The 113,337-nt window shown below is 58.7% G+C and carries 111 protein-coding genes and 1 other RNA gene (1 of these 112 cut by a window edge); 50 read left to right on the plus strand and 62 right to left on the minus strand.

Annotated elements, in window-relative coordinates; all coding sequences use genetic code 11:
• The 3 genes in view from ACR0D6_RS02720 to ACR0D6_RS02730 are tightly spaced (at most 9 nt apart) and all read right to left on the minus strand, a layout consistent with a single transcriptional unit that may run on beyond the window.
• Positions 1-24, minus strand: partial view of an acyl-CoA dehydrogenase family protein gene (locus ACR0D6_RS02720; RefSeq protein ID WP_480764373.1) — the 5' portion only. It extends 1,098 nt beyond the left edge of the window; 24 of the gene's 1,122 nt are visible here — the first part of the coding sequence; its start codon is at positions 22-24; its stop codon lies off the left edge, out of view.
• Between the two features lie 6 nt (positions 25-30).
• Entirely contained in the window at positions 31-1,224 is a 1,194-nt protein-coding gene (locus ACR0D6_RS02725) for an acyl-CoA dehydrogenase family protein (protein ID WP_480764374.1), read from the minus strand.
• 9 nt (positions 1,225-1,233) lie between these two features.
• Positions 1,234-1,695 carry a MaoC family dehydratase gene (locus ACR0D6_RS02730; RefSeq protein ID WP_480764375.1) on the minus strand — a complete coding sequence of 154 codons (462 nt, stop codon included), beginning with the start codon at positions 1,693-1,695 and terminating at the stop codon, positions 1,234-1,236.
• Between the two features lie 213 nt (positions 1,696-1,908).
• Here ACR0D6_RS02730 and ACR0D6_RS02735 point away from each other — a divergent pair, with 213 nt between their 5' ends.
• Genes ACR0D6_RS02735 through ACR0D6_RS02750 form a run of 4 tightly spaced genes read left to right on the plus strand, consistent with a single transcriptional unit; the run spans position 1,909 to position 6,189 of the window.
• Positions 1,909-3,123: a CaiB/BaiF CoA transferase family protein gene (locus tag ACR0D6_RS02735; RefSeq protein ID WP_480764376.1), complete on the plus strand. Its 1,215-nt coding sequence runs from the start codon at positions 1,909-1,911 to the stop codon at positions 3,121-3,123.
• Positions 3,120-4,397, plus strand: a complete 1,278-nt coding sequence (locus ACR0D6_RS02740; protein ID WP_480764377.1) for an acetyl-CoA hydrolase/transferase family protein — start codon at positions 3,120-3,122, stop codon at positions 4,395-4,397. The genes ACR0D6_RS02735 and ACR0D6_RS02740 overlap by 4 nt, the downstream gene beginning before the upstream one ends.
• On the plus strand, positions 4,394-5,785 hold the full coding sequence (locus ACR0D6_RS02745; protein WP_480764378.1) for a hypothetical protein: 1,392 nt from the start codon (positions 4,394-4,396) through the stop codon (positions 5,783-5,785). Before ACR0D6_RS02740 ends, ACR0D6_RS02745 begins: the two co-directional genes overlap by 4 nt.
• Before the next feature lie 11 nt (positions 5,786-5,796).
• The gene (locus tag ACR0D6_RS02750; RefSeq protein WP_480764379.1) at positions 5,797-6,189 is read left to right on the plus strand and encodes a lipocalin-like domain-containing protein; all 393 of its coding nucleotides are present in this window, start codon (positions 5,797-5,799) and stop codon (positions 6,187-6,189) included.
• Here the strand turns inward: ACR0D6_RS02750 and ACR0D6_RS02755 are convergent.
• Genes ACR0D6_RS02755 through ACR0D6_RS02785 form a run of 7 tightly spaced genes read right to left on the minus strand, consistent with a single transcriptional unit; the run spans position 6,186 to position 13,076 of the window.
• Positions 6,186-7,394 carry a CaiB/BaiF CoA transferase family protein gene (locus ACR0D6_RS02755; RefSeq protein WP_480764380.1) on the minus strand — a complete coding sequence of 403 codons (1,209 nt, stop codon included), beginning with the start codon at positions 7,392-7,394 and terminating at the stop codon, positions 6,186-6,188. The two genes, ACR0D6_RS02750 and ACR0D6_RS02755, sit on opposite strands and share 4 nt — an antisense overlap.
• A gap of 3 nt (positions 7,395-7,397) precedes the next feature.
• Positions 7,398-8,297 carry an HpcH/HpaI aldolase/citrate lyase family protein gene (locus tag ACR0D6_RS02760; RefSeq protein ID WP_480764381.1) on the minus strand — a complete coding sequence of 300 codons (900 nt, stop codon included), beginning with the start codon at positions 8,295-8,297 and terminating at the stop codon, positions 7,398-7,400.
• Positions 8,298-8,308: 11 nt separating this feature from the next.
• Positions 8,309-9,514 (minus strand): CaiB/BaiF CoA transferase family protein, encoded by a 1,206-nt coding sequence (locus ACR0D6_RS02765; RefSeq protein WP_480764382.1) that lies wholly within the window; start codon positions 9,512-9,514, stop codon positions 8,309-8,311.
• A complete protein-coding gene (locus ACR0D6_RS02770; RefSeq protein WP_170650826.1) occupies positions 9,514-9,909 on the minus strand; it encodes a Zn-ribbon domain-containing OB-fold protein in 396 nt (131 codons plus the stop codon). The genes ACR0D6_RS02765 and ACR0D6_RS02770 overlap by 1 nt, the downstream gene beginning before the upstream one ends.
• Positions 9,906-11,078 (minus strand): thiolase domain-containing protein, encoded by a 1,173-nt coding sequence (locus ACR0D6_RS02775; protein WP_480764383.1) that lies wholly within the window; start codon positions 11,076-11,078, stop codon positions 9,906-9,908. The genes ACR0D6_RS02770 and ACR0D6_RS02775 overlap by 4 nt, the downstream gene beginning before the upstream one ends.
• Before the next feature lie 9 nt (positions 11,079-11,087).
• Positions 11,088-12,272, minus strand: coding sequence for an acyl-CoA dehydrogenase family protein (locus ACR0D6_RS02780; RefSeq protein WP_480764384.1), 1,185 nt, complete (start codon positions 12,270-12,272; stop codon positions 11,088-11,090).
• Positions 12,273-12,305: 33 nt separating this feature from the next.
• A complete protein-coding gene (locus tag ACR0D6_RS02785) occupies positions 12,306-13,076 on the minus strand; it encodes an SDR family NAD(P)-dependent oxidoreductase (RefSeq protein WP_480764385.1) in 771 nt (256 codons plus the stop codon).
• Positions 13,077-13,453: 377 nt separating this feature from the next.
• Here ACR0D6_RS02785 and ACR0D6_RS02790 point away from each other — a divergent pair, with 377 nt between their 5' ends.
• Positions 13,454-14,596, plus strand: a complete 1,143-nt coding sequence (locus ACR0D6_RS02790; RefSeq protein ID WP_480764386.1) for an aromatic ring-hydroxylating oxygenase subunit alpha — start codon at positions 13,454-13,456, stop codon at positions 14,594-14,596.
• A 663-nt stretch (positions 14,597-15,259) separates the two neighbouring features.
• On the opposite strand, the gene ACR0D6_RS02795 is transcribed toward ACR0D6_RS02790, so the two are convergent.
• From ACR0D6_RS02795 to ACR0D6_RS02815, 5 genes are all read right to left on the minus strand, one after another.
• Positions 15,260-15,781 (minus strand): DUF2478 domain-containing protein, encoded by a 522-nt coding sequence (locus ACR0D6_RS02795; protein WP_480448803.1) that lies wholly within the window; start codon positions 15,779-15,781, stop codon positions 15,260-15,262.
• A 71-nt stretch (positions 15,782-15,852) separates the two neighbouring features.
• On the minus strand, positions 15,853-16,518 hold the full coding sequence (locus ACR0D6_RS02800) for an NnrU family protein (protein ID WP_480764387.1): 666 nt from the start codon (positions 16,516-16,518) through the stop codon (positions 15,853-15,855).
• A 106-nt stretch (positions 16,519-16,624) separates the two neighbouring features.
• The gene (locus ACR0D6_RS02805; RefSeq protein ID WP_480764388.1) at positions 16,625-18,691 is read right to left on the minus strand and encodes an ABC transporter permease; all 2,067 of its coding nucleotides are present in this window, start codon (positions 18,689-18,691) and stop codon (positions 16,625-16,627) included.
• On the minus strand, positions 18,688-19,740 hold the full coding sequence (locus ACR0D6_RS02810; RefSeq protein WP_480764389.1) for a quaternary amine ABC transporter ATP-binding protein: 1,053 nt from the start codon (positions 19,738-19,740) through the stop codon (positions 18,688-18,690). The genes ACR0D6_RS02805 and ACR0D6_RS02810 overlap by 4 nt, the downstream gene beginning before the upstream one ends.
• A gap of 9 nt (positions 19,741-19,749) precedes the next feature.
• Positions 19,750-20,700, minus strand: coding sequence for an ABC transporter substrate-binding protein (locus tag ACR0D6_RS02815; RefSeq protein ID WP_480764390.1), 951 nt, complete (start codon positions 20,698-20,700; stop codon positions 19,750-19,752).
• Between the two features lie 380 nt (positions 20,701-21,080).
• Here ACR0D6_RS02815 and ACR0D6_RS02820 point away from each other — a divergent pair, with 380 nt between their 5' ends.
• Together ACR0D6_RS02820 and ACR0D6_RS02825 are read left to right on the plus strand one after the other, a co-directional pair.
• Positions 21,081-21,743, plus strand: a complete 663-nt coding sequence (locus ACR0D6_RS02820) for a DNA-3-methyladenine glycosylase I (protein ID WP_480764391.1) — start codon at positions 21,081-21,083, stop codon at positions 21,741-21,743.
• Between the two features lie 42 nt (positions 21,744-21,785).
• On the plus strand, positions 21,786-22,472 hold the full coding sequence (locus ACR0D6_RS02825; protein ID WP_480764392.1) for a hypothetical protein: 687 nt from the start codon (positions 21,786-21,788) through the stop codon (positions 22,470-22,472).
• Between the two features lie 44 nt (positions 22,473-22,516).
• Here ACR0D6_RS02825 and ACR0D6_RS02830 read toward each other — a convergent pair whose 3' ends face one another.
• Positions 22,517-22,930 carry a c-type cytochrome gene (locus tag ACR0D6_RS02830; protein WP_480764726.1) on the minus strand — a complete coding sequence of 138 codons (414 nt, stop codon included), beginning with the start codon at positions 22,928-22,930 and terminating at the stop codon, positions 22,517-22,519.
• 109 nt (positions 22,931-23,039) lie between these two features.
• Here ACR0D6_RS02830 and ACR0D6_RS02835 point away from each other — a divergent pair, with 109 nt between their 5' ends.
• Positions 23,040-23,477 (plus strand): DMT family transporter, encoded by a 438-nt coding sequence (locus ACR0D6_RS02835; protein ID WP_170650838.1) that lies wholly within the window; start codon positions 23,040-23,042, stop codon positions 23,475-23,477.
• Here the strand turns inward: ACR0D6_RS02835 and ACR0D6_RS02840 are convergent.
• Together ACR0D6_RS02840 and ACR0D6_RS02845 are read right to left on the minus strand one after the other, a co-directional pair.
• Positions 23,461-24,147: an ABC transporter ATP-binding protein gene (locus tag ACR0D6_RS02840; protein WP_170650839.1), complete on the minus strand. Its 687-nt coding sequence runs from the start codon at positions 24,145-24,147 to the stop codon at positions 23,461-23,463. The two genes, ACR0D6_RS02835 and ACR0D6_RS02840, sit on opposite strands and share 17 nt — an antisense overlap.
• Positions 24,140-25,435: a lipoprotein-releasing ABC transporter permease subunit gene (locus ACR0D6_RS02845; RefSeq protein ID WP_480764393.1), complete on the minus strand. Its 1,296-nt coding sequence runs from the start codon at positions 25,433-25,435 to the stop codon at positions 24,140-24,142. Before ACR0D6_RS02845 ends, ACR0D6_RS02840 begins: the two co-directional genes overlap by 8 nt.
• Positions 25,436-25,800: 365 nt before the next feature.
• On the opposite strand from ACR0D6_RS02845, the gene ACR0D6_RS02850 reads away from it, so the two are divergent.
• Positions 25,801-26,166: a hypothetical protein gene (locus ACR0D6_RS02850; protein WP_480764394.1), complete on the plus strand. Its 366-nt coding sequence runs from the start codon at positions 25,801-25,803 to the stop codon at positions 26,164-26,166.
• A gap of 39 nt (positions 26,167-26,205) precedes the next feature.
• On the opposite strand, the gene ACR0D6_RS02855 is transcribed toward ACR0D6_RS02850, so the two are convergent.
• From ACR0D6_RS02855 to proS, 3 genes are all read right to left on the minus strand, one after another.
• The gene (locus ACR0D6_RS02855) at positions 26,206-27,054 is read right to left on the minus strand and encodes an O-fucosyltransferase family protein (protein WP_480764395.1); all 849 of its coding nucleotides are present in this window, start codon (positions 27,052-27,054) and stop codon (positions 26,206-26,208) included.
• A 72-nt stretch (positions 27,055-27,126) separates the two neighbouring features.
• A complete protein-coding gene (locus ACR0D6_RS02860; RefSeq protein WP_480764396.1) occupies positions 27,127-28,053 on the minus strand; it encodes a glycosyltransferase in 927 nt (308 codons plus the stop codon).
• Positions 28,037-29,377 (minus strand): proline--tRNA ligase, encoded by a 1,341-nt coding sequence (gene proS / locus ACR0D6_RS02865; RefSeq protein ID WP_480764397.1) that lies wholly within the window; start codon positions 29,375-29,377, stop codon positions 28,037-28,039. Before proS ends, ACR0D6_RS02860 begins: the two co-directional genes overlap by 17 nt.
• A 167-nt stretch (positions 29,378-29,544) precedes the next feature.
• Here proS and ACR0D6_RS02870 point away from each other — a divergent pair, with 167 nt between their 5' ends.
• From ACR0D6_RS02870 to ACR0D6_RS02890, 5 genes are all read left to right on the plus strand, one after another.
• Positions 29,545-30,909 carry an FAD-dependent oxidoreductase gene (locus ACR0D6_RS02870; protein ID WP_480764398.1) on the plus strand — a complete coding sequence of 455 codons (1,365 nt, stop codon included), beginning with the start codon at positions 29,545-29,547 and terminating at the stop codon, positions 30,907-30,909.
• Complete coding sequence (locus ACR0D6_RS02875; protein ID WP_480764399.1) at positions 30,909-31,883, plus strand: isopenicillin N synthase family dioxygenase; 975 nt, start codon at positions 30,909-30,911, stop codon at positions 31,881-31,883. Before ACR0D6_RS02870 ends, ACR0D6_RS02875 begins: the two co-directional genes overlap by 1 nt.
• A gap of 89 nt (positions 31,884-31,972) precedes the next feature.
• Complete coding sequence (locus ACR0D6_RS02880) at positions 31,973-33,046, plus strand: AI-2E family transporter (protein ID WP_170650847.1); 1,074 nt, start codon at positions 31,973-31,975, stop codon at positions 33,044-33,046.
• Positions 33,047-33,730, plus strand: a complete 684-nt coding sequence (locus tag ACR0D6_RS02885) for an HdaA/DnaA family protein (RefSeq protein WP_480448785.1) — start codon at positions 33,047-33,049, stop codon at positions 33,728-33,730.
• A 49-nt stretch (positions 33,731-33,779) separates the two neighbouring features.
• Positions 33,780-35,336 carry a Ppx/GppA family phosphatase gene (locus tag ACR0D6_RS02890; protein ID WP_480764727.1) on the plus strand — a complete coding sequence of 519 codons (1,557 nt, stop codon included), beginning with the start codon at positions 33,780-33,782 and terminating at the stop codon, positions 35,334-35,336.
• A 26-nt stretch (positions 35,337-35,362) separates the two neighbouring features.
• Here ACR0D6_RS02890 and ACR0D6_RS02895 read toward each other — a convergent pair whose 3' ends face one another.
• From ACR0D6_RS02895 to scpA, 6 genes are all read right to left on the minus strand, one after another.
• On the minus strand, positions 35,363-35,734 hold the full coding sequence (locus ACR0D6_RS02895; RefSeq protein WP_480764400.1) for a hypothetical protein: 372 nt from the start codon (positions 35,732-35,734) through the stop codon (positions 35,363-35,365).
• A gap of 37 nt (positions 35,735-35,771) precedes the next feature.
• Positions 35,772-36,785: an endonuclease/exonuclease/phosphatase family protein gene (locus ACR0D6_RS02900; protein WP_480764401.1), complete on the minus strand. Its 1,014-nt coding sequence runs from the start codon at positions 36,783-36,785 to the stop codon at positions 35,772-35,774.
• A gap of 4 nt (positions 36,786-36,789) precedes the next feature.
• Entirely contained in the window at positions 36,790-37,470 is a 681-nt protein-coding gene (locus ACR0D6_RS02905) for a TerB family tellurite resistance protein (RefSeq protein ID WP_480764402.1), read from the minus strand.
• Positions 37,471-37,515: 45 nt separating this feature from the next.
• The gene (locus ACR0D6_RS02910) at positions 37,516-38,004 is read right to left on the minus strand and encodes an N-acetyltransferase family protein (RefSeq protein WP_480764403.1); all 489 of its coding nucleotides are present in this window, start codon (positions 38,002-38,004) and stop codon (positions 37,516-37,518) included.
• Positions 38,001-38,603, minus strand: coding sequence for a VOC family protein (locus ACR0D6_RS02915; protein ID WP_480764404.1), 603 nt, complete (start codon positions 38,601-38,603; stop codon positions 38,001-38,003). The genes ACR0D6_RS02910 and ACR0D6_RS02915 overlap by 4 nt, the downstream gene beginning before the upstream one ends.
• Before the next feature lie 140 nt (positions 38,604-38,743).
• Entirely contained in the window at positions 38,744-40,870 is a 2,127-nt protein-coding gene (scpA, locus tag ACR0D6_RS02920; RefSeq protein WP_480764405.1) for a methylmalonyl-CoA mutase, read from the minus strand.
• 168 nt (positions 40,871-41,038) lie between these two features.
• Here scpA and ACR0D6_RS02925 point away from each other — a divergent pair, with 168 nt between their 5' ends.
• The gene (locus tag ACR0D6_RS02925) at positions 41,039-41,485 is read left to right on the plus strand and encodes a DUF4174 domain-containing protein (protein ID WP_480764406.1); all 447 of its coding nucleotides are present in this window, start codon (positions 41,039-41,041) and stop codon (positions 41,483-41,485) included.
• Between the two features lie 76 nt (positions 41,486-41,561).
• Here ACR0D6_RS02925 and ACR0D6_RS02930 read toward each other — a convergent pair whose 3' ends face one another.
• Positions 41,562-43,607 carry an ATP-binding protein gene (locus tag ACR0D6_RS02930; RefSeq protein WP_480764407.1) on the minus strand — a complete coding sequence of 682 codons (2,046 nt, stop codon included), beginning with the start codon at positions 43,605-43,607 and terminating at the stop codon, positions 41,562-41,564.
• Between the two features lie 117 nt (positions 43,608-43,724).
• Positions 43,725-43,928 (minus strand): hypothetical protein, encoded by a 204-nt coding sequence (locus tag ACR0D6_RS02935; RefSeq protein WP_480764408.1) that lies wholly within the window; start codon positions 43,926-43,928, stop codon positions 43,725-43,727.
• Between the two features lie 650 nt (positions 43,929-44,578).
• Between ACR0D6_RS02935 and ACR0D6_RS02940 the strand changes: the two genes are divergently transcribed.
• Positions 44,579-45,727, plus strand: a complete 1,149-nt coding sequence (locus ACR0D6_RS02940; RefSeq protein ID WP_170650858.1) for a DcaP family trimeric outer membrane transporter — start codon at positions 44,579-44,581, stop codon at positions 45,725-45,727.
• 86 nt (positions 45,728-45,813) lie between these two features.
• Here the strand turns inward: ACR0D6_RS02940 and ACR0D6_RS02945 are convergent, their stop codons facing one another.
• The 4 genes from ACR0D6_RS02945 to ACR0D6_RS02960 form a co-directional block, all read right to left on the minus strand.
• On the minus strand, positions 45,814-46,167 hold the full coding sequence (locus tag ACR0D6_RS02945) for a hypothetical protein (protein ID WP_480764409.1): 354 nt from the start codon (positions 46,165-46,167) through the stop codon (positions 45,814-45,816).
• A 163-nt stretch (positions 46,168-46,330) separates the two neighbouring features.
• On the minus strand, positions 46,331-46,705 hold the full coding sequence (locus ACR0D6_RS02950; protein WP_480764728.1) for a DUF6497 family protein: 375 nt from the start codon (positions 46,703-46,705) through the stop codon (positions 46,331-46,333).
• A 107-nt stretch (positions 46,706-46,812) separates the two neighbouring features.
• Entirely contained in the window at positions 46,813-47,535 is a 723-nt protein-coding gene (locus ACR0D6_RS02955; RefSeq protein WP_480764410.1) for a cupin domain-containing protein, read from the minus strand.
• Positions 47,536-47,547: 12 nt separating this feature from the next.
• Entirely contained in the window at positions 47,548-49,080 is a 1,533-nt protein-coding gene (locus ACR0D6_RS02960; RefSeq protein ID WP_170650862.1) for an acyl-CoA carboxylase subunit beta, read from the minus strand.
• A 182-nt stretch (positions 49,081-49,262) separates the two neighbouring features.
• Between ACR0D6_RS02960 and ACR0D6_RS02965 the strand changes: the two genes are divergently transcribed.
• Together ACR0D6_RS02965 and ACR0D6_RS02970 are read left to right on the plus strand one after the other, a co-directional pair.
• Positions 49,263-50,468: a multidrug effflux MFS transporter gene (locus tag ACR0D6_RS02965; protein WP_170650863.1), complete on the plus strand. Its 1,206-nt coding sequence runs from the start codon at positions 49,263-49,265 to the stop codon at positions 50,466-50,468.
• An 89-nt stretch (positions 50,469-50,557) separates the two neighbouring features.
• Complete coding sequence (locus ACR0D6_RS02970) at positions 50,558-51,958, plus strand: helix-turn-helix domain-containing protein (RefSeq protein ID WP_480764411.1); 1,401 nt, start codon at positions 50,558-50,560, stop codon at positions 51,956-51,958.
• Positions 51,959-52,013: 55 nt separating this feature from the next.
• Here ACR0D6_RS02970 and ACR0D6_RS02975 read toward each other — a convergent pair whose 3' ends face one another.
• The 6 genes from ACR0D6_RS02975 to ACR0D6_RS03000 all read right to left on the minus strand — a co-directional run bounded on the left by ACR0D6_RS02975 (position 52,014) and on the right by ACR0D6_RS03000 (position 57,979).
• Positions 52,014-52,253: an HP1242/YdcH family protein gene (locus tag ACR0D6_RS02975; protein ID WP_480448774.1), complete on the minus strand. Its 240-nt coding sequence runs from the start codon at positions 52,251-52,253 to the stop codon at positions 52,014-52,016.
• 258 nt (positions 52,254-52,511) lie between these two features.
• On the minus strand, positions 52,512-54,170 hold the full coding sequence (gene betA / locus ACR0D6_RS02980) for a choline dehydrogenase (protein ID WP_480764412.1): 1,659 nt from the start codon (positions 54,168-54,170) through the stop codon (positions 52,512-52,514).
• A gap of 89 nt (positions 54,171-54,259) precedes the next feature.
• On the minus strand, positions 54,260-55,768 hold the full coding sequence (gene betC, locus ACR0D6_RS02985) for a choline-sulfatase (RefSeq protein WP_480764413.1): 1,509 nt from the start codon (positions 55,766-55,768) through the stop codon (positions 54,260-54,262).
• Complete coding sequence (gene betI, locus ACR0D6_RS02990; RefSeq protein WP_170650868.1) at positions 55,765-56,337, minus strand: choline-binding transcriptional repressor BetI; 573 nt, start codon at positions 56,335-56,337, stop codon at positions 55,765-55,767. Before betI ends, betC begins: the two co-directional genes overlap by 4 nt.
• A 93-nt stretch (positions 56,338-56,430) precedes the next feature.
• Complete coding sequence (locus ACR0D6_RS02995; RefSeq protein WP_480764414.1) at positions 56,431-57,339, minus strand: DMT family transporter; 909 nt, start codon at positions 57,337-57,339, stop codon at positions 56,431-56,433.
• 40 nt (positions 57,340-57,379) lie between these two features.
• Positions 57,380-57,979, minus strand: coding sequence for a LysE/ArgO family amino acid transporter (locus ACR0D6_RS03000; RefSeq protein ID WP_480764415.1), 600 nt, complete (start codon positions 57,977-57,979; stop codon positions 57,380-57,382).
• A gap of 87 nt (positions 57,980-58,066) precedes the next feature.
• Here ACR0D6_RS03000 and ACR0D6_RS03005 point away from each other — a divergent pair, with 87 nt between their 5' ends.
• Positions 58,067-58,951: a LysR family transcriptional regulator ArgP gene (locus ACR0D6_RS03005; RefSeq protein WP_480764416.1), complete on the plus strand. Its 885-nt coding sequence runs from the start codon at positions 58,067-58,069 to the stop codon at positions 58,949-58,951.
• A gap of 38 nt (positions 58,952-58,989) precedes the next feature.
• Positions 58,990-59,679, plus strand: a complete 690-nt coding sequence (locus ACR0D6_RS03010; RefSeq protein WP_480727375.1) for a nitroreductase family protein — start codon at positions 58,990-58,992, stop codon at positions 59,677-59,679.
• A gap of 43 nt (positions 59,680-59,722) precedes the next feature.
• Here ACR0D6_RS03010 and ACR0D6_RS03015 read toward each other — a convergent pair whose 3' ends face one another.
• Together ACR0D6_RS03015 and ACR0D6_RS03020 are read right to left on the minus strand one after the other, a co-directional pair.
• Complete coding sequence (locus tag ACR0D6_RS03015) at positions 59,723-60,964, minus strand: MFS transporter (RefSeq protein ID WP_480764417.1); 1,242 nt, start codon at positions 60,962-60,964, stop codon at positions 59,723-59,725.
• Positions 60,965-61,155: 191 nt separating this feature from the next.
• Positions 61,156-61,896 (minus strand): YebC/PmpR family DNA-binding transcriptional regulator, encoded by a 741-nt coding sequence (locus ACR0D6_RS03020; protein WP_170650874.1) that lies wholly within the window; start codon positions 61,894-61,896, stop codon positions 61,156-61,158.
• A 108-nt stretch (positions 61,897-62,004) separates the two neighbouring features.
• On the opposite strand from ACR0D6_RS03020, the gene ACR0D6_RS03025 reads away from it, so the two are divergent.
• From ACR0D6_RS03025 to ACR0D6_RS03040, 4 genes are all read left to right on the plus strand, one after another.
• On the plus strand, positions 62,005-63,777 hold the full coding sequence (locus ACR0D6_RS03025; RefSeq protein WP_480764418.1) for an SLC13 family permease: 1,773 nt from the start codon (positions 62,005-62,007) through the stop codon (positions 63,775-63,777).
• 47 nt (positions 63,778-63,824) lie between these two features.
• Complete coding sequence (locus tag ACR0D6_RS03030) at positions 63,825-64,559, plus strand: glutamine amidotransferase (protein ID WP_480764419.1); 735 nt, start codon at positions 63,825-63,827, stop codon at positions 64,557-64,559.
• Between the two features lie 73 nt (positions 64,560-64,632).
• Complete coding sequence (locus ACR0D6_RS03035; protein WP_480764420.1) at positions 64,633-65,490, plus strand: bile acid:sodium symporter family protein; 858 nt, start codon at positions 64,633-64,635, stop codon at positions 65,488-65,490.
• An 11-nt stretch (positions 65,491-65,501) separates the two neighbouring features.
• Positions 65,502-67,163 (plus strand): FAD-binding dehydrogenase, encoded by a 1,662-nt coding sequence (locus ACR0D6_RS03040; RefSeq protein WP_480764421.1) that lies wholly within the window; start codon positions 65,502-65,504, stop codon positions 67,161-67,163.
• An 11-nt stretch (positions 67,164-67,174) separates the two neighbouring features.
• Here the strand turns inward: ACR0D6_RS03040 and ACR0D6_RS03045 are convergent, their stop codons facing one another.
• The 3 genes from ACR0D6_RS03045 to ACR0D6_RS03055 form a co-directional block, all read right to left on the minus strand.
• Complete coding sequence (locus ACR0D6_RS03045) at positions 67,175-67,921, minus strand: YbaY family lipoprotein (protein ID WP_480764422.1); 747 nt, start codon at positions 67,919-67,921, stop codon at positions 67,175-67,177.
• 99 nt (positions 67,922-68,020) lie between these two features.
• Positions 68,021-69,799 carry an SLC13 family permease gene (locus ACR0D6_RS03050; RefSeq protein WP_480764423.1) on the minus strand — a complete coding sequence of 593 codons (1,779 nt, stop codon included), beginning with the start codon at positions 69,797-69,799 and terminating at the stop codon, positions 68,021-68,023.
• A gap of 114 nt (positions 69,800-69,913) precedes the next feature.
• Positions 69,914-70,726: a TIGR00282 family metallophosphoesterase gene (locus tag ACR0D6_RS03055; RefSeq protein ID WP_480448758.1), complete on the minus strand. Its 813-nt coding sequence runs from the start codon at positions 70,724-70,726 to the stop codon at positions 69,914-69,916.
• Between the two features lie 136 nt (positions 70,727-70,862).
• On the opposite strand from ACR0D6_RS03055, the gene ACR0D6_RS03060 reads away from it, so the two are divergent.
• A complete protein-coding gene (locus tag ACR0D6_RS03060; RefSeq protein ID WP_170650882.1) occupies positions 70,863-71,087 on the plus strand; it encodes a DUF333 domain-containing protein in 225 nt (74 codons plus the stop codon).
• A 3-nt stretch (positions 71,088-71,090) separates the two neighbouring features.
• Here the strand turns inward: ACR0D6_RS03060 and ACR0D6_RS03065 are convergent, their stop codons facing one another.
• Together ACR0D6_RS03065 and mgtE are read right to left on the minus strand one after the other, a co-directional pair.
• Positions 71,091-71,657 carry a 5-formyltetrahydrofolate cyclo-ligase gene (locus tag ACR0D6_RS03065; protein WP_480764424.1) on the minus strand — a complete coding sequence of 189 codons (567 nt, stop codon included), beginning with the start codon at positions 71,655-71,657 and terminating at the stop codon, positions 71,091-71,093.
• A complete protein-coding gene (gene mgtE, locus ACR0D6_RS03070) occupies positions 71,654-73,048 on the minus strand; it encodes a magnesium transporter (RefSeq protein WP_480764425.1) in 1,395 nt (464 codons plus the stop codon). The genes ACR0D6_RS03065 and mgtE overlap by 4 nt, the downstream gene beginning before the upstream one ends.
• A 139-nt stretch (positions 73,049-73,187) precedes the next feature.
• Here mgtE and guaD point away from each other — a divergent pair, with 139 nt between their 5' ends.
• On the plus strand, positions 73,188-74,471 hold the full coding sequence (gene guaD, locus ACR0D6_RS03075; RefSeq protein WP_480764426.1) for a guanine deaminase: 1,284 nt from the start codon (positions 73,188-73,190) through the stop codon (positions 74,469-74,471).
• Between the two features lie 21 nt (positions 74,472-74,492).
• Here guaD and ACR0D6_RS03080 read toward each other — a convergent pair whose 3' ends face one another.
• The 3 genes from ACR0D6_RS03080 to ACR0D6_RS03090 all read right to left on the minus strand — a co-directional run bounded on the left by ACR0D6_RS03080 (position 74,493) and on the right by ACR0D6_RS03090 (position 77,161).
• On the minus strand, positions 74,493-75,836 hold the full coding sequence (locus ACR0D6_RS03080; RefSeq protein WP_480764427.1) for an 8-oxoguanine deaminase: 1,344 nt from the start codon (positions 75,834-75,836) through the stop codon (positions 74,493-74,495).
• Between the two features lie 116 nt (positions 75,837-75,952).
• Positions 75,953-76,744 carry a histidinol-phosphatase gene (hisN, locus tag ACR0D6_RS03085; protein ID WP_480764428.1) on the minus strand — a complete coding sequence of 264 codons (792 nt, stop codon included), beginning with the start codon at positions 76,742-76,744 and terminating at the stop codon, positions 75,953-75,955.
• A 45-nt stretch (positions 76,745-76,789) separates the two neighbouring features.
• Positions 76,790-77,161, minus strand: a complete 372-nt coding sequence (locus ACR0D6_RS03090; RefSeq protein WP_170650888.1) for a helix-turn-helix domain-containing protein — start codon at positions 77,159-77,161, stop codon at positions 76,790-76,792.
• 340 nt (positions 77,162-77,501) lie between these two features.
• Between ACR0D6_RS03090 and ACR0D6_RS03095 the strand changes: the two genes are divergently transcribed.
• The gene (locus ACR0D6_RS03095) at positions 77,502-78,458 is read left to right on the plus strand and encodes an NADPH:quinone oxidoreductase family protein (protein WP_480764729.1); all 957 of its coding nucleotides are present in this window, start codon (positions 77,502-77,504) and stop codon (positions 78,456-78,458) included.
• Positions 78,459-78,461: 3 nt separating this feature from the next.
• Here the strand turns inward: ACR0D6_RS03095 and ACR0D6_RS03100 are convergent, their stop codons facing one another.
• Positions 78,462-79,343: a LysR family transcriptional regulator gene (locus tag ACR0D6_RS03100; protein WP_170650890.1), complete on the minus strand. Its 882-nt coding sequence runs from the start codon at positions 79,341-79,343 to the stop codon at positions 78,462-78,464.
• A 125-nt stretch (positions 79,344-79,468) separates the two neighbouring features.
• Between ACR0D6_RS03100 and ACR0D6_RS03105 the strand changes: the two genes are divergently transcribed.
• The gene (locus ACR0D6_RS03105; protein ID WP_170650891.1) at positions 79,469-79,678 is read left to right on the plus strand and encodes a YjiS-like domain-containing protein; all 210 of its coding nucleotides are present in this window, start codon (positions 79,469-79,471) and stop codon (positions 79,676-79,678) included.
• Positions 79,679-79,858: 180 nt separating this feature from the next.
• On the plus strand, positions 79,859-80,635 hold the full coding sequence (locus ACR0D6_RS03110) for a Bax inhibitor-1/YccA family protein (protein WP_480764429.1): 777 nt from the start codon (positions 79,859-79,861) through the stop codon (positions 80,633-80,635).
• A gap of 205 nt (positions 80,636-80,840) precedes the next feature.
• Here ACR0D6_RS03110 and ACR0D6_RS03115 read toward each other — a convergent pair whose 3' ends face one another.
• Positions 80,841-81,353, minus strand: a complete 513-nt coding sequence (locus ACR0D6_RS03115) for a hypothetical protein (protein WP_170650893.1) — start codon at positions 81,351-81,353, stop codon at positions 80,841-80,843.
• A gap of 219 nt (positions 81,354-81,572) precedes the next feature.
• A complete protein-coding gene (gene rpmG / locus ACR0D6_RS03120; protein ID WP_007799108.1) occupies positions 81,573-81,740 on the minus strand; it encodes a 50S ribosomal protein L33 in 168 nt (55 codons plus the stop codon).
• A gap of 292 nt (positions 81,741-82,032) precedes the next feature.
• On the opposite strand from rpmG, the gene ACR0D6_RS03125 reads away from it, so the two are divergent.
• Both ACR0D6_RS03125 and ACR0D6_RS03130 read left to right on the plus strand, forming a co-directional pair.
• Entirely contained in the window at positions 82,033-82,176 is a 144-nt protein-coding gene (locus tag ACR0D6_RS03125; protein WP_480764430.1) for a hypothetical protein, read from the plus strand.
• Positions 82,177-82,245: 69 nt separating this feature from the next.
• Entirely contained in the window at positions 82,246-82,578 is a 333-nt protein-coding gene (locus ACR0D6_RS03130) for a GYD domain-containing protein (RefSeq protein ID WP_170650895.1), read from the plus strand.
• Between the two features lie 5 nt (positions 82,579-82,583).
• On the opposite strand, the gene rnpB is transcribed toward ACR0D6_RS03130, so the two are convergent.
• The 6 genes from rnpB to ACR0D6_RS03160 form a co-directional block, all read right to left on the minus strand.
• An RNA gene (rnpB, locus tag ACR0D6_RS03135) (RNase P RNA component class A) lies at positions 82,584-82,987 on the minus strand.
• Between the two features lie 125 nt (positions 82,988-83,112).
• Positions 83,113-83,778, minus strand: a complete 666-nt coding sequence (locus ACR0D6_RS03140; protein ID WP_480764431.1) for an N-acetylmuramoyl-L-alanine amidase — start codon at positions 83,776-83,778, stop codon at positions 83,113-83,115.
• A gap of 4 nt (positions 83,779-83,782) precedes the next feature.
• Positions 83,783-84,517, minus strand: coding sequence for a hypothetical protein (locus ACR0D6_RS03145; RefSeq protein WP_480448743.1), 735 nt, complete (start codon positions 84,515-84,517; stop codon positions 83,783-83,785).
• A gap of 41 nt (positions 84,518-84,558) precedes the next feature.
• Positions 84,559-86,046, minus strand: coding sequence for an Asp-tRNA(Asn)/Glu-tRNA(Gln) amidotransferase subunit GatA (gene gatA / locus ACR0D6_RS03150; RefSeq protein WP_170650898.1), 1,488 nt, complete (start codon positions 86,044-86,046; stop codon positions 84,559-84,561).
• A 3-nt stretch (positions 86,047-86,049) separates the two neighbouring features.
• A complete protein-coding gene (gene gatC / locus ACR0D6_RS03155) occupies positions 86,050-86,337 on the minus strand; it encodes an Asp-tRNA(Asn)/Glu-tRNA(Gln) amidotransferase subunit GatC (protein WP_170325838.1) in 288 nt (95 codons plus the stop codon).
• Between the two features lie 29 nt (positions 86,338-86,366).
• On the minus strand, positions 86,367-87,029 hold the full coding sequence (locus tag ACR0D6_RS03160; protein WP_480764432.1) for a ceramidase domain-containing protein: 663 nt from the start codon (positions 87,027-87,029) through the stop codon (positions 86,367-86,369).
• Between the two features lie 55 nt (positions 87,030-87,084).
• Here ACR0D6_RS03160 and ACR0D6_RS03165 point away from each other — a divergent pair, with 55 nt between their 5' ends.
• Complete coding sequence (locus ACR0D6_RS03165; protein WP_170650900.1) at positions 87,085-87,777, plus strand: metal-dependent hydrolase; 693 nt, start codon at positions 87,085-87,087, stop codon at positions 87,775-87,777.
• Between the two features lie 12 nt (positions 87,778-87,789).
• Positions 87,790-88,767, plus strand: coding sequence for a nuclear transport factor 2 family protein (locus ACR0D6_RS03170; protein WP_480764433.1), 978 nt, complete (start codon positions 87,790-87,792; stop codon positions 88,765-88,767).
• Positions 88,768-88,809: 42 nt separating this feature from the next.
• Here the strand turns inward: ACR0D6_RS03170 and ACR0D6_RS03175 are convergent, their stop codons facing one another.
• Entirely contained in the window at positions 88,810-89,265 is a 456-nt protein-coding gene (locus ACR0D6_RS03175; protein ID WP_480764434.1) for a nucleoside deaminase, read from the minus strand.
• Positions 89,266-89,326: 61 nt separating this feature from the next.
• Between ACR0D6_RS03175 and ACR0D6_RS03180 the strand changes: the two genes are divergently transcribed.
• From ACR0D6_RS03180 to ACR0D6_RS03260, 17 genes are all read left to right on the plus strand, one after another.
• Positions 89,327-90,142, plus strand: a complete 816-nt coding sequence (locus ACR0D6_RS03180; RefSeq protein WP_480764435.1) for a pseudouridine synthase — start codon at positions 89,327-89,329, stop codon at positions 90,140-90,142.
• Between the two features lie 175 nt (positions 90,143-90,317).
• On the plus strand, positions 90,318-91,232 hold the full coding sequence (locus ACR0D6_RS03185; RefSeq protein ID WP_480764436.1) for a 5-bromo-4-chloroindolyl phosphate hydrolysis family protein: 915 nt from the start codon (positions 90,318-90,320) through the stop codon (positions 91,230-91,232).
• 29 nt (positions 91,233-91,261) lie between these two features.
• Positions 91,262-92,452 (plus strand): toxic anion resistance protein, encoded by a 1,191-nt coding sequence (locus ACR0D6_RS03190; RefSeq protein ID WP_480448734.1) that lies wholly within the window; start codon positions 91,262-91,264, stop codon positions 92,450-92,452.
• An 88-nt stretch (positions 92,453-92,540) separates the two neighbouring features.
• Complete coding sequence (locus ACR0D6_RS03195; protein ID WP_480764730.1) at positions 92,541-93,419, plus strand: DUF2927 domain-containing protein; 879 nt, start codon at positions 92,541-92,543, stop codon at positions 93,417-93,419.
• Positions 93,420-93,442: 23 nt separating this feature from the next.
• Positions 93,443-94,591 (plus strand): SPFH domain-containing protein, encoded by a 1,149-nt coding sequence (locus ACR0D6_RS03200; RefSeq protein WP_480764437.1) that lies wholly within the window; start codon positions 93,443-93,445, stop codon positions 94,589-94,591.
• A 41-nt stretch (positions 94,592-94,632) separates the two neighbouring features.
• Positions 94,633-95,727, plus strand: a complete 1,095-nt coding sequence (locus tag ACR0D6_RS03205) for a TFIIB-type zinc finger domain-containing protein (protein ID WP_480764438.1) — start codon at positions 94,633-94,635, stop codon at positions 95,725-95,727.
• Positions 95,728-95,839: 112 nt separating this feature from the next.
• Positions 95,840-96,505, plus strand: a complete 666-nt coding sequence (locus tag ACR0D6_RS03210; RefSeq protein ID WP_480764731.1) for a nitroreductase — start codon at positions 95,840-95,842, stop codon at positions 96,503-96,505.
• Positions 96,493-97,410 carry a carbohydrate kinase family protein gene (locus ACR0D6_RS03215; RefSeq protein ID WP_480764439.1) on the plus strand — a complete coding sequence of 306 codons (918 nt, stop codon included), beginning with the start codon at positions 96,493-96,495 and terminating at the stop codon, positions 97,408-97,410. The genes ACR0D6_RS03210 and ACR0D6_RS03215 overlap by 13 nt, the downstream gene beginning before the upstream one ends.
• Positions 97,398-97,835 carry a D-aminoacyl-tRNA deacylase gene (gene dtd / locus ACR0D6_RS03220; protein ID WP_480764440.1) on the plus strand — a complete coding sequence of 146 codons (438 nt, stop codon included), beginning with the start codon at positions 97,398-97,400 and terminating at the stop codon, positions 97,833-97,835. The genes ACR0D6_RS03215 and dtd overlap by 13 nt, the downstream gene beginning before the upstream one ends.
• Complete coding sequence (locus ACR0D6_RS03225) at positions 97,835-98,938, plus strand: glycerate kinase type-2 family protein (RefSeq protein ID WP_480764441.1); 1,104 nt, start codon at positions 97,835-97,837, stop codon at positions 98,936-98,938. The genes dtd and ACR0D6_RS03225 overlap by 1 nt, the downstream gene beginning before the upstream one ends.
• A 51-nt stretch (positions 98,939-98,989) precedes the next feature.
• Entirely contained in the window at positions 98,990-100,984 is a 1,995-nt protein-coding gene (locus ACR0D6_RS03230) for a CocE/NonD family hydrolase (RefSeq protein ID WP_480764442.1), read from the plus strand.
• Positions 100,985-101,107: 123 nt separating this feature from the next.
• Positions 101,108-102,691 carry an ABC transporter substrate-binding protein gene (locus ACR0D6_RS03235; RefSeq protein ID WP_170650912.1) on the plus strand — a complete coding sequence of 528 codons (1,584 nt, stop codon included), beginning with the start codon at positions 101,108-101,110 and terminating at the stop codon, positions 102,689-102,691.
• A 15-nt stretch (positions 102,692-102,706) separates the two neighbouring features.
• Entirely contained in the window at positions 102,707-103,663 is a 957-nt protein-coding gene (locus tag ACR0D6_RS03240; RefSeq protein WP_480764443.1) for an ABC transporter permease, read from the plus strand.
• Entirely contained in the window at positions 103,660-104,475 is an 816-nt protein-coding gene (locus tag ACR0D6_RS03245) for an ABC transporter permease (protein WP_170650914.1), read from the plus strand. Before ACR0D6_RS03240 ends, ACR0D6_RS03245 begins: the two co-directional genes overlap by 4 nt.
• A complete protein-coding gene (locus tag ACR0D6_RS03250; RefSeq protein ID WP_170650915.1) occupies positions 104,472-106,109 on the plus strand; it encodes an ABC transporter ATP-binding protein in 1,638 nt (545 codons plus the stop codon). Before ACR0D6_RS03245 ends, ACR0D6_RS03250 begins: the two co-directional genes overlap by 4 nt.
• Positions 106,110-106,237: 128 nt before the next feature.
• On the plus strand, positions 106,238-107,449 hold the full coding sequence (locus tag ACR0D6_RS03255; RefSeq protein ID WP_480764444.1) for a TsoY family (seleno)protein: 1,212 nt from the start codon (positions 106,238-106,240) through the stop codon (positions 107,447-107,449).
• A 112-nt stretch (positions 107,450-107,561) separates the two neighbouring features.
• Positions 107,562-108,398, plus strand: a complete 837-nt coding sequence (locus tag ACR0D6_RS03260; RefSeq protein WP_170650917.1) for an alkaline phosphatase family protein — start codon at positions 107,562-107,564, stop codon at positions 108,396-108,398.
• A gap of 33 nt (positions 108,399-108,431) precedes the next feature.
• Here the strand turns inward: ACR0D6_RS03260 and ACR0D6_RS03265 are convergent, their stop codons facing one another.
• From ACR0D6_RS03265 to ACR0D6_RS03275, 3 genes are all read right to left on the minus strand, one after another.
• The gene (locus tag ACR0D6_RS03265) at positions 108,432-109,355 is read right to left on the minus strand and encodes an alpha/beta hydrolase (RefSeq protein WP_480764445.1); all 924 of its coding nucleotides are present in this window, start codon (positions 109,353-109,355) and stop codon (positions 108,432-108,434) included.
• A 12-nt stretch (positions 109,356-109,367) separates the two neighbouring features.
• Positions 109,368-111,257 carry an acyl-CoA synthetase gene (locus tag ACR0D6_RS03270; RefSeq protein WP_480764446.1) on the minus strand — a complete coding sequence of 630 codons (1,890 nt, stop codon included), beginning with the start codon at positions 111,255-111,257 and terminating at the stop codon, positions 109,368-109,370.
• Between the two features lie 158 nt (positions 111,258-111,415).
• Entirely contained in the window at positions 111,416-113,239 is a 1,824-nt protein-coding gene (locus ACR0D6_RS03275) for an ABC transporter transmembrane domain-containing protein (protein ID WP_480764447.1), read from the minus strand.
• Positions 113,240-113,337 lie beyond the last annotated feature (98 nt).

Here is a 113,337-nt window from a genome sequence, read left to right on the forward strand (position 1 = left end):
CTCCTGGGAAAGTTCAAAATCCATAGCCGCTTACCCCAGGATCAGTTTTGCAATGATGTTGCGCTGAATTTCGTTTGTGCCGCCATAGATCGTGGCCGCACGCTGATAGAGATGGTCTGCCATCGCGCCATGCAGATAGTCCGGCCCAATCGGCCCGTCGTTGCGCTGCTGGAAAACGGGATCAGGTTCATAGGCCATGCCATAAGCGCCCAGCGCCTCAACCGTCAGCGTCTTGATATCCTGCGCAATTTCGGCGCCGCGTATTTTCAGAACCGACGGCTCCGCCATCAGCTTCTTGCCGGCGATGTCCTGGCTGAGATACCGCAGCTCCATGGCTTCCAGCGTCATCAGATCGGTTTCGATCTTGGCGACACGCCGACGGAAGTCTGGATCATCGCCAAGCATGCCCGCCCCTATCCGCTGGACTTTGGCAATCTCTTTCAGACGCGCCAGTTGGTACTGCGAACGCGCCACACGTGCGATCATGTTGCGTTCATGACCCAGCAGGAACTTGGCATAGGTCCAGCCTTTGTTTTCTTCCCCAATCAGGTTCTTGGCCGGCACACGTACATCGGTAAAGAACACTTCGTTCAGCGAATGCTCCTGATCCAGACCGATGATCGGGCGGCGCTCGATCCCGGGTGTGTTCATGTCGATCAGGATAAAGGAAATGCCTTCTTGCGGTTTGCACTCGGTATCAGTGCGCACCAGGCAGAACATCATGTCGGCATATTGGGACCAGCTGGTCCAGATTTTCTGGCCGTTGATGACATAGTCATCACCATCGCGCACCGCCCGTGTCTTCAGGTTAGCAAGATCCGATCCGGCACCTGGTTCCGAATACCCCTGACACCACCAGATATTGCTTTCCAGAATATCCTGAAGATGGGTGTCCTTCTGCTCCTGCGTACCAAAGGTGTAGATCACCGGGCCCACCATGTTCAGACCAAAGGCAATGGTCTGCGGTGCTCCCGACAGGAAATACTCGCGGTTGTAGATGTATTTCTGCGTCAGCGACCACCCGGTTCCGCCGTATTCCACCGGCCAGTTCGGGGCGATCCAGCCCTTTTTGTGCAAAGCCTTTTGCCAGGCCACAATGTCATTCTTAAGCGGATGCAAGCCCCTGTCGGACCGATCCAGCAGAGCGGCGGGCAAGTTGTCCTTCAGGAAACTGCGTACCTCGTCCTGAAAGGCAAGATCATCATCACTGAATTGCAGATCCATCTTGCCCCCTCAGGCCGCTTCTGCGGGACGCTTGCGCATCAGCGCGGTGCGGGTGCAGGTCGCGACAACTTCGCCACGCTGGTTCAGGCCCTCGTGATAGAACACGACGATCCCGTCATCAGGGCGGGATTTGCTTTCGCGCTTGGAGGTGATGGTTGTGCGCGTACGGATTGTATCACCGTGGAACACGGGGCGCGGAAAATTGATGTCGGTCATCGCCAGATTGCCGACCGTTGTCCCGAGTGTGGTTTCCGTCACGGTCATCCCGATCACCAGACCCAACGTGAAGATCGAGTTCACCAGCGGCTTGCCGTATTCGGTCTGCTCGGCGAAATGAAAGTCGATGTGCAGGGGCTGCGTGTTGAGCGTGGCATTGCAAAACTGCATGTTGTCATACTCGGTCACGGTTCGTGACATGGCATGTTCGAACACCTGCCCCTCTTCAAACTCCTCAAACCACAATCCAGCCATTTCACTCCCTCTTCGCGCGGCGATCTCAACCTGTTCGGAACACTCTGCTCCAAGGTCGAGCTTCGATGTTTGCGTATTTCTGAAGTTAGTTCTATTATCCGAATACTATGTATGGCAAGGAAAATTATCTGATCGGCAATAGTTTCATATTTTGGAAAAAGTCCACGTAAGATGCTGTTTTAAAACAAACATGATCAGAGCTAATCTTGTTCGATGATACGAAACAAATTTGCCAAAGGCAGAAAAATCACCAAGGAAAAGAACCTCATGGACAGCTGGAAACCGTTGCAAGGCCTCAAAGTGATCGATTTTTCAATGCTTTTGCCGGGGCCGCTCACCACCTTGATTCTCGGAGATCTGGGGGCCGAGATCATCAAGGTGGAACCGCCGGGCGGAGACTATGCACGGCACATGAAGAGCCACATGTTTGACGGTGCCAACAGGGGTAAGAAAAGCATCGTGTTAAACATGAAGGCTCCCGAAGCGAGGCCGGTCGTCGAGAAGCTGGCCGCCCATGGAGATGTCGCGATCGAGGGATTTCGTCCCGGCGTGGCGGACAAGCTGGGGTTCGGACCCAAAGCGTTGCATGCCATCAATTCCGGGTTGGTATACTGTTCTCTTTCAGGCTTCGGTCAAACCGGACCGGCGGCGACCAAGGCAGGTCATGATCTGGCCTATCTGGCAATGGGTGGATCGCTGGCCTATCGCGGGCAATTACGCCAACCGCCCAGCCGCGCGTCGCTGCCCATCGCGGATATTGCCGGAGGGGCCTTTGCTGCCGTGGCAATCCTGGCCGCCCTGCGCGAAGGCAAAGGCGCCACTCTGGACCTGAGCCTTTACGAGGCGGTTCTATATGCTTCGGCTCTGCGGTTTGGCTTTGAAACCCCTGCGGATAGCGTCGATCACCTTTATCCGGCCAACGACCTGTTCCAATGCGCCGATGGCCGCCAGATCGCACTCACGGTTGTGGAAAAAAAGTTCTGGGACAACCTCGTCAAGGTGACAGCCAATATTGCACCGGCTCTCGGTGCGGCAGAGTTCACGACCGAAGCCGGAAGGCTGCAGAATCACAAATCCCTGATGCGCATTCTGGATGACATGTTTGGCACACGCCCTGCCGAGGACTGGATTGCGCTGTTTGATCCGGCCGACGTGCCCGCCGCGATCTGCGTGACCAATCAAGAGGCACTCACCTCAGCGCAAACCATGGCTCGGGGCCTTTGCCGCCAATCCGGGTTCGGGCCGATCATGCCCTTCCCCGTGGTTGCCAACGGCACAACCGTGCCTGATCACGCCCCCGCGCCGACGCTGTCGCAAGACGCCAGAGGCATTCTGTCCTCGCTCGGATTTTCCGATGCAGAAGCTGCATCGCTCGCCGCAAGTGGTGCGGTACAGGTGCCGGTCCCATCGCAGGAGACCGACGCATGACGCTCGCGCCCGTTCCAGCCAAATCCCTGACGCTCGCAGACTATGTCCGACCGGGCGACCTTGTAACATGGGGACAGGCTATGGCGGAGCCCTTGGAACTGATTTCTGCTTACACTGCCCAGCGCCAAGATATCGGCCCCACGCGTGCGTTTTTTGGCCTATCCCTTAGCAAGGCGATCCGGGAAGAGCATACCGACAAGATCTCTCTTCTCAGCTACGGGGCGCTGGGGCCTGCAGCGGGGCTTCTGCACAAAGGGCTGGTGCGCATGATTCCGTGCCGCTACTCGACCCTGCCACACCTGTTGCGCCGAGGACCGTTGCGCCCGGATGTGGTTTTTGTCCAGCTCAGCCCTCCCGGCCCCGATGGCACACACTCTCTGGGATGGTGCAACGACGTCATGCATGATGCCATTGATGCTGCCCGCGTGGTTCTGGCCGAAATCAATCCGAACGTTCCCTGGGTGCGGATGGATCGCCCGCTGGATGAGGCCAAAGTCTCCACCACCATAGAAAGCAGGCACAGCCTGCCCCGTTTTGCTCCGCCACAACCGGGGCCGGTCGAAACAGCCATTGCCCACCACCTGTCCCAACACATCCCTGATGGGGCAACCCTGCAATACGGAATCGGTGCCATCCCTTCAGCAATCCTGAATGCCCTGAAAGGTCACAAGAATCTGGGGTTGCATTCCGGCCTCGTGACTGACGAAATTGTCGACCTTGCAGCCTGCGGGGCGCTGACCAACTTGCGCAAAGCCTGCTATCAGGGGGTGTCTGTCGGAGCAGTCGCGATAGGAGGGCAAAAACTGGCGGATTTCATGACAGACAACAAAGACTACCTTTCCTGCCGAACCAGCGTGACACACGGGGCCGCCGAACTGGCCAGCCTGCACAACCTTGTCGCAATCAATTCCGCGCTCGAGGTGGACCTTCTGGGACAGGTAAACGCCGAACAGGTGGGCGACCGTTACCTCGGCGCGATTGGTGGGCAGCCCGACTTCATGCATGCTGCAACCAGTGCGCCAGGGGGGCTTTCGGTGATCGCCCTGCCGTCCACCAGTGGCAAGGACGGCGCACACTCGCGCATTGTCAGTAAACTCACGGGACCGCAGGTCACCACCGCGCGATCCGACGTCGACCTTGTGGTGACCGAACACGGCGTGGCGGACTTGCGCGGTAAGGATATCGAACAACGTCGCAAAGTACTGCTGGGCCTTGCGGCGCCCCATCACCAAGACGCTCTGGAACGCACAGCGAAAAGCCGCACTCAGACATGACAGTGCGGCAGGTCATGAGCATTGCGCTGCTGGGCTTCGTATGCCTGTTTGCCATTGGACGCGAGTTTGGCGCCCTCGAAGCTCTGGCCCCCTTTGTCGGCTTGGCCCTGCTGATATGGGCAGCGATCGAATGGCGGCAGCTGGCCCTGATCGCCAAGATCACATTTTCCGCATCACTGGCTCTGGGACTATTTGTTTACAGCACGGGTGGCTTCAGCAGCGAGCTGCTGGCCACAGCGGTCGCGCGCAGCGCATTCTTTACCTTTTTCCTGATGTCCATGGACATCTTGCGCACCGCCGCCATGTCCTCTCCAATGGTGCTGGAAAGCGGTAAGATCATCGTCAGCCAACCTCCGGGACGGCGCTATGCAATGATAACCATCGGCGGGCATCTGTTCTCGATCCTCCTGAATCTCGGCTCCATCACACTTCTTGGTACGATGAACCGCCGCAGCATCGAAGAAAACCCCGACGGAGAAAGCGCGCGCGTTCAGGAAATCCGGTTGCAGCGCATGACGCTGGCTCTGCTCCGCGGATTTACCGCCTTTACGATGTGGGCCCCCACCTCTGTCACCACAATCGTGGTCCTGTCATCCGTACCCGAACTGGACTGGTCCAGCTTTGCTCCGGTCGGGTTCATCGCCGTCGCCGTATACCTAGCCTTTGGCTGGCTGCTGGATCGCCTGTCTCATCCACGTCGCGCAATTGCACAGGCCGAGCCCCTGACAAAGGTACTCGTCACGCTGATTCCGATGACGGCGCTGACGATTGCGATCCTGCTGTTGGCCCTGTTCGTCAGCTGGATCGTTGACGTGCGACTGATCGCGGCGCTATTCATGTCCGTTCCCGTGGTTGGGTTGCTCTGGATGTTCCGGCAGAACCTGAACGCTGGCCCCGCAGGCGCAGCCTCTGCGACCGCTGAACGTCTGGGCAAACAGGTGCTCCCCGATCTGGTAACACTACGCTCCGAGGTCGCAATCCTGGCCGCCGCAGGATTCATTGCCGCCATTCTGCCCCACCAAATCGATACCGAGCAGCTGGGGCAGTTCGTTTCTGGCCTCGGCCTGACCGAAGGCATGCTCCTCGTGGCACTTCTGGGGTTCTCGGCAATTAGCGCGCCCCTCGGCCTGAACCCGATCATCTCGGTTGCCGTCGGCATCGAAATCGTGTCCCGCCTGCCGGGTTTTGAGTTCAATCCCTATCTTCTGGCGCTTGGCGGCATCTGGGCCTGGGGCGTGGCAACCGGCTCTTCCCCCCTCGGGGCCACAACGCGCATTTCGGGGCGCACGATCAATCGCAGCCCTGCCTTGATCGGCCTTGTGTGGAACCGCCCCTTTACGCTTTTCTTCCTCGCAGCGGCGTCGGCTATCCAACTTCTCTTTCACTAAAGGAAATCGCTATGTCATCCTCCTTCACAGGAACCTGGACACTTCAGGAATGGACCTCTCTCAAGAACGGCGCGCCTGCGGGTTATCCGATGGGAGAGGACGCACAAGGCCAGATCATCTATGCCGAAGACGGCCATATGTGCGCCTTCCTGATGCGCCGCGATTTTGCTGGCCAAAGCGAACTTGGTACGCCCGACACCTGCCTTTCTTACGGCGGTAGCTGGCATTTCTCGGACGGCAAAATCAGCCACGAAGTTCATTTTTCCAACCTGCCGCACTGGGTCGGCAGGACGCTGCGGCGCTTCGTGTCACGGGATGGCGACACCATGCAACTGCGCACAGAGCCGGAATTCAGCAAATCCGGCACCCGCTACGAACATCTGCTGGTCTGGAAAAAGGTCTAGCTGTCTTTAGCCGCCCCCGTCACGCCCGCTTTCAGCATCTCAGATATCTCCGCCTCGGAGTATCCGGCCTCGGCCAGGATTTCTGTGCTGTGCTCGCCAAGACGGGGCTGCAACCTGCGAATTGAGCTGGGCGTTTTCGAAAACCGCACTGGCGGATCGCTCATACGAATGCGCCCCTCGGTCGGGTGGTCCGCGAAATGCCAGAAACCGGTCGCGGCAAGCTGCTCGTCGTTCAGGAGATCTTCCTTGGTGTTGACTTTCTGAACGGGGATTGCATGAGCATCCAGCTCTTTCACGAGAAATTCGGTCGTCATTCCCGAGACCATATCCGCAAGAATAGCGTAGATTTCTTCTGAGTTCTTCGTGCGCGTCGCCAGATCCGCAAAACGCGGATCGTCCATCAGATCCTCTCGACCGGCAATGCGGAACATGTCCTGCCAGTTCTTGTCCGTATAGGGCAGCACGCACAGGAACCCGTCTTTGGTCGGGTAAGGGCGGCGCATCTTGTTCAAGAGACGCGCATAACCCAACTCGCCAATCGGAGGGTCAAAGGCCGCTCCACCGGCATGTTCGACCATGAGGTAGTCCACGAGCGATTCAAACATCGGAACCTCGATCACTTGTCCCTCGCCTGTGCGTTCGCGATGGAACAGCGCAGCCAGAACGGCCGAGAGCACATGGAATGAACTGGTCTTGTCCGCCATGATGGTTGGTACAAAGCGCGGCTCACCCCCGCCCGAAATCACAGTTTGCAGATCGGTGATACCCGAAGCCGCCTGAATCACGTCGTCATAAGCGGGCTTGTTCGCCATCGGGCCGTCACCACGGAACCCGTAGGTTTTGACATAGACCAGACCGGGATACGCCTTGAGGAACTTCTCATCGTTCAACCCCAGCTTTTCAGCGATCGCGGGACGCATGTTGTGCACGAACACATCCGCCGTGCCGACTAGCTTGAACAGAGCCTCGCGACCCTCATCCTTGCTGAGGTCAATGATGACAGACCGCTTGTTGCGGTTGGTGAACATAAAGAATGACGCCATACCAACATTGCGACGCTCTCCGGTATAGCGGGTCGTGTCACCCTGATGGGTTTCGACCTTGATGACATCCGCGCCCATATCCCCCAGCATCTGTGTAGCCCAGGGGCCAAGGATCACGGTCGTCAGGTCGACGACACGAATTCCGTCAAGTGCTCCGGCCATGGTCTATCCTCCTACCGCTTTGATCTGTTCGGAAAGCGCCAGCAGGTTACGAGCCTGTTTGAGATGCGGCATGTCCAGCATCTGCCCTTCCAGCCCCACAGTGCCAAGACCGGGGTTCCGCTCGAAGATATCAACAACCTTCTGGGACCATGCAACCTCTTCCTCGGTGGGCGTAAAGGCTTCGTTGATGACAGCAGCTTGCGCAGGGTGAATGGCGATCTTCCCGATAAATCCGGATTGGCGGTCATACTCGCAATCCCGTCGCAGTTCTTCGAGATCGCCAAAGTTGGTCACCACAACACCGACGGGCTGTGCATCCACGGCCCGCGCCGTGGTCAGGCACATGGTGCGCGCATACTGGAACGGGTGGTCGTACTCTCCGTTGCCCGGGTGACGGTTCGTGGAAGCCCCCAGCGCAGCGGCCAGATCCTCTCCGCCCCAAGTCAGGGCAGATAGCCGGTCACTCACGCCATCAAGGTAGGTGTGAAAAGTCAAAAGCGCCGCGGCGGTTTCGGTCGCAACAGAGAGGATTTTTGTCGAACCGATGTCCAGTCCCGCCGCCGCTTCCAAAGCGGACAAGCGCTCTGCCAACCGGTTGATATCTTCGGCATTGTTGACCTTTGGCAAAACAATTCCGTCAGGCGCCCCGGGCATCACCGCAGCAAGGTCTTCCAGAGAGAACGCGTGATCCAGCGGATTAACCCGCACCCACAGCTTCTGGCGACTGCGCTCGGGATTCGCTTTGAGAAACTCCCGCGCCATGTCACGGGCGATTTCCTGACGGTCGTCCGCCACGGCATCTTCCAGATCAAGGATCAGTGCATCCGCAGGGTTTTCCCGCCCTTTGACCAGTTTGCGGTCGCTGTCGGCAGGCACAAACAGCCAGCTTCGTATCAAGGTCATCTTTTTCCCCGTCAGTTCGCAGGCGCAAGTGTCACGCCATCTTCCAACATCTTGTCGATTCTCGTCTGGTCAAATCCGATCTCCAGCAGAACCTCCCGCGAGTGCTCTCCCAGGAGCGGCGCGTAGCGGTCCGGACCGGGCTGCGTTTCCGACCAGTTGGCCGGAACCGCCATGTCCCAGATCGCGCCTTCGGTCGGATGCTCGACCTGCTTGAAAAACCCGACATCCTTCAGGTGCGGATCATCAATCAGATTGTCCGGCGTATTGACCGGCATGGCCGGAATGTCGGCCTCGTCAAACAAATCCAACCACTCTTGAGTCGTGCGGGTCAGCAGGATTTGCGACAGCTCGGCATAGATCGAATCGATGTTTTCCGTGCGTGTTGTCATCGACGCAAAACGCGGATCGGTCTGCATGACCTCGGGCGTTCCCATTGCCTCGAACCACGCCAGCCAATGGCGGTCCGTATAGATCATCACGCAAACATAATCGTCTTTGGTCCGGTACGGGCGGCGGTCGGACGACAAAAGGCGCGGATAGCCCGAAGTGCCCAGTTCCGGCTCGAACGTGCGTCCGTAAAAGTGCTCACCCAGCACAAAGCTCGTCATCATTTCGAACATCGGCATGTCGATGCGCTGCCCCTGACCGGTGCGCAGTTGATAGACAAGGGCCGCATTTATTTGGCCAACCGCCCATAGACCGACACCCCGGTCCACCACGGCGGCTGGACAATAGGCGGGCTCGTCAGACCCTGCCAGTTGCGCCAGCGAAGGGATGCCCGACGCGCCTTGAATTAGATCATCAAAGGCGGGTTTGGCGGCATACCGGCCATTCTGGCCATAGCCGAATACCCCTGCATAGATGATTTTGGGATTCGCTTCGCGCACCGCGTCGTAACTCAATCTCAGACGTTCCATGACCTGCGGGCGCCGGTTGTAGACCAACACATCCGCCCCCCGGATCAGATCCATCACCGCAGCGTGTCCATCTTCGGTCTTGAGGTTCAGAACTACCGAGCGTTTTGAGCGATTGGTATTGAGAAAGATTGGCCCCATGCCCTGCGATCGCTGCGGACCAATCTTGCGAATGGGATCACCTTCGGGGGGCTCGACCTTGATGACATCGGCGCCGAGGTCACCCAAAATCTGCGTCGTATAGGGCGCCATCAGCATATTTGTCAGATCGACAACCTTAATACCTTCTAGCGGGCGCTGCATCATCTGTCCCTCACAGGACGAAACAGGGGCAAAGCCTGCCCACCCTCGGTATCGCGGAACGTAACTTCCACGGGCATGTCCACTGAGAGCGCGTCAAACTCTGCCTCCACAATATTGCTCAGCATCGTCACGCCTTCGTCCAGCGTGACATAGGCAATGGCATACGGGGGGTCCGCCCTGCGCATGACCGAGTAGGAATAGATGCGCCCTGTGCCAGCCGCATCCTTCCATACGGTGTCATCAGAGCCGCATTCAGGACAGATGGCGCGCGGATAGAAATGAGCTTTGCCGCAGGCGTTACAGCATTTGACCAACAGCTTGCCGTCGTTTGCGGCCTGCCAATAGGCCTCGGTCTCCATATTGATCGTAGGATCGGGATAGGTGCGTTCGCTCATGCGTCGTTACTCCCCAGAATGACGGTTCCAGCGCCGGTACGCTGCGAAATCTGCCCACCCGTGCCATGGGCCAGCGCGAGCCGGCAATCAGGCACCTGCACAGCAGGATGCGCCTCGCCACGCAACTGGCGCACCGCTTCGATCACCTTGGTCATGCCGCCGCGGTTGGCCGGATGATTGTTGCACAGCCCGCCGCCATCAGTGTTGAACGGCAGCTTGCCCACGCCCGAAATCAGGTTCCCGTCGGCAACAAACGCGCCCCCTTTGCCCTTTTCGCAAAACCCCAGATCCTCGAGCGTTTCCAGCACGGTGATGGTGAAACTGTCATAGATCGAGGCATAGTCGATGTCGGCAGGTGTGACGCCCGCCTCGGCAAAGGCGATGGGTCCGGATTTTGCGGCACCCGTATAGGTCAGATCAATCCGCCCGCCGTTCAGATGCTTGATCCCCGCGCCTTGGCCCAGCACCTTGATGCAGCGGTCCCCCAGCGTTTTGGCAATCTCGGGGCTGACCACCACCAGCGCGCCGCCGCCATCCGAAATCACGCAGCAGTCCAGCCGGTGCAGCGGGTCGGCAATCATCGGCGAATTCACCACATCCTCGACCGTCACCACATCGCGCAGCATGGCATGTTCGTTGTGCTGCGCGTGATGGCTAGCGGCCACCTTGATCCAGGCCAGCTGTTCCGGCGTTGTGCCATATTCGTACATGTGCCGCATCGCGGACATGGCATATAGGTTGGTCACCATCGGGCCATAGGGCAGCTCAAACCCACGTTCAGGTGAATCCTCGCCCCGCGCCCTTGCGCCAAGTTTTTGCAAACCTTCGGCACGTGGGCGACCGGCAAGCGTTATGAGAGCAACGTTGCACTTGCCGGCCGCAATTGCCTCCATCGCGTGACCCACATGAATCACGTAAGAGGATCCACCCGTTTCTGTGGTGTCGGTGTAAGTCAGGTCCAGCCCCATGTATTCGGCCAGCGCCATACCCCCGAGGCCAGGCACCGAGCCGTCACAGAAATACCCGTCCACATCATCCTTGGTCAGCCCGGCGTCAGCCAATGCGCCCAAGGCGACTTCGGCGTGCAGCATGGGTACGGTCTTGTCCACAGCCTTGCGCGTGGGATGTTCAAAAATACCTGCAATATAGGCTTTGGCAGATCGTGCCATGTTGTTCCCTCAGTAAGATTTCGGAAGGCCGAGTGCTTTTTCGGCCAGATAACACAGGATGAGTTGCGGGCTGACCGGCGCAATGCGGTGGATAATGGCTTCGCGCATGTAACGCTCGACATGGAATTCCTTGGCATAGCCCATGCCACCATGGGTCATCACGGCGTTGGTCGTCGCCTTAAAGGCCGCTTCGGCAGCCAGATACTTGGCCGCGTTGGCTTCCTTCCCGCAATCGTGGCCCGCGTCGTACAGCGCCGCAGCGCGGAACGCCATCAAGCTCGCAGCCTCCAGTTCCGCCCAACTTTCAGCCAGCGGATGCTGGATACCCTGGTTCTTGCCAATCGGCCGCCCAAATACCTCGCGGTCACGCGCATATGTGGCCGCACGATCCAGCGCACACCGCCCGATCCCGACCAGAGAGGCCGCGATCAGGATGCGCTCGGCGTTGAGGCCATGCAGCAGATAGCGGAACCCTTTGCCCTCCTCACCGATCATGTCTTCCGGAGGAATGGTCAGCCCATCGATAAAGACCTGATTGCTGTCGACACACTTGCGACCCATCTTGTCGATCACCCGCGCTTCGATATGGTCACGGTTGAAATCCGTGTAAAACAGCGACAGCCCGTCAATCGGGCGCTCGGTCTCGCTTTCATCCCGCGTCCGCGCAATCAGCAGCATCTTCTGCGCCTTCTGCGCGGTCGAGGTCCAGGTTTTCTGACCGTTCACAACCCATTGGTTGCCCTGCCAGACCGCGCGGGTCTTGAGCCGCGTTGTGTCCAGCCCGGTGTTTGGCTCGGTCACGGCAAAACACGCGGTTTCCTTGCGACTGATAATCGGCGGCAACCACCGCTGTTTCTGCTCGTCCGTACCAAAAACGACCACGGGGTTGAGACCGAAGATATTGATCGCGATGGACGCAAATCCCGCATTGGCGGCCCCGGTTTCCGTGATCGCCTGGACCATGGTCGCAGCCTCGATGATGCCTAGGCCCGATCCGCCGTATTCCTCGGGCATCGCAATGCCCAGCATTCCGGCCTCGGCAATGGCATCACAAAACTCGTCCGGGAACCGCCCGTCCGTGTCGCGATCCAGCCAATATTGATCATCAAAGGGCTCGCACACTTTGAAAATGGTGTCCCGGATCATCCGCTGGTCTTGCGAGTATCCACTCGGGTCTGAATATCCGGCGCTCATGCCTCTACTCCCTGTTGTTCTGAAGCGAAGGCGTCAAACGCCAATCGTGTAGCCGCCGTTGACCGACACATGCTGGCCGGTCATGTAGCTTGCGGCATCCGACAGCAGGAAACAGATCGGCTGACAGCTTTCCTCGGCGGACGAGAACCGGCCCATCGGCACCTGCGCCATCACACCGTCGCGGAATTTTTCGCCACGAATTACTTCGGTCATGGGAGTTTCGACCACACCAAAAAGGACCGAGTTGATGCGGATGCCAAATTGTGACCACTCGCGCGCCGAAGACATGGTCAGACCCAGAACACCGGATTTGGCCGCGCCATAGTTGATCTGGCCTATGGTGCCACGACGACCCGCGTCCGAACTGACGTTGACAATGGAAGCGGGCGAGGTGTCGCCGGACTCAATACGCTCCAGCATGTGCTGGCCAACAGCCTGAAGGCAGTAGAACACGCCGCTTAGGTTGACGTCGATCACCTGCTGCCAGGTTTCAGGGGTCATGTTCTTGGCCATGGCCGCGCGCACGATGCCCGCGTTGTTGACCAGCCCGTGGATGGCCCCGTGTTTGGCAACCGCATCCTGGACCATTCCCTGCACGAACTCATGATCTGCAACGGATCCGGTACAGGTATCCACCCGTTCTCCCAGATCAGCGGCAAGAGCAGATAGCTTGTCCTCCTGCATGTCGTTCAGAACGACCGTTGCGCCCAGACCGTGCGCCAGACGCGCGGTTGCCTCGCCGATCCCCTGTGCTGCACCTGTAATCAGGATATTGCGCCCAGTCAGATCCATCGGATTGATCATGTATGTCTCCCTATCCCCGCCTCGGCCCTGGAGCTCCTCCGGATTAGCAGGTGTTTCGTATATTCGTTACTTGTTCCGTTATGCATATTGACCGGATTTTCTCCGAAAGCAAGCCACCTCCGGAATCATTTCCTGAAATTTTCGGTCGGGGTTTGGCCCCATCATTTGATTTTTCCAGGTTTCGACTTCGCACCGCTGCCATCGATGTATGGCCGCAAGCATGGCAAATGCAGCCCAATAGGCACCTACCACCGCGCACCGAATTGTTCGTTTATCCGGAACTACTCCGCTTATACGTTGTTTTTCTGGACAATCCGGGCAAACTCCCGATAACCTGATGCTCAGACAAGGGCGTGGAACCAAGCGGAGTGAATGAAATGGCAACACTGATGAGCGATCTGGATGTCATCGACAGGGTCTTTCACCATGTTGACAACAAAACCACGGACATGGGCGATGAAACCCTGCGCGTTCCGGTCGAAGCCTACACCAGTCAGGAAAGATTCGACGCCGAAATCGCGCTCATGAAACGAATGCCATCGGTGTTCTGTCCGGTTGCCGCCCTCCCAGAGGCTGGATCTTACGTCGCGCGTACGTCTCTTGGCACGCCCTTGCTGGCCGTACGCGATGATTCCGGCAAAATCCGCGTGTTCCGAAATGCGTGTCGCCATCGCGGCATGGCTGTTGCCGAAGACGGCTGCGGAAAGAAGCGGGGCTTCGCCTGCCCGTACCATGCCTGGCTATATGGTCTGGACGGTGCATTGAAACGCATTCCCGACGAAGACGGTTTCCCCGATGTCGACAAGGCCACTAGCGGGTTGGTCGAAGTCCACTCCGAAGTTCGCGGCGGATTGGTGTTCGTAACCCAGGAAGTCCCCGTTTCTCAGGGAGCATTGGACGACATGCCCGAGCGTATCAGCGACGCACAGCAGTTCATGGGCGTAAAGACTTTCCGTGATCAAGCCAACTGGAAACTGATCGGCGAAACGTCGATGGAAGGGTACCACATCCGCTGGCTACACACGCATTCCTTCTATCCTTATGGCATGGACAACGTGAATATCGTTGAGACGAGCGGCCCCAACTCCCGCATCATCTTCCCCTTCCGCCGAATGGAAAAGCTGCGTAACATCCCACGTGAAAATCGCCGGATCGACGGAATGGCAACGCTGGTATACCAGCTGTTTCCAAACGCCCATTTCACCGTACTTTCGAGCCACACGATCGTCATCATTCTCGAACCGATCTCACCTACCGAAACCGAATGGGTAATCTACGACCTCAGCAATGATGATGGGTCTACCGAACCCAAGAAGATCTCTGAAAAAGCAGAAAAGGACGCGAAGTTCGTCAAGGAAACCGGCCTCAAGGAAGACCGGGCCGCGGCCTGCTCAGTCCAGGCAAGCATTGCTTCAGGCGCCAACACTCACTTGACCTTTGGAAAATTCGAACAGGCCATCGTGCATTTTCACCAACAACTCGGCGCGAAGCTGGCAGAATTCAATGGTCCAACTGCCTGAGTGGTCCTCCCCCGCTGAAGTGGTCCGCCCCTATAGGTAGGAAACGGAGGATCAAAGATAGGAATCAAACGCCACAAACTGGAAGAGATTGTTACGACGTTGCGGCTAACTTCGCGAACTGTTTGAACTGGCAGTGTCCGACTCCGAATTGATCCTTTTGGATCATCTGCGCAACTTCAATCCCATCGTGCGTCGCTGAGGAAGACGCCAAACCCATTGAGCACCTTGTTGATTGCTTTGACCCCAAGCCAATTGTTCCAAAACTCGAAATGAGTTTGCCTAGTATTTCAGCCCTTGACTTAGTTCCTGTTTCTGCAGTTCTACTCCCTGCTCCAGCACCTGTTTTTTCTGTTTTGGAGTTTGGGGAAATCAAGAATTACCTATTGAAATTGCTTACCTTTCCCCATCGAAAGTTGGAGAAATCGCCTTTTTGCCTATTTTCCATTTTTCCCTGAAATACAGGGAAACAGAGACCAGTTCGACGAAGGCTGAGCCCACCACCATCTTCACAATCCTCTGAATGCAACCACAAAAGCTGGTTCTTCAGGCGAATTGTGACCTTGAGCCGGGAAAGCCTTCGTACAATCGGCGCCGATCAGACCGGCGCCGGGTTTCTGGAACCAGTTGCTTTTTTGAGGTCCCGACCGGACCGGCACAGGTTGATTATGCAGCGGCCGATTTTTCGGCGTTGACCTGCTGAACCCACTCCAGAATCGCGTCCGTGTCTGCTTCCATCTTTTGCGCAGCGCCGTCAGTGAATTCCTGAAAGCGGTCTTCGTTCAGCGAATTGACTCCAACCAGTACCGGAATATCGCGCGCCAAAGCTTCGGCGATCACCGGCCGGAAACCGCGCCCGTCCGCCTCGTGCTTGCCGAATTTGTTGATGATCAGAAGCTGTGGCGTGTCATCAAGCGACGCAGTCACATACCCAACCGCCTGTTCCAACGCCGCCGGGTCCAACCTGCAACCGCGCGACATTGAACCCAGAGATTGCGAGATACGGATGGTCGCGCCGTCAGGCAGCACGCGCAGGTCCATGTCGCATTTGCTGCTGTCGGCGCATTCGGTGTTGGTCTGCACCACTCCGGCCAGTCTGGCCCCTGTCGCCAGCAGGCGTTCCGCAACCGCGCTGAGCAGTCGGTCGGTTGCGCCTCTATCGGTGGTCGTGACATAGGCCAGATGCATTGTTGGGCTCTCCGGAATTGATGTTGGTGTTTCAGATAGCACGCCGTGGGGTGCACGGCCACTCCCCGGCATCAGGGAAGGGGCGACAGGCCGATCACGGGTGCGTGCAGGTGCAAAAGAACCGCATAGGCGGCAAAGGCGGAAATCCAGACCCATAGACGCGGCAACGGGCGTGGGACATTTAGCGACAGCCGCGAGGTGTTGCGGGTAAGCCGGGTCCACTCAGCGCCAAGCTCAGCCGATCTGCGCCGGTCGATCAGCGCCATGCCCATCCACGCGAATCCGGCAAACAGACCGAACAGAATCACATGTGCCAGGCTGCCATTGGCCAGCAAATGTGCCAGCGCCCACAACAACAGGGCCGCGAGGATCGGGTGGCGGGTCGCGCGCAGGATTCCAGGCTGATCCGGATCGAACGGGCTGCGGCCCAATCCGCCAAAGGAAAACGGGTTTTGTATCGCCAGACCGGCAATCGCCAGCCAGCATACGATGGGCATGATCAGAACGGGAACCCAGCGGAATATACCGAGGGGCGGGATAACCTCGACATATGGTGCGCGGGCAGCGGCCACGATCAGCCACGCCAGAATTGCCAGTGAGAACAGGGAATAAGCTGTGAAATATCCTGACCGGCCCAGCTTTGAGATCAGCCATGGGCGGACCGGTGGCCGCACCGGGATCGCGTGGCTGAGCAGAAAGACGATGAGTGCCGCAATGAACTCGCCCCAACCGGCCATGGAACTCTCCAACGTTTTTTGCCCGGTCTAGGCAGCTTTGCGGTGCCGGTCTTTGTCCGAAGTCAAGAACGGCAAAGGGGCGGATCGTCCGCCCCCTGCCCTTGTGTTACAGACCCAGCGCCTTGCGCCGTTCCTCGGCAAAGCCCTGCACCATGCGGTCAGCGATCAGTGCAAGGATCGCCATCGCGGCCCCTGCCGAGATGCCCAGACCCACATCCGCCTGCCCCAGCGCCAGATAGATCGACTGGCCCAGACCGGTGGTGCCGATCAGCGCCGCGATCACCAACATGGCAAAGGCGTAGAGGATGGTCTGGTTCAGCCCCAGCAGGATCGTCGGCGCGGCATAGGGCGCGCGCACGTCGCGTAGGATCTGCCATTCATTGGCACCGCTGGAAATGGCGGCCTCCATCATCTCGTCCGGCGTGTTGACCAACCCGTGCCGCGTATAGCGGATCATCGGGACGATCGCATAGGCGCAGATCGCCAGAAAGGCCGAGAACTCGCCGATCTGGAACACCATGAGGACGGGGATCAGGAAGACAAACAGCGGGATCGTCTGCAACATGTCGCAGATCGGGCGCACGATCTTCCAGACCGGGCTCCAGACCGCACTGGCCAGACCGATCAGCCCGCCAACCACGGCACAAGAAAACACCGCCGCTCCGCTGAGATAAAGCGACAGCAACGCCCTTTCCCACAGGCCCGAGACAAGGATGGTGCTGAGAAGCACCACCGACAGCAAGGCCAACCGCCAGCCGCCCGCAACCCAGCCAAGTGCGGCAGCCCCGGTCAGGACGAAAGGCCACGGCAAGTTTGCAATACCGGTTTCCAGCATGCCGATCAGGATAAGGACGGTCAGGCCGCCGGTCAGGTGCCCGCGCCACGCCATCAGCATGGCAATGACAGCACCGGCGGCGAACAGGCCATAGCTCATGCCTGCGGTCCACTGAAAGCCCCAGGTAAACGGCAGAACCGCCTGATCCAGACCAATGCGCAACGGCAGCAGAACATAGAACAGGGAATTGTTCTTGAGCGCGTCCAGCCACGGTCCGTTGTCCTGCGTGAATGCGGTCAGTCCGCTGTCCACGGCGTCGGCCACGGGATCAAGCAGCGTCAGATCGGATGGATTGGGCAGCCGGGTCCAGAAGGCGATGGTGAACACCGCCGCAAAGCCCAGCATGGCCCAGACGACGCGCATGTCATATCGCTTGCGCTCGGCCGCCAGAGTGCCGCTCATGCGGTCGATGACGACGGCGAATACCACGATCACAAGACCGGCCATCAGCGACTCGCCGAACTGCGCCTTGCGCATGGTCAGCAGAACCTCCCAGCCGATGTCGTTGAAACCGCCGATCACGGCGGCGATGATGACCATCGACAGGGCGGCCATGAGGCACTGGTTCACACCAACCATGATCTGCGTCGAGGCCGAGGGGATTTCGACCTGAAACAGCTGCTGGAGGCGCGTACCGCCGGACATGATGGCGGCCTCTTTCACCTCATGCTCGACCCGCTCCAGCCCCAGCATGACATTGCGGGCCATCGGAGGCGCGGCATAGATGGCCGACGCAATCAGGCCCACAACCGGACCAAAACCAAAGAGCAGCAGTAGCGGCGTGAGATAGGCAAAGGTCGGCACGGTCTGCATGACGTCCAGAACAGCCTGCACAAAGGATTTCACCCGCGGCACTTCGTTGGCAAGGATACCAATTGCGCCGCCCACGATCAGCGCCACCGGCACCGATACCGCCACAAGCGCGAGGGTGTTCATGCTTTCCGCCCAATACCCTGACGCCAGCACGAAACTGAGCCCGAGAAACCCCAGCGAAGCCATGGGCAGTCCACCCAGATACCAGCCCAGCGCGGTGACAATTCCGATCAACAGAGGCCAGGGCGTGTTGCCCAGCACATAGTTGGCCCAATCCATCGGATAGGCCATCACGTCAGAAAACAACCGAGCCGCCGGTTTGATACCGTTCAGAAACCAGGCCAGAAACGTTCCGACCCACTCGGTCGCAGGCAGCTCCCACGTAGTTGGCCATTTCACCAGCCACGGCACAAAGGGTTCCAGCGCCAGACATATCGCTCCAACCAGAACGGTGATCAGCGCCGCCTGTGCACCAACCGTTAACTGAACAGAGCTTGTTTTCGGCACATCGGCTAAAGCGCTCATGCCTCTTCCACCTGCAAAGCAGCGGCCAGATCGGACGGATGAACCGTGCCGACGATGGTGCCGGTCTGATCCCGCACGGGGACCGGTTCATACAGTTCCATGCAATGCGCCAGCGCGGCATCCAGCGTCATCGATGTCGTCAGTCCCGGATCATCCGGTCCGCGTACACCCTCGCCCTGGCGCATGACCGATGCGACCTTGGCGTGCTGGCCTTTGGCGACATCCTTGGAAAACTCGCGCACGTAGTCATCGACCGGGCGCAGGACGATATCCGTAGGCGTGCCGATCTGAACGATCTTGCCGTCGCGCATGATGGCGATACGGTCGGCCAGCTTCAGCGCCTCCTGAATGTCATGAGTGATGAACACGATAGATTTCTTCAGCGTCGCCTGAATGCGCAGGAACTCGTCCTGCAACTGGCGGCGGATCAGCGGGTCAAGTGCCGAGAATGGCTCGTCCAGAAACCAGATATCCGGGTTCACAGCCAGTGATCGTGCGATCCCCACACGCTGGCGCTGACCACCGGAAAGCTGGCGGGGGAAACTGTCTTCGCGGCCTTCAAGGCCGACCAGAGAAATCACCTCTTGTGCGCGCGTGCGGCGTTCCTTGCGCCCTATGCCCTGCACCTTAAGCGGATAGGCCACGTTTTCGGCTACGGTCATGTGCGGGAACAAGCCAAAGTGCTGAAACACCATGCCCAATTTCTTGCGGCGCAGTTCGGTCAGCGCTTTCTTGGAGGCACCGATAACATTTTCGCCTTCGATGCGTATCTCACCGCCGGTGCCCGGCAGCAGCTGTGAAATACAGCGGATCAGCGTCGATTTGCCGGAACCGCTGAGCCCCATGATGACGAACAACTCGCCATCCCGAACCTCGAAATTCGCGTCCTGAACCGCGGGAATGAACCCTTTTTCACGCAGGTCGGTGGCGGCCTGATCGGCGTCTCCCCCTGACCGAGACAACGCGTCGGTCAGGGCTTTGTCAGCGCCGGGGCCAAAGACCTGCCAGAGGTTCTGGCAGGCAATGGCTGGCGTAGTTGTGTCAGTCACGCAGGCGGCTCACTTGGTTGCAGCGTCGACAACCGGACGCCATTTGCCTTCGTTTTCGGCCATCCATGCGGCGACCACTTCTTCGACTTTGCCACCGTCAACGTCGATCGCACCCATCATCGGCTGCTGGTCTTCGACCGCCAGCTGATAGTTGGTCAGGATTTCATAAGCGGCAGGCCACTTTTCTTCCATGCCACTCCAACCGGCCTTGAAGATGCGCGAAGGCGAAAAATCGCAATCGTTGACTGCATTTGGGTTCGGACCCCATGCCGGATCGCTGAAGCACGCTTCTTCGCCCGGAGGCAGATCAACGAATTTCACGTCATAGGCCGACATCGCCCAATGCGGCTGCCAGAAGGTGATGAGCAGCGGTGACTTGCGCTCGGTCGATGCGCGCAGTTCCGCGATCAATGCGCCCTCGGAGCCTGCAGGAACCGCCTTGAACGGCAGGTCCAAACCGGTCATCCGATCCGCGCCGGGTGTACCCCAATCTGCGGGGTAATCAACAAGACGACCACCGGGTAGCGTTTCGGCTGTAGCAAAGACCTGCGCACAATCCTTCAGTGCTTCCCATGCGGGCAGGCCCGGGCACAGGTCTGCGACGTGCGCCGGGTAAGCAATGCCTTCCTTGGCGTCGAGCCCCAGATCACCGATTTCAACAACGGTGCCTTCGCCAATTTTCTTGGCATATTCGTCCGAAACGTTCGACGACCAGATTTCCAGCGTCGCATCTATGTCGCCATCTGCCAGCGCCTGGAACTGGTTCATCATGCCTGCGGTGACATATTCGACATTGTAACCGGCCGCTTTCAGCATCTCACCCGCGACATGCGTAGTGACGTGCTGCCCCGTCCATTCGTTGATGGCCAGCTTGATCGGCTCGTCCACTGCGCCCATATCGGCGGCATAGGCCGAACCGGCGACCGTCATGGCCAATAGGCTTACGCTCAGTTTTTTCATCGATTAACTCCCTGTTTTATTTGTTTTTACTCATCCTGGCGGGCGTTGCCCCGCCGGTTGCGTTCTGCTGGTGTCAGTACCGTATCGCAACATGCACATTTTCGGCCACGAAAAGAAAGCGCTTAGTTTTATTCGTGACGCAGTACGGCGTAGTTGTCCGACAACCCGATTCCTTTTCTGTCTCATCCTTTTTGAACGCCGCAGCGCCAAAACCGGATTCGGCTCTTATGTATCGCCGGATATTGATTGACGGGTCAATCACAAACCGAAAATACCCCGTTTGTCGAGAAATACTTTGGGTCAACGGCATAAAAATTACGCCTCGCTTGGCAGACCAACCCTGCGCAGATACGTTTTGCGAAAGGACGGAGGATGCAACCATGCACCATTTCGATGAGATTTTCGGTCTGGCCGCGAACCGTCATGGCGGGGCGGAGGCTTTGGAGGCGACACTGAGCAAACCCAAAACTCAGGATGAGCTTGCGGCGATGCCCGAGGATCGCTGGTTGTCCGTTATTACCAAATGCGTGTTTCAAGCCGGGTTCAACTGGAAGGTCATTGAAAACAAATGGGACGGATTCGATACGGCCTTTGACGGGTTCGATGTCGGCCGCTGTGCCTTTATGGATGACGAAAAATTCGATGCGCTGTTGCAGGACACCCGGATCGTTAGAAACGGCACCAAGATTGCCTCGGTCCGGGACAATGCCGCCTTTCTGCTGGAATTGCGCGAAGACGGCGGCGCGGGCCGCGTTCTGGGTGGATGGCCATCGACCGATTATATTGGCCTTTTGGCGATGCTGGGCAAACGCGGGTCACGCCTTGGTGGCGCATCCGCCCAGTATGCAATGCGTTTTGCCGGGCGAGACAGCTTCATTCTGTCCCGTGATGTCACCGCGCGGCTGATCGCCGAGGGCGTTGTGGACAAGCCACCAACATCAAAAAAGGCCATGGCCGCAGTGCAGGACGCATTCAATATCTGGATGGAGCAATCGGGACGTTCATTGACGGAAATCAGCCGCGTACTTGCGATGAGTCTTTGAAAACGACTTGCAGAGACGACCGGGCGCATTAGGCTTCTCCGCATGATCCGATGCGTTATTGTTCTGTTTGTCGTTCTTCTTACCGCTTGCGGGCGCCCATTGACCGATACCGAACGCGCCTTTGTGCAGAACGTTCACGGCGAATCGCTGGAACTTGACCGTGTTCGCCTTGTCGAAGGCGCACCCGTCGCGCCAATAACCTTTCACCGCAAACCCCGCCCACGTGTGGCGTGCCGGGAAAGGATACTGCCACCGGTCAAGGAAGAGGTCGTGACCAGCAAACCGGCGGCGGTCGCGCTGTTCAACCGCGTCTTTTTCACCCGGGACTGGTATCTGGAGGATTATATGTCCGAATACCCGGACGAAATGAACCTGATCGCGGCGATGTTGCTGGCGCACGAGTTGACCCATGTCTGGCAATGGCAGAACCGAAAGGAAACCGGATACCACCCTCTGCGTGCGGCGGCTGAACACGGCTCAAGCGATGATCCCTACCTGTTTGACCTCGACACCTCGCCGGATTTTCTGAGCTACGGGTTCGAGCAGCAAGGCGCCATTGTCGAGGAGTACGTCTGTTGCCGCGCTCTGGATCCCGATGCAGCCCGGACCAGACGTCTTCACGACATGCTGGGGAAACACCTGAACCTTGCCGCGCTTCCGACAGATGGGCGCGAGAGCGACGTAGTCATCCCGTGGCGCGGCGCCAAGGTCGAGGGGATTTGCAGCTGAGCTGATATCGACACAGTCAGGCGGAAGTGGGCGCCACCGGTGGCTTAGCTGGGCTGCAACGTCTTCAGGTAGGCAACAAGATCCGCAATGGGTCGGCTGGTCATGATCGGTTGACCGTCTGGGGCCTTGATTGCGACATCCCTGCCCTCGAAATAAGGACCATAGACCGGCATCGGGCTTCCGTGGCTGACCAGCGGCTCGCGCCCGTCGATGCGGGCGACGACGCGGGCGGTTGGAAACGCGTCGGCGTCTTTCTGAAGTGCTTTCAGATTTGTTGGCTGAATCACCAGAACCCCCGCCATCGGTCCATGGCCGGTGGCGTCCAGACCATGGCAGGTCGCGCAATGATGCAGATACAGGTCCTCTCCGCGATTTGCGTCCTGTGCGAACGCAGTCGTTGCGCAAAGCGAAAACAGTGTTAACGCAGCAGCACCCACTTTGTTTGACAGCCTGCCCATCACGCCCTCCTCGTTGATCATGTTGAATTCCCTGCAATAACAGCCTTGCCCGGGACGCGTTCAGCCGCAATGATCCAGATCAACGATAGCTGACCAGGGAATTCGGGAAATGACTCACTATGCGGCCATCATGCTGGCTGCGGGGATTGGCGTGCCTATCCTTGCGGCGCTTAACGCGGCGTTGGGAAAGTTCGTCGGCTCTCCGACTGCGGCCGCAGTCGTTCTGTTTACGGTCGCGCTTGCGTCGTCAGCGGCCGTTCTGCTGTTGACACCGGGCGGGCAGGCATTCGCTAAAATGGCAGACGCGCCCAAACACCTGTTTCTCGGCGGTGTCCTGGTCGCTTTCTATGTCCTGTCGATCACGCATGTGGCACCTCATTTCGGCGTAGGAAATGCAGTGTTCTTTGTTCTGCTGGGTCAGTTGATCAGCACGGCCGCGATTGATCACTTTGGCCTTTTTGGCGCTCAGGTCACGCCTTTGAGCCTGATGCGCGCCGGGGGCATTGCCGTCATGGCGATCGGGGTTGCGATTACGCAACTGGCCTGAGAACTCCACCCTCCAACCGAACCGCACGGTCCATCCGTGCGGCCAGATCCAGATTGTGGGTAGCAATAAGCGCCGACAGCCCCGAACCGCGCACCAGATCCATAAGCGCACCGAACACCTGATCCGAGGTTTCGGGATCCAGATTCCCGGTAGGCTCATCCGCAAGCAGGATCTTAGGCCGGTTCGCCAAGGCACGACAGAATGCGGCACGCTGCTGCTCGCCCCCGGACAGGGCCGCCGGGCGGTGCGCGGCCCGGGGCGCTATGCCGACTCGGTCGAGCAGTTCCATCGCCCTGTCCTGTGCTGCACGTTCGGAGGTGCCGTTTGCTAGTTGCGGCAGGGTGACATTTTCGAGGGCGGTAAACTCCGGCAGAAGATGGTGGAACTGATAGACAAAGCCCACATCCCGCCGCCGGATTGCCGTTCGGGTACGATCGCCCTTGCCGGTCGCGTTGTTTCCGGCAATCTCAACCGTCCCGGTGTCGGGCGTATCCAGCAGCCCTGCAATGTGCAGAAGCGTGGATTTACCTGCGCCCGATGGCGCAACAAGGGCAACGGCTTCGCCCGCGCGCAATTCAAGATCGGCACCGCGCAGAACCTGAACCTCGCCCGGTTTGCCTTTCAGATAGGTCTTGGTCAAACCGCTCAATCGCAATGTCACATCATTCATAGCGCAGCGCCTCGACCGGGTTCAGCCGCGCCGCGCGGCGAGCCGGAAAGTAAGTGACGAAAAAGGACAATCCCAGAGATAGGGCCACTGCCTTGAGCACATCTGACAGGTGCAACTCTGCCGGCAGGGCATAGATGCCGCGAATGGACGGGTCCCAGACACCGCCCCCCATCGCATAGTTCACAAAGGAAAAGATCGTATCGATATAAATCGCAAACAGGCAGCCGAGGATCACCCCGAACACAGTGCCCAGAATTCCGGTAAATGCGCCGCAGATAAAGAACACGCGCAAAACCGAACCCTCACTCAGGCCGATGGTACGAAGAATGCCGATATCGCGTCCCTTGTTTTTGACCAGCATGATCAGGCCAGACACAATATTCATCGCGGCGATCAGAACGAGGATCGACAAGATGATGAACATCACGTTGTCCTCGACCTCAAGCGCACGCAAAAACCCGCCCGAAGCGTCTTTCCACGTCCAGACCTGCGTTCCATCACCTGCGGCTTCGAGTATCGGGATCAGTGCGGGCTCGAGTTGTTCCGGCTGGGCAACCATCACCTCGATCTCATCGGCGGCACCTTCACGATTGAAAAAGGCCTGCGCCTGAGCAAATGGCAGATACACCCGCGTGCGGTCGATATCGTACCGGCCTGCAGAAAAGACATAAACAATCTCATACGCATTCACCCGTGGCGACGTGCCGAATGCGGTTTTGACCCCGTTGGGAGAGGTCAGTTTAATACGATCACCTACGGTCGCGCCGATGGCGCGCGCGACACCGGACCCGATGGCGACGACATCCTTTCCATCCTCGAACTGCGAAAGGTCACCGTAAGCCTGTTCGCTTTGTGCGATCCCCGGCAGGTCCAGCAGATCATCGGGCCGGATGCCAAATACCTGAACGCCGGAGCTGCTGTCGCGATTGGTGATCAGAACCTCACCCTTGACCAGCGGCGCCGCGCGCTCCACGCCCGGTACCTGCTGAATGCGCTCGGCCATTCCGTCGAAATCCGCGATAGTGCGATCAACCCGCCCCTGCGCATCCACCTCGCCTATCGAATAGACGGTAACATGGGCATTAGCCCCAAGGATCGTGCCCACGAATTCCGAACGAAATCCGGAACGAACCGCCAGCGTCGCAATAAGGGCAAAGACCGCCAACGTGATCCCGATGAGGGAGATCCACGTCATGACGCTGACCCCGCCTTCGGCACGGCGAGCACGCAGATAGCGCCAGGCGATCTTCCATTCAAAAGGTGCAAAAGGAGGAGGAGTTACGGCCATTGCTGCTCCGGCAAATCAGATCGGGCGACCCTTGTCCCAAAAGCTTGAGCGGTCAAGTCAGATACCCCGATTGGCAAAACCGCTTCAAGCCGAAAGCGCCAATAAAAAGGCGAACAATGGACGCGTCCCGATCCAATGATTCGTCTGGCGTGCACCTTTCAGGAACAGACATGAGAGCTAAATCCCTCACAGCGCGTGGGATTTTGTTTCAAACATGTAAACAAAGTGAGAATGTGAGCGCCAACTGAGTTCGTTTTGCAACGAAAATAGGGTAATATAGTTTCACGTTTTGCCTAATCTGCGAAATTTTGTCACTCTGCCAAGTGGGGGAACACATTAACCAGTACCAGAGCGGGGGGTCGCTCATGAATTTTCAAGAGGAATTAGTTAGCCCCGGAATGGCCGGGATTGAAAACAAATCAGCTGAGCTTGATTGCGAAACCGCCGCGTTGCTGCGGGCGTCCATCAGACCGCTTTTCACAAACGCCGCAAACTGGGGCGCATTGTCCGACATCCTGCGCGAAAAGGGATACAGCCTTGCGTTTCGGGATGGACGTTTGTGCCTGACCGATCAGGCGACGGGTGGCCGGATTTGCGGGCTGAAATTTCTGGGCTTTGAACTGCGCGAACTGGTGCGGCGAATGGGCCGCCCGATGGTTATCGCCCGCGGTGATCATGCGGATGGCGACCTGATCATCGCCCGCCCTGATCCGAAGCTGCGGGAAAGCTGAACAGACCGGGTTGACGAGTCGAGCAGCGTCGTCCAGCCGTCAGATTCGGTTTGCCCTTTGGCGTTGCCACGCATTCCTGCGAAAGAACTTTCTGATCTTGTACTTGGTGCGCGACTTTGCGCGCTCGCTCATGAACTCTTCACCCGCATCTTCGGCGATGACATCCGTCAATAATACCTCGGCGTCCCAGGGATCATACGGCACAAGCCTGCGTTCCTTGAGAGAAGGACGATAGAACGACGTAGCAACATCGTTGAACATGGTCGCGGCGAAAGACATGGACGAGTTGGATATGGCCACCTGCCGGGCAAAGCACAAAGCCATGAAATCCGTTACAAATCCCGGAGACGGAAGGGGATGCGGCGCATCCTTTGCGGACACCGTATTGAACGCACCAAAGTCATCCAACACGCTGTCAAGATCATCACTGGCCACATAGACCGTAAGTTCGCCGACCTGTTCCCGCAGGGTATCAAGCCAATCCGTGTACCATTCGGAAGGTGCACGAAAGAAAATACCTGTCCCGTAATCACCCCGCCGCATATGCACCGCGACAACGGTCCCCGGCAATTCAGAAAACCAGCCCTGTAACCTTGCTGCATAATCGGAATACGGAGATTTGAACGAAAACTCACCCTGCAACCGATCCCGTTGCGGCGCGTAGAAACTGGTTGGAAACTGAAAATACCCGGACACGTCCGCGCCATCCAACGGGCCGGTCGCATTCCGTATGGGGCAATGCCGGGGATCTTGGAAATTCTCGATCAACTTCCGATCCGGTTCCGGCAGATTGTTGCGGCCCGGCTGAATGTTGAAAATGGAATCCCCGTCCCAGGGCGGATTTGCAAACTCCAGACCATATTTGGCTGCATGGAACGACAGGTACATGTATTGGAAAATCTGATTTCCAAATCGACCGTTGCCACCGATTTCCGCGTTTGTGATCAAATCCCTGCCACCTTACCCAGAGACGTCCCGGTTTAACGGCACCTTACTTTTCCGCCAAAACTGCCATGCCCGGCGGCGCGCCTTGCCAAGGCTTTCTTTCAGAGCGGGCCTGAGGGCATCGGGGAATTCATCGATGGATTGCAAGCTGCGACAAAGACTGAGGGGCATGTTTCCCTGATAGTACCAGCTCAGGCAATCCTCGACAGTGTAGCGCCCCGACAGTGATGCAAAACCGTTCATGAAATTGTACCACGCCATGGCGTAATCCTGTGCAACGCGCGCATCGTCCGCCGATGCGCCGCGCGATGAATATTCCGAGATCGGCATATTCAGATCGACACCCGTGGCGCCGCTGGCGAACATGCGAAGCACCAGATCATAATCCGATGCGACCGCGAAACTCAGATCATGCCCGCCAAGCCGATGAAACAGGTCGCGGTGGATGAAAACGGAGTTGTGCGAAAAGGGCATCCGCTGAAGAACCGCCCGTGGATCAGGGGGGCGGTCTTTGACAATCTGTCCGTCAGCGCCGCGTTCGACTGTCGAGCCATAGGCAAAGTCCGGCCCTCGTTGCGCCAGAAGGTCTGCCGCATCGTTCAGCGTGCTGTCCTCTGCAAGCCAGTCATCTGAATTGAGGAACAGGACATACGCTCCGCTCGCCGCTTTCACGCCACGGTTCATCGCGTCGTAAAGCCCCTTGTCCGGCTCGCTGTTGAACCGTGTGCGTGGAGCGCCTGTAATCAGGTCCTCGGCAAATTCGACGGTCCCGTCCGTAGAGGCACCATCCTGAATGATATGCTCGGCCCGAATACAATTTTGCCGCGCCATGCAATCGATGACGCGGCTGAAACTGTCTCTTCTGCCAGCGGACAAAAGGTTGTGGGTCGCCGTGATGACCGAGATCAGCGGCGCATCGCTATGATCAACCGGCGCGCTCATAAATCTCCGCGACTTTGGTGACGGCTTTTTCGGGGCTCAACTCTTCGCTTTCGCCAGTCCGGCGGCTGGTGAGTTCAACGACACCGTTCTTCAGACCGCGCGGTCCGACTGTGATGCGCCAAGGCAGACCGATCAGATCCATGGTGGCGAACTTGCCCCCTGCCCGTTCGTTGCGATCGTCGTACAGCGGCTCCAGCCCCAGCGCGGTCAGCGCCTTGTAAATCTTGTCACAGGCCGCATCCGCTTCGTCATCGCCCTGCTTGAGGTTGACGATACCGCAGTGGAATGGGGTCACGCCCTCGGGCCAGATAATACCCTTGTCGTCGTGGCTGGCCTCGATGATCGCGCCGATCAGGCGGCTAACGCCGATACCGTGGCTGCCCATATGGACCGGAACCGGCTTGCCATCAGGCCCCTGCACGGTTGCGCCAAGAGGCTCGGAATATTTGGTGCCGAAGTAGAAAATCTGCCCCACCTCGATCCCGCGTGCCACACGACGGCGTTCTTCGGGGATCTGGTTGAACAGCGCCTCGTCATGCGTTTCGTCGGTGCGCGCGTATTTCGAGGTGAACTCTTCCAGAATGGCCTGACATTGTTCGCGGTTGTCATAGTCGATCTCGCGATCACCGAAGGTCAGATCGGTAACGGCACTGTCGTAGAAGACTTCGGATTCACCGGTGTCCGCCAGAACCAGAAATTCGTGCGTATCGTCGCCACCGATCGGGCCCGAATCCGCGCGCATCGGAATGGCCTGCAGGCCCATACGCTCATAAGTACGCAGGTAGCTGACAAGGTGACGGTTGTAGGCGTGCAGCGCGTCTTGTTTGGTCAGGTCGAAGTTGTAGCCGTCTTTCATATAGAACTCACGCCCCCGCATCACGCCAAAGCGCGGGCGGATTTCGTCGCGGAATTTCCACTGGATTTGGTACAGGGTCAGCGGCAGATCCTTGTAGCTGTTAACGTGGCCGCGAAAGATGTCGGTCACAAGTTCCTCGGCCGTCGGCGTATACAGCATGTCGCGCCCGTGCCGGTCCTGCATCCGCAGCATTTCCTGACCATAGTCGTCATAACGGCCAGATTCGCGCCACAGGTCTGCCGATTGCAGGATCGGCATCTGGATCGCGATGTGACCCGCACGCGCCTGCTCCTCGTGCACGATGTTTTCCAGCTTGCGCAGCACTTTGAAACCCAGCGGCAGCCAGGAATAGATACCGGCGGCGGCCTGCTTGATCATCCCGGCGCGCAGCATCAGCCGGTGGCTGACGATCTGAGCCTCGGAAGGGTTTTCCTTGAGAACGGGCAGAAAGTAACGGCTGAGGCGCATTGATGGACCTTTAAAGGTGTGAATTCGACTTCAAAGGTGCTTAGTCCAAACCCCCGGCGGGGGCAATCGGCCTTTGGCGTTTTTGCGACCTAGGGTCAGTCGGTTTTTTGATTGACCAGCCAGTCACAGAGGCCAAATGTGACAGGAACGTAAAATACGAGGCCCCGATGCAAACCATACATGAGCCCGCGCGCGAGATTCCCGTCGTTCACAAAACGGATGTGCTGGTTGTCGGTTCCGGCCCGGCAGGGTTGGCCGCAGCCTTGGCCGCTGCCCGGGCCGGGGCCGAAGTGTCGCTGATGGACAGGTTCGGCTGCATGGGCGGCAACATCACCGCTGTCGGCGTTGAAGGATTCGCGTGGTACCGGCACGAACAGACTGTCGAGGCAGGCGGGATCGGCCTGGAATTCGAAACCCGCGCCCGGGACATGGGCGCCGCCGTGCCGGAAAGCCAGTCACTCAGCTATGAGCTGGACAGCGAAGGGTTCAAGCTGGTGGCCGACAAGCTGGTCGAAGAGGCCGGTGTGCATCCGATGCTGCATCGCCAATTCGTCGCGCCGATTATGGATGGCAATCGAATTACCGGGGTCATCACCGAATCCAAGGCGGGGCGAGAGGCGATACTGGCCAGAATCGTCATTGACGCGACCGGTGACGCGGATGTGGCGCACCGTGCAGGGGCGCCAACCTTTAAAACCGCGCCGGAGCAAATGATGGCAGCCTCGGTCATGTTCCATCTTGCCGGGGTGGACAAACGCGCCTTCATGGAAGGGATCAAGGCTGATCCGCAGACCTACAAGGACTGGGGTGGCGGCGGTGAATGGAACATCGAAACCTCGGGCAAAGAGGACGACATGTTTTCGCCCTTCATCAAAAAGCCATTCGCTCAGGCCATCGAGGAAGGGCTGATCCCGGCGCATCTGAACACCATTGCAGGCACTTGGGGCGCGATGCATGACACGGGTGAGCTGACCTACATGAACCTAATCCATCTGGATGGGGTCGATGGCACTGACCCGGACAGCCTAACCCGGGGCGAGATCGAAGGGCGCCGCCAATCTATGCTGGCCATTGAGGCGTTGAGGCGTTTTATGCCGGGCTGCGAAAATGCGCGGCTGCGGAATTTCGGGATGACCGTTGGTATCCGGGACACGCGCAAGATCGACGCCGCGTACAACATGACCGAGGATGACGTCCGCCATCAGGGCCGGTTCGAGGATACCATCGGCATCTACCCCGAGTTCGTCGACGGATACGGCATCCTGATCCTGCCGACCACGGGCCGATACATGCAAGTCCCCTATCGCTCGATGCTGCCCAAAGGCGTTCAGGGGCTGCTGGTTGCCGGCCGATCACACGGATCGGACCGCATCGCCCATGCCGCAACGCGCAACATGGCCTGTTGCGCTGTCATGGGCCAAGGGGCGGGTATCGCCGCAGCCGTCGCGTTGAAAAGCAATCGAGATCTCGACACGCTGGATTTGGAACCGGTGCGCAACGAGTTGAACAGACAAGGTGTGAGAATTCACTGATGGAACACATCCCGACGATTGACATCTCGCCGCTGCGCGACCGCAACCATCCCGGCTATGACGCGACTGTTGGGCAAATCCTGAATGCCTGTACCGGGATCGGTTTCCTTTCGATCACCGGAACTGGCATTTCGCAGGAAGTGGTCGACAATGTGCGCGCCTGTGTCCGGGCTGTTTTTAGCATCGAGGAACAGAGCAAGTGGGATCAGGCCATCACCCGCGACAATTATCGCGGCTATATTCCGATGGGTTTTTTCACCCCAAATGACGGTTCGGGCAAGGCCGACAAATACGAAGGCTACAAGCTGCATTTTGAAGCCGATGAAGATGCAAGCATTCGGAAGGACTGCGCGCTTTATGGCCCGAACCTTTGGCCACGTGAGGTGCCGCAGGCACGCGATGTCTTTTTGGATTATTGGACCCGACTGGACGGGGTCGCCGATATGCTACTGGGCGCCTTGGAAGACGGGTTGAGCCTGACACACGGTGCTTTGCGCGACGCGTTCACGAACCCGATGACCAACATGACCTTGTTGCACTATCCCCCACAGGCCCCGGATGAAGGCGGGTATGGCATCCACCCGCACAAGGATACCGACGCCCTGACCATCATCGCCCCGGACCCGGTGGGCGGGCTGGAGGTGCAGACCCGGGATGGCGGCTGGATCACTCCGGATTGCCCCCCCGGCGGTTTTGTCGTGAATATCGGCGATATGTTGGAGCTGTGGTCGGGCGGGCGCCTGAAATCAACGCCGCATCGCGTGGTCAACACGTCCGGAATGGAACGGTACTCCTTCCCCTATTTCGCCGTACCGCGCCATGATGTAATCGTTGCGCCCCTGTTGCCGCCCCTGCCCGGGTTCGACCGGCCCGCCGTTCATTGTGGTCACTGGTCGGCCGAGATCTGGCGCACCAACTGGCCGGACGAAGAAGCGGATGATCACACGCCGGAACTGGGCACGTTGCACGTGTGAAAGGCAAAACCTCAATCGCATGAACCGCTTGCATCGCGCGCGCCCTTAGGCCAAGAAATAGGGCAAGAGCTGCAACAAGGGAATGCGCGATGGCTTTGCCGGTGAAAGATCAGCTCAGGTATTGGGGCATTGCGACCGTTGTTTTCGTCCTGATCCTTTGGCTGCTTGGCGACGTTCTGCTGCCGTTTGTAATTGGTGGGGCGATTGCCTATTTTCTGGATCCGGTCGCGGATCGGTTGGAGAAAATGGGCCTGTCCCGCATGGCGGCAACTGCGATCATCACCATATTCGGGATATTGCTGTTCGTGCTTTTGGCCCTGATGGTCATTCCGGCGCTGATCACGCAGCTGATCGATCTGGTTGAAGTGCTGCCCAGCCTATTTCAGGAGCTGCGCGGCTTTATCGAAAAGCAGTTTCCGGCGCTTCTGGACCGGGAATCCAACACACACCAATTCCTGGTTTCGCTGGGCGAAACCCTGAAATCCAAGACGGGTGAAGTGCTGCAAACCGTCGTTGCATCTCTCGGGTCGGCGGTGAATGTGGTTGTATTGCTGGTAATCGTACCGGTCGTCACTGTCTATCTGTTGCTCGACTGGGACCGGATGATCGCACGGATCGACGAATTGCTGCCGCGTGATCATGCCCCGGCCATCCGCCAGCTTGCCGGAGATATAGACAAGGTTCTTGCCTCATTCGTGCGCGGAATGGGGACCGTCTGTCTGATTTTGGGAACGTATTACGCCATCGCGCTGATGATCGTGGGTCTGCAATTCGGGCTGATTGTCGGGTTTATTGCGGGTCTGGTCACTTTCATCCCCTATCTCGGGGCGCTGATCGGTGGTTCGCTGGCCATTGGCCTTGCCCTGTTTCAGTTCTGGGGCGACTGGGCCTCGATCGGGCTGGTCGCCGGTATTTTCGCATTGGGTCAGGTGACCGAAGGCAATTTCCTTACGCCCAAGCTGGTGGGCAGCTCCGTGGGGTTGCACCCGGTCTGGTTGCTGCTGGCCCTGTCCGTGTTTGGCGCGCTGTTCGGATTTGTCGGCATGCTGATCGCCGTTCCGGTCGCGGCCGCACTTGGAGTGCTTGCAAGGTTCGCCACTTCGCAATATCTGACGAGCCGCCTCTATACGGGCTTGAGCGCGCGGGATCAGGATAACCACTGAATGGCAAGACAACTGAGCTTTGACCTTCCGGCGAAAACCGCGCTGGGACGAGAGGATTTTTTCGTCTCACCGGCGAATGCGCTGGCCGTGGCCATGATTTCAGCGACGTCCTGGCCCGGAAACAAGCTGGTGCTGAGCGGACCGGCAGGTGCAGGCAAAACCCATCTGGCACATGTCTGGGCCGGTGAAACCGGTGGTCGGATCGTACAGGCATCCGAAATTCGTTTCGACGATGTTCCCGCCCTGTCCCGAACGCCGATCGCGGTCGAGGATGTGCCGATGATCGCAGGCGACCCTGAGCAACAGAAGACCCTGTTTCACCTGCACAACCTCGTTCTTGCCGAAGGCAACGCGCTGCTGATGACCGGGCGTCTGGCACCCAACCTTTGGCAACTACCACTGGCTGATTTGCAAAGCCGGGTTGCGGGTGCGCATCATGTGGCGCTTGACCCGCCTGACGATGCCCTGTTGTGCGCGGTGCTGGCAAAACTTTTCGTCGACCGTCAGCTCAATCCCGGTCCTGACGTGATTTCCTACCTCGTCAAGCATATGGACCGCAGGTTCGAAACCGCAGCGGAACTTGTCGAACGGCTTGACCACGTGGCGCTGTCCGAAAAACGCGAGATTACGCGAACGCTGGCCAGCCGGGTGCTCAATAATGACGCAGGCGCATCCGACAATTGACCGGGCATTCACGATTTCGCATTCTGCCGTTGGCAAGATCGGAAGAGACATGGAAAAATCCGTCGAAACCTCAGACGAAACCAGTGTTCCCGATTGGGACCCGTTTGGCCGCCCTCTGTTTGACGATCCAAGTGTAAGAGCCTTGTCGCGCGTCGGCGTTGTCGATGTCGGCTCGAACTCGGTCAGGATGGTCATTTTCGACGGCGCGGCACGCTCACCAGCGTATTTTTACAACGAAAAAATCATGTGTGCCCTTGGGGCGGGCCTGTCGGAAACCGGCAAGCTTAACCCGACCGGCCGCACGCGGGCTTTGGCCGCTCTGAAGCGGTTTCAGCATCTGGCGCGGGATTTGGACCTGCCCCCGCTGCATGTCGTCGCAACTGCGGCCGTACGCGAGGCGAGCGACGGCCCGGATTTCTGTGCGCAGGTCGAAAAAGAAACAGGATTGAGCATCTCCGTCATCAATGGCGAGGAAGAGGCCCGGTTGTCGGCGCAGGGTGTGCTGCTGGGCTGGCCGGGGGCCTACGGGTTGATCTGCGATATCGGCGGGTCTTCCATGGAACTTGCCGAGATCGGCGATGGAGACGTCGGGCTGCGTGTCACCTCACCCCTTGGGCCGCTGAAACTGCGCGACATCAAAGGTGGGCGTCGGGGCCGCAAGGCGCATATCAAGCAGACGATGGAAGAACTGCGCGACCAGCTTGGGCCGCAGCGGGACCGTCTGTTTCTGGTTGGCGGCAGCTGGCGTGCGTTTGCAAGGCTCGACATGTTGCGGCGAGGATATCCACTGCAGGTTTTGCATGAATATCGGATGACCACCAAGCAGGTCCGGGAAACCATCAAGTTCATCGAAAAGAACGACTCCGAGAAACTGAGGTCACAGGCAGGGGTTTCGGGGTCGCGTATGGCTCTGGTACCTTATGCGATGGATGTGTTGGGACGGCTGATCCGCACCTTCAAACCCAAGGACATCGCTATCTCAAGCTACGGTATTCGCGAGGGGTTGCTATATCAGCAAATGCCGCAGCGCTTGCGGGACCGTGACCCGCTGATCGAAGCCAGCCGTTTTGCCGAGATCAAAGATGCCCGGCTGCCGGGGTTCGGAAAGCACCTGTTCGAATTTGTGATGCCCCTTTTCCGTTCGGCGCCGGAGTCCAGCATACGTCTGGTCAAAGCGGCGTGCCTGCTGCACGACGTCAACTGGCGAGCGCATCCCGACTACCGTTCCGAGGTGTGTTTTGATACCGTGACCCGCGCCAATCTGGGCGGGCTGAAGCATTCCGAAAGGGTGTTTATCGGTCTGGCGCTGCAGCACCGCTATCGCAACAAACGCGAAGGCGACCGGTTCGAGCCGCTTTATGCTTTGCTGGACGACAAAGGCCAGAAGCAGGCAGAAATACTCGGCAAGGCCATGCGGTTTGGCGCAATGTTGTGGATGCAGACCGACGCCAGAATGGGCAAACTGCGCTTCTATCCGAAAAAGCAGCAACTGGAACTTATTCTGCCTTCGGAAACCCTGCCGCTGTTCAGCGAGGTTGCAGAATCGCGTTTGAATGGTCTGGCCAGCGCCCTGAAATCCGAAGTGCGCGTTGTGGTCCGGGACTGATCTGCAAACGCCGGTAAAACGGCTCGTCAGATATCTGTCCCTTCTGAAGGGGGCTCAGGCTCCTCACCGCTTTCCTCCTGCGGGGGCGGCATTGGCTTCTTGCGGATGATGATATCCCCGTTGGGCAGTATTTCCGGCGCCTCATATGCGCTCCAGTCGTCGACCTGCGCCATAAGTTCGGCCAGTGCCGGACCCATATTGTCAACAAATGACTGCATGGCCGGTCCAAACTGCAACGCCAGTTCCCGCAACGTGTTCAGCGATGGCTCCATTTCCTGTCGAAGGCCTTCGAAAAACAACTCCGCCCCCTGCTCCATAAGGGATTTGTCGTCCTCTTCTGCCGCAACTGGCAATGGCGCCAGCGCAAACAGAACACATATCAGGGCCGATTTACGCATGTATTGAATATAGGTGTCGGCAGTCGGACATGAAAGCCTACAGATCAATGTCCAGCGTCACGGGAAAGTGGTCCGAAGCAGTCAGCAGTGCTTCCCGCAGTTCAGGAACTTTCCAGCATTCTTCATCGTCGAAGGGATGCCAGATCCTCCAGACCGGCCGCCGGGACTGCAGGTCACCGCTGATCATGATGTAATCCAGTAACGCGTCCAGAAAACGCCCTTCCTGTGGCATGGCAAACCGCGCAGTCGCAGGCACCGATTTCGGCCTCAGCCGATGGGCCTCAACTGCATGCGGGTCATAAAGCCCTGCCTCCAGAAGGACTTCGACTGTTGAACGCCCGAACAGGTGTTCAAATTCGTCCAGTCCCGGACCGTCATTCAAATCACCCATGAGAATAACGGCCTCGTCACTGGCCAGATGCGACCGGATGCGTGTGCTCAGCCAAATGGCCTGAGCCAGTTGCTTCCTTCGATTGGCGATCGAAAGGCGCACGGCCTCGTCTCGCGTTGAGGCGCCATGCGGCGCCTTGGATTTCAGATGTGCCCCGATCAGGCGGAATTCGAATCCCGAGCGCAACGTCACCGCCAATTCCATCGGTGGCTTGGAAAACCGGACAGAATCTTTGGTGGCATCAACGTCCAGATCGATCTGAAACACCCCGTCAAACCGTGGCGTTTCGGGACCATTGTCCTTGCCGGACGGCTCGCCTATCGGGTCATGACGGGTGCTCAGTTGATCGGGGTCGTACAAAAGCGCCAGTTCCTGATGCGTATCATTGGGAAACCCCATCACGGCATGAGAGGTCCGCAGGTCAAACGCTTCCGCAAATCGCTGCAGGGCGCGAACTGTGTTCTGAGTTTTTCCTGTATTTGGCGCTTCGACGATCAGTACCGCATCGGCATCTACTGCGGTCAACACCTTGGCGATCGCTTCGACCTGTTGCGCCTTGGTAACGTCGTGACGCCCGGACCAACTGTCGTCAACGATCAGATTGTCATCGCTGTCAAAAAGATTGGCGAACCATTCCACATTGTAGGTCGCCAACCGCATGACATCAGACCCGGGCGCCGTTGATCTCGTCCCATGCGCGGTTGATGTCGATCATCTTCTTTTCCGCCAGACGAACGGCTTCTTCGGGTACACCGCGCGCCATCATCGCGTCTGGATGCGTTTCCCGAACCAGTTTACGCCAGACCTTGCGAATTTCCGGCAATGACATCTCTCTGCTTACACCCAACACCGTAAAGGGATCAGCGGGCGTTTCGGGAACAAATCGCGCGCGCAGCGCCATGAACTGAGCGTCCGTCTGTCCGAATATCCTGCTGACTTCCTCAAGGAACTCATTCTCGTTGGGGTGATAGAACCCGTCCGCCATCGCGATATGAAAGAGCCCTTCCATCAGATCGCAGAGCGTGGTGTTATCTTCGGCGAACATTCCTTTGATTTTGCGCGCATATTCCTGAAAGCCCGCAACATCTGTCCGCGCCATATTGAAGACCTTGGCGGCCCCCTCTTCGTCTCCGCGCGCAATCTGGAACACTTCGCGAAAGGCCGTCACTTCGTCGCGGGTCACCTGTCCGTCGGCCTTGGCCATCTTGGCGCCCAGCGCGATAACGGCGATGGCAAAGGCCACCGACCTTTCGGGCGGCGTCCGCAGGCGTTCAAAAACCTCCGTCAGGCTTTCGCCCTGGGCAAGCGCACTCAGCGCGTCGGATATACGGGTCCAGATCGACATGCCCGCACCCTAACCCGCCCGGATGCAACTGTCAGGTGCGACCAATCATTCCTGAGCAAGAATTTTCTGCATCAGGACCAGATCCAGCCAGCGCCCCCATTTCCGCCCGACCTCCGGCATCCTGCCCACCTCGGAAAACCCGATTGCAGAATGAAATCTGATGGCTGGACGATTATCCGCAGAAATACCCGCCACCAGCACATGAACCCCGTCCACGCGGGCGACTTCCTCAAGCCGGTTCATAAGCGCATGCCCCACCCCACGGCCGCGCGCGTCGGGCTTCAGCTGGATCGTGTGCTCCCGAGAATGCGCGTATCCGGGCCCGCCCCTGAACGGCCCGTATGTCGCAAACCCAACGACGCTCCCATCGGTCTCTGCCACCAGAAACCGCTTACCCCTTGCCTTGATATCCCTGACGATGTCCGCTTCTTCGCGCTCCGCCGAATTGAAGGTCACCAGCGTATCCCGAATGATCGCATTGGTTATCGCCATGATGACAGCTGCGTCTTCCGTTTTGGCCTGCCGCACCATCATTCCAGCACGCGCACCCCATGCGGTGTGTCAAACTCGGCCCTCAGCGCGGGTGCACCTTCGACAAATTCAACACAATCCAATTGCCCCAACATCCCTGCAAGCTCGACGGCCTGCGGATGGCTGATCTCCAGCCTGCGCAGACGACAACCGCCGGGTTGCAGCATCTGCGCAGGGTGCAGATTGCCTTTCCATTCAATCAACGCCGGAAACAGATTGTCGAACGGAAGCACCCCGTCGGAAGGAACGGCCATCTTCCAACGCAGGTCGCCGCGCGCCAAATCGATTGGATCACCGGCATTTACTGAAAGACGATCCAGCATGGCGTCCAAGTCATCTACCCGGCAAATCCAGTTGGTCAGCCTCGGTGATCCCGAAAACCGATCCAGGTCGAACCACCGGGGCTGACCGGGATCCTTCGCCTGCGGGTCAATTGCGATGGCCTCCAGATACAGCCCATCCTCAAGACCCAGAAGTCTGTTGTAAGTTCCAAATCTCCCGTGCCGCCCACCTGCCTGCAACGAGACGCCCAGCGCCTCTTCGACATAGGCTGTGGCCTCATCCAGGGTTTCCCCGGCAACTGCAACATGGTCCAGATTCATTGAGCGCCCCTTTCTCTGATGAAGCTACCGAGAACCGGACCAAACACAAAGGGAATCCCCTGCTTCATCTGGCGGAAAATACTCTCGGGGGGATCGCGCCGCAGGTGCGATTGGGGGGCAGACAGCCCCCCGCCCCGGTATCAGCTTCGCGCTTCGCCGATCAGGTTCAGAATATCCTGCGCCGCTTCGGGAATGTTTGTTCCCGGCCCGAAGATTGCCTTCACGCCGTGATCATACAGGAACTGATAGTCCTGTTGAGGAATGACACCGCCACAGATCACAATAATGTCCTCCGCTCCGGCTTTCTTCAGTTCCTCAACCAACTGAGGCGCCAATGTCTTGTGCCCGGCTGCCTGTGACGAGATGCCTACAACATGCACGTCGTTGTCGATTGCATCCTGCGCCGCCTCGGCCGGGGTCTGGAACAGCGGGCCAACATCGACATCGAAACCGATATCGGCAAAGGCGGTCGCGATTACCTTGGCGCCACGATCATGCCCGTCCTGTCCCATCTTGACTACCAGCAGACGTGGGCGGCGGCCTTCGGCGTCCGCAAACTCCTCTATCGACTTTTGAATCGCGGCAAAGCCTTCATCCCCTTCGTAGGCGGCACCGTAAACACCAGCCAGCGTTTTCACCTCGGCGCGGTGACGCCCGAATTCCTTTTCCATCGCCATGCTGATTTCTCCTACTGATGCGCGCGCGCGTGCGGCCTCGACCGCCGCTGCAAGCAGATTGCCGCCGCCCTGAGCAACACGGGTCAGATCATCGAGCGCCTTTTTGCAGGCCGCTTCATCGCGGGTCGCACGGATGCGCTCAAGCCGCGCAACCTGCGCCTCGCGCACCGCCACATTGTCCACATCCAGAATGTCGATCAGGTCTTCCTGTTCCTTACGGTACTTGTTGACGCCGACGATCACCTCATCGCCCCGGTCGATCATGGCCTGACGCCGCGCGGCACTTTCCTCGATCCGCAGCTTGGGCATGCCGCTGGCCACGGCCTTGGTCATACCGCCCATTTCCTCGACCTCTTCCATCAGGGCCCAGGCCTTTTCGATCAGATCGTTGGTCAGGCTCTCGACGTAGTAGGAACCGGCCAGTGGATCGACCACATCGGTCACGCCGGTTTCTTCCTGCAGCACCAGTTGCGTATTTCGCGCGATGCGGGCCGAAAAGTCAGTCGGCAGTGCAATCGCTTCGTCCAGAGCGTTGGTGTGCAGCGACTGAGTGCCGCCCAGAACCGCGCTCATCGCCTCATAGGCAGTGCGGATCACGTTGTTATAGGGGTCCTGCTCCTGCAGTGATACGCCCGATGTCTGACAGTGGGTGCGCAACATTTTAGACCGTTCGGATTTCGCGCCGAACTCGGTCATCACACGATGCCAGAGGGTCCGCGCAGCGCGCAGTTTGGCGATCTCCATGAAGAAGTTCATGCCGATGGCAAAGAAGAAGGACAGACGCCCCGCGAACTTGTCCACATCCATCCCGGCCTGCGTTGCGGCGCGGACATATTCACGCCCATCCGCCAGCGTATAGGCCAGTTCCTGCACCAGGTTCGCCCCGGCCTCTTGCATGTGGTAGCCAGAGATTGAGATCGAGTTGAACTTTGGCATCTCGTTCGACGTGAACTCAATGATGTCCGAGATGATCCGCATCGACGGATCAGGCGGGTAGATATAGGTGTTGCGCACCATGAACTCTTTCAGAATGTCGTTCTGGATGGTGCCGGACAGGACAGATTTATCGTGCCCCTGCTCTTCGCCCGCAACGATGAAGCTGGCCAAAATCGGGATTACCGCCCCGTTCATCGTCATCGAGACCGAAACCTTGTCCAACGGAATGCCGTCAAACAGGATTTTCATATCCTCAACTGAATCGATCGCCACGCCAGCCTTTCCGACATCGCCAACCACGCGCGGATGGTCACTGTCATAGCCACGATGTGTTGCCAGATCGAAGGCGACCGAAACCCCCTGCTGACCCGCAGCCAGATTGCGGCGGTAGAACGCATTCGACTCCTCAGCGGTCGAGAACCCGGCATATTGCCGAATGGTCCAGGGCCGCCCCGCATACATTGTCGCCTTCACCCCACGGGTAAACGGGCCAAACCCCGGCATCGACCCCATATGCGGCAGATCGGCCGTGTCGTCCTGCGTATAGAGCGGTTTGACGTCGATGCCTTCCAGCGTCTCTTTGGTCAGGTCGTCCAACGGGCGACCGCGCAGCTCTTTCTCGGCCAGCGCCTGCCAATCTTTCGTATCGGTCATTGCGATTTCCTTTTCTCAATTCGGATCGCGCCGGGGCTTGGCCCGCGCGTTGTGATGTTCTGTGTTGCTCGGTCAGGCGTGGTGCAGCGCAACATTTTACAGTCTGTGTGCATTTCGCCGGTCGCATTCAGCGGCGCAGGGGCTATATTCAAACGAACAGGAGGCCCCATGACACGAACGCTTGCCCTTGTTTTCTCGGCACTATTCCCGCTGGCAGTTGTTGCCGCAGACGGGTCTGCACCTGCTGATGACGAATTCGTCCGCCCTGTCGGCGACAGCGACCTCAGCGAATATCTTTGGGTGAACCGGCCCATTGTGGTTTTTGCCGACACTCCTGCCGATCCGCGCTTCCAGCAGCAGATTGAGATGCTGCTTGAGGGCGAAGAAGCCATGCGTGACCGTGATGTCATCGTACTGACCGACACTGATCCGTCGGCCCGATCCCCGATCCGGTCGCAACTGCGCCCGCGCGGGTTCCAGTTGGTGTTCGTCGACAAAGACGGCGTGGTCAAACTGCGCAAGCCCAGCCCGTGGAGTGTGCGGGAGATTGGCCGGTCCATCGACAAGACCCCCCTGCGCGAACGCGAGATCCGCGAACGACGCGAGGGCGGCTGAGCGCATCTGCCATACCCAAGGGCCCCGGCACAAAACGCCGAAATCCCCTGGAGATATGACAAATGCGCAGACATGATCACTCGAATTCCATGATCACATCGTCAACGGCCAGACTGTCACCTGCGCCAGCGTTGATCTTGGAAACAACACCCTTTTTCTCGGCGCGCAGGATGTTTTCCATCTTCATGGCCTCGACCGTGCACAGGGCCTGACCTTCCTGCACCTCCTGCCCCACTTCGACATCAACCTTCACGATCAGGCCGGGCATCGGGCAGAGCAGCATCTTGGATGTGTCAGGCGGCAGCTTTTCGGGCATCCGTTTCGCAAGCTCGGCCTGACGGGGGGTGCGCACATGCACCTTCATATCCGCGCCCCTGTTGCGGATGCGGAACCCTCCGGAAATCTTGCTTGCCTTCAGGACCAGCGGGCTGCCGTTGATATCCAGCGTTGCCAGTTGATCACCCGGCGTCCAGTCCGAAGAAACGCGGTATTCACCGCCTCCTTCAAACGTGACCGTCGAACCTGCCGGGTCGGCGGCGATGGTAAGATTGTACTCGTATCCTTGCAGGCTTACCGTCCAATCTGTTCCCACTTTGCGCTCATGGTTATCCATACGGCCTGACAAGCGGGTCCGGCGAATCTCGGCAACACGGTGCATTGCCGCGCAAGAGGCTGCGATCCGGCGCAGATCGTCTTCGTGCAACGAAACACCATCAAATCCGTCAGGATATTCTTCGGCGATGAATGCGGTTGTCATGTCGCCCGAAACAAATTTCGGGTGATCCATGACCGCCGACAGGAACGGCAGGTTGTGGCCGATGCCTTCAACCTCGAAACTGTCAAGCGCCACGCGCATCGCCTCGATCGCCTGTTCGCGGGTCGGCGCCCACGTGCACAGCTTGGCGATCATGGGATCGTAATACATCGAAATCTCGCCGCCTTCGTACACGCCGGTATCGTTGCGCACCGCGGCCGCGCCCTCGGGCGCCTCACCCTGCCACTTGCCGTTGGCCAACAGCGGCCCCGCAGCAATTTCCTGCGGCGGGCGATAACGTGTCAGACGGCCAATCGACGGCAGGAAGTTGCGATACGGGTCTTCGGCATACAGCCTGTTCTCGATGGCCCAGCCGTTGAGCCGCACGTCATCCTGAGAAATCGACAATTCCTCACCCGCTGCCACGCGAACCATCTGTTCCACCAGATCGACACCAGTGATCAGTTCGGTGACCGGATGTTCAACCTGCAGGCGGGTGTTCATTTCCAGGAAGTAGAATTTCTTTTCGCCATCGACGATGAATTCTACCGTGCCCGCACTGGCGTACCCCACGGCCTTGGCCAGCGCCACGGCCTGCTCACCCATGGCACGGCGTGTTTCTTCGTCAAGGAAGGGTGACGGAGCTTCTTCAACCACTTTTTGGTTCCGGCGCTGGATCGAGCATTCACGCTCACCCAGATAAATGCCGTTTCCGTGGGTGTCGCACAGAACCTGAATTTCGATGTGGCGTGGCTGAGTTACGAATTTCTCGATAAAGATGCGGTCGTCGCCGAACGAATTCGCCGCTTCGTTCTTGGATGACTGAAAGCCCTCGCGGGCTTCTTCGTCATTCCAGGCAATCCGCATGCCCTTACCGCCGCCGCCGGCGCTGGCCTTGATCATCACGGGATAGCCGATTTCCTGGCTGATCTTGACCGCTTCGTCCGCGTCTTCGATCAACCCCATATAGCCGGGAACTGTGGAAACGCCCGCCTCCTGCGCGATCTTCTTCGAGGTGATCTTGTCACCCATCGCCTCGATCGCGCCTTTTGGGGGGCCGACAAAGACAACGCCTTCGGCCTCAAGCGCCTCGGCGAATTTGGCGTTTTCCGACAGGAAGCCATAGCCGGGGTGCACCGCCTGTGCGCCGGTCTGACGGATGGCCTCCATGACCTTGTCGATCACGATATAGGACTGGTTAGCCGGCGGCGGGCCGATATGCACCGCCTCATCCGCCATTTCCACGTGCAGCGCGTTCTTATCAGCATCTGAGTAGATGGCGACTGTGCCGATACCCATCTTGCGCGCGGTCTTGATGACCCGGCAGGCGATTTCGCCCCGGTTAGCGATCAGGATCTTGTTGAACATGGAACGTCCTTTGTCTTGGGTGTCTGGAAACGCAAAACGCCGCCACCGGGCATAAGCCCCGCGACGGCGTGTTGCGTGATTTCGGCCGGGGCCAAACGGCCCGCGGAAAGATAGGTATCAGTTACAGGTGTTCTGGGTCTTGCAGTACAGCAGGTTGGTCGCTGCACCTGCCGCCGCGCCGACGACCGGATTGGCATCCAGAACCAGCGCGCCGAGCAGGCCTGCGCTGCCGCCATAAAGCGCCTGTTCGCCGGGATCGTCCCCACAGGCCGCCAATCCGGCGCACAGGCCAATTGCAGCGATGAGTCGTGATGTCCGCATGAATTCTGTCCCTTTTCAGACTTTGGATTTTCTGAGGACAGATGCGGGGCCGAGGCCGACAGACGCAAGCCACATCGCCGTGACAATGGCTGTTGCGCAAAATCCTGCTTTCGGACGGTTGGATTCCGCCGAAAGAAAAAAGCGGGCAGGGTATTGTGGGGAACACAAACCTGCCCGCTGAAGGAAGGGGTACGGAATAGTAGGTGCTTGTGCGGCGCAGGCAAAGTAGAGCCGCACGGCCCAGCTACTCTGCCCGCCACAATAATTGCCGCCAAGCCAACATTGTTTCCAAACAGGTTTCCGGCCAGTTTCTGCCTATTCGGCAGAATTACGCGCAACTTTGTGCCGACCCGGACAAAGGGGAATGCGGCCCCAATATGCTCATTCGCCGTCACGTTGCCGTTACACTTGAGGTTATCGAAGGCTGCCACACCATGTAGAGATTCACAGGCGATGACGGCAGCGCCATTCACCTTGATCATTGTTCTCAAGGGCTTCCGTTCGAATGGCAATATTTTACAGTCATAATCGGTTTTTTGCTCACGCAAATGAGATAATAAGCCTACTATTTGTATCTTATTCGTGAATTTCCCAAGGCGAATTTGCGTGAAAGTGTTGCGATGCATACTCGCACACAAGGAAAAATCCCCATGAAAAACAAAGGTAAAGCAGCCTTTCTGCTGGCTGTTTCCGGGGTGGCGCTGGCTGCCTCTCCGATCTGGGCTCAAGACGCGCAAACACAGGCCGAAATCGACGCCTTGCGCGCACGCGTCGAGGCGCTGGAGACATCTAACAATTCTTCCAGTGGTGATTTTCAGCTGGGAAGCACTTCGCTGGATATCTACGGCTACGTCAAATCCGATTTCTTCTATGATTTCGAGTTTGATCAGGGAGATACGGCGTTTGTGAACGTCATCGGTGAGCCGTCCGCTGCCACGGACGGCACGTTCGGCGCCACCATACGGCAATCGCGTCTGGGCCTTCGGACCAGCACGCAGACCGACATCGGTGAGATCACCGGGCAGCTGGAATACGACTTGTTCGCATCGAACGGTACTGCAGAGCTTCGGCTGCGCCATGCGAATATTGGTATCGGAGATAACTGGTTGATCGGGCAGTACTGGACCAACTTCCAGCCGCTCGACACGTACCCGACCACCGTTGAATTCAACGGACCCGTCGGTATCGCCTTTGCCCGGGTTCCGCAGGTGCGCTACAGCAACAAGCTCGGCGGCAACACCACTCTCAGCTTCTCGGTCGAGGAAAACGTCGGTGGGTCGAACTCGGACGATCCGGTGCTGACAGGTGCGGTCGAATACAATGACGGCACTTATGTCGCGCGCGCGGCTGCCCTTTACGGCAACGCGCAATCCGGCACGGTCGAAGTTGATCAGACCGGCTTTACCCTGTCGGGATCCGTCCGCCCCTGGCAAGGTGGGCTGTTTCAGGTCAACTACGTCACCGGCGAGGCGCTTGGCCCCTATCTTATCGGTCTGGGCAATGCCATCGTCGGCGGGCAGGCCAATGATGTCGATGGCTATACCATCGAATTCCGGCAGGATCTGAGCAGCAAGTGGAATGTCGGCATCGCGTACGGCAAAGAAGAATACGACCTGCCCACCTCGACCGGGACCCTGTCGTTTACCGAGTTGGAGACGATCCATGTCAACGCCTTCTACAAGGCGACCGACAGTCTGACACTCAGCGCGGAATACATCTTTGGGGAACGGAATGACGTTATTTCCGGCCAGACCTTCGATGGCAACCGGGTTCAGATTGCTGCTCAGCTGAACTTCTGAAATTGCAAACCGGCCCTGCCCGCTCCCGGGCAGGGTTCCCACGGCATGGCCGGGCAAAGGCTTATGCACGGGGACGGCGCACATGGTCAGTAGCTATCCTCAAACACGTCAGGGAATGACACGCGCGCCACATCAACGTCGATCACCAGAAGTGCGTCATAGCTGGCGGTGTCGAACGGATCTTCGGCCGGCACGACTTCTCGCCCGAACAACCAACTGATCCGCCCTGCATCCAGATTGCCGCGCTCGAATGGCTGATCGCCAAAGTGCTCCCACAACGCCCTCAGAAATGCGGTGTCGGCACGACGATCTGCCGCCTTGCGATCGCGATACCGTTCGCGCCGGGTCAGTGGTGTGACGCCCTTGGGGTTGGCACGCCGGACTGTAAATTGAAAATCGGTTCCGGGAAGACGACCGGGGAAACCGCGGTGCTTCAACATGACCGCACCTCCTGACGCTTGACGAAATCTGGCAGGCAAACACCTGATCTTTGGTCAAAAATCGAAGGATTCCATCCGGGTAAGGATGAGCTCATAACGCGCGCTCCCAATGCGAAAAGGTTGTGTTGAGGCGCTTTGGCGAGTTCAACGGCTGGTTTCATCGTCAAAGCCCCTCCCAGATACACCGGGATTGCTCCAGCCGGTAGGCTTCGAAAAATTGAGTGGCGTCTGGTTCGGACAGGCCGAATTCCACCGGCCGATCAGACAGCGAGATCACCACACGCGCGGGCTCCAGTTCATGCTTTGCCACGTAAGGAACCGCCAATGTCTGACACAGATGCTCCATATCCACAGTCGCCACGTCATACCCGATACGTCCCGCGGTCGCGCCAATCTTGGGCGCAACAAAACGGAACCGAACCCACAGTTCGCCGGGGTTGTTGTCCAGCAGAACATCCCGCAATTCCACGGGCTGCCCCGAAGGAACAGGCAACAAGCTTTGGGAGTTGCCGGTCGTCGCGGTACACACAGCCAGCACTGCCAGAACATAGCCGCAGCCCCGGCCCCGCGCTCGGCGGGCTCCTCCATCCGGGGCTGCGTGCGCAGCAGAGTCTGGCCGCGCGATTCTATGTCTGGTTGAACAAATCATGGGATAGATTCGTCTTTGGTGTCAAACTGCGCGGGCGAGATGATCTCGATCAGCTCCATGTCGTCGGAATGGCGAACCTCGCGATGCACGACGCCGGGCGGCTGCAAAACGCACGACCCCGCACGCAAGGTATGTTCGCCCTGCCCCTCATATTCAAAGACGACCCAGCCCTTGGTGACGTAAACCATTTGAAAGTCCAGATCATGGCTGTGCCACGCACCGGGGCTTTCCATCCCCGGCACGGCACGGATGACATGCGCACCGAATTTGCCCTGAGTGGCCCCTTTGATCCCGAGATCGCGATACTCAAAGAAGGCCCGCAGCCCCTCGCCGATAAATGGGGAATCGTCGGCGTGAGAAACGGTGAAAGCCTGATTTTTCCATACTTTAGGAGAAGGTTTTTTGCGCCAATGTTCTCGCACTAAAACCATCTCCACAACTTCATCGGGAGACAGATCTCGACGATCGGAAACAAAGTCAGGCGAAACTTCGGTGTCGCGAAGCTTCCAAAAGCCTTCGTCAATGCGCTCAAACAAATCTTCTTTAAGCTCACCGCCGGCATCAGAGGAGTGTTCATAGATTCTACCTCTAATACCCTCCCGCCAAGTCAGGGGCAGATCACTTACTGATGTTGCCTCGAAGTAAGCATAGACATCCGGGAGACGCGCTGCGCCTCCCAATGCACGAAAAACCTCGATGACTTGATCAATTCGCCGCATGAGAATTCGACCTCACAACGGAATATTATCGTGCTTCTTCCACGGGTTCTTCAGGGATTTGCCCCGCAGTGAGGCAAACGCGCGAGAGACCCGGCGACGGGTGGATTGCGGCATGATCACCTCGTCGATGAACCCGCGCTCGGCGGCGACGAACGGATTGGCAAAGCGGTCTTCGTAGTCCTGAGTATGGGCCGCGATCTTGTCGGCATCTCCCAGATCGGCACGGTGGATGATCTCAGTCGCGCCCTTGGCACCCATCACGGCAATCTCGGCCGTCGGCCAGGCATAGTTGAAATCGCCGCGCAGATGCTTGGAAGCCATAACGTCATATGCGCCGCCATAGGCCTTGCGGGTGATGACCGTGACCTTTGGCACCGTCGCTTCCCCGTAGGCGAACAACAGCTTGGCCCCGTGCTTGATGACACCACCGTATTCCTGAGAGGTCCCAGGCAGGAAACCCGGCACATCCACGAAAGTCAGGATCGGGATTTCGAAACAGTCGCAGAAACGGACAAAGCGCGCGGCCTTGCGGCTGCTGTCGATGTCCAGACAACCGGCCAACACCATCGGCTGGTTGGCAACGACACCGACCGTTTGCCCCTCGAGTCGCATGAACCCGGTGATGATGTTCTTGGCGAAGTCTTCCTGAATTTCATAGAAGTCACCCTCATCCGCCACTTTGGTGATGAGTTCCTTCATGTCATAAGGCGTGTTCGGGTTTTCCGGCACCAGAGTGTCCAGCGAAGTCTCAATGCGGCCCGGTTCGTCAAAGAACGGGCGTACGGGAGGCTTTTCGCGGTTGTTCAGCGGCAGGAAATCCACCAGTCGGCGCACCTCGGCCAGTGCCTCGACATCGTTTTCGAAGGCGCCGTCGGCTACGGACGATTTCTTGGTATGGGTTGAGGCACCACCCAGCTCTTCGGCGGTGACTACTTCGTTGGTTACCGTTTTGACCACATCCGGACCGGTCACGAACATGTATGACGTGTCTTTGACCATAAAGATGAAGTCAGTCATCGCCGGGCTATAGACAGCGCCGCCCGCGCACGGCCCCATGATGACACTGATCTGAGGCACCACGCCGGATGCCATGATGTTGCGTTGAAACACCTCGGCGTACCCGGCCAGCGAGGCGACACCTTCCTGGATTCGCGCCCCACCCGAGTCGTTGATGCCGATCACAGGCGCCCCGTTCTGTACGGCCATATCCATGATCTTGCAGATCTTCTGCGCGTGGGTTTCCGACAGTGATCCGCCAAATACGGTAAAGTCCTGCGAAAAGACATAGACCATGCGCCCGTTGATCGTGCCCCAGCCGGTCACGACGCCATCACCTGCAGGCTTTTGATTTTCCATCCCGAAATCTGTGCAGCGGTGGCTGACGAACATGTCGAATTCTTCGAAGCTGTCTTCGTCCAGCAGCAGCTCGATCCGTTCGCGCGCCGTCAGTTTGCCGCGCGCATGTTGTGCGTCGATCCGTTTTTGACCGCCACCCAGCCGCGCAGCCTCGCGGCGATTTTCCAACTCGGAAAGGATGTCTTTCATCGCGTTAGTCCCCTGTAACATTTGGCGGGACAATATAGACTGAGACATTCAGGCCAAAGTGATTTTCGGCAAATTTGCAAATACTTCTCAACTACCTAACAGCTAATTGCAAATTTGTTAATTAACATTTTAACACATTCACAGGCATAGCAATGATCTTTCCCCTGCCTTAAATGCAAACCATGCAGTTCAGTTCCACACAGGCGCGTCGCAGCCCCCCGACACTTGCGACACTTATTTTGCTGTCCGGGTTGTCGGCACTCGGCATGAACGTATTCCTGCCCAGCCTGCCCAACATGGCGACTTATTTTCAGGCCGACTACAAAGTTCTGCAACTTTCCGTGGCACTGTATCTGGCGGTCAATGCCATCATGCAAATCCTGATTGGCCCCATTGCGGACAAGGCCGGGCGTCGGCCGGTTATTCTGTGGGGGCTGGGCCTTTTCCTGCTGGTCACGCTGGGGTGCATTTACGCGCCAAATGCCGAAGTGTTCCTGTTCTTTCGGATGTGTCAGGCCGTCATCGCCGTCGGTATCGTGCTAAGCCGCGCCGCAGTCCGCGACATGTACGAACAGGACAAAGCCGCTTCGATGATCGGTTATGTGACTATGGGCATGGCGGTGGTTCCCATGGTCGGCCCCGCGATCGGCGGCCTGCTGGATGAAGGCTTTGGCTGGCAGGCAAACTTTTGGCTGCTGTTCGGCCTGGGCGCGTTGACGCTGCTGCTGGTGTTTGTGGACTTTGGCGAAACATCGCACAAAAGCGGCAAGACGCTGGTACAGCAGTTCCGCGAATATCCCGAACTTCTGACCTCTCCTCGTTTTTGGGGATATGCACTGGCGTCGGCTTTTTCGTCCGGTGCCTTCTTCGCCTATCTTGGCGGCGCGCCATTTGTGGGAACCGAAGTGTTTGGCATGAACCCTGCCGAGGTCGGCATCTATTTTGGGGCCCCGGCAGTCGGGTACTTTTTCGGCAACTTCATCAGCGGCCGGTATTCGGTGCGCTATGGCGTGAACCGAATGGTGCTTTGGGGATGCTGGATGAACGCCATCGGCGTTGCGATTTCGGTTCTGATCGTGCTGGCAGGACTAGGCTCGGCAATCAGTTTCTTCGGCTTCATGACCTTTGTGGGGTTGGGCAACGGGATGTCCATTCCGAACGCCACAGCCGGATCGCTCTCGGTGCGTCCGCATCTTGCTGCAACGGCTTCGGGTCTGAGCGGCGCGATCATGCTGGGCGGCGGCGCCGCACTTAGCGCGCTTGCGGGAGCGCTTCTGACCGTGGAGACCGGCGCCTTACCCCTGCTGTGGCTGATGCTTGCCACATCGGTGATGGGCATTGTGGCGATCCAGGTGGTGATCTGGCGGGAGCGGCAACTGGGGCTTTGACCAAAGGGCCCCTTGGGTGCGCAAGATCGCTTGCGCAGGGCAGTTTGCAAAGCTAGCCTTGGCGATGTGTAAATCTGCAAAGACAAGCCATGGCCACCCAGAAACTTTATGCCGGCGCCAAGCTGCGCGAAATCCGCAATCGCCTGACACTCAAGCAAAAGGATTTTGCCGCCAAGCTTGGTGTTTCGCTGCCCTACCTCAACCAGATGGAAAACAACAACCGACCGGTTTCCACGACGGTCGTGCTGGCGCTGGCGCAGGAATTCGGGCTTGATGTCACCGAGCTCAGCACTGGCGACAGCGAACGGCTGGTTTCGGACATGCGCGAGGCACTGGCCGACCCGATCTTTGCTGACACAATGCCGCCGGTTGCAGATCTTCGTCTGACCGCTTCGAACGCACCAGCGCTGGCGCGCGCTTTTATCGAGCTTCATCGCAACTATCGCCAGACCCACGAACGCCTCGCCTCCCTGGACGAGGCGCTGGGGCGCGAAGACGCGCGCATTCAGGCAAGCCCGTGGGAAGAGGTGCGCGACTTTTTCCACTACTGCGACAACTATATCGACGCTGTTGACCGGGCCGCTGAACGATTTGCCGAGCGCGCCGACGGGTCCGGCGGTATTCGTGAGGCCGCGCTGACCAGTCTGTCCGACCGAGGTGTGCAGGTCGATTTTTCGGACACAGAAATTCTGCGAAGCTATGACGCGCAGAACAAAAAACTTGTACTCTCCTCTCGCACGGCACCGCAGACACAGGTGTTTCAGTTGCTGCTGCAGGTTGCCCTGATAAGTCAGGATCAATTGCTGGAAGCCACGCTTGATTTCGCGCGTTTCCAAAGCGACGAAGCCCGCTCGATCGCCAAAATCGGCCTTGCGAACTACTTCGCGGGCGCATCCCTCATGCCGTATGGCAGCTTTCTGGCAGCCGCGCAGGAATACCGTCACGATCTTGAGTTGCTCAGCAACCGGTTCGGCGCATCGGTTGAACAGGTGGCACATCGCCTGTCCACGATGCAAAGGCCTGGCGCCAAGGGTATCCCGTTCTTTTTCGTCCGGGTGGATCAGGCGGGCACCATCACCAAGCGTCACTCTGCCACGCGCCTGCAATTCGCCCGCTTTGGCGGGGCCTGCCCGCTGTGGAACGTGCACCGCGCCTTTGAAACGCCGGGGCACTTTTTACGACAACTGGCCGAAACCCCGGACGGGGTTCGCTATATCTCTCTGGCGCGGGACGTGTCGAAATCGGGTGGCTCGTTCGGAAGCCCGGTGCGTCGCTATGCAATTGCACTGGGGTGCGAGGTGCGCCATGCCGAGGCGCTGGTCTATGCCGACAATCTGGACACCAACAACGCCAGCGCCTACGAACCGATTGGTATTTCCTGCCGGATTTGCGAACGCAAAACCTGCCACCAACGCTCCGTCCCGCCGCTGGAACGACGCCTGACCATTGATGCACACACGCGCGGCACCCTGCCCTACGAAGTCACCTGATCCGGAAGGGGTACAGGGCCGCATTTGCCGCGGCCCTTTTGCGGGTCAACGCATGTCAGGCTTTGGACAGAATGGCCCAGATCTCATCCTTGAGGGCCGCGCGCTTTTTCCGAAGCTCAACCTCGGCCAGTTCCTCCATAGGCTCAACATTGGTTTCGGCCCGGTGAACGGTGCGATTGATTTCGTGATACTCGTCAGCCAGCCGGGAAAAATGGGCATCCGATTGCTTGAGCTGGCTCATCAGTTCAGCCTTGTCCGGAAACTCTTCGGCCAGTTCATGCGGGGTGTGGGACATCTGTGTTCGCTCCTGATCTGTGTGTTGCAGTCAATTCGTAAATACGATGCGCCCAACACGCTTTGACCCGGATCAAAATAAAGCAGATTTTGCGCAGGTTTCAGCATATGCGGCACACACATAGACAACATGTGATCGGGCCCGCACGTCCGCAACCTCCCACAGTTCGGCAACAATGAAACGGACCTTTCCAACTGGAAAGGCCCGCTGAGAGTGCCGACTGACCTGAATGCGTTTATCAGGTGGTTTAAAGTTCGGTTAACGCTGTGCCGTCGCCCATTCAGGATGGATCCAGGGGCGATCATTCGCCTTCGAAAGCGGATCTTTTCCAAGCAGATGATCCGAGACCTTCTCACCCACCATGATCGATGGCGCGTTGAGGTTGCCGTTGGTGATCTGCGGAAAGATCGAGCTGTCGGCTACGCGCAACCCGTCAACACCGATCACCCGGCCTTGCGGATCGACAACAGCGTCTTTGTCATCGGCACGGCCCATCCGGCAAGTACCGCAGGGATGATAGGCGCTTTCGGCGTGTTCCGCGATAAACCCGTTCAACTCCTCGTCCGTCTGCACGGACGCGCCCGGCTGAATTTCCTTGCCCACATAGGGTTTGAATGCGTCCTGCCCGAAAATCTCGCGCGTCAGCCGGATGCAGGTGCGGAAATCCTCCCAGTCCTGTTCATGGCTCATGTAGTTGAACCGAATGACAGGCGCATCCTCGGCCCGCGCCGAACGCAAAGTGACCGCCCCGCGCGACGGCGACCGCATCGGCCCGACATGCGCCTGAAAACCGTGCCCCTCAGCCGCTGCCTGCCCATCATAGCGCACCGCAATGGGTAGGAAATGGTACTGGATATCCGGGTACTCGACACCGGGTTTCGATCTGATGAAAGCCGCACTTTCAAACTGGTTCGAAGCGCCAAGGCCGGTCTTGGTGAACAACCACTGCGCCCCGATCAGCCCCTTGCTGATCAGATTCCAGTGTTTGTAAAGCGTGATTGGCTGAACCGAAGCCTGCTGAATATAAAGCTCCAGATGATCCTGCAAGTTCGCACCAACACCCGGGCGATCGGCCACAACCTGAATACCGTGCTCCGCCAGATGGGCTGCCGGACCTATGCCTGAAAGCATCAGAAGCTTGGGCGAGTTGATCGACGACGCCGCCAGCACCACCTCGCGACGGGCGCGGATGATCTCTTTCTTACCGCCGCGCACCAGTTCGACCCCCGTCGCACGGCCATTTTCCGTGACCACGCGTGAAGCGAGTCCACGGACAATATCGCAGTTGTCGCGCTTGAGCGCCGGCTTCAGATAAGCGTTCGCCGCCGACCAGCGCCGTCCTTTCCAGACGGTCTGCTCCATCGGGCCAAAGCCTTCCTGCTTTTCACCGTTATAGTCGCCGGTAACTTCGTACCCTGCCTGCTGACCCGCATCGACAAAAGCCTTGAAAAGCGGGTTCGCACGCGGCCCGCGCGAAACATGCAGCGGCCCATCCGTCCCGCGCCAGGTGGGATCGCCACCATGGCCGCCATCGTGCCATGTCTCCATACGCTTGTAGTAGGGTAGCACGTCGGCATAAGACCAGCCGTCGGCCCCCATATCGGCCCAGGTGTCGAAATCCCGTGCGTGGCCACGCACATAAACCATACCGTTGATCGAAGACGACCCGCCGATCACCTTACCGCGCGGACAAGCCAGACGTCGGTTGTTCAGATGCTGCTCGGGCTCGGACTGGTAGCCCCAGTCATAGCGCGACATGTTCATCGGATAGCTGAGCGCCGCAGGCATCTGGATGAACGGTCCGGCATCTGTGCCGCCATGTTCGATCACCAGCACCGAGGCCCCTGCCTCGCTCAATCGATAAGCCATCGCGCAACCGGCGGATCCTGCACCGACGATGACAAAATCTGCTTCCATATTCGGGTCTCCTGTGCCCACCGGGTCAAGATTTTTCGTCGAAAAATCTCACTCTCTCCGATGGGGAAATTTGCAATATTGTGAAGAGGTTATTCGCCGCGCGGATATCGCTGGCTTTCCTCGACGGTATTCAGGTCCATGTGATTGCGCATGTAGCGTTCGGATGCTTTTTGCAGCGGCTGATAATCCCAAGGGTAGTAGCCACCCTGCCTCAGCGCCTCATACACCACCCAGCGCCGGGCCTGGCTGGCACGCACATCCGCATCGAAGCGATCCAAATCCCAGCGTGCCTCGGATTTTGCCCGCAGGGTTTGCAGTGTTCCGGCATGTTCGGGCTTGTCGGCAAGATTGTCCAACTCGTTGGGATCGGCGTCCAGATCGAACAACTGATCAGGGTCCAGCGTGCAACGGTTGTATTTCCATTTTCCATAACGCAGTGAAACCAACGGCGCATAAGATGCTTCGGCCGCATATTCCATCGCCACCGGCTCTGATCGCTCTGCCCCGTTGGCCAGCGGCACCAGATCGTGACCATCGGTCCAGGGCGCGATTTCGGCCATATCGACCCCTGCCAACACCCCAAGCGTCGGCGTGACGTCAATTGTCGAAACCGGGGTGTCGATCCGACCGGCTGGCATGTCCGGAGCAGAAATCATCAGTGGCACTCGTGCCGAACCTTCGTAAAAGTTCATCTTGAACCAAAGGCCCCGCTCGCCCAGCATATCGCCGTGATCCGAGACGAACATGATGATTGTTTCCTGACGGGTCGTCTCCAGCACCTCCAATATCTCGCCGATCTTGTCATCGAGATATGAGATATTGGCAAAATACGCCCGGCGCGATTTGCGGACATCTTCTTCGGTGATGTCAAAGCTGCGCCAGTCGTTGGCGTCAAAAATACGCTTGGAATGCGGGTCCTGATTGTCATAGCCCAGATCCGAGACCTCAGGCAGCAGGTGTTCGCAATCCTCGTATAGGTCCCAGTACTTTCGGCGCGCCACGTAAGGATCATGCGGGTGCGTGAAGCTGACGGTCACACACCACGGACGCTCATCCTTGCCGCGGGCAAGATCATAGAGCTTAGCCTTAGCGTTGTAGGCAACCTCGTCATCATACTCCATCTGGTTCGAAATTTCGGCAACGCCCGCCCCGGTGACCGAACCCATGTTGTGATACCACCAGTCGATCCGTTCACCCGGCTTGCGGTAATCAGGCGTCCAACCGAAGTCAGCCGGATAGATGTCGGTCGTCAGCCGATCCTCGAACCCGTGCAGCTGATCCGGGCCAACGAAATGCATTTTACCGCTGAGACAGGTGTAGTAACCCGCACGACGCAGATGGTGGGCATAGGTTGGTATATCGCTGCGAAATTCGGCAGCATTGTCATAGACACCGGTGCGCGATGGCAACTGCCCCGACATAAAGCTCGCCCGGCCCGGCGCGCACAGCGGTGAGGCCGTGTAGGCGTTGGCAAATCGCGTCGAACGTTCCGCCAGCTTTTTCAGGTTCGGCGCATGAAGCCATTCGGCGGGACCATCGGGAAAGAGGGTTCCGTTGAGCTGATCCACCATCAGGATCAGAATGTTCGGTTTTGTCATTTTCCGGCCTCGATGAGAGTGTTGAGGACACGCAGGGCGTGGTTAACGGCCAATTCCGGCCTCTCCGGTGCGCTGAGCGCAGCCCGGATATAAAGCCCGTCGATCAGGGCGATCATGTTTTCAGCCCCTTCAACAGGATCATCCAGCAAAGGGCGCAAGGCATGGGTCAGGTTCGACCGGATGCGCGCCTGATAAACCTGCCACAGCCGCAGCGCGTCATCATTGGTCTGCGCCAGTACATAAAAGGTCATCCAGGCGGCAATGACGTCCGGAGTGAAACAGGACGGCGCGAAACAAGCGCGAATGATCGCCTGCGCGCGCGCGGAAGGTTCCGCAGCATTCAGTTCTGTCCGCGCCTCTTGCCCGAAATCGCTGAGGATACGGCGCATGGCCGCAAGGAAAATCTGATCCTTGCCACCGAAATAATGGTGCGCCAACGCACTGGACATCCCCGCCCGCTTAGCGATCTGGCTGACTGTCACGTCGAGGGATTTTTTCACGCCAAGTTCCGCAATCGTCGCCTTGACGATCGCGTCGCGCCGTATCGGCTCCATCCCGAGTTTCGGCATGTCTGGCTCCTCAACACAACATTTGCAACTAAACGCTATGTCGATTTTATTGACTCGTCAATCAATAACGCATTCAGCCCATCCGAAACCTCGTCAGAGTTTGGGCGCAATGCTTGGTGGAGTCACTTCACGTCGGTTCAACACGGCTTCGCGCCAGGTGATGAAACTGACCGCTGCAAGAATGAGTGTACCACCGGAAACCACCCAGATATCCACCTGTTCGTGAAAGACAAGTGCGCCAAGCAGGGTTGCCCAGATCAGCTGCAAGAATGTAACCGGCTGGGTCACTGCCACCGGCGCGGCCTGCAGTGCGAGCGTCATGAAATAGTGCCCTGCCGTGGCAAAACTGGCCACAAGAAACAGCACGCCGATATCACGCAGGCTGGGCGGCGACCAAACCGCGACGGCAAAGGGAATCAGCATTATGGTCACCCAGATGGACAGTTGCGCAACGACTACCGATGGCCTGATATCTTCGACCATGACCTTGGCCAGCAGGTACGACCCACCCAGCATCAGCGAGGTTCCAAGCATTGCAAGATGGCCTGCTGATACTTCACGAAACCCAGGTCGGAGGATGATGGCCATCCCGACAAGAGCAACCACAACGGCGGCAATGCGGCGAGCGGCCAGCTTCTCTCCTAAAAACAAAGCTGCGCCGACAGTCACGTATACCGGGGTCAGATAATTCATCGCCGTGACCTCGGCCAATGGGATCTGTGTCATGGCAAAGAACCACAACATCACCCCCACCGCATGCACGGCCCCGCGCACCCCGAATATCGTAATGTGGCGGCGCGTCAGGCGGGTCGACAGAATCGCGCGCATGGCTGGAAGCAAAAAGACCAGACCCAATGCGTAGCGCAGAAATGCGGCTTGAATCGGGTCCATGCTGGTTCCCATGGACTTGACCAGAGCGGTCATCAAAACGAAAGAAAGCCCGGCGGCGAACATCCAGAACATACCGGCTAGCGGGTGGGACTGTGCGGCTGCGATTGTCATGGCATTGGTTGAACACCCAAATGCCCGCCGGGACAACCCTTCACATCGCAACAAGTTTCAATGCGATACCCAACATGACAACTCCGATCAGCACATCAAGAACCTGCCACGCGCGCGGGCGGGTGAAAAACGGGGCCAGCAACCGGGCACCATATCCCAGCGAGAAGAAGAAGGTGAAACTGGCGGTGACGGCCCCCAGCGCAAAGGCAAACCTGTCATCGTACTGCGCCGAAATCGAGCCAATCAGGACAACGGTATCCAGATAGACGTGTGGATTCAGCCAGGTGAATGCCAGAACCATAAGCAATGCAGTCTTCAGGCTGGTTTTCTGCCCTTTTTCGGCATCCATGGCCGCGCCGCCCTTCCACGCGGCATTCAGACTGCGGAACCCATACCAGATCAGAAATATCGCTCCGCCATATCTCATGACCGGCTCAAATTGAGGGATGGCCTGCGCCAAAGCCCCAAACCCCGCAACACCCGCTGCGATCAGGATGGCGTCTGACACCGCGCAAGTCAGGCATAGCGCAAAAACATGCTCGCGCCGTAATCCCTGTCGAAGGACAAACGCGTTTTGCGCACCGATCGCCAGAATCAGGCTGAACCCAAGGGCGAAACCCGGAAAGAACGTAGCTGACATGTGGCCTCCGACTGATTGCCCGAGTTGACTATTGGGTGCACACGGATTTATCCAGTTAATTATCCTAAGCCAAATTAAGCTGAGCTAATGCTGTTCGACCCCAATCATCTGGCCACCCTGTCGGCGATTCTGCGGCTGGGCAGCTTTGATGCCGCTGCCGCCGATTTGGCCGTCACCCCTTCGGCCATTTCACAGCGCATCAAAGCCTTGGAAGACCATGTGGGAACCTCTCTCATTCATCGCGGGCCACCTTGCACCGGTACGGCGGCAGGCCTGCGCATTGCAAAACACGCCGAGGACATTGGCCTGCTGGAGGCTCAACTCAGCCGCGAACTTGCGCTGGAGAACGGATCGGGTTCGGCCCGTGTCAAAGTTGCCGTTCCCGCAGACAGCCTTGCCACCTGGTTTGTCACTGCCATGGCAGCGATCCCGGATCTGCTGTTTGATCTGGTCATCGACGATCAGGACCATTCGGCCGACTGGCTAAGACGAGGCGAGGTCAGCGCGGCAGTTACCGTTGGCGGCCAGCCTGTCACCGGTTGTGATGCTGTTCCGCTGGGTACTCTGCGATACCTTGCAACCTGCAATCCCGCCTTTGCTCGCCAGTGGTTTCGAGATGGCGTAACCGCCGAGACACTGTCAATTGCGCCTTGCATGACGTTCAATCGCAAGGACAATTTGCAAAAGACATGGCTTGCAAAAAACTTTGACGCGCGCATCTCTCCGCCCTCCCATTTCCTGCCCTCGACACACGCCTTTGTCGATGCCGCCTGTGCCGGGCTGGGATGGGGCATGAACCCTGAATCTCTGGTTCGGCAAGCCATAAAGGAAAACAGATTGCAGGTTCTGTTGCCCGACACGCCGCTGGACGTTCCGCTGACGTGGCAAGTTGGCCGCATCATGGCGACAGCACTTGCACCTTTGACGAAGGCCGTCAAAAGTGCCTCAGCCAAGGACCTGATCCGCGCGTAACCCGATTGGATCAGACCAGAACAAACCGGAGTATTGCAATGTTCACCCGCGACGCGCTCAACTATGACCCGATACCGCTTCCGGATCGCAATGACTTGCCGGACGCAGAAATGATTGCCGAAGCGCGTGCCTTTTACGATGTCATGCGCAAACGGCACACGGTTCGGGACTATTCATCCCGCGACGTCCCGCGCGAGGTGATTGAAACCTGCATTCGCACTGCCGGAACTGCCCCGTCAGGTGCAAATCATCAACCTTGGCATTTCGCCGCCATCTCGGATCAGGCTTTGAAACAGCGAATTAGAGAGGAAGCCGAGGAAGAAGAGCAGCGCTTTTATGAGGGTGGTGCCGGTGACGAATGGATCAAGGCGCTGGAACCGATCGGTACCAATGCAGTCAAGGAACACCTGACCGTCGCCCCGTGGCTGATCGTCGTTTTCGCCCAGCGTTGGGGTCAGTTCGAGGACGGAACCCGGTACAAGAACTATTACGTGCCGGAAAGCGTCAACATCGCCACCGGTTTTTTGCTGGCAGCCCTGCATCACGCGGGCCTTTGCACGCTGACCCACACGCCGAACCCGATGCGTTTTCTGAACGCGGCACTGGACCGACCGGCCTCGGAAAAGCCCACGATGATCATTGCGGTCGGGCATCCTGCCGACAATGCCACGGTGCCGTCAGTCGCTAAGCTGAAGAAGCCTTTGGAGGAGATTTCGTCGTTTTTCTGATCGAGGGTATGATCGATAAATTTCTGCGAACGGCCCAAAGCCCCTAGCGGGCAACTTCCTTGTGTTTCGGGTGTGGCGCCACGAAACGGTTGCAGGCAAAAGCCGCAAAAACACTTGCGGCCACGATGAATACGATGGCCCAGATCACTTCCTGACTGTGGGCAACTGCAGCCAGCCCGGCGCCCACGATTACGGCGGATAGTCTGGATACGCTTTTGATCACGGCAGATGCCTTAATGCGCTGATCCTCTGGCGCGATGTCCATAAAGTACAGCTTGCGCGCACCACCCGTGCCGGTCACAGCAATGGTGGCCACAAAAAGGGCAATCGAATGCGCCCGTACATCGTGATCAAGTCCGCCAAAGTGCATCAGGATCAGGGCCAGACCCGTCCCCGCCACCAGCAGTGACCCGGTGATCATCACCACCTGATGGGATTTCATGTTCACAACGTGCCACAACGGCGCGGCCACCAGATATCCGGCAGCAGATGAGATGATCAGCGCTGTCATGCCTCTCGCTGAGCTATGATGCGATTCAGCCGCGATCAGGGCAAAGAACGGAACCGCAAGGGCGACCACTACCAGCGGCAGACGCATCGCAAGGTATTTGCGAAACCAGCTTTCACCAAACAGCGCCCGCGCATCCGACAGAAACGAGGTGACTGTCGTCCTTGGTGATCTGGGAGTTTCGACTTTTTCAGAACTGGCACCCGCCAGTTCGCGAACCGCCATCACAAAAACAGCCGACACAAGGAAACAAACCGTGGCAATAGCGACCACGGCGGAATGACGTTGAAACGGCGGCTGGCCTTTGGTGATTTCATGCACCACCAGAGTCAAGGCAATCGCCCCCACACCGCCAAGCCCAAGTTGAAGGTAGTGCTGCCATATCCGTGCGTTGGAATTGAGGTGATTGCTAAGGAAATCCACCAGCATCAGCCCCTGAATTTCTTCGATCAGACCGATCATGAAGAACGCGGCAACAAAAGCGATGGCCACCAAGATCATGTTGCCCGTCGCGGCGACAATCACTGCCAGCAGAAGGCATGCACCGATTGCAATCTCGCACATCGCCAAGGCACGCTTTTTCTCGGATTTCGCGGCGATTGCGTCAGCCAGAAATACATCCCCGATCATGCTGCCTAGTTTGCGGATCGAAACCAGCGCGCCGGCCAGTATCATCGGCAGTTCAAGCGATACCGCAAGAAACGGCATGACGACCGATGGGCTGCCCATGGTCCAGGCGACCTGTGACAGAACGCTTTGACTTGTCAAAGCGGACATGTTGCGTCGCTCGAACTTCCTGGGCGCTTTGGCCATCAGCCAACCAACCAGTTGCGCTTACTTTTTGCCACCAAATCAATCCTCTCGAAATACCTGGACCTACCCACAAGGTACAAAGTTCGAACCGTTCGGCCAAGAAATGAAAAAGCCCGGCGATTGCCGGGCTTTCAGCAGAACGGTGTCTGGACGCTTCAGAGTTGCGCCATGACCTCGTCAGAGGCTTCGAAATTGGTCGTCACACGCTGAACGTCGTCGTCATCTTCCAGTGCATCAACCAGCTTCATCAGCCGTTGCATGTCTTCCAGACCCAGCTCGGTGGTCGTGGTGGGTTTCCAGACCAGTTTGGTTGACTCTGATTCACCAAGGGCGGCCTCAAGTGCGCCTGATACGTCGTTCAGATCGGTATCCGCACACCAGATGACGTGACCATCTTCCGAGCTTTCGACATCTTCGGCACCTGCTTCGATGGCCGCTTCAAAGATGGCGTCGGAATCGCCAGCGGTTGCGGGGAAAACGACCTCTCCCTTGCGTTCGAACATGAAACCGACCGATCCAGTCTCGCCCAGATTGCCGCCGTTCTTGGAAAAGGTCGAGCGCACGGTCGAGGCCGTCCGGTTGCGGTTGTCGGTCATCGTCTCGACGATTACCGCTACGCCGTTGGGGCCATAGCCCTCATACCGGATTTCTTCGTAGTCATCGCCTTCGCCGGCAACGGATTTCTTGATTGCCCGGTCGATCACGTCCTTGGGGACCGAGTTCGACTTGGCCTCTTTCACCGCCAGACGCAGGCGCGGGTTCTTTTCGGGATCGGGGTCACCCATCTTGGCGGCGACGGTGATCTCTTTCGACAATTTGGAAAACAGTTTGGACCGCGCGGCGTCCTGACGCCCCTTGCGGTGCTGGATGTTGGCCCATTTGGAATGGCCGGCCATGTTGCGTCCTCGTGATGATTGCGTGTTTCGGCGCTCATATAGACGTTTGCGGGGCCGGGGATCAAGAGATCGGCTTGCCGTGACAGGCCCGGTGGCTATGGTGGGCGCATGACGACAGATCAGATCATATTGTTTACGCTGTTTCTTTCCGTTTTTGCGCTGCTGCTGTGGGGGCGCTTTCGATACGATCTTGTGGCATTTGCCGCCCTGATGATTGGTGTGGTGCTGGGGGTCGTCCCGGTGGATCATGCCTTTGCCGGATTTGGCCACCCCGCAACGATTGTGGTCGCTCTGGTTCTGGTGGTTTCGGCGGGGCTGGTGCGTTCGGGCGCTGTTTTCATGATCACCCGGACGCTTGTCGATGCCTCACGCGGGCTGGGCGCGCATATCGCACTGATGGGTGGCATCGGGGCTGTCCTGTCGGCCTTTATGAACAATGTCGCCGCTTTGGCGCTGCTAATGCCGGTCGATATCCAGACCGCCCGCAAGGCAGGCCGCGCCGCAGGGCTGACCCTCATGCCGTTGAGTTTTGCAACCATCCTTGGCGGCATGGCAACCCTGATCGGCACGCCGCCAAACATCATTATCGCATCCATACGGGGCGAGGCACTGGGTGAGCCGTACCACATGTTCGATTTCGCCCCGGTCGGCGGTTTGGCGGCAATCGCGGGTTTGGTTTTTGTTGCCCTGATCGGCTGGCGCCTGATCCCGGATCGGGGTGCGCAGGCCGACACGTCCGAGGCCCTTGCGGAATACATCGCGGAACTGACGATTCCGGCCGAGTCCGCACAGATCGGCAAGCGCGTGGCCGAGCTGGACGAAACCGCCGAAAAGACAGACGTCGCGATTATTGGCCTGATCCGCGATGGAAAACGCCGGTATGGCCGCGCCGCCAATGCGATCCTGCGTGAAGGAGACGCCTTGGTGTTGGAAGCGACGCCCGAGGCACTGGATGAGTTCCGGTCTGCGCTCAAACTGGATTTTTCGGATACAAGACGGCAGGAATTACTGACAGCCGCAGGTGACGGGCTTGAGGTTATCGAGGTCGTCGTCCCGGAAAGCGCCCGCATCACGGGCCGGACGGCACAGGCGCTGGGACTGTCATGGCGGCAAAGCACGGTGCTGATGGGTATCTCGCGTCAGGGCCGCCGCATCACCAATCAGGTCCGCAAGACCGAGGTCGAGCCGGGTGACATCCTGCTGCTCCTCTGCCCGCGCGATCGGGGACCGGACGTGACCGAATGGCTGGGCTGCCTGCCCCTGGCCGAGCGCGGGCTGGCCGTGACTGCCAATGACAAGGCGTGGCTGGCCATCGGACTGTTTGCGACCGCCGTTCTGGCCGCCAGCGTCGGTCTGATCTATCTGCCGATTGCGCTGGGACTGGTCGTGATCGGATATGTCCTGACCAAAATCCTGCCAATTGCCCAGATCTATGATCAGATCGAATGGCCCGTAGTGGTCTTGCTGGGTTCGATGATTCCTCTTGGCACGGCGCTGGAAACCTCAGGTGGCACCGAACTGATCGCGGGTGCTTTGGTCTCGCTGACGGCCGGACTTCCGGCGTGGGCGATCCTGACCGTCCTGATGATCGTAACGATGACCTTGTCAGATGTGCTGAACAACACTGCCACCACCATTGTCGCAGCCCCGGTCGGCATCCAGATGGCCCGCACATTAGAGGTTTCGCCCGATCCCTTCCTTATGGCCGTGGCGGTTGCAGCCTCGGCGGCGTTCCTGACCCCAATCGGTCACAAGAACAACACGCTGATCCTTGGCCCCGGCGGCTATCAGTTCGGCGATTACTGGCGCATGGGGCTGCCACTGGAAATTCTCATCGTCGCAGTTTCGATCCCGGCCATTCTGCTGTTCTGGCCGCTGTGACCCGCGCCATGTTGCCAAACCCCTGCGCCGCAGGATAAGGGCAGGCCATGAAACGCTTTCTGATCTTGCAGCTTCGCCCGGAAACAGATGCCGCCGACGCCGAGTTCGTGTCCATTCTGGACAAATGCGGATTGTCACCAGACCGTGTGCATCGCATCCGTCTGGATTGCGAAGATCTGCCTGATGGCCTGAATGTCACTGATTACGCTGGCGTGATCGTTGGCGGTGGCCCGGGATGCGTCAGTGACGATCCCGAGAAAAAGTCACCGCTGGATACCCGGATCGAAAACGCGATCATGGGCCTTATGCCACAGATAACGCAGGCCGATCATCCGTTCATGGGATGCTGCTACGGTTTGGGCATTCTGGCGGCGCATCTGGACGGCGAAGTCAGCAAGGCACGATACGGCGAACCGGTAGGCCCCTCGACTTGCCACCTGACAGAGGACGCGGCATCAGACCCGCTGACCGACGGGTTGCAACCAGTATTCGAAGCCTTTGTCGGCCACAAAGAAGCCGTGCAGGCCCTGCCCGAAGGCTGCATCCATCTGATTTCCTCTGAGCCTTGTCCGTTCCAGATGATCCGATGGGGGCAAAACGTCTATGCCACCCAGTTTCATCCCGAGGCGGATGCCCGAGATTTTGAGCAGCGTATCAATATCTACAAGGATCACGGCTATTTCCCACCCGAGGATGCGCAAGACCTGATTGACGCGTGCCATTCGGCTGACGTCACCCAACCCGGCGAAATTTTGCGGCGATTTGCCGAACGCTATGGGTGACCCAACGGCGCTGTTGCCTGATCCCAACCCCCTCGCCTAATCTGACCGGAAACGACTTTGGGAGGGGTTGTTTTTGGACTTTCTGATCAATGTGGGCCTGCCCCTGTCGCTGGCGATCATCATGCTGTCTCTGGGCGTCGGCCTGGAGGCAAGCGATTTTCGCCGCGTTCTGACCCGACGCTATCCTTTTGCCATCGGCGCGCTCAGTCAGGTCGCCCTGTTGCCTGTTGTAGCGTTTGCTGTCGTAAAGCTGTTTTCGCTGCCGCCTGAAATCGCCGTCGGCTTCATGCTGCTCAGTTTTTGCCCGGGCGGTGTGACCAGCAACATCCTGTCGAAACTGGCAAAGGGCGACGTGGCGCTGTCCGTCAGCCTGACCGCCGTCATCAGCCTGTTGTCGATGGTGACGGTTCCCTTTCTGGCCTCTTGGTCGATCAATCATTTCATGGGCGAGCAGGCACCAGAGGTTTCGATCAGCGGATTGGCCTTTGCAATGTTCCTGATCACCACTCTGCCCGTGGCAATTGGCGTCAGCCTTCGCCATTTCGCCAGAAATTTCGCCCTGAGGATCGACGGGCCGCTTTCAAAACTGGCCACGGCCCTTTTCGTCCTCATCGTGATCGCAGCCCTTGCCGGGAACTGGCAGCTGTTTGTCGACAACCTTGGCGTCATGGGGGCCGGGTTGATCACACTCAATGTCGCTCTGCTTTTGATAGGTCTGGCGATTTCACGCGCCGCAAACCTGTCGTGGAACGAGAGTAAGACAATCTCAATCGAAACCGGAATTCAGAATTCTGCCCTAGGTATTACGCTGGGCGCACTGATCACCGGCACAACAACCGGTTTCAGCCCGCTGGCCCTGCCCTCGGCCGTTTACGGCATCACCATGTATGCCGTGGCCATCCCATTCCTCATCTGGTTCCGTAACCGCTGAAAGGACGCCTCATGACCGCAAATACAGCAGATGCGATCGTTGTCGGAGGTGGCCTGGCAGGCCTTGCAGCGGCGGCGGAACTGGGCGACAGGGGCAAAAAGGTGATCCTGCTGGATCAGGAGCCCGCGCATTTTCTGGGCGGGCAGGCCTTTTGGAGCCTAGGTGGACTGTTCATGGTGGACACGCCCGAACAGCGCCGCATGGGTATTCATGACAGTCAGGAACTTGCCCTGCGCGACTGGATGGGCAGCGCACAGTTCGACCGGGATGAGGACAATTGGCCCCGAAAATGGGCCGAGGCCTATGTCGAGTTCGCCGCCGGAGAAATGCGACCATGGCTGCACGGGATGGGGCTGCGCTGGTTCCCGGTAGTGGGCTGGGCCGAACGTGGCGGCTCTTATGCCAATGGTCACGGCAATTCGGTCCCGCGATTTCACATTACATGGGGTACAGGGCCTGGCGTACTGGAACATTTCATCCGCCGGGTGCGTGAACATGTCAGTGCCGGTCTGATTCAGATGAAGTTCCGGCATCAAACCAGTCACATCATTATGCAAAACGGAACAGCCAAGGGTGTTTCCGGCGAAGTGCTGGCTGACGACACAGCGCAGCGTGGCGAGAAAACAAATCGTGACGAGGTGGGTGAATTCGAGGTCTATGCCCCTTCGATCATCGTCACGTCAGGTGGTATTGGCGGGAATTTCGAACTGGTCCGAAAAAGCTGGCCTCGTGATCGCCTGGGCGAGCCGCCCAAGGATATGGTCGCCGGTGTGCCATTCCATGTCGATGGAAGAATGATTGCCATCAGCGAAAAAGCAGGCGGCCATGTCATCAATGGCGATCGCATGTGGCATTACACCGAAGGCGTGCGCAACTGGGACCCAATCTGGCCCGCGCATGGCATTCGAATTCTACCCGGCCCCAGTTCCATGTGGTTTGACGCGCGCGGCAATCGTCTGAACCCTCCGTGCCTGCCGGGCTTTGACACCCTGACAACCCTGCGGGAAATTCTGAAGACTGGCTATGAATACAGCTGGTTCGTTCTGACCCAGAAGGTGATCAAGAAGGAGTTCGCCCTGTCAGGGTCGGAGCAAAACCCCGACTTCACCTCAGGAAGCTGGAAGGAGGTCATCCGGCAGCGCATCCTCTCGGGCGCAAAGGCAACGGGACCGGTCGAGGCCTTCAAGGAAAAGGGAGAGGATTTTGTCGTGGCCAACACGCTGACAGAACTGGTCAGCGGCATGAACCAACTGGGCGGCGGCCTTATCGATGAAACCCATTTGCGTGCACAGATCGAAGCACGCGATTCCCAGATCGACAATCCGTTTTCAAAAGACGCGCAGATCATGGCGATTCTTGCCGCCCGCAACTATCGCGGGGATCGCCTGATCCGCACCGCAAAACCTCATAAGTTTCTCGATCCGGCCAACGGCCCCCTGATTGCGGTCAAACTGCACGTGCTGACCCGCAAGACATTGGGCGGGTTGCAGACCAATCTGGACAGCCAGATGATCGGCGCCGACGGCCAGATTGTCCCGGGCTTGTTCGCCGCAGGTGAAGTGGCAGGGTTCGGCGGTGGCGGGTACCACGGATACAACGCGCTGGAGGGCACATTCCTTGGCGGATGCATCTTTTCCGGCCGCAACGCAGGCAGATCGCGGGCGGTTGCCTGACCGCCCTGCCCTTATTGCGCCAGTCTGAAACGCAGGACGGTATCGCCCGCAGCGTCCGTCAGGATCAATTCATTCCCCGCCCGCGTAAAGGTAACCACGCGCTGCAATGCCTTGAAGAACTGGCGCTCGATCTCGTCATAAGGCGGGGGACAGGCCATCAGGGTCGCCGCCATGTTGTCTGGGAAATTGATGGCATTGCCGGAAATCTCGGCCTTTCCCGAAAAGCGATTGCACCCTCCGCTGCCGCCAAAAGCGCCGTCCTGAGCAAAGGAAATCTCTGGCGGCTTGTCGGTATCAGGTGCCTCACCACCCCATTCCGTCGCGATCCATTTGGTATTCTCAAGCATAGCCTGCCCCTGATTGCTGACCTGAACAAGAACCAGATCGGCCTGATTTCCGGCACCATCCGTCAACACCGGATAGGCGGTGTCCGTGGTGAACAGCAGCTTTCGCCCGTCATAGATTGACCCTCTGACGACATACCGCATCCCATCCCGTACCAGAGCATCGTCATAGGTCAGCTGATAGGCTGCAGGCACTGCGCTCAGCGAATACCGCTGTGCGGACAGTGTAACCGCAGGCGCGTCGGCACGGGACACGTCCTGAAGCTCGACGACCAAGGTGGCGTCTGGCGGCAGGGCAATACGTTCGCGATAGGTCGCCGACCCTTGCACGGTTCCTGCGACTGCACCATCCTGGCCTGCAACTGCGATCAGTAGACCAGCCAAAGCGGCAACGCCCAATGCGGATTTACGCATGACAAACTCACCCTTTCAGATCCTGTTACCAGACAAGATCGTAAGAAAGTTTGAATTTTCAAGCTGTTCGACCAGCTGTCGGCGGCAATGCGCCGCTGGTCAAAGCGGCCAGATCAACGGGATCAGCAACGATGCAAGCAGGCCGACTGTCAGATTGAGTGGGATACCTACCTTCATGAAATCCATGAATCTGTACCCGCCGGGGCCATATACCAGCATGTTGGTCTGGTATCCGATGGGCGTCGCGAATGAGGCCGATGCCGCCAGCATAACCGCAACCACAAGCGGGCGCGGATCGACCCCAACCGCCTGCGCCAGCCCGATGGCAATCGGGGTGACAACAACGGCAACCGCGTTATTCGACACCAGCTCCGTCAGAACCGACGTCAACAGATACACAGCCCAGACAATCAGGAAGGGCGGCAACATACCGAGCGACGGGGCGATAGCATTGATGATCAATTCGACCGCGCCCGAGCTTTCCAGCGCGGCCCCGATGGCCAGCATTGCAAAAATCAGGGCCAGCAGCCGACCCTCGACAAAGGAAAATGCCTCATCCGCGTCTATGCAGCGGGTCGCCAGCACAACGGCCACGGCAATGATCGAAAGCATCAGGATCGGCGCCACACCCAAGGCGGCCAGCAGAACAATTCCGATCAGCGACGCAATGGCAATCGGCGCATGGCTGCGCCTGTATGCCCGCCCCGAAGGCTGTGCAACCTCGACCATATCCATATCGGCGGCTAGTTTCTGAATATCGGCAGGAGATCCCTCCAGCAGCAGCGTGTCGCCCACCCGGACCACCAACTCGTCCAGTTGCCGCCCGATGTTCTGATTACGCCGATGCACGGCCAGAACATACACGCCGTAGCGGCGGCGCAACCTCATCGCACCCAGTGTCCGGCCGATCATACGGCAGCCCGGCGTTATCAGCACCTCGACAGTTTTGGTTTCGACGGCGGACACCTGATCGACACGCTTGAGTTCCGGGTTGCTCTGAAGGCTCAAAAGCTCGGTCATCTGGGTCCGCAGAACGACGCGGTCGCCGACCCGCAGCGCTACCCCCTTCAGGTTACGACGCAGGGATTCATCGCCACGGATCACATCGATCAGACGAACACCCTGGCGTTTGAACAACTGCACCCCCGTAACCTCGCGCCCGATCAAGTTGCTGTCGGGGGGGATGACGGCCTCGGTAAAGAACTTCATCTTCGACCGGTCGCTGAGCATGCTTGCCATACTGTCCCGCTCGGGCAGAAGATGCGGCGCGATGAACCGCAGATAAACCATGCCATAGATCACCACGGCGATCCCAAGCGGGGTGACCTCAAAGATCGAGAAGGCCGGCAAACCCTGTGCCCGTGCCACACCATCGACCAGCAGGTTGGTTGACGTACCAATCAGGGTCAGTGTCCCGCCCAATATCGCCGCATAGCTGAGCGGGATCAGAAGCTTTGAAGCCGGAAGGTTCAGCGTGCGGGCGATTTGCACGAAAACCGGAATCATAACAACGACCACAGGAGTATTCGAAACCACGGCAGACGCGATGATAACAAAACCCATCAGCAGCCCGATTGCGATCCGTGGATTGACCTGTGCCTGCTTCTGGGCAACCGACGTAAAAGCATCCAGCGCACCCGTTCTGACCAACGCCCCCATGATGATGAACATGGCGGCAATCGTCCAAGGAGCCGGGTTTGAAAGAACGACCAGCGCATTTTGGTAGGGCAAAATACCGGTCATCATCATCAATGCGACACCCGAGATGGCCACAACCTCGGTCGGATAGGTTTCGCGCATGAACATAACGAACATGCCCCCGACAATGCACAGCGCCAAAATCGCGCTGCCAGTATCTGTCAATTGAAGGAAGTCCATTCGTGGTATTCTGTCCGAACCCTGTTCTGGCCCAAGCGCCCTGCAGCCAGTTTCACGTATTGCGCGGCTGCGGGCAAGCCTCAGCTTACTTTAGCTTTGCCAAAGTTAGTGTTTTCACGGCCCGGCTTGCTCGAGCCGCCCGCCGACGCGAACCATCCGCACCTTCGTCGCCTGACCACTTCTGTCGTCAGTTTCGACATAGACACCGCTCAGGGTCGCCTCACCGGTTGCGGGTGTGAAGCGGGCCTTTGGCATTCCGGTGATAAACCGGCGCATCGGTTCTTTTTTGTCCATCCCGATCACTGAATCGTAGTCGCCGCACATACCTGCATCGGTCAGATAAGCAGTTCCGCCCGGCAAAATCTGCGAATCTGCTGTCGGCACATGCGTATGCGTTCCAACCACAAGGCTGGCACGCCCGTCGCAATAGTGGCCCATCGCCATCTTTTCCGAGGTCGCCTCGCAATGCATGTCCACTATAACTGCCTGCGCCTGACCACCACGCGGATGCGATTTGAGTATGGGTTCAATTGCCGAAAACGGATCATCGAACGGGCGCTTCATAAAGACCTGACCCAGAACCTGAACCACCAGAATTTTTCGCCCACCCGGCGCGTTATAAAGGCGATATCCGCGCCCCGGCGCGCCCTTGGCGAAGTTCACCGGGCGCACGATGCGCGGCTCGCTTTCGATGAACTGCAACATGTCTTTCTGATCGAAAGCGTGATCCCCAAGCGTCAGGCAATCTGCGCCCGCATCCAGAAGCAGTTTGGCGTGATCGCCACTCAACCCCATACCGTTCGAGGCATTCTCGCCGTTGACGACCACGAAATCCAGACGCCATTCCTCGCGCAGGCGTGGCAGATGCTGCTGCACGGCCGCGCGCCCCGCGCGCCCCATGACGTCCCCAAGAAACAAAATCTTCATGTTTCGGGTCCTATGGGTATCGCACGGCGATAACAAGGCAGAACCATGCAAATTGCAGGCCAATCGCGATACTTGATTTTGAATTTTGCGATGGCAAGTTCATAGGGTAACCGATTCTCAACCAAGGATAATTTCAATGACGCGCACCGCCCTGACACTGTCGATGATGCTGCTCGCCACTGGACTTGCCGCCCAGACGACAACCACCATGGCTAATCCTGCCGCTACCTTCTGCGTCGAAAACAACGGCGAATATCAGATTCGAAAAAACGCGGACGGCAGTGAGTACGGCGTTTGCATCCTGCCTGACGGCAAAGAAGTGGATGCCTGGGAATACCTGCGCAGTCATTTCGAGAACTAAGGATCAGAAGGTCAGAACCCGGCTTTCCGTAACGACCATATCCAAGGGTTGGTCGGTTGGCTCAAGCGGCAGGTCTTCGGCCTCCTGCGCATCAAACGCGAAACCGATCGCAAGTGTCGGGCGTTTGGCGCGCAGGCCTTCAAGCGTCCGGTCATAGAAACCGCCACCATATCCCAGCCTGCCACCCCGGACATCAAACGCCACCAGCGGCACGATCAGGATCTCGGGATCGAAGTAGTCATCGACCTCGGGCACCTTCGCACCAAAAGGTCCGTCCTTCAGCACCCCTTCGGGTGTCCAACGCGAAAAGCGCAAGGCCTGTCCCTGCCCCTGAATGACAGGCACGCCCACCGGACCATAGGCCGTAGCCTCGGCCATGGCTGGCAGAGGATCGATTTCCGTGCGGATCGGCATGTAGCCGGACATCGGAACACCCCTGTGTCCGGCAAGAATTTCGGACAGGCGTCCGGCCGCAGCCGGCACCCTTGTTTCAAATGCCGCTTTACGGCGGGCAAAGGCGGCTTTGCGGGCCGCCGCTTTGATTTCCGTCAGGTCGGTCGTATCGCTCACAGTAACACCACGCTGGCAAGCCCCAAGAAGATGAAAAACCCCATCACGTCCGTCGTGGTCGTAACGAAGGTTCCCGATGCCAGCGCCGGGTCAACGCCCAGACGGTCCAGCACGACCGGTACTACCGTACCTGCGAAGCCCGCGATGATCATGTTCACGACCAGGGCAGACCCGATCACGACACCCAGCAACGGAGAATCGAACCACATCATCCCAACCGTGCCCAGTACGATGGCAAAACACAGGCCGTTCAGCATACCGACCAGCAATTCGCGGCGAATGACCCGCCCCACGTTTGCCGCCGTCAGGTCGCGTGTGGCCAGTGCCCGCACAGCCACCGTCAGCGACTGGGTCCCCGCATTGCCACCCATCGACGCCACGATCGGCATCAGAATGGCCAGTGCTACCAACTGGTCAATCGCCGCCTCGAATTGCGAGATCACCAGCGAGGCGCAGATCGCCGTACACAGGTTCACCGCAAGCCACGGCAGACGGCGCTTGCTGGTCGCCGCCACGCTGTCAGAGATTGAGCTGTCGTCGCTGACGCCCGCAAGGCGCAGCATGTCCTCTTCGTATTCCTCGTCCAGAACCGCCATCGCATCATCGATGGTGATGACACCAACCAGTCGACCATCCGCATCAACCACCGGAGCCGAGATCAGGTGGTACTGATTGAAGGCATAAGCCACGTCCTCTTCGTCCTGATCGACCGGGATTACGTGAAACTCTTCTTCTGCGATATCCTTCATCGGCACATCGCGCGGCGTCGCCATCAGCTTGCCAAGCGTGACATGGGCAATGGGCTTCAGCCGGGGATCAACAAGGATGACGTGATAGAACTGATCCGGCAGATCATCGCTTGCGCGCATGAAATCAATGGTTTGCCCAACCGTCCAATGCTCGGGCGCCATGACCACTTCGCGCTGCATCAGACGCCCGGCCGAGTTTTCCGGGTAGGACAGCGCCTGTTCAGCCGCTACCCGTTCGGAATCCTCCAGCGCATCCAGAATGGCCTCTTGCTGCGGCTCCTCCAGATCTTCCAGAAGGTCGACGACATCGTCACTTTCCAGTTCCCGCACGGCTTCCGCCAAAACGTCAGGTCGCAGGACGTTGATCACCTCTTCCCGAACGGATTCGTCCAGTTCCGACAGGATTTCCCCGTCGAACTCCTTGTCGTAAAGCCGGATCAGGCGCGCCCGGTCAAACGAGTTGATCTGTTCCAGAAGGTCGGCAATGTCCGCCGCATGCAGCGGCTCCATCAACTCGACAAGCTTGTCGCGATCGTCGACGTCAACCGCGTACAGGATCGCCGTTACGGTCTTTGGATCCAGCGCATAGGCGTCGTCATCCCGGGGCTGATCGGTTCCGGCGCTTTCGTTGCCTGTCGTCATGCTCTGCCCCCTAATCCTGGCGATTGGACCTTAAATAGAAGAAGCAGCTACAGGAAAACAATGACAATGGTCCAATTTACCCACATCTTTACGCCCCTTATGCTGTGGATCGGTCCCAAACATGTGGAGAGTGATGTAAATGGCGCAAAAGACGCTTTTGAAAGGGCGCGTTCTGACGTTTATCGGAACCCCGTTCAACGAAGAACCCGATGATGCCGTGACCATCAGCGAAGCCGTCGTGGTCGAAGGCGACCGCATTGCTGCGGTTGGTGCGGCCGACGATCTGAGCCGCGCTTACCCGGATGCGGCGGTGACCGATCATGGTGACAAGGTCATTCTGGCCGGGTTCATCGATCCGCATGTGCATTATCCGCAGACCGCCATGATCGCCAGTTGGGGCAAGCGACTGATCGACTGGCTGAATTCCTACACTTTCCCGGAAGAGATGAAGTTTGGCGCGGCTGAATACGCCTCCGAGATTGCCAACCGGTATCTCGACCTGACCACTGCACACGGGACCACCACGATGTGCAGCTTCTGCACCATCCACCCAGAGAGTGTGGATGCCTTCTTTACCGCCGCTCAGGCGCGCGGGCAGCGGGTTGTCGCGGGCAAGACCTGCATGGACCGCAACGCGCCCGACGGGCTGCAGGACACGGCGCAATCCGCCTATGATCAATCCAAGGCCCTGCTGCAGCGCTGGCACGGAACAGATCGCATCTCATACGCGATCACGCCCCGGTTTTCCCCGACATCCACGCCCGAGCAGCTTGAGGCGATGGGCGCCTTATGGGCTGAACACCCCGACTGTTTGATGCAAACCCACCTGAGCGAACAGACCGACGAGATCGAGTGGGTCAGATCGCTGTTTCCCGATGCGCGGGATTATCTGGATACCTATGAGAAGTTTGGCCTGCTGGGCGGGCGTGGCCTGTATGGTCACGCCATCCATCTGGAACAGCGCGAGCGGGATCGCCTGCGGGAAGTCGACGCGGCACTGATACACTGTCCGACGTCAAACACCTTTATCGGATCGGGGCTGTTCGACATGGCCGGCCTGATGCAGGACGGCCACCGGGTAGGGCTGGCAACAGATACCGGCGGCGGGTCCAGCTTTTCCATGCTGCGTACGATGGCTGCGGCTTATGAAATCGGTCAGCTTCGCGGCGTTCCCCTTCACGCGGCTCAGTTGCTGTGGCTGGGAACCGTCGGTTCGGCCCGAACGCTGCGGATGGAGGACCGCATCGGCAATGTGGCACCGGGAATGGAGGCCGATCTGGTCGTGCTTGACCTCGCCTCAACCCCGGCCATCTCACAGCGCGTGAAAAGCGCCGAAACCATATGGGAGGCCGTTTTCCCCACCATTATGATGGGGGACGACCGGGCAATCACCGAGGTCTGGATCGGAGGGCGTCGGGTGTAATCACCCCCGCCCTTCCTTGCTTCAGTGCTGTTTTCCAATTAGGGCGGTGGCCAACCGGTTCTGCCGCTCGATCACGACCGGCAGATCGATAGTTGCAACATGACCGTCACGGACAATCTGGCGCCCTTCCACGAACAAGTGTTTTACGCGTACGGGCCCGGCCAGCAAAAGGGCTGCCGGGTCCCAGCTTCCGGCGCTTTCCACTCCGCTGACATCCCAAATCGCGATATCCGCGCGCTTGCCAACCGCAAGCCGCCCGCAATCGGGACGGTTCAGGACGTCCGCCCCGCCCCTTGTCGCGATTTCCAGCGCTTCTCGCGCAGACATCGCGTCAGCCCCTTTTGACACACGCTGCAACAGCATGGCCTGCCGCGCCTCAGCCACCAGATTGCCGCTGTCGTTGCTGGCCGAACCGTCCACGCCCAGCCCGACATTCACGCCGGCATCCCGCATGGCCCGTACAGGCGCGATGCCCGATCCCAGCCTGCAATTCGAACAGGGGCAATGCGCGACACCGGTCCGGGTTCTGGAAAACAAATCAATCTCTTCCCCGTTCAGCTTCACGCAATGCGCGTGCCAGACATCCGAACCGGTCCACCCCAGATCTTCGGCATATTGCCCGGGGCGGCAACCGAACTGGGCTTGTGAATAGGCGATATCCTCATCGTTTTCAGCAAGATGGGTATGCAGCATCACCCCCTTGTCACGCGCCAGCAGAGCCGTTTCCCGCATCAGGTCCCGGCTGACTGAAAACGGCGAGCATGGCGCAAGACCAACGCGGCACATGGACCCCTCAGAGGGGTCATGAAAACCGTCCACAACCCGGATCATGTCTTCAAGAATGGCCCTCTCGTCCTCGACCAGACTGTCGGGCGGCAAGCCGCCATCGCTTTCTCCGATGCTCATGGCACCGCGCGTCGGGTGGAACCGGATACCCAGTTCGGCGGCCGCAACAATCGTATCCTCCAGACGCGATCCATTCGGGTAGAGGTACAAGTGATCCGAACTCAGCGTGCATCCCGATAGGGCCAGCTCGGCCAAACCGATCTGGGCTGACACATGGATTTCCTCGGGCCCGAAATTCGCCCAAATCGGATAAAGCGTTTTGAGCCATCCGAACAACAGGGCGTCCTGCCCCCCGGGCACCGCACGCGTCAGCGTCTGGTAGAGGTGGTGGTGTGTGTTCACCAGGCCAGGTGTCACCACACAGCCCGAAGCGTCGTGAATTTCACCCACCGTTGTCAGGTTTTTGCCAACAGCAGCTATCTGACCGTTTCGGACCAGCAGGTCTGCATCCGCAAGCTCTTGCCTGTCGTCATCCAACGTCAGGATGGTTTTAGCGTTTTTGATCAGGATTTCGTTCATCTCCACACTCCTTTTATCGTCCGTCTCATACGAAGAGTGTGAAAGCCGGTGGAAAACGGACCCAAGAACCGGCTGTTGACGTTTTTATCTGCTGGCGCCGCCTCGGGCAACAAATATCAGTATTGCTGCAGAATGTTCAAAGCCGCTGCGTGAATCTCCGCATTTGCTGCGGCAAGAACCTGACCGCCTTCGTGCGCGGGATTGCCCTGCCAATCGGTAACGATACCTCCGGCTGCGTGGATTACAGCGATGGGTGCCTGAATGTCATAGGCGTTCAATCCCGCCTCAATCACCAGATCGATTTGACCGGCGGCCAGCAATGCGTATGCATAACAGTCCATCCCGTAACGGGTCAGTTTTACCTGATCCGCAACCGCGCGAAACGCGGTCGCTTCTTTCGTCGTTCCGACCTCGGGGAAGGTCGTGAACAGAAACGCCTGATCCAGTGATGCCGTGCTTCGCGTACCAAGTGGCGACTGTCCCTGCGGCCCGGTCGAAAAGGCAACGCCGGGCGAGCCGACAAACCGTTCACCGATATAAGGTTGATCAATGATCCCTGTCGTGGGTCCATCCTGATCCCCCACAGCGATCAACACACCCCAGGTCGGCGTTCCGCTGATAAATGCGCGGGTTCCGTCAATCGGGTCCAGCACCCATGTAAGCCCGGTCGTTCCCGGAGTTTTTCCGAATTCCTCGCCCCAGATACCGTCATCCGGCCGATGCGCCGCCAGTACAGCACGCATCGCCTTCTCGGCCTCGCGATCCGCGACCGTGACCGGATCAAATCCGGCCTCCAGCTTGTTCTGGGTATCAAGATTGGCTTGCCTGAAATACGGCAGGATCGCCGCTCGTGCGGCGTCCGCCATCATTTCGGCGACTTCAAGATCGCTGCTTGGGGTCAGTTCCATGCCCTACCCCTGCGTGTCAGCGCCAGTGAAGTCAAGTCAGTGAAGTTATGCTACGTCACTCAGCACACGCGCCAGTTCAAACAGGCGGCGGCGCTGGTTTTCCGGAATCGCATAGTACGAGCGCACAAGATCCAGAGCTTCCTTGTCACCCATCAGATCCGCAGGAACCGACTTTTTGTCTGCGCCGTCCTTCTGCGTCTCATCCAGTCCTTCAAAGAAGAAAGAGACCGGAACATCCAGAGCCTCGGCAATGTCCCACAGGCGGGATGCGCTGACCCGGTTGGCACCAGTTTCATACTTCTGAATCTGCTGGAACTTAATCCCAACCTGTTCTGCCAACTGCTGCTGAGTCATTCCAATCAGCCAGCGGCGGTGCCTGACGCGCTTGCCCACATGGACATCGACGGGATGGGTCATGGGTTCTCTCCTCTGTTTCACTAACAACCGTTCGGGTAATCGTACCAACAGCCATATTTCGCCATACTGGCGAGTGGCCAATTAAGAACTCCCTAATTCCGATTATGCACCCCGAACCGCACTGAGTGCAAATATTGCTGTTTTCGCGAAATAATTCAAGAAGGTTGAGTTTGAAACGGACAACACAGATTTGTGGTTGTGCTCCGGTTAATTCGCAATTCACTGTTTTCGAATTGGAAACATGCACTTAACCAGCCGGTTCTGGAAATTCATCATTTTCCGGATTGCGATTGACAATCTCGTTCAACCTGCGGCGTATGGCGATAGTATCAGGAAAACCATGCGTAGCTATCGAATCCAATCTGCCGGATCAGCGGCAAACTTAACCCAAATACAGGTCCCTGAGCCCGGAGCCGGTCAGGTTCGGGTCACCATTCGGGCCTGCGGACTGAATTTTGCCGACCTTCTGATGCAGAAGGGGACATATCAGGACACACCTTCCACGCCATTTACACTGGGCATGGAAATCGCCGGGATTGTCGACAAGGTGGGGACAAACGTTTCCCATCTGAAGGCCGGAGACCGAATCGCGGTGTACTCGGGGCAAGGCGGATTGGCGGATTTCGGCATATTCGACGCAAACCGCGCGTTGCCCCTTCCGGACACGATGAGCTTCGAGGACGCCGCCGCCATTCAAATCGCTTACGGCACCAGTCACATTGCACTGGAACACCGCGCCCACCTTCAGCCGGGGGAAACCCTTCTTGTCACCGGGGCAGCCGGAGGCGTCGGTTTGACAGCTGTCGAAATCGGCAAGCTTATGGGGGCTACCGTCATCGCGCAGGCCCGGGGCAAAGACAAGCTGGCCGTGGCCCAAAAAGCAGGTGCGGATCATCTGATTGACGCAGATGAGGACCTGCGGGAACGCGTAAAGTCACTGGGCGGTGCCGACGTAGTCTATGACGCCATCGGCGGAGACGTGTTCAAGGCCGCCTTTCGCGCAACCAATCCCGAAGGGCGATTGCTGCCCATTGGCTTTGCGGGTGGTGACGTTCCACAGATCCCCGCAAACCATCTTCTGGTAAAGAACCTGACGGTGATCGGATTTTACATCGGCGGATATCTGAAGTTCCGGCCAGAGGTCGTGCGCAACAGCTTCGAGACCCTGTTCCGCTGGCATTCCGAAGGGCGCATCAAACCGCATATCAGCCACGTCCTGCCTCTGGAGGACGTGGCCGAGGGCATGAGATTGCTCAAAGAACGCAAGTCGACGGGTAAAATCGTGATTACGCCCTGATGCTTAACCCACGACTGCCCTGAGCTGCGTTCCGCCCAGCATGCTGAAGTTCTGGCGGACCAGAGCGGCCAACGCTTCAACTATCGCGCCCCGCCCTGTCTCACCACCGTACAGATTGATCAGATGCGCGGGCAGGTCCGGCAAAGCTCCATTCGATTCGATCTGCTCCAGATGCGCTGCCTCGGTTCCGTCCAGCATGGCATGAACTGCCAGATCGGCACTTACCGTTGCCTCGATCGTCCGGTCATTTTCGGTCTCAACCGCCAGTTCCCACGGAACGCCCGCCGCATCCAGTGCACCGATCACTTGCGGGCGGAACATGCAACGACGTCCCAAAGCCAGCCGTAAAGGTCGCTTTCGCCAGGCTGATCCACCCTGCGCACCGATCCAGCGCAAGGGAAGTTCCGCAACAATCTCGGCTCCTTCGCCCATGGTAGCTTCGGTCGTCAGGATCAGGTCACATTCCCCGCGCCGGAACATCTCCTTGAGTTGCACCGTGTACGAAGACACCAGTTGCACCTTTACGCGCGGAAAATCGGCGTTGAACCGCTGCAGAACCCTGGGGATTGCCGGATAAACGATGTCGTGCGGCACGCCCAGAACAACTTCGCCCTCAAACGCCTGATCCGTCAGGCGACCGATCACTTCGTCGTTCAGGGCAACCATCCGCCGGGCATAGGCCAGCAACTGTTCGCCCGACGCGGTCAGCGCAATGGTTCGGCCGCTGCGGTCCAACAACTCAAGACCCAACAGTTCTTCCAGACGCTTGAGCTGCATTGAAACCGCAGACTGCGTGAGGTGCAGGAACCCTGCGGCCCGCGTCACTCCGCCATGATCCGCCACGGCCACAAACGATCGCAAAATGGTTATGTCCAGATTTCTCAACTTCACGATTCCTTATGGGATAGTTCATAAACATTCATTTTCATAATGTGTCATGATCATCCATATAAATCAAGGAACATGATCCAATTGACGAAATTCATCAAGGAAACAGAAAGGACGATCCCATGTCACACGCCGCAATTTCGAATTCGCACTGCCCGGCCCGGGCATCGAGACCAAATCTGGTGAAGCGAGCCTTTGACCTGATCCGTCAGCGGCAGTCTCTTGCAAAACTGGATTGCCACGCCCTGAATGATATCGGAATCTCGCGGTCCGAGGCCGAAACCGAGGCCGCCCGCCCCTTCTGGGATGCCCCCGAGACATGGCGTAAGTAACCGATTTTCCGTTCCGAAATGCCAATCAGCGGCTCGTTACAGCGAGCCGCTGTTTTTGTTGAGTGAAATACCGTGTTTTAGACGTAAAACCCTTGAAACATACGCGACTCTCTCCGATATTTGCTGAGAGCTTTTCCCGTTTTCGCGGGAACACGACAGAATACATCAAGGGAGACCCTTATGGCACAATTCGATACGATCCGGACGGCGACTGGTGCGCGCGCCGCCGAGATTGACGAGGGCCTGCGCGCCCATATGAACAAAGTCTACGGCACAATGTCCGTGGGCATGTTGATCACGTTCCTTGCCGCTTGGGCAATTTCGGGGCTGTCGATCACGACTGACCTGAATGCCGGCGTGGCGCCGCTGAACGCGAACACCTATCTGACGGCAACGGGTCATGCGATCTATGTCTCGCCGTTGAAATGGGTCATCATGTTCGCACCGCTGGCGTTTGTCTTCGGCTTTAGCGCCGCGATCAACCGCATGTCCGCAGCCGCCGCGCAGTTGGTTTTCTACAGCTTCGCAGCAGTCATGGGCCTGTCGATCAGCTGGATTTTCATCGCCTTCACCGGCCAGTCCATCATTCAGGTATTCCTGATTACCTCGATCGCATTCGCAGGTTTGTCGCTGTATGGCTACACGACCAAGAAAGACCTGTCCGGCATGGGCACGTTCCTGATCATGGGCGTGATCGGCCTGATCGTGGCGATGGTTGTGAACATCTTTCTGGCCTCGTCGGCGGTTGCCTTCGCTATCTCCGTCATCGGCGTTCTGATCTTCGCTGGTCTGACGGCATACGACACGCAGAACATCAAAAACACCTACCTTCAGATGGCCCACTCGGGTGATCAGGAGTGGCTGGGTAAAGCTGCAATCATGGGCGCGTTGAGCCTCTATCTGGATTTCATCAACATGTTCATGTTCCTGCTGCAACTGCTGGGCAATCGCGAATAACGCGAACCTGATACGGAAAACGCAAAGGCGGGTCATCTTTGGCCCGCCTTTTTCATTTGGCCTATGGATGTATGAACATCGCCATCCTCAAACCGGATGAGGTTGCTCAGTCGCGATCCAAACGAAACCAGAATCAGTCCGCGAAATAAAAAAGACCCCCGCAATTGTCGGAGGTCCTTCGCATCTGGAAATCAATTGAACGGCGTCAGCTGCAGTTCAGCGGGACCGCAAAGCCGGTGCTGGACCTGCGCGACCCTTTTCCGTAGGCCGTACCACCGGCTGCCAGGCAGCCCGTAAGACGCTCAATCCGGCTAACAAAGGACGCGCCCACAGAGTTGTCCATTCGCGCGGAACTGTTCGAAGGCTCGCGAAGTACAGCAAACAGCGTATTGTTCACTTTGACGGTACTCAGCATCAGATTGCGATCCGCACCCTCGACGACAACGGCGTTGTTCGTCGTCCGCCCCCCGTTTTCGATCGCCACGCCGGCCATCTTTTCAAGAGACGTATCGTCAGACGCCACCCGGACCGGCGGAAGCGCCGCCAACTCGGCTGGTACATTCGTCAGCGGTGGCTGAAACGCCACTGTGCCCGGCACGTCAGCGGTTGTTCTGGGTTCACCGTCGATTCCGGTAAATCCGACACCTTCCCGGTTCCATGGATCTTCACAGGCCGCGAGGGTCAGGAAAGCGATTGCGGGCAACAAGATTTTTTTCATGACGGTCAACATATTGTGGCGGGTTGCTGAAGCGTAATGGTATGCGCAGCTTGTTTGCAAGCCATAGCAATGTCGATTAGCCGAAATCCTGATGCGCGGCTGCAACGGCGAACCAACCTGCCCTTCACTGCGACCCGCCATAAACAGCAGCACATGAACGACAAAAAAGGGCTCTGCCTTGACAGAGCCCTTTCGTGCAACTTCCAGTCAGAAGGCAGATTACTTGATCTTGCCTTCTTTGTATTCGACATGCTTGCGCACGACCGGGTCATATTTACGAACAGTCATTTTCTCGGTCATGGTGCGAGCGTTTTTCTTGGTCACGTAGAAGTGGCCCGTGCCCGCGGTCGAGTTCAGACGGATCTTGATTGTCGTCGGCTTCGCCATGGTTATCTCCTGCGTCCGGAAAGGCAGGGGCCTTTCGGTTGAATCCTTATGAGCGTGCGCTTTTACCCGTACTGCCGTACGAGTCAACCGGAATCGGCCCGGGATCTGCACAAATTCCGCCGTCGGCCCGCCCACGCCCGATGGGCGCATTTTGTTTGATCACGGATTCGTGATACGGTACCGGCAGATCACATCCCAAGAAGCTGAATTCGGGCTCGACGACCGAGGCACCACAACATGGCAGGACACTCTGGCAGCAGGGTTGTTTCATGTGACTTGATTGGGGGCTTTCATGACAGACCAAGATGAAAGGGCGACAAACCGGCCATCTGTAACGTTGGTCGCGCCACCGGCGGGGTTTGCCCTATCGGCGGGCGCCGCACTAATGGCCGACCCTGTCTGGCTGATCACCAACCCAATCCTCTACTCCAACTGACAGAACCCGCAAGGCCTTGGGGCCGGTCAGTTTCGTGGCCCCGCATCAATCTGAAATTGGGAGATAGAAATGCCGATTTTCATTACTTACGCTTCTTATTCGCAAACCGGTATTCGGGGAATGCTGAAAAAACCCGAGAATCGTACGGGACCGGTTCAGGCACTGCTGGACAAGGTTGGCGGGAAACTTCTGGCATTCTACATGACAACCGGGTCAAACGATGTGGTCGTCATCAGCGAAGCACCAGATGGCACAGACGCAGTTGCAATTGGCATGGCCGTTGGGGCCTCGGGTGCAGTGGACAAAGTGGAAACAGTACGCGCGTGGACAGCTGACGATTTCGTTGCGATCACGAAAAAGGCCGCCGAACTGACGGGCGCCTACACGCCGCCAGGAGGTTGAGAAATACGCGCGGAGGGCCTGTAAGCCGGATCTTGTTCCGGGGTTTCCCCCTTCGATGACCATTCCTCTAGGCCGTGCATTGCTGCACGGCTCGAGCTGCCAACCCGGTCCCTCTCGGCCAAGGCGTGCCTAGCGGCGGTTTCCAGGGCTTGCGCCCCGGACCAGCCCCGCGCGGGGACCCTATTCGGCATTGCTCCCGGTGGGGCTTGCCGTGCCGCCACTGTTGCCAGCGGCGCGGTGGGCTCTTACCCCACCGTTTCACCCTTACTCCGGATCAGATCCGGAGCGGTCTGTTTTCTGTGGCGCTTTCCGTCGGGTTACCCCGCCCGGGCGTTACCCGGCACCATTGCCTTGTGGAGTCCGGACTTTCCTCTCGGGCTTGCGCCCCAGCGGTCATCCGGCCCTCCGCGCAAGGGTGCAGTTATGCGGCGGGCAGCGCGGCGTCAAGCCGGGACGCAGCAAGGGGCGCTGCCCCTCTTGGCCTGCGGCCAATTCACCCCGGGATATTTGGAGCAAGAAAAAACATGGGCGCGGTCAGGTCGGCAGGGCGTCAGAGCGCAGAGGAGTGAAGTCCTCGGGAGTAAGAGGACCAGCTGCCCAAGGGCGAAAGCGAAGGCGGACGGCGCGTAGCAACGTGTCGTCATCTGCCGTAGTTGAATACCCTGCCCTGCCCGCGACCTGCCGGAAAAGTTCGGGATTGGGATCAGTCGGCCCGGTGTTCTGACCGCTCTGAGCTGCCAACCCCCGCCGTGCCAGCCGCGCCCAGTCGAAGCGCGGACCGGGATCGAACTTGCGCCCCGGCGCCATGTCGGAATGGCCGATCACCCCTTCGGGCGGAATGCTCCAGCGTTTCATGATCTGTGGCAGCAGCCGTTCCAGCACCGCCATCTGAGGCTCGGCAAATGGATGGGTACCGCGATTGTCCAGCTCAATACCGATCGAGCGCGAGTTGATGTCGTTTCTTCCATGCCAGCTTCCGGCACCCGCATGCCAGGCGCGATCCACCTCATCCACCATCTGCCAAAGGTGACCATCGCAACCAATCAGGTAATGCGCGGAAACTTCCGCTGCAGGATCGCACAAACGATCCAGCGCTGATTGCGCGCTGTCCATCGCCGTGTAGTGAAGAACGATCAGCGACGGCGTCAACCCATCCCGACGTGTGCCGAAGTTAGGAGAAGGCCGCCAAACAGGCTGCATGATCTCAGTTGCTGACAGCGCGCCGGAAGGGGCTTGGATCCCAACTGCAGGCATACCCGTCACCATCGGGGTCCAACCCCTTACGGTCCCGCTGAGGGCCGCCATTTTCCAGAAATTCCATCTGGGCCTGATCCGGGGATGGATAGCGTGCGCAATTGCGCTGTGCCTTGGCCTGCAGGTTAAAGCCTGCGCGGCTGTACAATTGCGTCCCCACCGGGTTCGAGGTGCTGAGGGCATATTGAACGATATTCGTCTCGCCGCCAGCACTACGCTCGGGAATGGCAGTGGGCGTCACAACCTCGTAGGTCTGGCTGTTCTGCTCCAACCGCGCTGCGTCGGATTCGATGCTGCGTCGACCGGACACAGCCTCAAAGTCCTGCTCGTCCGAAATACCCGAACTATTGATCACCGGGGTTGGGGTCGATACCGACGATGTACTCTGTATCGACGAGCCCTGTGTCGACGTGCTGGCCAGCGCCGCCGCGGTTTGGCTGGCGATATCGTCAGCGTTGCTCTGGTCTCCGGTCGGGAGCGTTGTATCAAAACCTGAAGGTGACAGCGGCTCTTCGGAAATCGCCGCGGGTGGAACCAGCGGGTTGCCGCCAACGCCCTGCCCGGCCAGTTCGGCCTCGCGTTGTGCCTGATATTCCGGCGTGTTGAAACCAACACCCGAAACAGGCGTCACGGTTTCGCACGCCGCCACAAAAGCTACGGCTGGAATCAGAAGCACTGCGCGCATAATGGCTGCTCCCCGCTTGTTGTTCTTGCCTGCCCGAAGGCTTACCACCATTTGCCCGGCTTGGCCACAAACCCGGCTGCACTTTCCAGTGCGTAGGCGGTATTGAGCAGATCGCCTTCGTCCCAAGGCCGACCAATCAGTTGCAGACCCAGCGGCAGCCCCTGCTTGTCCAGCCCGGCAGGTACCGAGATGCCCGGCAAACCGGCAAGGTTCACTGTCACGGTAAAGACGTCGTTCAGATACATCTGCACCGGGTCGGCCTCGGTCATTTCGCCCAGACCAAACGCAGCAGACGGAGTTGCCGGGGTCAGGATTGCATCGACACCTGCGGCAAACACGTCCTCGAAGTCCTTTTTGATCAGGGTCCGGACGCGGCGCGCGCGGTTGTAGTAGGCGTCGTAGAAACCGGCCGACAGAACATATGTGCCGACCATGACACGGCGCTGCACTTCATGGCCGAAACCTTCGGCGCGGGTTTTTTCGTACATCTCGGTGATGCCATCGCCCTGCGCCAGCTGCGCACGGCGGCCATAGCGCACACCGTCATAGCGGGCGAGGTTCGAGGACGCCTCGGCCGGAGCGATTACGTAATAAGCTGGCAGCGCGTATTTGGTGTGCGGCAGCGAGATATCGACAATCTCGGCACCGGCGGCTTTCAGCATCTCGGCCCCTTCGGACCATAGCTTTTCGATCTCGGCGGGCATTCCGTCCATGCGGTATTCCTTGGGGATACCGATTTTCTTGCCCTTGATGTCGCCGGTCAGCATCGCCTCGAAATTCGGCACCGCAAGTTCCGTGCTGGTCGAATCCTTGGGATCATGCCCGCACATCGCCTCCAGCATGATTGCCGCGTCGCGTACGTTCTTGGTCATCGGACCGGCCTGATCCAGAGAGGATGCGAAGGCGACAATGCCCCAGCGCGAACAACGGCCATAGGTCGGCTTGATGCCTGTGATGCCGGTGAACGCTGCTGGCTGACGGATCGATCCGCCTGTATCTGTGCCAGTCGCAGCAAGGCACAGATCGGCTGACACAGCAGCGGCCGAACCACCAGACGAGCCACCCGGCGTCAGTTGAGCGTCGTCATTGCCGCGCCGCCACGGGCTGACCGCGTTGCCGTAAACAGACGTTTCGTTGCTGCTCCCCATGGCGAATTCGTCCATGTTCAGCTTGCCCAGCATTACGGCACCCGCATCGGCCAGTTGCTGAGACACGGTGGATTCGTATTCGGGTTTAAACCCTTCCAGAATCTTCGAGGCCGCCTGCGACGGCACACCCTTGGTGCAGAACAGATCCTTGATACCGATCGGCAAGCCGCACATCGACGGCGCGTCGCCGCCCTTGATCCGCTCATCCGCAGCCTTAGCGCGTTCCAGCGCGATCTCAGGCGTCTTGTGGACAAATGCGTTCAGCGCATCCGCGTCGTCAATTGCCTTGAGGCAGGATTCGGTCAGCTCGACCGAGGTCACGTCACCTTTGCGCAGCGCGTCGCGGGCCTCGGCCAGGCCCAATTTGTTCAGATCGCTCATGTCTTACTCCACAACTTTGGGAACAGCGAAGAACCCTTCGCGCGCGTCCGGGGCATTGGCCAGAACCTTGTCCTGCTGATTGCCGTCGGTGACCACATCCTCGCGACGTTTCAGGCGCATCGGCTCGACCGAGACCATCGGCTCGACACCTTCGACATCCACTTCGTTCAGTTGCTCGATGAACCCAAGGATGGTGTTGAACTCGGATGCCAGCGCCGGCAGCGCGTCATCCTCGACCTTGATCCGGGCCAGTTTGGCCACCTTGGCGGCGGTGCTTTGGTCAATCGACATCGGAAAACCTCATATGCGTTAGGGGGCGTTTACCCCTCTGTCGGGCGGGTCGCAAGTCTGTGACGGCGGTAAACCTCGATCATCCAGCCAAGCATGATGGCATTCAGGATGTGCCATAGGAAATGCGTTCCCATTGGCCAGTGGACGCAAACAGGTTCGTCCAGCGCGCGAAAGGTGATGGAGGCGATCAGGATTCCGGCCCCGATGGCAAGCCCGCGCGCAGTTTCCGGCACCCTGTTTCGCAGCAAAACGGCATAGATCAGGATCAGCAAAGGTACCGGGGCGTAACCTGCCGACCCGCCCAGCCCCGGCACCAGCTGAAATATCGGCACGGTGAGCGCAGCGTAAGGAAGAAACAACGCCGTCAAGCCCAGCGCCTGCCAAATGCCCAATTTCCAGACATCCCGGTTCACCGCATAGATATAGACCAGAATGAACAGCAGTATCGGCGTGGTATCGGCCACTGCGGCCCAGACCTGTGCATGAGTGTGAAACAGGAAGCTGCCGATCCCGATCACTGCCAGAATTGCGACCAGCGCCATGGCCAAAGGTATGTTTTGCCCCCGAACCCGCCGCCACATGACGAAGGCAGCGATCAGAAACGCCGCATTTGTAACCGCGTTCACCGGCTCGGCCCAATAGCTGGGGTTCAGCCGCTCGCAATAGCCATCGATTTCCTGCATCCAGTCCATGGATTTTTACATAACGAATGCTAGGCTGCATCCAACAGATAAATGGAGGATTTTCATGAATATCATCTGGCTGGGCCATGGCAGCTTTCGAATTGAGGCCGACGGGCAGGTTCTGCTGATCGATCCGTGGCTAACCGGAAACCCGGCTCTGGCCGAGGATCAGCATGACGCAGCGGTTGCCGGGGCCACTCATATTCTTCTGACCCATACTCATTTCGATCACGTGGTGGACGTGCTGCCGCTGGCCAAAAAGCTGGATATCCCCGTTGTGGGTCAGTACGACCTGATGGGGTTCTGGGGCGAAACCGAAGGGGTCGAGACCGTAGGTTTCAACAAGGGCGGCACTGTCGATCTGAACGGGATCAAGGTTTCAATGGTTCCTGCATCGCACAGTTCCACCTTTTCGACACCCGACGGGCTGCGCACCGGCGGGACCGAGGTCGGCTTCATGATCGCGGCCGAAGGGCACATGCTCTATGTTTCCGGCGACACCGATATCATGGCCGACATGGAGTGGATGGGCGACTACTACAAACCGGATGTCGGCATTCTGTCTGCCGGCGGTCATTTCACCATGGACATGAAAGGGACGGCCTACGCGGCAAAGCGTTACTTCGACTTCAAGACCGTCATTCCCTGCCACTACAAAACCTTCCCGATTCTCGCGCAGTCGGCGCAAGAGCTGATCGACGGGCTGCCCGATGTAAACGTGATCGAGCCCGAGATCATGCAGCCGATAGAGATCTGAGGCATCCGCGACATGCCGAACGCCGTTCTGCCCTCGCCCGAGCTGATTGCGGTGATGCGCCGATGGAATCAGGCGATTCAGGACGGCGACGGCGCCGTGTTGGCAAACATGCTCTCACGGTCAGAGCACCTGCGATATCAGGGGTCTGCCGATGACGAATCATGGTCAGGTCAGTTGTTCCGCAAAGGTTTTGCCGATCATGTCGCGGAAATTCCGGATTTTGACTGGCAGGAGCACAGCCTGGAAGCCTTTGAATGCGGCGACATCGGCTGGGCGCATTGTCATGCAACCATCACTTTCTCGGCCAACGGCAAAGCGTCCCCGCATCGGTTCACCTTCGTTCTGCATCTGGAGGAAGGTGTCTGGAGAATCATACAGGTGCACGTGTCGAACCCGACGCCCAATCTGGAAAAGATGGGTGCCGAGCATGAGGCCCTTAACGCACTTGTGGCAGCGGCGCGGGATGGCTTTGTACAGGATCAGCGCGAAGGCACGGCGTCGGTCATGTTCACCGACATCGCCGATTCATCCAAAATCACCCAGCAATTGGGTGACAGTGACTGGACCGATACGATCCTTCATCATCTGAAACTGACCGAAGATGCGATTGCCGAACATCGCGGGCGGCTGGTCAAATCTCTTGGCGACGGAACCATGTCGATTTTTCAGACTGTCCACGACGCCATACAGGCCGCGATATCCCTGCAACGGAAAAACGCGGCATCGGCGTCAGACACTTCGCTTGGGCTGCGGATCGGTATCCACACAGGGGATGTCATTCAAAGGGAAGAAGATTTCTTTGGGACCGTCGTAAACAAGGCCGCGCGCATAACCGGCCTGAGCGGTCCGAATGAAATTCATGTCTCGGACGTAACCCGGCTTTTGGCAGGGAGCGAGGCAGGCCTGCACTTCGGCCCGGCAAAACCGGTGCACCTGAAAGGCTTTGGTGGGCAACAAACGGTCTATCGTCTGGAGTGGAAACCATCATAGGCACGCGCAGCCACCAGCGCAGGCGGCCGCAAGTCCAACGCTTCAGTCGCCTCTTCGTTCCTCAAAAAATGTCTTGAGCAGCGCTTCGCAGTCCCTGGCAGAGATACCGTCATAGACCTCGGGCTTGTGGTGCGCCTGCGGATGGCTGAACACCCGCGCCCCGTGATCGACCCCCCCGGATTTCGGGTCGGCAGCCCCGTAATAGATGCGCCGGATGCGCGCAGCGGCAAGGGCCCCCGCACACATTGCGCAGGGTTCCAGCGTCACGTACAGGTCATGATCCAGCAGCCGTTCAGACCCGATTGCGGCGCAGGCAGCCCGCATCGCAACAATTTCCGCGTGGGCCGTCGGATCATTCAACTCGCGCGTCCGGTTTCCCGCTGCGGCCACGACCTGACCACCCGGGGACACGATCACCGCTCCCACGGGCACTTCACCCCGGTCTGCTGCCGCGCGCGCCTCGGCCAGTGCCAGTTCCATGTACGATCTGAATTCCATGCCTCTGACTGCCCCACAATCCCGGCTTTCGCAAGCCGCCGGGATGGGCTATGGCCTCAGGATGAGCAACACCCCTCCTCCCGGCGACCGGATCGCCAAAGTTCTGGCCCGCGCGGGCGTCGCCTCGCGCCGCGAAGCCGAACGCATGATTGAAGCGGGCCGCGTGACCGTCAATGGCAAGGCCATCAGCAGCCCCGCGCTGAACGTAACCGCCAAAGACAGGATCACCGTCGATGGCAAACTGGTTTCCGAACCCGAACCTCCGCGCCTGTGGCTGTATCACAAACCCAACGGGTTGGTGACGACGACGCGCGACGAAAAGGGGCGCAAAACCATTTTCGACGATCTGCCCGAGGATATGCCCCGGGTGATGAGTGTCGGGCGCCTAGACCTCAATTCCGAAGGGCTGCTGCTGCTGACGAACGATGGCGGCATCAAGCGCAAGCTGGAATTGCCCGCTACCGGCTGGCTGCGCAAATACCGTGTCCGGATCAACGGACGCCCCAAAGACGAGGATTTCGCACCCCTGCGGAAGGGGCTCGTCATAGACGGGGAAAAGTTTCAGCCGATGACGGTCTCGCTGGATCGGCAACAGGGGGCCAATGCCTGGCTGACCGTGGGCTTGCGTGAGGGCAAGAACCGCGAGATCCGCCGCGCCATGGAAGATATCGGTCTGTCCGTGAACCGCCTTCTGCGTGTGTCGTACGGTCCGTTCCAACTGGGTGCCCTGAAGCCCGGTGAGGTCGAGGAAATCCGCCGTCGTGTCGTCCGCGACCAGCTTGGGCTGGACACGGATGACAAGCCCGACCAGGCCCCAAAGCGCCCTGCCCGACCACAAAGAAACAGACCTCCGATAGGCAAAAAACCTCGCAAGTGACGCCGGTTGCGCAACCTTCCCCCTAGCGCCGACCACGGGCATACATTAGTTTCTTAATATATGCGGTAGCTTGGGGGGCGCCATGTCTCAGACCGGAGTGCAAAAGGTTGCCTATGCAGCGCTTCTTGTGTTGCTGTTCGGTGTTTGCACCGGCTTGTTGGGCGGGTTGTAGGTCGTGGCCAAGCGATACGGCGGAAAATACAGCCCTGATGACAAACCGGAAACCGGGGATCAGCCCGAGCGTGGTCAATATGACGGGGCGCGGGTCGAACCAGCTGGCGCGCGGGCCAATATCATGTTCGTGCCAGCGATCCCACTGGTGTTTCTATCCCTGAACGATGGCGCCATTGGCATGACGCTGGGCCTGGTCGCGGCGGGTATGCTGACTCTGGCCGCATGGCTGCTGCGCGAGGGGTTACGCGCCGAGGCCGCCTATAAGGCGCGCCGCACAGCCAGACGACCGGCGATCCCCCGCAAGATTTTTGCAAGTGCCCTGACGGGATTGGGTATCGCTCTGGCGGCGTATCGCAATGAATACCTCGACACCGAAGCTGCTGCGCAGGTCAGCCTGCTGGCTCCGGTTCTTTTTGGCGTGGTCACGGCCGTACTTCATTCCGTCTCTTTCGGTATCGACCCCCTCAAAGACAAGGGAATGGAAGGCATTGACACATTTCAGCAGGACCGCGTCGCCCGCGTGGTGGATGATGCCGAAGCAAGCCTGACGGAAATGTCCGATGCCATTGCGCGTGCGGGTGACCGGCGGATCGAAGCCCGGGTCGAACGATTTCAAAATACCGCGCGCGAGTTGTTTCGCACGGTCGAGGAAGACCCCCGCGATCTGGCCGGTGCGCGAAAGTACCTGACGGTGTACCTGCAGGGTGCCCGTGACGCGACGGTTAAGTTCGCCGACGTCTATGCGCGCACCCGCGATGCGCAGGCTCTGGCGGATTACACCGCTTTGCTGGATGATCTTGAACAGAATTTCGCGGCCCGTACCCGTAAGATGCTTTTGGATGATCGCAGTGATCTGACTGTTGAAATTGATGTGTTGCGCGAACGGCTGCAACGCGAAGGCGTCCGGTTGGATTGACCGGCCATTTTTGAGCGAGGACTATTTTCATGTCTGATGAAATCAAGAACAAGGCAGTGGAAGCGGAAACGCTGGTTCAGGAAGTAACTGCAGTGGCCCTACCGGAACCGCAGTCGCAGATCATTTCTTTGGAAGAGGCGGATGATCCCGTCAGTGCCGAAATACGCAAGCGCATGAATGAGATCGACATGGACAACACGAATTCGATCGTGTCCTTCGGCTCGTCCGCGCAGGCGGAATTGCAGGAAATCAGTCAGGCCATGCTGGCGGATGTGCGCAACAAGGATGTGGGCCCCGCGGGTGACAGCCTGCGCAACATCGTGACGACGATCCGCGGGTTTTCGGTAAGTGAGCTGGATGTCCGGCGCGAGCGCAGCTGGTGGGAAAAGCTACTCGGCAAAGCTGCGCCTTTTGCCAAGTTCACGGCACAGTACGAAGACGTGCAGGGGCAGATCGACCGGATTACCGACGATCTTCTGGGGCATGAGCATACGCTGCTCAAGGACATCAAGTCGCTTGATCTGCTGTATGAAAAAACGCTCCAGTTCTATGACGAACTGGCGCTTTACATCGCTGCGGGCGAGGAAAAGCTGACCGAACTGGACAGCCACGATATTCCCGAAAAAGAGGCCGAGGTTCAGGCCGTGCCCGAAGAAGAGCAGGTGATGAAAGCGCAGGAGCTGCGCGATCTGCGCGCGGCGCGCGACGATCTGGAACGTCGGGTGCACGACCTGAAACTGACCCGTCAGGTCACGATGCAGTCGCTTCCCTCGATCCGTCTGGTTCAGGAAAACGACAAGTCACTGGTGACCAAGATCAACTCGACACTGGTCAATACCGTCCCTCTCTGGGAAACGCAGCTGGCGCAGGCCGTCACGATCCAACGCAGTGCCGAGGCCGCCTCTGCCGTGCGTGACGCCAATGACCTGACAAACGAATTGCTGACATCGAACGCGGCCAACCTGCGGCAATCCAACAAGATGATCCGCGAAGAGATGGAGCGCGGCGTGTTCGACATCGAAGCGGTCAAACAGGCCAATGCGGATCTGATCGGAACCATTCAGGAAAGCCTGCAGATCGCCGACGAAGGCAAGGCCAAACGCGCGGCGGCAGAAGAAGATCTGAAGAAAATGGAAGCCGAACTGCGCGACACGCTGGCCTCGGCCAAGGCGCGGCAGGACGGGCTGGGCGATACCGCCGGAACGGCTGTTCCGGGTTGACGACTTGCGGGTGGAATCGGTGAAACACTTGCGGCATGTCGTGGCAGTTGTGTCGTTGTTGGTGCTGGCCAACTGCGATACGGCCGATATGGCATCACTCGTTCCACAAGCGCGCCCGACGCCCGCCATTGCCACCGAGGATTTGTACATCGAGCCCTCTGCGGCAAGTGTTGATCTGGCCCGTTACTACGAAAAGGTGCAGAACGATTTGCTGACGCGCGGCCTGCTGCGCACAGATGGCGGCGGCCCCGACACGCCGTATGATGCCAGCGACCTTGTCCGCAACTTCGAAACCATCGCCTTTTACAGCGAATATCCCGGACAGGCCGTATCCGCAGGCAGCCGCCGGACAAGCGGCCAGCTGAGCCGGTGGACAGGCCCCGTGCGGGTCAGCGCGGAATTCGGCCCCTCTGTCCCGCTGGAGACACGCAGCGAGGACAGGGCCAAAATCGAAAATTACAGCCTGCGTCTGGCGAAGTTGACCGATCATCCGATTTCAACCGTCAGCCGCAACGCAAATTTTCACATCTTCGTCGCGGGCGAGGATGACACTGAATTCGTTCAGAACCGGCTGAGGCAGCTGATTCCGAACATCGGTCAGGCGCAGCTTGATCTGTTCGACAAACTGCCACGCTCCTTTTACTGCTTTGTCTTTGCCTCGGCCAGCCAGGGGTCGCCCAATGAATACGCGCGCGCGGTGGCCTTGGTTCGGGCAGAACATCCAGACCTGGTGCGCCTCAGCTGCATTCATGAAGAAATCGCACAAGGTCTGGGCTTGCCAAACGACAGTCCCGCGGCGCGTCCTTCGATCTTCAATGACGATGACGAATTCGCCCTTTTGACAAGCCATGACGAGAAACTGCTGACAATGCTTTACGATCCGCGCCTCAAACCCGGCATGACCGCCGATCAGGCCCGACCGGTAACCCGGATCATCGCACGTGAATTGATGGGCCAGTCGCTCTGACCCAATAAGACAGGAGAAATCCAATGGGAATTTTCGATTTTCTGACCGGAGAATTCATTGATGTCATTCATTGGGTGGATGACACCCGCGACACCATGGTCTGGCGGTTCGAGCGTGAGGGCCACGAGATCAAGTACGGCGCCAAACTGACGGTGCGCGAAGGGCAGTCGGCGGTCTTTGTGCACGAGGGGCAATTGGCGGATGTGTTCACGCCGGGCCTCTACATGCTCGAAACCAACAACATGCCGATCATGACGACGCTGCAGCACTGGGATCACGGATTCCAGTCGCCGTTCAAATCCGAAATCTATTTCGTCAACACGACCCGGTTCAACGACCTGAAGTGGGGCACCAAGAACCCCATCATGCTGCGTGATCCCGAATTCGGGCCAACCCGCATTCGCGCCTATGGCACCTATACGATCCGCGTGAAAGACCCGGCGCGGTTCCTCGTCGAAATCGTCGGAACCGATGGCGAATTTACCATGGATGAGATCAGCTTTCAGATCCGAAATATCATCGTACAGGAATTCAGCCGCGTCATCGCCGCGTCGGGCATACCGGTTCTGGACATGGCCGCAAATACCGCCGATCTGGGCAAGCTGATCGCGGCCGAGGTCTCGCCCGTCCTGGATGGGTACGGGTTGGAAATGCCGGAATTCTACATTGAAAACATCTCGCTCCCGCCCGCTGTCGAGGCGGCGCTGGACAAGCGGACCTCGATGGGGCTTGCCGGTGATCTGGGCAAGTTCACCCAGTATTCGGCTGCCGAAGCCATGACCGCAGCCGCCAACAACCCCGGACAGGGCGGCGGCATGGGCGCAGGGCTTGGCATGGGGATGGGCATGGCCATGGCGCAGCAGATGGGCAACATGGCAGCGGGTCTGCCGAGCGGCCCGTGGGGCGCACCAGCGCCCGCTGCCCCGCAGCCGACAGCGCATGTGGCACCGCCCCCTCCGCCCCCGGTCGAGCATGTGTGGCATATTGCTGTCGACGGTCAGACCAGCGGACCGTTCTCAAAAGCCAAAATGGGTCGCATGGCGGCAGAGGGTGAGATCACGCGCGAGTCCTTTGTCTGGACCGCCGGTCAGGACGGCTGGAAAAAGGCCGGGGACGTTCAGGAACTGGCGCAACTGTTCACGATCCTGCCGCCCCCACCGCCCGGAGCGTGACCTTGGCCGCAGCCCATGCCAGATCAGATTGAGGAGAGGCCGTGACCACCAACAGCGAACACCGGTTCCCTTGCGAACAATGCGGCGCGGACTATCGGTTCAACCCGGGCGACGGAACGCTGACTTGCGTCCATTGCGGCCATTCCGAACCGATCGGGTCCGGCCCATGGGGGGGCGCAAACCTGCGCGAACTGGATTTCGACGCGGCAATCGCGGACAAGTTGCCGGAAAGCGAAATCGAGGAAACGCGCGTTCTTTCCTGCCCCAACTGCGCGGCGCAGATCGAATTTGATCCGGACACGCACGCGGCGGAATGCCCGTTCTGCGCCACTCCTGTGGTCACGGATACGGGCATTAACCGGCATATCAAACCACGGGGTGTTTTGCCCTTCGCACTGGACGAGCGTTCGGCCCACAAAGCCATGAGTGACTGGCTTGGCCGTCTGTGGTTCGCCCCAAACGGGCTGAAGGATTATGCCCGCAAGGGGCGAAGGATGCAGGGCATCTATGTTCCCTACTGGACATTCGACGCGGATACCCGATCCAGTTATCGCGGTGAACGGGGCGTGATCTATTACGAAACCCGGACTGTAATGCAGGACGGGAAACGGGTGCAGCAGCAGGTTCCGAAAATCCGCTGGTCACCAAAATCAGGCCGCGTGTCGCGGTTCTTTGACGATGTTCTGGTTCTGGCTTCGCGCTCGCTGCCAAAAAAGTACACCGATGCCTTGGAACCGTGGGACCTGCCTGCGCTGGAGCCGTATCAGCCTGAATACCTCGCCGGTTTCCGGGCCGAGGCCTATACCGTCGATCTGAACGAAGGGCACAAGCAGGCGCGCGTCCATATGGCCCGCGTGATCGAACGGGACGTGCGGTTTGATATCGGCGGGGACCGGCAGCGTATTCATGCCATCGATACCGACGTCAGCAACGTGACATTCAAGCATATTCTTCTGCCGATATGGATGGCAGCATATAAGTACCGGGGCCAGACCTATCGGTTTGTCATCAACGGAAGAACCGGACGGGTACAGGGCGAACGGCCCTGGTCGGCGATCAAGATCACCATTGCCGTTTTCTTTGGTCTGCTTGTTGCAGCTGGAATCGGATACCTTGCGGCTACAGGACAGCAATAGCGTCCGAATACCGGAAACCACTTTCCACCACGATTTTTCCGCCGCGGACCTCTTGCACATCGCGCCGGTGAACGACATCCTGCCGCGCGTTCGCGTGGGAGGAACCAGAGTGATGCTGAATAGTCTGAACCAGCTTTTGAATGACCGGCACTCGTGCCGCGCCTTCTCTTCAGATCAGGTTCCCAGAGCAGACATCGAGAGCATCGTAAACAGTGCAATCCGCGTTCCAAGCTGGTGTAACGCCCAGCCGTGGCACGTTCACGTCACCAGCGGCGCGGAAACGGATGCGTTTCGCGCGGCCCTGCTGGACGAAGCAATAAATGGCTCTCCATCCCCTGATCTGCCGTTTCCAACGTCTTATTCGGGCGTTTATCAGGATCGCCGCCGCGCCTGTGGCTGGGCGCTGTACGAGGCGGTGGGCGTCGAAAAAGGCGACCGCGCCGGGTCTGCCCGTCAAATGATGCAGAACTTTTCGCTGTTCGGCGCACCGCATTGCGCGATCATTTCCAGCCCCGCCGAGCTGGGATCATATGGCGCCATGGATTGCGGCGGCTTCGTAACCGCGTTCACGCTGGCGGCACAGGCGCTTGGCATAGCAACCATCCCTCAAGCGGCCGTTGCGTCTTATGGGCCGTTTCTGCACCGGTATTTCGACATTCCCGAAGACCGTTTGATCCTGTGCGCCATATCCTTTGGCTATCCTGACGCACAGCACCCGGCCAATACGTTCCGTACGGATCGTGCCGGGCTGGATGAGGTCGTGACTTGGAAAGGCTGACAGACCCGGTCATTTTGTGCTGCGGCGAGGCGGTTGCCGACCTTGTGCCCGCAGAGCTTGCCGAAGGCGGAACCGGCTTCCGCCCGGTTCCCGGCGGCGCAGCCGTCAACACTGCGGTCGCACTGGCGCGGCTTGGAACGCCATCGGGATTTGTCGGAACACTGTCGACTGACCCGATGGGAACGATGCTGAGAACGCATCTCTATACCGAAGGCGTTAATCTGAACGGTGCCGTTTCCTCCGATGCTTCGGCGACGGTGGCACTGGCGCATCCGCTAACCGACGGAACAAGGTTTGACCTTTATGATGAAGGAACGGCTGGCCGCGCCCTGCAACGCGGAATGCTGCCACCCCTGCCCCAGTCAGTACAGGCTCTGGTCTTTGGCGGGATCAGCCTGATTCACGCCCCGGGTGCAGACGAGTTCGAGGCGCTGGCCGCATCGAACAACGACAGGCTGATCTGGCTGGACCTGAACATACGCGGCGGCCTTGTCAGCGATCCCGGACCCTACCGCGCGCGGCTTGAACGAATGGCAAAATTGGCTGACGTCATCAAGGTTTCAGATGAAGATCTGGAGTGGTTGGGCCCCCTCCCCCCGCTGCGCGACAATCAGCTGCTGCTGCAAACCTGCGGGGCACAGGGCGCAAAGGCAAAGCTGGGCGCGATCGATTTCGCGGTTCCGGCCCCCGTTCGCGACGTGCGCGATACCGTGGGGGCAGGCGATATCTTCAACGCCGGGTTTCTGTCTTTCCTCTATCGGAATGGATTGTTGAACACGCCCCTGAAATTGAATGAACAAGCCCTTACAGACGCGGTCAGTTTCGGCATCACCGCGGCCAGCATCAGCGTAACGCGGTCCGGGGCGGATGCCCCCACAACAGAGGAAGTCTTATGCGCGCAGTAGTTCAGCGTGTCGCCCGGGCCTCGGTCACGGTTGATGGTGCGGTCATCGGACAAACAGGGCCGGGATTGATGATCCTTGTCTGCGCGATGCAGGAAGACAGCGAAACGAAGGCCGATCAGCTTGCCGCGAAAATCGCCCGGCTGCGCATTTTCAAGGATGAGGCGGGCAAGATGAACCGGTCCGTTCTGGATATACAGGGATCGGCCCTTGTCATCAGCCAGTTCACGCTGGCGGCCGATACCTCGCGCGGCAACCGGCCCGGCTATTCCAACGCGGCACCGCCCGCAGAGGGCCAGCGGCTTTACAAGCGTTTCGTGCGACAGTTGGCAGCGCAGGGCATTCCGGTCGAGACCGGCCAGTTCGGAGCTGATATGCAAGTGGAACTCATCAATGATGGCCCGGTCACAATCTGTTTGGAAAGCTGATGAACCAAAGACAGACAGCAATCGACATCTGGAAATCCGGCGTTGATGCCGTTGGAGGCTATCGCGCGACAGCCTCTGCGCTGGAAAACGCAGAGCGACCGGATCAGATTATCGCCGTTGGCAAGGCAGCGGGCGCAATGGCACGGGCCGCACTGGACCGGTTCGGCACGTTGCCCTGTCTGGTCGTGACCAAGGATGGCCACGGCGAAGGTTTGCCCGATCATGTGACATTGATCGAAGCCTCGCACCCGGTCCCGGATGCCCGCAGCCTGACCGGAGGCCGCGCGTTGCGGGCGGCAGTGTCGGGTATGGAATCCGGATCGCATCTGCTGCTGCTGGTTTCGGGCGGAGCCTCTTCGCTGGCCGAAGATCTGGAAGACGGCAAGACGCTGGAGGATCTGGAAGTCCTCAATCGCAGACTGTTGTCGCAAGGGCTGGATATTCATGCCATGAACGCGCAACGGCGGTTGATTTCCCGGATCAAGGGCGGGCGATTGTTGTCCGAATTTTCCGGAGGCTGTGCAACCGTTCTGGCCATCTCTGACGTACCGGGCGACGATCTGAACGTGATTGGCTCGGGTATCGGCGCAATCCCGGCCGATCCTCTTTTCGCGGCAACGGCGCGCATCGTCGCGTCCAATATGCACGCACGCAATGCGGCCAAGGACGCAGGTCAGCAGGCAGGTCTTGAGGTCATCGCCAACGAAGAAGCCATGCACGACGATTACCTTGCGGTTGCCGGCAAACTGGGCGCGCGTCTGCGGGAAATGCCTCGGGGTGTCATGGTGTTTGGCGGTGAACCAACCGTTGTGCTGCCCGACCAGCCCGGACGCGGCGGACGCAATCAGGCGCTGGGTCTGGCGCTTGCCCGCGAAATCCGGGGCTGCGACGGGTTGACCTTGGTGGTCGGCGGAACCGACGGGACCGATGGGCCGACCGACGCCGCCGGGGCCATCGTGGACGGCACCACCTGGGACGACGATGCCGAGCGCGCACTGGCCGCTGCTGACAGCGGCAGTTTCCTGGACAAGAAGGGCGCGCTGTTGGTGACGGGGCCAACCGGCACCAACGTCATGGACCTTCTCGTCGCAATCAGGGAATGATTTGTCGCTTCTCCCCTACAACCTGATCGCCAAGGCACCGAAACTCGCCGCATGACGCGTGTTCCAAACGCCCTTCGGGATATTGAGGAAATACCAGATCTCGGCATCCGGCTATCGGATGGCTGCCGCCTGTCCGCGCGCGTATGGCGGCCTGTAGATGCCCCTGATGATCCGGTCCCGGCCATTCTGGAGTACCTGCCTTATCGCAAGCGTGATGGCACCACAGCACGCGATGCCCTGACCCATCCGTGGTTTGCCAAACGGGGATATGCCTGCATCCGCGTTGACATGCGCGGCAACGGCGACAGCGAAGGGCTGATGGAGGACGAATACACCCAGCAGGAACTTGATGACGCAGTCGAGGTGATCGAGTGGCTTGCCGCGCAGGACTGGTGCACCGGCAACGTCGGAATGATGGGCATCAGCTGGGGTGGTTTCAATTCGCTTCAGGTCGCGGCGATGCAGCCCGAGGCGCTGAAGGCGATCATCACGTTATGCTCGACAGCGGACAGATATGCTGACGACATCCACTACAAGGGCGGCTGCCTGCTGAACGAAAACCTCGGTTGGGGCGCGACCATGTGGTCTTATTCCTCGCGCGCGCCTGATCCGGACCTCAGGCAAAACTGGCGCGAGCTGTGGCTGGAGCGCCTGAAGAACGAACCCTTCCTGCCGTCCGTATGGCTGCGTCACCAGACGCGCGATGCCTATTGGCAACACGGCTCGGTTTGCGAGGATTTCAGCGCAATCAAGGCAGCCACCCTTGCCATTGGTGGATGGGGTGATGCCTACAAGAACACGGTGCCGCTGCTGGTTGAAAGTCTGGATGCACCGGTCAAAGGCATCAACGGACCATGGGTTCACAAATATCCCCACTTTGCTGTCCCCGAACCGCGCATCGGCTTTCTGCAAGAGGCACTGCGCTGGTGGGATCACTGGCTTAAGGGCCACGACACCGGCGTAACCGGCGACCCGGATTATCGCGCATATCTGATGGATGGCGTTCGGCCAGCCCGCTGGTACACCAAACGCCCCGGCCGTTGGATTGCCGAGGCAAAAGGCGCCACCACGCATCTGCAAACGCAGACATTGACGCTCTGCAATGACGGCCTTGGCGGCACTGAACCGCTGGACGCAATCGTGTGCTCGCCACATCACTGCGGCATGGAAGGCGGAGAATACTGCGCCATCTGGCTGGGCCCCGAATTACCCGGAGATCAGCGCGCGGACGATGCCCTGTCGGTCTGCGTGGACGGCCAGCCTCTGCCGCAGGATATGGATATCGTCGGTGCGCCCCGGCTGAAATTGCAGCTGAGCAGCGACAAGCCTCAGGCGCAGATTGCCGTGCGGCTCAATCACGTGCATCCTGATGGCGCGTCGACCCGGATCACCTATGGCGTGCTGAACCTGACCCATCGGGACAGCCATCAAGACCCGCAACCGCTGACACCCGGGCAAAGCTACGAAGTTACGCTGGACCTGGATCATATCGCCTATCGCGTACCCAAGGGGCACCGCCTGCGTGTCGCTATCTCGAGCGCCTACTGGCCGCTGGTCTGGCCCTCCCCGGAAACTGCCCAGCTGCACCTTTCGGGTGGAGGGATCGCGGTGCCGCTCCGCCCGTCGGATGATGCCGATGAATATGTGTTCTCCCTGCCCGACGCCGAAGCGCCATGGCAGATCGAAACGTTGCGGCCCGAGGCTCATGTCCGGCGCACGGAAACCGACCAGACCACGGGTGAGGTTTCACTGGTGATCGAAGACGATTTTGGTCTGGTCCGCGACAGTGCGCACGGCCTTGTCAGCGGCGGGATCGCGCGTGAACGATGGTCGATCCACCCTGACGATCCGCTCTCGGCCCAAGGTTCCTGTCATTGGACTCAGGAGATGCACCGGAATGGGGTCAAATTGCGCACTGAAACCGGTTGCGAGATGCGATCGGACCGTGAAAACTTTCATCTGCGTGTGACCATTCATGCATATGAAAATGAAAGAGAAATCTATTTCCGCGAAGAGGAAGACCAAATACCCCGCAAAAATGTGTAACGCCGCTTGCCGGGAAAGGCCGCGATTAGTCCTTGCCCGGGAAGCGGAAATGACCCTACATTGACTCATGCGTCAACAAAAACTGCCGCCAAGGCAGAGGAAGAATTCAACTGGGAGAATCCAATGAACGAACAACTCACTCACATGACCAAACAGGTGACCGCCGGAAAGATGACCCGCCGCGAATTCATGGGGAAAGCCGCGGCTCTGGGCGTTTCTGCAGCCGTCGCCAGCACCATGTTCTCGGGCGCAGCCCGCGCGGCCGGCCCCAAAAAGGGCGGCGACCTGAAACTGGGTCTGCAGGGCGGTGAGTCTACAAACTCGCTGGACCCGGCAACCTATGCAAGCTCGGTCCCATACATGAACGGCCGCCACTTCGGCGACACACTGGTCGAAGTTGCACCGGACGGAACCATCGAAGCACGTCTGGCCGAAAGCGTGGAAGGCAGCGCCGACGCGAAGGTCTGGACCTTCAAGCTGCGTGATGGCGTCGAATTCCACAACGGCAAAACCATGACCAGCGAAGACGTGCTGAAAACCATGGAACGCCACTCGAACGAAGACTCCAAGTCTGGTGCCCTTGGCATCATGAAGGGCATCGAGTCGATGAAGGCCGATGGCAGCAACTTCCAGGTCACACTGACCGAGCCGAACGCCGACCTGCCCTATCTGATGGCTGACTATCACCTGATCATTCAGCCTGATGGTGGCATGGACAATCCTGCTGCGGGTATCGGCACAGGCCCATACAAGCTGGAAGTTGATGAGCCGGGCGTACGTCACCTGTTCAGCAAGTTCGAAAACTACTGGAAAGATGACGGTCATTTCGACAGCGTCGAAAACGTCGTCATCAACGACGCAACTGCCCGTACAGCAGCCCTTCAGTCGGGTCAGGTGCAACTTGCGAACCGGATCGAACCCAAGGTTGCAGATCTGCTGAGCCGTGCACCAACGCTGACCGTTCAGTCCACACCGGGCCGGGGGCACTATGTCTTCATCATGCATGTGGACACCGCGCCGTTCGACAACAACGAACTGCGTCTGGCCCTGAAATACGCGATGAACCGCGAAGAGCAGGTCGAGAAAATCCTGCGCGGCTATGGCTCGGTCGGGAACGACATGCCGATCAACGCTGCATATCCGCTGTTTGATGAAACCATCCCACAGCGTGAATTCAGCCTCGAAAAAGCAGCTGAACACTACAAAAACTCGGGCCACGATGGATCGCCGATCATTCTGCGTACCGCGGATGGTGCCTTCCCGGGTGCCGTCGATGCAGCGGCCCTGTTCCAGCAGACAGCGGCGCAGGCCGGAATTCCGCTGGAAATCAAGCGCGAGCCGAACGACGGTTACTGGTCCGAGGTCTGGAACAAAGAGCCGTTCTGCTGCTCGTACTGGGGTGGCCGACCGGTACAGGACCAGATGTATGCAACCGCGTATCTCTCGACCGCAGACTGGAACGACACCCGGTTCAAGGTCAAAGAGTTCGACGACCTGCTGTTCGCAGCCCGCGCCGAACTGGACCCGGCCAAGCGCAAGACAATCTACTCGCAGATGGGTATGATGCTGCGCGACAACGGTGGCCTGATCTGCCCGATGTTCAACGACTTCGTCGATGCGGTCAGCAACCAGCTGGACGGCTGGGAAACTGACCCGAACGGCGAGATGATGAACGGTCAGGTTTCGCGCAAACTGTGGTTCGCGTGATACGGTTCATCTGATATGCATCCAATCATCAAACTGGTTTCCCAGCGCCTCGCGCTGGGATTCCTGCTTCTCTTTGGCGCCTCGGCCCTGATTTTCGGCCTGACCGAAGCGCTTCCCGGAGACGCAGCGCAAGCCGTCCTGGGACAATCCGCAACCCCCGAATCCCTTGCCAACCTGCGCGAGGAAATGGGCCTGAACCGTCCCGCCCTGACCCGCTATGCCGAATGGCTGGGTGGCCTTGTCCAGGGTGATTTGGGTCAGTCTCTTACAAACAAACTGGATATCGCCGACTCTGTGGGCTCTCGCCTTGGTAATACGCTTTTCCTCGCGTTCTGGGCTGCCATTGTTTCGGTTCCGCTGGCGATCTTCCTTGGCCTGCTTGCTGTGCGCTACCGCAACCGCTGGCCGGACAAGCTGATCTCGGCCGTTACACTCACAACGATCTCGATCCCGGAATTCCTGCTGGGTTATGTGCTGGTCTATTTCATCGCCGTGAAAATGGGCATGTTCTCACCGCTGGCAATGATCAACGACAGCATGTCACTGGGGCAAAAGCTTAACGCGATCGCACTTCCCGTCATCGTTCTGACCATGGTCGTTCTGGCGCATATGATGCGCATGACACGCGCCGCGATCCTCAACGTGATGCAGTCGGCCTATGTCGAGACTGCGGAACTCAAGGGTCTGAACAACTTCAAGATCATTTACCGCCACGCCTTCCCGAATGCCATCGCACCCATCGTAAACGTGGTGATGCTGAACCTGGCCTATCTGGTCGTCGGTGTCGTCGTGGTCGAGGTGGTGTTCGTCTATCCCGGCATGGGTCAATACCTGGTGGACCACGTGACCAAGCGTGACGTTCCGGTGGTTCTGGCCTGCGGTGTCATCTTCGCCGCTATTTACATCGGACTGAACATGGTTGCAGACATCGTTGCCATTCTGGCCAACCCAAGGCTGAGGCATCCGAAATGAAGAACATTCCTATCTCTGCAATGATCGGTCTGGGCTTCATGGCCATCTACTTCGTCGTTGCGATCTTCGCACCTCTGCTGGCGCCTTACGGCATGGCCGAGGTTGTGGGCGATGTGTGGGAGCCATCCAGCTCTCAGTTCTGGCTGGGTACCGACAATATCGGCCGCGACCTGCTGAGCCGCATGATCTATGGCGGACGCACGACGATCTTTATCGCCACGGCGGCAACGATCCTCAGCTTTGTCACCGGCTCGGTCCTTGGTTTTCTGGCCGCTGTTCTGGGTGGCTGGGCAGATCAGGTCATGTCGCGTACCGTCGATCTGATCATGTCGATCCCGTCGCTGATCACCGCGCTGGTAGTTCTGGCCATGGTGCCGGTGACCATTCCGGTGCTGATCGTCGTCATGGGCCTGCTGGACGCCACACGCGTCTATCGTCTGGCCCGCGCCGTTGCGGTGGATATCGAGGTCATGGATTATGTCGAAGCCGCCAAGCTGCGCGGTGAAGGCCAGATCTGGATCATCTTCCGTGAAATCCTGCCCAACGCCCTGTCGCCGCTGGTTGCGGAACTGGGCCTTCGGTTCATCTTCATGGTTCTGTTTGTCTCGACCCTGTCCTTCCTGGGTCTGGGCGTTCAACCGCCTCTGGCGGACTGGGGCGGCATCGTGAAGGAAAACAAGGACGGCATCGTCTATGGCATCGGCGCGGCGCTCTACCCCGCTGTGGCCATCGCGACGCTGGCGATCTCGGTCAACCTTGTGGCTGACTGGGTGCTGAACCGTACCACATCGCTGAAAGGAGGCCGGGGATGAGCGATCCACTTCTCAAGGTCCGCGACCTCAAAATCGGCGCGACCGTCTATCCACCGGGTGAGAAACCCCATGACATCGAAATCGTGCACGGGGTCAGCTTTGACCTCGCGCCCGGCAAGGTGCTGGGGCTGATCGGTGAATCCGGAGCCGGGAAATCAACCATCGGTCTGGCCTCGATGGCTTATGGCCGGGGTGGTGTGAAAATCACCGGCGGCGAGGTCTGGGTCAACGGGCGCGATATCCTCAAGACCTCTCTGGGTGATATACGCAAGCTGCGCGGGGGCGAGGTGACCTATGTGTCGCAATCCGCCGCTGCATCGTTCAACCCCGCCAAGAAGATCATGGATCAGGTGGTCGAAGCTGCCGTGGAGCAGAAAAAGTTCTCGCGCAAAGAGGCCGAAGGCCGCGCGCGTGAGCTGTTCGCTAAGCTGGGCCTGCCCGATCCGGACAATATCGGTGATCGCTACCCTCACCAGGTCTCGGGCGGTCAGTTGCAGCGTTGCATGACGGCGCTGGCGCTGTGCCCCGAACCCGATCTGGTTGTGTTCGACGAACCCACCACGGCGCTGGACGTGACCACTCAGATCGACGTTCTGATGGCCATCAAGGAAGCCATTGCCGATACCGGTGTTGCCGCTCTCTATATCACGCACGACCTTGCTGTTGTTGCGCAGGTAAGCGACGACATCATGGTACTTCGGATGGGCAACACGGTCGAATACGGCAATACCGATCAGATCATCAACAACCCGCAAGAGGAGTACACCAAGGCGCTTGTCTCGGTCCGCTCCATCGAGCACGAAGAAAAGAAACCCACACCGGAACCGGTGCTGAGCGTTGACGGTATCACCGCGCGCTACAAGGGTCTGAACTTCGACGTGCTGCACAACGTCAATGTCGAGCTCCACCCGGGGCAGACGCTGGCGGTTGTAGGTGAATCCGGCTCGGGCAAGTCGACGCTGGCGCGGGTGATCACCGGCCTGCTGCCGCCGCGCGATGGTGAGATCACCTTTGCCGGTCGTAAGCTGTCGCCAGACCTCAAGGGCCGCACCCGCGAGGACCTGCGTGAGTTGCAGATGATCTATCAGATGGCCGACGTGGCAATGAACCCGCGTCAGACCGTCGGCACGATCATCGGTCGCCCGTTGGAGTTCTACTTCAACATGCGCGGCGCCGAGAAGCGCAAGCGGATCATCGAACTGCTTGACGAGATCGAACTGGGCGAGAAGTTCATGGATCGCTATCCGGCGGAACTGTCGGGTGGTCAGAAACAGCGTGTCTGTATCGCCCGGTCGCTGGCGGCCAAACCCAAGATGATCATCTGCGACGAGGTGACATCGGCGCTCGACCCGTTGGTGGCGGACGGTATCCTCAAGCTGCTGCTCGATCTGCAAAAGATCGAGGATGTGGCCTATCTGTTCATCACCCACGATCTGGCCACTGTGCGTGCCATTTCGGATTCGATTGCCGTGATGTATCAGGGCCGCGTGGTCCGCTATGGTTCGAAATCGGAGGTGCTGAGCCCACCGTTCGACGACTATACCGACCTTCTGCTCAGCTCGGTGCCCGAGATGCATCTTGGCTGGCTGGAAGAGGTCGTGGCGCACCGCAAAATGGAGAGTGCGGGGAACTGAACAAGAATTTCCGTCACTAAGCTGTCAGGCCCGCACATATGTGTGGGCCTGCGTCATTTCGCACATATACATTCCATTTTCAGAATACATTATACATTCCATAACTAGAATTTGTTATGGAGGTTTCAATGCCTGCTGTTCAACGGCCGTCCGACGCCTACTCACCGCTGTATTTCCTCGCTTCGCTGGGCGCAGGCGGGTTGGTGGTCACCTTTTTCATGTTCCTGATGTTTTGGGTGCCGCACCCGGGTCAGCCCGTACCGGTTTTCGAAGACCTGTTGCAAGTATTCGCAACCGGGTCGCTGCCTCTGAAGGTCGCCGTCGCTGTCGCCATGGCAGGCATCGCCTTCTTTGTCGTTCTCAATGTCAAAATGCTGGTCTGGAACTTTCAGGCTCTTTCGCAATTCCGCCAGACTGAAGCCTACATGGCGCTTCGGAACAGCAACAGTGAAACCGCGCTGCTTGCCGCACCTCTTGCATCGGCGATGACGGTAAACGCAGGCTTTATAGTGGGACTGGTCTTTGTCCCCGGACTTTGGAACATTGTCGAATACCTCTTCCCGGCTGCAATGGTCGCCTTTTTCCTGCTCGGCGTCTGGGCGTTCCGGTTGATCGGTCACTTCCTGGGCCGGGTTCTGGCCGAGGGGGACACGTTTGACATGACGGCCCATAACTCGTTCGCGCAACTGATGCCCGCGTTTGCCCTGTCGATGATCGCGGTGGGTCTGTCCGCGCCATCAGCGATGAGCGGCAGCGAGACAGTTGTCGGCACATCGCTGGTTCTGTCCAGTTTCTTCGGGATCAGCGCAATCGTGTATGCCATCTTCGCCTCGGTCACGGCGTTTGCTCCGATGTTACAACACGGAACCGCACGTGAAGCCGGCCCGACGCTGATGGTTATCGTGCCCATACTGACTGTTCTCGGGATCATGATGCTGCGGCAGAATCATGGGCTGCACGCCGCCTTTGACGTGCATGGCAGCCCGGCGGAAACGCTCATGCTGCTGACGCGCCTTCTCACCGTGCAACTGATCTTTCTCATGCTCGGCCTGCTGCTGCTGAACCGCCAGAAGTACTTTGACGACTTTGTCTTCGGCAGTAAGACATCACCCGGCTCTTACGCGCTTGTCTGCCCCGGTGTGGCACTGTCCGTGATGATCCACTTCTTCGTGAACAAGGGGCTCGTCGGAACGCAGATCATCGACAAGTTCAGCGTGGCCTATTGGGGCTTTACCGCCATTGCCCTTGTCCTGCAGGTGGCCATGGTTCTTCTTGTCCTTCGGTTGAACCGGCAACATTTCAAAGCTGCGGCGGAAGCCCAAACCATTCCGGCTGAATAATTCGCCAAAAATGTCGGGCGGAGAACATTCCGCCCGCTTTTCGAGTGGCAATTCAGGATTCTGACATGAAGATAGGGCACACGAATGTCCACACTTCAAAAGGATTCGCCGCATGGACAAGAAACTTCTGCTCATCATTCTGGACGGCGTGCCGTGGCGCAACTTTCGCCGTCTGTTCGGCAATCTCGAAGGCTGGGTGGACAGCGGCGAAGCCCGCGTCTGGAAGCTCAAGGCGGTGCTGCCATCGACCTCGGCCAGTTGCTATGCGTCGATCCACACTGGCGTTTCCCCGCAAGAACACGGCTGCACCGGCAACGGCAATGTCTTTCGGCTCAGCCACAAAGACATATTCAGCCAGGTACGCGAGGCGGGCGGTACCACCGGTGCTGTGACCCACAGCTACTGGTCACAGTTTTTCAACCGGCATCCCTTCGACTACGTCCGCGACATCGAATATGACGAGCCGGACAGCAAGACGATCAACCATGGCCGGTTTCATTCCATGACCGGGTATGGGCACGACAATCAGATGACACCATCCGATGTCGATCTCTTTGCAACGCTGACCAATCTGTGCATGCGCTTTGGGCTGGACTACGGCATTCTGCACACCTGTACGCTGGACAGCATGGGGCATCGTTTCTTTCACGATTGCCAAGAGATGGACCATGCCTGTTTCGTCGCGGACGAAATGCTGGCGCCGTTCATCCCGCGCTGGCGGCAATTGGGGTACGAGGTGATCGTGACCGCTGACCACGGGCAGGATGAACGCGGCCACCACGGCGGGCGCGGACCGCTGCAGCAGGAAACAGCCTTGTACTACTTTGGGGATGCCGAAGGCCCTGCCGAAGACTACGTGATCGATCAGCGGCAGCTGGCACCCACGATCCTGAACCGCATGGGTGCACCCGTGGCCGACACGATGAAGGCCGCATCGTTCCTAAAGTGAGATGAAAGGATCAGGCCGCCCAAGGTGGCCTGATCACTCATAAGACCAAAGGCCCTGCCCCAGCGCCTCGATCGCCACCGAAATGCGTTCGAAACTGTCTGCGGCGCGCGTCACCGAACTGCGCGCGCGCAGGTATCCGTGCACAAGACCCGCTTCGTTGATCCACTTTGCGTGACCTCCGGCTTCGGTGATCTTTGCGCAATACTCTTTTCCGTCGTCCCTCAGAGGGTCGCAATCGGCGGTCACCACAACCGTGTGCGGCAACCCCGAAAAATCCGTATCGGCCAGCGGAGCATAAGTCGGATCGCCTTCGGGCACCTCGCCACCACACCGGATTTTCTCGTAATACAGAACATCCTCGCGTGTCAGCAACGGCGCATGGGCATGTTCCAGATAGGACCCTTCGTTGGTGTCGCCGCCAAGCACGGGGTAAATCAGAACCTGCCCCAGAATGGGCTCCGAACGGCCTCTGGCATAGTGCGACACGGCCGCTGCAAGGTTTCCCCCGGCGCTGTCACCAGCCAGAACCAGCGGATCACCAAATTCCCCGGCTGCCCATTCCGTCGCCGCCCAACAATCCTGAAACTGAACCGGGTGAAGCTCTTCGGGGCACAACCGGTAGTCTACCGCAACCACGCGATACCCGGTCTGCGCGCAAATCTCGGCACAGACATCGTCGTGACTGTCCAGACCGCCCAGCACAAAGCCACCGCCATGGAAATAGATCACGGTCCGCGTCGGATAACCGGCACTGTAAATGCGAACCGGCACGCCATCCGCCATCAGATCCTCGGTTTCGACACCGGCCGGACGGGGCCGCCGGAACGTGCGGCACAGATTGTCATAGACGCGGCGCTGATCGGCAATGGACATCCCGACCGCGTCGTCGGGATAACATTCCGCTGTCCGCCTGATGAAGGCCCAGGTTTCCTCGTCGATCAGACGCTCATAGTCCATTGCCCCTCCCGGTCAGGCTGCCCATTCCCAAGGCCGGGTGAATGATCCCAGCACCTTGTTCACATCGTCCTCGGTGGAGCCGTTCGCGTCAAGCTGCGCGACAAGTCCGCGTTTTTTGTCGTCAATCACGGAAACAACCCGCGCGGACACACCCGCCGTTTCAAGGGCACCGTTATAGATTCGGGTGATCGCCTGTTTTCTCAACTCCGGCTTGAACACCTTGCCGACGGCAGTCTTGGGCAGTTCCGTCAGGATGGTCATGTGCTTGGGCTGGGCAGCGCGTTCGTGGACGTGAACCTTGCAGTATTCCAGCAACTCTTCCTCGGTCGTCTTACCGCCCTCGACCAGTTCGACAAAGGCGCAGGGAACCTCTCCGGAATGGGCATCCGGCTGACCGATCGCCCCGGCAAACGCCACGGCTTCGTGCCCCAGCAGCGCCTCTTCGATCTCGGCCGGGTCGATATTGTGACCGCCGCGAATGATCAGATCCTTGGCGCGGCCCGTGATCCACAGATACCCATCTTCGTCAAACCGCCCCAGATCGCCGGTACGCAGATACGAATCAAAGTGATACAGATCCTTGTTCTTGTCCGCTTCGGTATAGGTGTTGCCCGCATAGACGCCGGGGTTCGAGATGCAGATTTCTCCAATCTCATCCACGGCACATTCTGCTGGCCCATCCGGCCCATCCCGCAGGATTTTTACGTCCGTATAAGGGAACGGAATACCGATCGAGCCGATCTTTTTCTCACCATCCACCGGGTTGCACGACACAAGACATGTCGCCTCGGTCAGGCCATACCCTTCGACGATGGTGACGCCAGTGGCTTTTTCAAAGCGATTGAACAGTTCCACCGGCAATGGCGCCGATCCCGAAAACGCGGTTTTCACCGACGAGATATCGGCATCCACGGGCCGCTGCATCTTGGCCGAAATGGCCGTCGGCACCGTAATGATGAACGAGACCTTCCAGCGTTCGATCAGCTTCCAGAAATTGTCGAATACCCCATCGCCGCGATACCCGGCGGGCGTCGGGAAAATCACATGCGCACCGGATGACACGGCCGCCATGACGATCACGTGGACGGCAAAGACGTGGAACATGGGCAGAGGGCACATGATGACGTCGTTTTCGTCAAACAGCAGCGTATTGCCCAACCAGCCATTGTAGATCAGGCCGGAGTACTTGTGCTGTGCCACCTTCGGCATCCCGGTTGTCCCGCCGGTATGGAAGTAACAAGCGACGCGGTCCTCTTTGCTGTCTTCGAACGTCAGGGTCGTTGGCTGTTTGGCCAGTTCCTGATTGAAGTTCTTGTAATCTGCATGGGCCAGATGCTCTTTGTCGCCCATCTTGGGGCGCAGGAACGGCACCAGCCACGATTTGGGAGGCGTCAGATAACGGTTCAGATCAATTTCCAGAATCGTGTTGACGCTTGGCGCATGGCGCACCGCCTCTTCCACCTTCTGCGCAACATCCGTCTTGGGAAACGACTTGAGCGTGACCACGACCTTCGCCCCAGTCTCGCGCAGAATTGCGGCGATCTGTTCGGGCTCAAGCAACGGGTTGATCGGGTTCACGATCCCCGCGATCGCACCGCCCATCATCGTGATCAGCGTTTCGTTACAGTTTGGCAGCACATAGGCCACCACGTCCTTTTCGCCCACACCCAGCGAGCGGAACAGGTTGGCGGCCTGATTGACCTTGCCCAAAAGGTCGGACCAGGTCAGCGTCTCGGCCTTGTCGGTCGGGCCTGACAGCAACTGAAAGCTGATCGCCTTGTGGTTCGGAAATTTTCCTGCCGTGCGCGACAAAAGCTGATGGAACGTCACCGGGACATCCCGATCCTCCCACGGCATTTCCTGCTCGACCCGTATCTTGTCTTCCAAACCCACGAACGCCATGCGGCTCCTCCCCGTATTCTCCCGTGTCCTGCACAGGCATTTTTGTTCCATGCCAAGATGGAAACAAATCCGCGCCTGTGCAAGCGCGGGCTTAACGGTTGGGGTCAGGAATATGTAGAATGACGCTGCGGCGAAAGGCAGAGTGCCGGGGCGTCACATCATTCTGCGGCAACCGCGCCATCGGTGAACTGCAACCGGGCCAGACGCGCGTACAGGCCATCCTGCGCCACCAGATCGTCATGGGTACCCTGCGCGACGATACGCCCGGCCTCCATCACCACGATCCTGTCGGCCTTTTTCACCGTCGCCAGACGGTGGGCCACGATCAAGGTGGTACGCCCGGCCCGCATCTCGTCAACGGCCCCCTGCACGGCGCGTTCGCTTTCCGCATCCAGGGCCGAGGTCGCCTCGTCCAACAGCAGAACCGGCGCATCGCGCAGGATCGCCCGCGCAATGGCGATCCGCTGCTTTTGCCCACCGGACAGCATGACGCCACGCTCACCGACAAAGCTGTCATAGCCTTCGGGCAGGGCCGAAATGAAATCATGCGCCACTGCGGCGCGGGCGGCCGCCTCAACCTCGGCATCTGTGGCGTCCAGTCGGCCGAACCGGATGTTCTCGCGCGCCGAGGCGGCAAAAATCACCGGGTCCTGCGGGACAAGGGCCATGAACCGACGGAAATCCGACCGGTCGAGGTCGCGCAGATCCATGCCATCCAGCGTCACGCGCCCCGAATCCGGGTCATAGAACCGCTGGATCATCTGAATGACGGTTGTCTTTCCCGCACCGGACGGTCCCACGAACGCAACCGTTTCGCCCGGATTGACGGTCAGCGTAAGTTCGTCCAGCGCCACGACATCCGGTCGCGATGGATACCGGAAGCTTACATCGTTGAACCCGATCTCACCCCGCACCGGCTGCGGCAGGGCTTTGGGGCGCGAGGGGTTGTTGACCGTATCCTGCGCATTCAGCAGTTCGATCAGACGCTCTGTTGCACCTGCCGCGCGCTGCAGCTCGCTCCAGATTTCCGAAAGGGCTGCGACCGATCCCGCCATGATCACCGCATAGATGACGAACTGGATCAGAACGCCTTCGGACATGAGCCCGTTACGGACGTCAATCGCCCCCATCCAAAGCACGCCGACGATCCCTGAGAAAACAAGGAATATGACGATCACCGTCAAAATAGCACGCGTCTGAATCCGGCGCAGGGAAACGGTGTACGACGTCTCGGTCATATCACCGAACTGCTTGCGGCTGGCCTGCTCGTGGGTAAAGGCCTGCACGGTCTGAACCGCGCCCAGCGCCTCACCGGCATTGCCCGAGGATGCTGCGATCCAGTCCTGATTTTCCCGGCTGATAACCCGCAGCCGCCGCCCCAGAACCAGAATCGGAACCACCACAATCGGAATGAGCAACAAGACCATCCCCGTCAGCTTGGCCGAGGTCAGCAACATCAGGACCAGACCGCCGACGAACATCAGCAAGTTGCGCAGCGCGATCGAAACCGAGGAACCCAGCACCGACTGGATCAGGGTCGTATCGGTCGTGATCCGGCTCAGCACCTCACCTGTCATGATGCGCTCGTAAAATTCGGGGCTCATGCTGATGACCCTGTCAAACACGGCCTTTCGGATATCCGCCACGACCCTCTCGCCCAGCCGCGTCACCAACGCATAGCGAATCCCGGTCCCAACGGCGAGAATGGCAGCAATCCCGAGCGCCGCCAGAAAATACTGATCCAGCAACTCGCCATCTTCGATCCGGAAATGATCGACAACCCGACGAACCGCCAGCGGCAGCGTCAGTGACATACTGGCCGTCACGATCAGCGCCAGCGTCGCACCGATCATCAACATGCGATATGGCCGCATAAACGGCCAAAGCGATCCAAGGACGCCCAGCTTTTTCGAGCCAGCCCGCTCTTCACTCGCCCCCGGAGCAGGGGTGGTTACGGATTTCGCTGACTGAGATCTTGCCATGTCTGGCCCTTGCATCTTGATCTTTCACTGGTGCACGCTTCTTGGCGACAGTCGTGCGCGGGGTCAAGAAGCGCGGCACCACACTACGGCCACGGGGG

This window comes from Ruegeria sp. BJ6 (assembly GCF_056537885.1).

Excerpts from the sequence above, each read along its gene's own strand:
- betA (WP_480764412.1), bottom strand. The coding sequence starts at position 54,170 with ATGGAAGCAGATTTTGTCATCGTCGGTGCAGGATCCGCCGGTTGCGCG.
- ACR0D6_RS03025 (WP_480764418.1), top strand. The coding sequence starts at position 62,005 with ATGACGACAGATCAGATCATATTGTTTACGCTGTTTCTTTCCGTTTTT.
- ACR0D6_RS02995 (WP_480764414.1), bottom strand. The coding sequence starts at position 57,339 with ATGACAATCGCAGCCGCACAGTCCCACCCGCTAGCCGGTATGTTCTGG.
- ACR0D6_RS03200 (WP_480764437.1), top strand. The coding sequence starts at position 93,443 with ATGGGAATTTTCGATTTTCTGACCGGAGAATTCATTGATGTCATTCAT.
- ACR0D6_RS03125 (WP_480764430.1), top strand. The coding sequence starts at position 82,033 with ATGACAGACCAAGATGAAAGGGCGACAAACCGGCCATCTGTAACGTTG.
- mgtE (WP_480764425.1), bottom strand. The coding sequence starts at position 73,048 with ATGACGACAGGCAACGAAAGCGCCGGAACCGATCAGCCCCGGGATGAC.
- ACR0D6_RS02880 (WP_170650847.1), top strand. The coding sequence starts at position 31,973 with ATGGCTTTGCCGGTGAAAGATCAGCTCAGGTATTGGGGCATTGCGACC.
- ACR0D6_RS03020 (WP_170650874.1), bottom strand. The coding sequence starts at position 61,896 with ATGGCCGGCCATTCCAAATGGGCCAACATCCAGCACCGCAAGGGGCGT.
- ACR0D6_RS02895 (WP_480764400.1), bottom strand. The coding sequence starts at position 35,734 with ATGCGTAAATCGGCCCTGATATGTGTTCTGTTTGCGCTGGCGCCATTG.
- ACR0D6_RS03045 (WP_480764422.1), bottom strand. The coding sequence starts at position 67,921 with ATGCGTAAATCCGCATTGGGCGTTGCCGCTTTGGCTGGTCTACTGATC.
- ACR0D6_RS02930 (WP_480764407.1), bottom strand. The coding sequence starts at position 43,607 with ATGTTCAACAAGATCCTGATCGCTAACCGGGGCGAAATCGCCTGCCGG.
- rpmG (WP_007799108.1), bottom strand. The coding sequence starts at position 81,740 with ATGGCGAAGCCGACGACAATCAAGATCCGTCTGAACTCGACCGCGGGC.
- ACR0D6_RS02755 (WP_480764380.1), bottom strand. The coding sequence starts at position 7,394 with ATGGCCGGAGCACTTGACGGAATTCGTGTCGTCGACCTGACGACCGTG.
- ACR0D6_RS03040 (WP_480764421.1), top strand. The coding sequence starts at position 65,502 with ATGACCGCAAATACAGCAGATGCGATCGTTGTCGGAGGTGGCCTGGCA.
- ACR0D6_RS03145 (WP_480448743.1), bottom strand. The coding sequence starts at position 84,517 with ATGCGCGCAGTGCTTCTGATTCCAGCCGTAGCTTTTGTGGCGGCGTGC.
- gatA (WP_170650898.1), bottom strand. The coding sequence starts at position 86,046 with ATGAGCGATCTGAACAAATTGGGCCTGGCCGAGGCCCGCGACGCGCTG.
- ACR0D6_RS03255 (WP_480764444.1), top strand. The coding sequence starts at position 106,238 with ATGCCTGCTGTTCAACGGCCGTCCGACGCCTACTCACCGCTGTATTTC.
- ACR0D6_RS02935 (WP_480764408.1), bottom strand. The coding sequence starts at position 43,928 with ATGCGGACATCACGACTCATCGCTGCAATTGGCCTGTGCGCCGGATTG.
- ACR0D6_RS02925 (WP_480764406.1), top strand. The coding sequence starts at position 41,039 with ATGACACGAACGCTTGCCCTTGTTTTCTCGGCACTATTCCCGCTGGCA.
- ACR0D6_RS03110 (WP_480764429.1), top strand. The coding sequence starts at position 79,859 with ATGGCACAATTCGATACGATCCGGACGGCGACTGGTGCGCGCGCCGCC.
- ACR0D6_RS03160 (WP_480764432.1), bottom strand. The coding sequence starts at position 87,029 with ATGGACTGGATGCAGGAAATCGATGGCTATTGCGAGCGGCTGAACCCC.
- ACR0D6_RS02800 (WP_480764387.1), bottom strand. The coding sequence starts at position 16,518 with ATGGCCGGTTGGGGCGAGTTCATTGCGGCACTCATCGTCTTTCTGCTC.
- ACR0D6_RS03250 (WP_170650915.1), top strand. The coding sequence starts at position 104,472 with ATGAGCGATCCACTTCTCAAGGTCCGCGACCTCAAAATCGGCGCGACC.
- ACR0D6_RS02855 (WP_480764395.1), bottom strand. The coding sequence starts at position 27,054 with ATGTACCTGTCGTTCCATGCAGCCAAATATGGTCTGGAGTTTGCAAAT.
- ACR0D6_RS03165 (WP_170650900.1), top strand. The coding sequence starts at position 87,085 with ATGAATATCATCTGGCTGGGCCATGGCAGCTTTCGAATTGAGGCCGAC.
- ACR0D6_RS03230 (WP_480764442.1), top strand. The coding sequence starts at position 98,990 with ATGACGCGTGTTCCAAACGCCCTTCGGGATATTGAGGAAATACCAGAT.
- ACR0D6_RS02940 (WP_170650858.1), top strand. The coding sequence starts at position 44,579 with ATGAAAAACAAAGGTAAAGCAGCCTTTCTGCTGGCTGTTTCCGGGGTG.
- dtd (WP_480764440.1), top strand. The coding sequence starts at position 97,398 with ATGCGCGCAGTAGTTCAGCGTGTCGCCCGGGCCTCGGTCACGGTTGAT.
- ACR0D6_RS02830 (WP_480764726.1), bottom strand. The coding sequence starts at position 22,930 with ATGGGCAGGCTGTCAAACAAAGTGGGTGCTGCTGCGTTAACACTGTTT.
- ACR0D6_RS02820 (WP_480764391.1), top strand. The coding sequence starts at position 21,081 with ATGCACCATTTCGATGAGATTTTCGGTCTGGCCGCGAACCGTCATGGC.
- ACR0D6_RS02725 (WP_480764374.1), bottom strand. The coding sequence starts at position 1,224 with ATGGATCTGCAATTCAGTGATGATGATCTTGCCTTTCAGGACGAGGTA.
- ACR0D6_RS02875 (WP_480764399.1), top strand. The coding sequence starts at position 30,909 with ATGGAACACATCCCGACGATTGACATCTCGCCGCTGCGCGACCGCAAC.
- ACR0D6_RS03180 (WP_480764435.1), top strand. The coding sequence starts at position 89,327 with ATGAGCAACACCCCTCCTCCCGGCGACCGGATCGCCAAAGTTCTGGCC.
- ACR0D6_RS03235 (WP_170650912.1), top strand. The coding sequence starts at position 101,108 with ATGAACGAACAACTCACTCACATGACCAAACAGGTGACCGCCGGAAAG.
- ACR0D6_RS02890 (WP_480764727.1), top strand. The coding sequence starts at position 33,780 with ATGGAAAAATCCGTCGAAACCTCAGACGAAACCAGTGTTCCCGATTGG.
- ACR0D6_RS03225 (WP_480764441.1), top strand. The coding sequence starts at position 97,835 with ATGAACCAAAGACAGACAGCAATCGACATCTGGAAATCCGGCGTTGAT.
- ACR0D6_RS02805 (WP_480764388.1), bottom strand. The coding sequence starts at position 18,691 with ATGAGCGCTTTAGCCGATGTGCCGAAAACAAGCTCTGTTCAGTTAACG.
- ACR0D6_RS03170 (WP_480764433.1), top strand. The coding sequence starts at position 87,790 with ATGCCGAACGCCGTTCTGCCCTCGCCCGAGCTGATTGCGGTGATGCGC.
- ACR0D6_RS03090 (WP_170650888.1), bottom strand. The coding sequence starts at position 77,161 with ATGACCCATCCCGTCGATGTCCATGTGGGCAAGCGCGTCAGGCACCGC.
- hisN (WP_480764428.1), bottom strand. The coding sequence starts at position 76,744 with ATGGAACTGACCCCAAGCAGCGATCTTGAAGTCGCCGAAATGATGGCG.
- ACR0D6_RS02815 (WP_480764390.1), bottom strand. The coding sequence starts at position 20,700 with ATGAAAAAACTGAGCGTAAGCCTATTGGCCATGACGGTCGCCGGTTCG.
- ACR0D6_RS03245 (WP_170650914.1), top strand. The coding sequence starts at position 103,660 with ATGAAGAACATTCCTATCTCTGCAATGATCGGTCTGGGCTTCATGGCC.
- ACR0D6_RS02785 (WP_480764385.1), bottom strand. The coding sequence starts at position 13,076 with ATGATCAATCCGATGGATCTGACTGGGCGCAATATCCTGATTACAGGT.
- ACR0D6_RS02795 (WP_480448803.1), bottom strand. The coding sequence starts at position 15,781 with ATGCATCTGGCCTATGTCACGACCACCGATAGAGGCGCAACCGACCGA.
- ACR0D6_RS02735 (WP_480764376.1), top strand. The coding sequence starts at position 1,909 with ATGATACGAAACAAATTTGCCAAAGGCAGAAAAATCACCAAGGAAAAG.
- ACR0D6_RS03030 (WP_480764419.1), top strand. The coding sequence starts at position 63,825 with ATGAAACGCTTTCTGATCTTGCAGCTTCGCCCGGAAACAGATGCCGCC.
- betC (WP_480764413.1), bottom strand. The coding sequence starts at position 55,768 with ATGACAAAACCGAACATTCTGATCCTGATGGTGGATCAGCTCAACGGA.
- ACR0D6_RS02850 (WP_480764394.1), top strand. The coding sequence starts at position 25,801 with ATGAATTTTCAAGAGGAATTAGTTAGCCCCGGAATGGCCGGGATTGAA.
- ACR0D6_RS02970 (WP_480764411.1), top strand. The coding sequence starts at position 50,558 with ATGGCCACCCAGAAACTTTATGCCGGCGCCAAGCTGCGCGAAATCCGC.
- ACR0D6_RS03115 (WP_170650893.1), bottom strand. The coding sequence starts at position 81,353 with ATGAAAAAAATCTTGTTGCCCGCAATCGCTTTCCTGACCCTCGCGGCC.
- ACR0D6_RS03015 (WP_480764417.1), bottom strand. The coding sequence starts at position 60,964 with ATGTCCGCTTTGACAAGTCAAAGCGTTCTGTCACAGGTCGCCTGGACC.
- ACR0D6_RS03275 (WP_480764447.1), bottom strand. The coding sequence starts at position 113,239 with ATGGCAAGATCTCAGTCAGCGAAATCCGTAACCACCCCTGCTCCGGGG.
- ACR0D6_RS02730 (WP_480764375.1), bottom strand. The coding sequence starts at position 1,695 with ATGGCTGGATTGTGGTTTGAGGAGTTTGAAGAGGGGCAGGTGTTCGAA.
- ACR0D6_RS03195 (WP_480764730.1), top strand. The coding sequence starts at position 92,541 with ATGGCATCACTCGTTCCACAAGCGCGCCCGACGCCCGCCATTGCCACC.
- ACR0D6_RS02750 (WP_480764379.1), top strand. The coding sequence starts at position 5,797 with ATGTCATCCTCCTTCACAGGAACCTGGACACTTCAGGAATGGACCTCT.
- ACR0D6_RS02960 (WP_170650862.1), bottom strand. The coding sequence starts at position 49,080 with ATGAAAGACATCCTTTCCGAGTTGGAAAATCGCCGCGAGGCTGCGCGG.
- ACR0D6_RS03080 (WP_480764427.1), bottom strand. The coding sequence starts at position 75,836 with ATGAACGAAATCCTGATCAAAAACGCTAAAACCATCCTGACGTTGGAT.
- ACR0D6_RS03260 (WP_170650917.1), top strand. The coding sequence starts at position 107,562 with ATGGACAAGAAACTTCTGCTCATCATTCTGGACGGCGTGCCGTGGCGC.
- gatC (WP_170325838.1), bottom strand. The coding sequence starts at position 86,337 with ATGTCGATTGACCAAAGCACCGCCGCCAAGGTGGCCAAACTGGCCCGG.
- ACR0D6_RS02765 (WP_480764382.1), bottom strand. The coding sequence starts at position 9,514 with ATGCAGCGCCCGCTAGAAGGTATTAAGGTTGTCGATCTGACAAATATG.
- ACR0D6_RS03105 (WP_170650891.1), top strand. The coding sequence starts at position 79,469 with ATGTCACACGCCGCAATTTCGAATTCGCACTGCCCGGCCCGGGCATCG.
- betI (WP_170650868.1), bottom strand. The coding sequence starts at position 56,337 with ATGCCGAAACTCGGGATGGAGCCGATACGGCGCGACGCGATCGTCAAG.
- ACR0D6_RS02825 (WP_480764392.1), top strand. The coding sequence starts at position 21,786 with ATGATCCGATGCGTTATTGTTCTGTTTGTCGTTCTTCTTACCGCTTGC.
- ACR0D6_RS03190 (WP_480448734.1), top strand. The coding sequence starts at position 91,262 with ATGTCTGATGAAATCAAGAACAAGGCAGTGGAAGCGGAAACGCTGGTT.
- ACR0D6_RS02840 (WP_170650839.1), bottom strand. The coding sequence starts at position 24,147 with ATGAATGATGTGACATTGCGATTGAGCGGTTTGACCAAGACCTATCTG.
- ACR0D6_RS02860 (WP_480764396.1), bottom strand. The coding sequence starts at position 28,053 with ATGAGCGCGCCGGTTGATCATAGCGATGCGCCGCTGATCTCGGTCATC.
- ACR0D6_RS03000 (WP_480764415.1), bottom strand. The coding sequence starts at position 57,979 with ATGTCAGCTACGTTCTTTCCGGGTTTCGCCCTTGGGTTCAGCCTGATT.
- ACR0D6_RS02790 (WP_480764386.1), top strand. The coding sequence starts at position 13,454 with ATGGCAACACTGATGAGCGATCTGGATGTCATCGACAGGGTCTTTCAC.
- ACR0D6_RS03095 (WP_480764729.1), top strand. The coding sequence starts at position 77,502 with ATGCGTAGCTATCGAATCCAATCTGCCGGATCAGCGGCAAACTTAACC.
- ACR0D6_RS02770 (WP_170650826.1), bottom strand. The coding sequence starts at position 9,909 with ATGAGCGAACGCACCTATCCCGATCCTACGATCAATATGGAGACCGAG.
- ACR0D6_RS03010 (WP_480727375.1), top strand. The coding sequence starts at position 58,990 with ATGTTCACCCGCGACGCGCTCAACTATGACCCGATACCGCTTCCGGAT.
- ACR0D6_RS03210 (WP_480764731.1), top strand. The coding sequence starts at position 95,840 with ATGCTGAATAGTCTGAACCAGCTTTTGAATGACCGGCACTCGTGCCGC.
- ACR0D6_RS02910 (WP_480764403.1), bottom strand. The coding sequence starts at position 38,004 with ATGATGGTGCGGCAGGCCAAAACGGAAGACGCAGCTGTCATCATGGCG.
- ACR0D6_RS03265 (WP_480764445.1), bottom strand. The coding sequence starts at position 109,355 with ATGGACTATGAGCGTCTGATCGACGAGGAAACCTGGGCCTTCATCAGG.
- proS (WP_480764397.1), bottom strand. The coding sequence starts at position 29,377 with ATGCGCCTCAGCCGTTACTTTCTGCCCGTTCTCAAGGAAAACCCTTCC.
- ACR0D6_RS03140 (WP_480764431.1), bottom strand. The coding sequence starts at position 83,778 with ATGCAGCCTGTTTGGCGGCCTTCTCCTAACTTCGGCACACGTCGGGAT.
- ACR0D6_RS03240 (WP_480764443.1), top strand. The coding sequence starts at position 102,707 with ATGCATCCAATCATCAAACTGGTTTCCCAGCGCCTCGCGCTGGGATTC.
- ACR0D6_RS02915 (WP_480764404.1), bottom strand. The coding sequence starts at position 38,603 with ATGAATCTGGACCATGTTGCAGTTGCCGGGGAAACCCTGGATGAGGCC.
- ACR0D6_RS02775 (WP_480764383.1), bottom strand. The coding sequence starts at position 11,078 with ATGGCACGATCTGCCAAAGCCTATATTGCAGGTATTTTTGAACATCCC.
- ACR0D6_RS02835 (WP_170650838.1), top strand. The coding sequence starts at position 23,040 with ATGACTCACTATGCGGCCATCATGCTGGCTGCGGGGATTGGCGTGCCT.
- ACR0D6_RS02955 (WP_480764410.1), bottom strand. The coding sequence starts at position 47,535 with ATGCGGCGAATTGATCAAGTCATCGAGGTTTTTCGTGCATTGGGAGGC.
- ACR0D6_RS02965 (WP_170650863.1), top strand. The coding sequence starts at position 49,263 with ATGCAGTTCAGTTCCACACAGGCGCGTCGCAGCCCCCCGACACTTGCG.
- ACR0D6_RS03055 (WP_480448758.1), bottom strand. The coding sequence starts at position 70,726 with ATGAAGATTTTGTTTCTTGGGGACGTCATGGGGCGCGCGGGGCGCGCG.
- ACR0D6_RS03005 (WP_480764416.1), top strand. The coding sequence starts at position 58,067 with ATGCTGTTCGACCCCAATCATCTGGCCACCCTGTCGGCGATTCTGCGG.
- ACR0D6_RS02905 (WP_480764402.1), bottom strand. The coding sequence starts at position 37,470 with ATGTCGATCTGGACCCGTATATCCGACGCGCTGAGTGCGCTTGCCCAG.
- ACR0D6_RS03130 (WP_170650895.1), top strand. The coding sequence starts at position 82,246 with ATGCCGATTTTCATTACTTACGCTTCTTATTCGCAAACCGGTATTCGG.
- ACR0D6_RS02845 (WP_480764393.1), bottom strand. The coding sequence starts at position 25,435 with ATGGCCGTAACTCCTCCTCCTTTTGCACCTTTTGAATGGAAGATCGCC.
- ACR0D6_RS02760 (WP_480764381.1), bottom strand. The coding sequence starts at position 8,297 with ATGACCTTGATACGAAGCTGGCTGTTTGTGCCTGCCGACAGCGACCGC.
- ACR0D6_RS02900 (WP_480764401.1), bottom strand. The coding sequence starts at position 36,785 with ATGCGGTTGGCGACCTACAATGTGGAATGGTTCGCCAATCTTTTTGAC.
- ACR0D6_RS03270 (WP_480764446.1), bottom strand. The coding sequence starts at position 111,257 with ATGGCGTTCGTGGGTTTGGAAGACAAGATACGGGTCGAGCAGGAAATG.
- ACR0D6_RS02945 (WP_480764409.1), bottom strand. The coding sequence starts at position 46,167 with ATGTTGAAGCACCGCGGTTTCCCCGGTCGTCTTCCCGGAACCGATTTT.
- ACR0D6_RS02780 (WP_480764384.1), bottom strand. The coding sequence starts at position 12,272 with ATGAGCGCCGGATATTCAGACCCGAGTGGATACTCGCAAGACCAGCGG.
- ACR0D6_RS02740 (WP_480764377.1), top strand. The coding sequence starts at position 3,120 with ATGACGCTCGCGCCCGTTCCAGCCAAATCCCTGACGCTCGCAGACTAT.
- ACR0D6_RS02975 (WP_480448774.1), bottom strand. The coding sequence starts at position 52,253 with ATGTCCCACACCCCGCATGAACTGGCCGAAGAGTTTCCGGACAAGGCT.
- ACR0D6_RS03060 (WP_170650882.1), top strand. The coding sequence starts at position 70,863 with ATGACGCGCACCGCCCTGACACTGTCGATGATGCTGCTCGCCACTGGA.
- ACR0D6_RS02885 (WP_480448785.1), top strand. The coding sequence starts at position 33,047 with ATGGCAAGACAACTGAGCTTTGACCTTCCGGCGAAAACCGCGCTGGGA.
- ACR0D6_RS02870 (WP_480764398.1), top strand. The coding sequence starts at position 29,545 with ATGCAAACCATACATGAGCCCGCGCGCGAGATTCCCGTCGTTCACAAA.
- ACR0D6_RS03175 (WP_480764434.1), bottom strand. The coding sequence starts at position 89,265 with ATGGAATTCAGATCGTACATGGAACTGGCACTGGCCGAGGCGCGCGCG.
- ACR0D6_RS03050 (WP_480764423.1), bottom strand. The coding sequence starts at position 69,799 with ATGGACTTCCTTCAATTGACAGATACTGGCAGCGCGATTTTGGCGCTG.
- ACR0D6_RS02745 (WP_480764378.1), top strand. The coding sequence starts at position 4,394 with ATGACAGTGCGGCAGGTCATGAGCATTGCGCTGCTGGGCTTCGTATGC.
- guaD (WP_480764426.1), top strand. The coding sequence starts at position 73,188 with ATGGCGCAAAAGACGCTTTTGAAAGGGCGCGTTCTGACGTTTATCGGA.
- scpA (WP_480764405.1), bottom strand. The coding sequence starts at position 40,870 with ATGACCGATACGAAAGATTGGCAGGCGCTGGCCGAGAAAGAGCTGCGC.